We start from the raw sequence: 87,461 nt of genomic DNA, 5'->3' as shown, positions 1-87,461 counted from the left end.
GCCATCGCGAGGTCGGCGCAACCGGCCGCGTAGACCTCTTTGGAGTTCTCGGCCCACCATGACGTGCCGTCCCCGCGGCCGGTGGCCGCCTCCTTGCGGGCGTTCCAGGATTTGCGAAGCCCGTAGGCCGACCAGTTCACATACGGGGTCAGATCGGCCTCGGCCAGGCCGTAGGTCCGCTCGGCCTCCCGCTGGTCCAGGTTCGCCCGCACCACCCCGAGCATGTGGTTGAACGCGAACCGCTTCCCACCGCAGTGGGAGCCGAACGCCTCGGCCTGCACCGGGGTCGGGTCGAGCGCGTACCGGTAGGCCTTGATGACTTTCACGACGCGGACTCCGAAGCGGCTTTCATGGCGGCCCGGGCGCGGCGCTGGGCCGACCGGCGGCCGTACAGGCGCGCGCACATCCAGATCAACACCTCGGTCATCTCCGGCACCAAGTCGTCCTCGACCTCGGCCTCATCCAGCACGACAATGGAACGGCCTTGCGCTGCAAGCGCGGCCTCCACCTGCTCGAACCCGAACCTGGCCAGCCGGTCCCGGTGCTCGACCACGATCGTCGACACCGAAGCGTCGGCCAGCAGCCGCCGCAGCTCGACCAGGTTCCCGTCCAAGCCCGAACCGGTCTCGCACACCGTCCGGCCCAGCCCGATCCCGCGCCGCGAGCACTCCAGGGCCACACGCCCGGCCTGCCGCTCCAGATCGTCCTTCTGATCGGCACCCGAGACCCGGCAGTACGCCACCGCCTGCCCCTCGGCGGCCTGCGGCGGCTCGACCAGGATCGTGCCCGTAGGCAACTGCCGCGCCGGGACCGGCAGAAGCCCGGAGTGGAACCAGCGCAGCGCCGTCCGGTACGACACACCCCGCTCCCTGGCCCACTCCTTCAAACGCATAGACACAAACGTACACTCATGTATCTAGAACAACACAACCAGGGCAGCAGTTTTTAACCCCTCTCGGCCGCACCACCGCGAGCTCCGGCACCGATTCTATCGATCAAACGTTTCCGACTTCACCCGCACGGCGCCGCCGCCGATCGGAACGCGCGCGTTTTCGCACTGCGGGCGCGAAGTGCTCCCATACTTCGTCTTCCCGGGCCGGAGCAGGCTCATCAATGCGAGGATGTATCGCTACAACAATGCAGGGAGCCGTCTCCTCAGCACAGCCCGACGGTGCCACGGGGTCGTGCGGGCAGCCCGGCGGGCACGAGGGGCGGCCGAGATCGACGAACGGGCCTTTGAGTGATTCGCCGGCTGCGACGCCGAAGTCTCGGTCCGCCCCTAGCAGTAGCACTCGATCGCGGGCGGTTTGTCAGTGTGTACGTTGCGGAGCTTGTGGGTGTGAGATCCGCCGACGAATCCTCCCCGGGGTCAGATCGGGTCGATGCCGTTCAGCGTCGGGACCACCGGGCGGATGGAGCCGTCGGCCTCGAAGTGCAGGCGGTCGATCATGACCTCGCGGTGGGTGCCGTCGCCATCGGGGATGGCGAAGCGGTGGTAGGCGATGTACCACTCGTCGGTTCCGGGGACGCGGACCACCGAGTGGTGGCCGGTGCCCTTGATGCCCTGGGACAGGTCCTTGGCCAGGATCACGCCCGCCGGGTCGCTCCAGGGACCGAGCGGAGAGGAGCCGGTCGCGTAGTTGACCCGGTAGTCCTCGCTACGAGTGTCGTCCTCCGACCACATGAAGTAGTAGGTGCCGTCGCGTTCGATCACGAAGGCGCCTTCATTGTAGTCGGGCGGGTTGTAGGTGCGCACCTGGGAGGCGTCGAAGGAGGTCATGTCGTCGTTCAGCGGCACCTGGTGGGAGGCGCCCTGGCCCCAGTACAGGTAGGACTGGCCGCCCGAGTCGGTGAAGAGGGCCGGGTCGATCGCCTGGCCCGCGTAGTCTCCGGCCGAAACGAGGGGGTGGCCGAGGGCGTCGGTGAACGGGCCGGTGGGTGAGTCCGACACGGCCACACCGAGGTGCTTGCTGGTGTCGCCGCTGGCGCGCCCGCCGGAGAAGTAGAAGTAGTACCGGCCGTTCTTCTCCTCGATGCCCGGGGCCCAGGCCGAATTGTCGGCCCAGGAGACGTCGGCGGCCACGTCGAGGATGACGCCGTGGTCGGTCCAGTTGACCAGGTCGGTCGAGGAGAAGGCCCGGTACTGGGTTCCCGACCAGCCGTCGAAGCCGTCGGTGGTCGGGTACAGGTAGTAGGTGTCGCCGAAGCGCACGATGTTCGGATCCGCGTACAGCCCCGGCAGTGTGGGTTCGGCCTCGGGGTCGGGCCCCTGGTCCAGACCCCACCGCTGGTTGGCGGCGCCGAAGCAGTCGTACTGCTGCAGCCGGGCGCCGTTCTCGGTCGAGGCGCTTACCACGTCGAGGCACTTCCCCGAATGCCGTGCGACGATCTCGACCTCGCCGCCGGCGTCACGGACCTCCCACTGCTGGTTGGCGCCACCCCAGCAGTCCCACTGCAGGATCGCGGCGTTGTTGTCGGTCGATTGACCCTCCACGTCGAGGCACTTGCCGGACGATTGGGAGACGATCTCGACGTAGCCGTCGCCGACCTCGCGCAGGTCCCACTGCTGATTACTACCGCCGTGGCAGTCCCATTGGACGATCTCGGCGCCGTTCTCGGTCGATGCGCTCAGCACATCGACGCACTTGCCCGAGTGGGCGGCGACCAGGTCGGTGGGCCCTTCGGGCAAATGCTGGTCGGCTGTCGCGGATGAGGGGCCGACTAGCATCAAGGCCGTAGCCAGCATCAATGCCGGCACGAGCGAGAACAGTCGTCGCATGGCGGACTCCTAATAGGTGAGAGGCGGATATCGGTCGCGGAGCGAGCTCCGAAACGCGGGCGTTGTGGGAGGGCTCGGACGGAGATCGGCAACGGCGTTCGGACGCTGACGATCACCGCGAATGTGAGCGCGGCCCCGGCGAAGGCGCCTGCGGGGAGTAGCGTCGCGATCGCCTTGCTGCCGATGATATCGATAACACATCGATCTAGTCAATAGTATCGATACAACTTTGTCGGCACCCCTGATCCGGCCGATGGCCGGGGTTCGGCGTTCAGCGGGTCGATTCGCGTCCGATGACGAACGGGGCGATGCACTCCGGGCTCCGGCGGCGGCGCCGCGCAAGCGGCCGGCGACGAGCTGCACGACTCACTCGGCGGCCCTGATGGTCGGGCCTGCCCGGCGGAGGAGCGGAACCTCGGCCGCATCGCCGAGCGTGACGGTCTCGCCCCGACGCTCGTCGACGGCGCACGCCTGCTTTGCTCCGACCACTACGCCCCGCCCGGCGCTGAGTCCGTCCGTAGGGTCGTGACCACCGCAGCCGGAGGCCTGGTGCTTGAGGTCGAAACAGGACTGACCGTTCGACCGGTGCGAGGCCGAGACGGGTAGTGATCATCCTCAGTTGCCGGTACCGCAACCGGATTCTTCAACCGGCAGGTGCTCGGAGGCCCCTGTCGACGAACATCACGCTGCTTCGTTTACGCTCCTGAACAGGCGAATTCCGACCCTGTGCACTTTGGAGAAGAGCTGCCGGGTCGATGTAGAACGGCATTGATTACCAATTTCCAGAACGCATCGATCCTGCCGGTCGCGCCGATACACGGCCGCATGAGCGCATCCCGTTCACCCCTGCGGATTGCTTTCTCGATTTCGACGGATTCGGGCCGACCGAGCGCCTGCTTAAGTTCCCTCAAAATTCCCTGCTACGTACCCTCGTCCTCGGTTCCATCAGGTGGACCTCACGATTGGACGGATTAGGACGCTATTGACTGACAGATTTTCGCCACTTACCCACGGGAGTCGATTTTCATATTCTGTCAATGCAGCACGAACACCGAACTTCGCTCGACGAATTTAGGAGTCTGCTTCATGAACATGCGCCTCCGCCCGCTTCTTTCCGCCATCCTCATCGCATTCGGGATCATCGCCGGCGGCACCGTCGGCCATGCCGACGCCGCATCGGCAGGGGATGCAGCACCGGCCGACGACTGGGAATGGGACTGATCGACTTCCAGTCTCAGGGGCCGGACTTGCTCCTCCCATCAAGCGGAGCCCATTGCACGGCAAGTCGGTCGTCGGTGGCCCTCCCGGCTCCGGCCCCATCATGGTTTACATGTGCTCAGCAGCGAATGGGCGGCTCCCGTCGGGAGCCGCCCATTCTTCTTGCCCCTCGCGGGGCTCCGTATTCCCGTGCCGGAGCGCGCTTCAACGCCCGAATGGCTTCAACGCCTGGTCGACCAGCTTCCAGGAATCGTCCCGCACCAACGGCGCAAAGGCCCGCCTCACCAACTGATCGCACCGGTCGGCGGCGATTTCGTCGATGCTCTCGTGCAGGAATATGACAACGTAGTGCCCACCTTCTCCGGCCTCGCAATACACGTGCTCGACACGGTCCCCGTGTGAGGCGGATGCCAGAATGGCCGCAGTCAGGTCTCTCTCCACGAGGGGACCTTCGTGCGCGATTCTGGCGGAATACACAAGAATTTGACTTACCTTCTCACTCTGTTTCACGGCTGTGTCGCCGGCCGATTCGTTCAGTTGGTATTAAGACAATTCAACTCAAATCGACTCGATGCCGTAAGTGGGGGAAGTCGGCCGGAGGCGCCTGTCAGGATTCGGCCACCGCGGCCGTGGCGATGGACCCGTGAACGGTCGGGCCGGCGGGTCCCTGCGGACGGCGGGGCCGGGCTCCGCTCGGGCAGAACCGGCGCGGAGCCCGGCCAGGGGCGTCCCATCAGCCTTCCTTCATGTCGAAGCGTTCATCGCTTCGATCCTCCTGAGCTCTTCTTTCTCCGCGGCGTTCGCTCGGCGACGCTGCGCGAGCAATGCTCCGCAGAGGACCAGTACGCCCCCGAGGATCTGCACGGCGGTCAATCGCTCGCCCAAAGCCAGCCAGGCCGAAATCGCCGCCACCACGACCTCGAGGGTCGCGATCACGCCGGCCACCGGCGCCGACAGCATCCTGATCGCGGTGACGCCGCAGGCGTAGGCGAAGACGGTGCCGACGACGACGACCCAGGCGACCAGCCCGATCACCGGAACGGAGACGTCCGCGATGTTCGCGCCGTCACCGAGCGCGCCCCAAGGCAGGTTCCACGGCTGCGCCAGGAGCCCCACCGCGAACGCGCCGACGACCGCACCGCCGGCGGTCATCGTCAGCGGGTCGGCTTCCCGGTCGGCCTTGTCCGACAGCAGGAAGAACGACGCCTGGCAGAGGGCGGCCCCGAGTCCGGCCAGCACTCCTATGAGATCGAAGCGCAGCCCGGTCCAAGCCTCCACCACGACGGCGGTGCCGCAGATGGCCGTCAACGCCCCGGTCAAGGCGGTGACGGGAATCCGCACCCGGCGCACCGCGACGAGCCAGGCGATGACCAGTGCCGGCGCCAGGTACTCCAGCAGCAGGGCGATGCTCACCGGCAGCCGGGAGACCGCTACGAAGTAGCAGACCTGCACCCCCGCGAAGGAGACGATCCCATAGGCGGCGACGTACCTCGTATTGCGCTTGAACAGCCAGATCAGCGACCGACGCCTGGTGATCCACACATAGGGAAGCAGCAGCAGCGCCGCTCCCCCGAGCCTCAGCCAGACCATCTGGAGCGGAGTGACGCCCGCCTCGATGACCGCTTTCGCGGCCGGACCGGCGCTGCCGAAGAATATCGCCGCGGCCACGGCCAGCAGCAGCCCGAGCAGCGTCCGCGGCGCGATGCTCCGCGTCTTGGAGTCCGCGTTCAATTCGGCTCCCACTCGATCGCTCCCTCCAGCGCGGCCGCGGCCTTGTCCGCCTCGGCCGCCGCGACCTCCCGCGTGGGCCCGTCGGTGATGACGTGGCCGATGCGGTCGGTGAAGTCGCCCCGGAGCGTGCACCGGTCGCCAGCCCGGACTCGTACCGCGGCCTCGAACGCCCCGATCTCCTCCAGCTCCGCCGAATCCGGTACTCGCCGGATCGTACCCTCGTGCGGAAGGCGCAGGAACCGGATGGCCGCACCGCTGCGCCATCGCCGCTCGGGCATCGTGCGGGGGCCGCCGACGACCTGGGCGATGTGGGCGGAGATCAGATCGACTCCGTAGGCTAGCTCGATGAGGCGGGGGATGTTGCCGCCGGCCAGGCGCGGATTGACTTCGATGACATAGGGCGTGTCGCCTTCCAGCCGGATCTCGGCGTGCACGGGACCGAACTTCGCCCCGAGCGCGTCGGCGGCGTCTTCGGCGGTGCCGCGGACGGCCCGGTCGAGTTGGGGCGAAAGCGCGGAATCCACGTCGTGCCCGACCTCCACGAAATTCGGAGGTGCGCCGACGTGCTTGGACACGACGGCGACGACCTCGCCGTTGAAGAGCTCGACCGAATACTCGGGGCCGTCCACGAAGCCTTCGACGAGGATGCGCCCGGCGCGCGGCAGGCCGCGCTCGTTGGTTCCGGCGCCGAGCAGTCCGGCGGCGGCCTCGATCGCCTCGTCCGCGTCGGCGCACAGCCGCACGCCGACCGAACCGGACCCGTCCACGGGCTTCACCACCACCGGCCCGCCCAGGTCCGCGGCCGCCGCTCCGACCTGATCGGAGGTGCGGCATTCCCGCCATCGGGGGATCGGAACACCGGTCCCCGAAAGCGTCCGGCGCGCAGCGGCCTTGTCCCGGCAGCGGGCCACGGATTCCGGTGAGGGGCCGGGAAGCCCGAACGAGGCGGCGACTCGGGCCGCGGTCGCCACGAAGTAGTCGCTGGAGCTGGTCACTCCGCGAACGGAGTCGCCGGGCAGGCCCTCGCACCAGGCGGTGATCGCCGCGGCGTCCGAGGTGTCGAGCTCGACGACCTTCCCGTAGCGGTCGAGCCACGGCCCGTAGCGCTCGGGGTCGCGTGCGAGCAGGACCGGCACTTGGCCGGCGCGGGCGGCGGCCTCGGCGAACAGGCCGCCGGTGCCGGTGGTGTTGCTCTCCACGAAGACTGCGTATCCGGTTTCAGGACCGGTCCGGCTGGTCGCCATGCTTCACCTCTTTCGCAGGTGCCGCCGCGAGGTAGGACCTCACGGCGTCGTTCAGGTCGTGCCGCCACGATGCGGCCTTTCGCAGGTGGCGCTCGGCTTGCTCGCACCGCCGCCGGAGGTCCTCTTGCAGCCGGAACCGGACCTTGTCGAACGCGTCCGGTGCCGGTCCGCCGCCGTAGGCGCTCGCCTCCAGCGTCGCCCGCACGTCCATCTCCTCCAGGATTCGCCGGGCGTCCTCGTCGACGGCCGAGTCGGGTTCGACGGTCCGATGCTCCTCGGCGGCGGAGATCAGGCGGCCGATCGCCTCGTGGGCTCGGCGGAACGGGTGCCCCAGGGACACGAGCCGGTTGGCGGCGGCGGTCGCGGCGGTGTGGTGCCGCGCGGCGTGGTCCTCGGTCTCCCGGAGTCGCGGACGCGCCCAGGTGAAGTGCGCCCTCAGCAGCCGCAGCACCTCCACGGTGCTGTCGAAGGCCGGCCAGGCCTGCTCGACCGCCTCCGTCCCGACCTCGATGGAGTTGGTGAACGGCGCGGACTTGGCCGCGAGCAGGGCCGCGGTGAGGGCCCCGACGGTCTGGGACGACCGGCCGCGAAGCTGCTCCAGGAGGTAGGCGTTGCGCTTCTGGGGCATCGCGGAGCTGGATCCGACCAGATGGTCGGGCAGCTCCAGCAGTGCCGGTTCCGCGGTCGTCCACATCTGGAGGTCCATGGCCGCACGGGAACTCGCGATGCCGATCGAGGCGGCGGTGGACAGCACGGCGGTGACGCTGTCGCGGCTGGCCACGGCGTCCAGTGCCACCGGGAACTGCGAGGAGAATCCGAGCAGTCCGGCGGTCGTTCCCTGATCGATGGCCAGGTCGGTCCCGGCCATCGCGCCCGCACCCAGCGGCGAGCGCTCCAGGTGAGCGCCCTCGGCCAGCAGCCGGTCGGTCTCGCGTCCCAGCGCCGCGGCGAAACCGGCCAGGTAGAACCCGAAGGTGATGGGGACCGAGGGCTGGAAATGCGTGAATCCGGACATGACCGCGTCCCGGTGGCGGCGTGCCGCGCTCAACGCGATCGCCTCGGTCCGGAGCAGTTCGCTCAGCAGCCTGCAGTGCGCATCGCGCAGGCGCAACTGGCAGACGGTCGCTTTGAGATCGTTGCGCGACCGCCCGGTGTGGATCCGGCCGGCGGTCTCCTCGCCGACCATCGCCGCCAGGTGGTGTTCGTAGAGCAGGTAGAGCCCCCTGGGGGCGTGCCTGCCGCGGAGCGGGCCGAAGTCGTCGGCCTCGAGTGCTTCGATGGCCCCCAGGAGCGGGACGACGTCCTCGTGCGCGACGATGCCGGTGGAGGCCAGCATCAGCAGGTGGGCGCGGTCGACCGCGGTCATGTAGCCGAGTTCGTCGTCGATGGCCTCGTCGGCGGTCGCTCCGTACAGGATGTCCCGCAGACCGGGGAGGACCGGCTCCCGGATGCGTCCGGTGTCGTGTCGGTCGTTCATTGCGCTGCCCCCACTGCGGTGAGTTCGGCGGGCGACGGGCGGCGGTTCCATTCGAAGCGGCACCAGTCGCGCAGCCCTTCGAGCGGGCTGCCGACCGTCCGCGGCTCGTCCGGCGGCGCTTCGGCGTTGGCCGCGAACCACTCGTCGTCGTACACCGTTGCGTGGTAGCGGTGCCCTTCGTCCGGCAGCATGACCACGTGCAGCCGATCGGGGTGCGCCCGGGCGTGCCAGGCGGCCACGAAGTAGGCGGCCCCGCTCGTGGGGCCCATGAAGGCGGCGTGCGAGCGGTGCAGTCCGCGGGTGGCGTGGGCGGCGTGGCCGTTGGAGATCCAGTGGACCTCGTCGAACGTGCTGTGGTCCACATTGGCCGGCATGAGGCTGTTCCCCAGGCCCCTGAGGGCGCGCGGCCCGTCCGGCTGGCCGAAGATGACGCTGTGGTGGGTGTCGACGCCGACCGCGAGCATGTCGGAGTTGACCTGCCGCAGGAAGCGGGCGGTCCCGCTCATGCTGCCGCCCGAACCCACCGGGCCGATCAGGGTGTCCACGGCCCCCAGGCTGTCGACCAGATGCTCGGCGACGACGGCGTACGAGCGCGGATTGTCGGGGTTGGTGTACTGCTGCGGGCAGAACGCCTCGGGGTACTCCTTCAGGAGCTCCTCGACGCGGTCGATCCGGGGCTGCTGATAGCCGCCGCCGGGGGCCGGCTCGGTCACGATGTCCAGGCGGGCGCCCATACCGGCCAGCCGGGACGCGAACTGGGCGTCGATGACCGGGTCGGACACGAGCGTGAGGTCCCAGCCGTGCAGCGCCGATTCGATGGCGAGCGCGAGCCCGAACGTCCCCGAGGTCGTCTCGACGATCTTGCCTCCGGCCTCCAGTTGCCCGGTCTCGGTGGCCTTGTGGAGAATGTAGCGCGCCGGGACCAGCTTCATCAGGCTGAACGCGGCACCGATGAGGTTCGGGCCCAGTTTGATCAGTTTCGGAAGCGCGATGGCGTCGGAGTAGTTGCCGAGTCCGCGGTTCATTGACGGCCTCCTTGCCGGTAGTTCTCGTAGGGAGAGAAGAGGTAGGCCTGGTCGATGCCCAGCCGGGACAGCTCGTCCCGGCAGCGCGAGGCGGCACCGGCCGCCCGGAGGGGCTCGCGGGCGTCGAACAGCACGCCCGCCACCGAGCCGCTGTGTGCGATCTGGACGCCCACCGCGCCGGCTCGGCGCGCGAGGCGGGTGAGTTCGGGAAGCAGGGGCCGTTCGATGAACCGCTGGTTCACGGCGGCGCTGGCGCTGGCCACTTTGCCCAGCAGTACGGGATCGCCGGTGCCGATCGCGTGCCGGGCGGCGGCGAGCAGGACTCCCAGGCGCGCCTTCTCCTCCCGGGTGTAGCGCGCCGGTCGCATCTCCAGGGTGTCGATCCCGGCGACGTCCAACTTGAACCCCAGCACCAGCAGTGGCGGGAGTTCGGGGCCCAGGGTCTCGAGGATCCGTCCTTCCCGGTGTGCGAACAGCGGGACCGAGCCGGGGTACATGATGGAGTCGGCGGCGGTCTCGGCCTCGACGGCCAGTCGCGCCACGACCGCGCCGGGCAGGCGCTGGCCGACCGAGTCGCCCACGGCGCGGATGGTCGCGACGACGTCCGCGGTCGACGACCCCATGCCGAGACTCGCCGGTATGTCGTTGCGGAGCGAGATCTCGCAGCCCGAATCCAGCCCCAGGTGGCCCAGTGTCAGTCGCGCCGCCGCGGCGGCCTTCGTCTTTCCGGCCGGTACCGAGATCTTCCCGGGCTCCGGCAGGATCCTCACGGTCGCCTCGGCGGTCTTGTCCGGCATGGGGAGGGTGATCAGGGCGCGGACTTCCTCGCCTGCAACGCGGAACGCACCTTGGAGTATCTCTCCGTGGTGGCCGCCGCAGATGCCGTGTCCCACCGGCGCCGCGGGCTCGGCGCGGTCCGGTGCGTTCCATGTCGTCCGCGGAGTCGTCGTGGTCTCAGCCGCCAGCAATGTCATAGCGATCCTCTCTGTGGAAGGGGCGGTCTACGGGGTCGGTCGTCACGACACGACCTCCAGCGCTCGGGCCACCGCGTTGTCGGCGTTGATTCCGGCGCGGTCGAGCAGGTGTCCTTCGTCGCCGACCAGGTCGTAGTGGACGTCCGGGACGCCGATCCGCTTGACCGGCGGGCCGCCGGTCTCGGCCGTCGCCTCGCAGACGGCCCCGCCCAGGCCCCCGACCGCGCGGTGGTCCTCGATGGTGACCACCACTTCGGCGTGGGCCGCGGCTTCCCGGACGGCTTCCCGGTCGAGCGGCTTGACGGTGTGCATGTTCAGGTGCCCGGCGGTTATGCCGCGCTCGCCGAGTTCGCGGGCGGCTTCGGCCGCGACGAGGTTGGGGCGGGGCGCGGTGGCGATGAAGACGACTCGGCCGGGGTCCCGCAGCCACTGGGCTCGTCCGAGCTCGAACTCGGGTCGCCGCTCGAACGGCGACGGTGTCCCCTGCTTACCCAGGCGCAGGTACGCCGGTCCCGGCGTCCTCGCCAGCGCCGCGGTGGCCTGTGCGGTCTGGTAGGCGTCGATCGGCGCCACCACTGCCATGTTGGGCAGCATGCGTACGGCCCCGATGTCCTCCAGGGAGTGGTGGGTGGGGCCGTAGTGCCCCGAGGCGAGACCGGCGTGCGTGGCCACGATCTTGATCGGCAGGTCGGCGCCGGCCACGTCGATCTTGATCTGCTCGAATGCGCGCGCGATCGTGAACGGGCTCATTCCGTTCGCGAAGACCTGGTCGGCCGACACCGTCATTCCGGCGGCGACGCCGATGGTGTTCTGCTCGGCGATGCCGAGGTCGACGAACTGGCGGTGCAGTTCGCCCGAGAAGTGGTCCTGGAGGTCCATGTCGATCGACAGGCAGGCGATGCTCGGATTCGAGCGGGCCAGGGCGAGCAGTGTCATCGTGTAGGCGTCCCGGGCCGGGACGGCCGACCGGTTCTCCCAGACGTGGTCGAGGACCTCGGAGGCCGTGCGGGGTTCGGCGAGGGTGGGATTCATGTCCGGACCTCCTCCAGTGCTCGGAGGGCCCGCTCTCGGGCCGGCCGGTCGAGGGTGGCCGAGTGGCTCCGCTTGGTGTCGTGCAGGCCGGGCACGAGATGGGCCTTGACCGTCCGCGCGATGACCGCGGTGGGTCGTCCCGCTTCGGAGGGCTTGCCGAGGGCGGTCCTGATCTGGTCGTGGTCGTGGCCGTCGATGGTGAGCGTTCTCCAGCCGAAGCTGGACCACTTGTCCGCCAGCGGCTCCAGTGAGAGGCAGTCCTCGGTTCGCCCGCTGATCTGCCATTCGTTCCGGTCCACGATGGCGGTCAGGTTGTCGGCGCCGTGGTGGGAGGCGGCCATGGCCGCCTCCCAGTTGGCCCCCTCCTGGAGTTCACCGTCACCCAGGATCACGAACGACCGCTTGTCGTGGCCGAAGCGGCGGCCGGCCAGGGCGACTCCGAGTCCGATGGGGAGGCCGTGTCCCAGCGCGCCGGTGGAGAAGTCCACTCCGGGCAGGCGCTTCATGGGGTGGCCGCCGAGGCGGCTTCCCGCTTGGGCGTAGGTCGCGCATTCGGCTTCGGGGATGGCCCCGGTGGAGGCGAGGGCGGCGTACAGGGCCGCGGACGCCTGTCCTTTGCTGAGGATCAGGTGGTCGCGGTGGAGCGCTTCGCGGTCGGACGGCCTCCGCAGCACTTCCGCGTACAGGACCGCGAGCAGATCGGAGATCGATATGCTGCCTCCGATGTGAACTCCGGTGGGGGAGGCGCTCATCTCGATGATCTTGCGTCGGATGTTCAGGGCGAGGCGTCTGCTCTCGCCCGGATTGGATTCTCTGGCGTGCATGCGTGCCTGCTTTCGTGTTCAGGGCCTGCGCCGTAACCGGCGCGGTGCGAACGATGCGAGAAGGTCGTCGAGGGCCCGGGTGAGGGCGCGGACGTTGGGTGGGTCGAACCAGGTGGTGCGGATGCGTTCGTTGATGCCGTTCGGGGTCTCGTGGCCGGCCGCCAGTTGTTCGAGGGAGGCGGTCTCGTCGCCGAGGGCGCGTCCGATTCCCTGGAAGAGGCCCCGCACGTAGCGCTCGGCGTCCGCGGCCGGGATGCCTTGGTCGGCCGCCCATGAGACGAGCGTGTGGAGGTACCGGTAGTGGGTGCTCAGGGTCGCCGTGAGCGCCGAGAACACGCTCAGTTCCGATTCCCGTGGGACGGCGAGCGAGCCCCCGAGGCGGTCGAAGAGCGCGTCGACGTCGGGATGGGCCGGGCAGGTGACGGTGATCGAACGGCGTTCGCGCACGGCCGGGAGGGGGATCGCCCGCACGATCGCGGCCTCGGTGGCGAGCCTGCGCCGCAGGTCGTCGTTGCGGACGCCGGCCATCACGTTGACCGCCACTTTTCGGGGATCCACTCGGAGTCCGTCCAGGGCCTCGGATTGGTCGTGCGGGCGCACCGCGATGACGACGATGTCGGAGCGGTCGACCACGGCCTGGTTGTCGGTGCAGACCTGGACGCCTTCGTAGGCTTCCGACAGTGCCGCGGCCGTGCGTGCCCCGCGGGGAGAGAGGAACACCGGCGGCGGGCCCTCCGTGCCTTCGCACAGTCCTATCACGATGGACCGGCCGATTTCCCCGACTCCGATGATGCCGATTCGCGTCATGGCGCTTGGCTCCTTGTGTCCGTGAACTGAGCGGTGCGATCAGGCCGAGTCCGCCGTGGACGCCTCCGCCGCGAGCGTCGGAGGACGCGGGTCGTCGACGCCCCAGAGGCGTGGAGAACGGCTCACCGCGGCCGTGGCCAGCAGGCCGAGCAGGAGGATACCGCCGACCAGCAGCCACAGGGCCGTGGCGGAAATCCGTTCGGCCAATGGAAGGAAGATCAGCGGGGCGAGGATGACTCCGGCGTTGAAGTGCGCGGTGTAGAAGCCCATGTTCCGGGCGTGCAGTCGTTTCGGTGTGATGAAGCTGATGTGCGAGGGCATCACCGGATAGATGATCATCTCCCCGACCGTCCATACGGCGGTCGCGACCAGCACCAGCCAGATCTGGATCGATCCGAGGCCCATGAGAGCGAACCCGGCGGTGCCGCAGGCGTATCCCGCCAGCAGGCTCGACCGCCGGGTGAGGCCCAGCATCGCGTGGTTGAGCGGGATCTCGCAGGTGATGATCAGCAGGGAGTTGACCGCGAAGATCGCGCCGACCCAGCCGACCGGATGGTCGAGTACCTGGACAATGTATACGCTGACGACGGTGGACGGCAGTGCGTAGGCGAAGTGGATCGGAGTCGTGACGGCGATGAAGCTCCAGAACCTGGACGAATGCCGAGCCGGCTCCGCGTTGCCGGGGTCCTCGTCGTCGGCCGTTGCTTCCTCGTCCGCCCCGCCGGCGCCGATCCGCGCCCGGACCAGGATCAGGGCCGAGGCCACGTAGCCGATCGCGGTGCCCCAGGGCAGCAGCTCGGGGTCGACGCTGTAGAGCAGCGCGGCCAGTACCGGCCCCACGCCCATGCCCAGGTTGATCGCCAGGCGCACCGCCGAGAAGGCGAAACGCCGCGAGGATTCAGGCAGCGCCCGCGCCACCAGCGTGTAGGCGATGGGGTTGACCAGTTCGTAGCAGAAGCCCCAGACCACGGTGAGCGCGAGCAGGGGCCAGACGGCCGGGTTCGCCGCGATGCCCAGCACGGTGACCGCCACCCCGACCAGCCCCAGAACGCCGACCCGCTGTTCGGGGATCCTGGCCGTCAGCGCGCCTGCGAAGATGCCTGCCAGCAGTGCTCCGATCCCGAACATGCCGACGATCACGCCGATCATGCCGATGGACAGTTCCTGGCGCTCGGAGGCGAGGTACGCCCCGTAGAGCGGGTACAGGACCGCCGTGCTGCGGCATACGGTGACGGTCGCCAGCAGGCCGGCGATGGGCCGCAGTCCCGCGATGTTGGCCGCCAGGCTCGGCCGGGTCGTGTTCGGGTCGGACATCAGACGACACCGCACAGGGCCGGGTTCGTGCGGGACCGGACCCGGTAGACCGACTCGCGGACCGACGCGATGCACGTGTAGTCCGCTTCCAGGGCGTCCTCGTCGGTGTTGGTGAGGAACACCCGCAGCGGGCTGGTGAGCAGGTCGTGTGTGGGCACGATGGTGTCGCCGGCCTTGCGCTTGAGCGACAGGTCCACGACCGAGGGCCGGTTCCGGATGCACTCCACGAGTTCTTCGTCGGTGGAGGTGACGACCCCCGACTGCACCGTCGGTGCGTTGTAGACGCATGCGGCTCGGAGTCTGCTGTACACGCCGCCGCCGTACTGTTCGAGGAAGCGGTCCGGTTCCATGTAGGCGGTCGCGGTCAGGTCGGCGCCGTTCTCCCCCATGCACCGGTTGTGGAACTCGGGGTGCAGGTGCCCGTTGAGGCGGGCGCCGACCTCGATCAGGGCGGGCCCGTCCGGGGTCATCATGATCTCCGAATGGGCAGGTCCGTTGCGGACGCCGAGCGCGTCGAGCACTTCGCGCGTGAACTCGATCAGCCGGGACGCCACCGGTTCGGCCGGATCGACCAGGATGTCCCTGTCGTAGATGGGTTTGCCGTTGGGAAGCAGGTTCTTCTCGTACCGCCACACCCCGCACACGTAGGCGGTGCCGTCGACGCCGACGGTGTCGACGATGTACTCGGTGCCCTCCAGGTAGCTCTGGACCAGCACTTCCGTGTTCTCCTGGTTGAACACCGTGTCGCTGCCGAGAATGTCCGCGAAGGCCGACCGCAGCGCGGCGGCGTCGCGGCAGACGGAGACGCCGTCGGTCGAAGCGGACGCCAGCGGTTTGGCCACGCACGGCCAGTGGCCGCGGTCCTCGGCCCAGGCGATGGCCTCGTCGGCGCTGTCGGTGACGGTCTGGTCGGCGGTGCGCAGGCCGGCCGCGGCGACCGCCTCCACCATGTCGCGCTTGTCCCGGCGGGCCGCGGAGCGTTCGGTGCCGTTGGTGCGCAGCCCCAATGCCTCGCTCAGTTGATCGGCGAGGCGGACTCCCGGCTCCTGTCCGGGAATGACGAACTTCGGCTGGAGCTGCTTGAGCGCGGCCTCGGTGCTGCCGTCGGGGTTGTAGACTATCCAGTCGAGGTAGCGCTCCTCGTTCCACGGCTGCATCCGTGAGATCGGTTCGGGCGCGCTCTGCAGATGGACGACTTCGATGCCGTGTCGAGCGAACGCCTCGGGCAGGAAGTTGCCGGTCCCGTACGCGTCCACCAGCACGCCCAGAGAACGGCCCGTGTGCGCCTCCAGCACGTCGTCGGTGTGATCCCAGAGCGCCTGGCGCTCAGCCGTTGACAGTGTTCCCACTGTGAGCCTCCTACGTCGTGTATCGATCCCGCGGCGGGCATTCGACTCATTCGGCCCGCATGGCCTTCATTCAACAGCGATTCGCATGGCGTCATAAGTGGGAGAACTCGGACGAATACCCCTGGCAGGATTCGGTCAACGGCTCGACTGCGGCCCCGACCGGTGCCCGAATCCGCGATCGGCTCTGCGGCGCTCGCGGGAAGCGGTAGCGGCCCGGCCGGCCTCCCGATCGAACGCAATGGATTCCACGGGGGCCGGAACCACATCGCCAAACCGCCCGGACAAGAGCAAGGCCGACTAATACTTCAAAGGCCCGAATACCACACCGGAATAGCCCATTACAGACTTGCGATCGACGCAGCATTGGGAATACCCGACCACCCCGACGTTCCCGCGCCGACCCGGGATCACGGCGCGGCATTCACCGCCACATTGGGCAACGGCGACCCCATCGATACCAATGCCCTCGCCATGAACAGGTACAACGTTCGCACCGAATTTCCGCGATCACGCTACGGCGGCGACACCATACACGGAGTTTTGCTACCATCGGGTCCAGCCCTTTGAACACTCCACATGAGGTCGCCGTGCTGTCAATACTTGGAATCGACCGACCGACGCAGGAAGTCTACCAATTCATACTCGAGCACCCTCACCTCGGAGTCGAGGAGATCGCCGCGGGCCTGGACACCACTGTGGAATCTATCCGGGATAGTCTGGACATCCTCGCCAGCAAGCATCTCATAGAGGTTCGCGGTGGCTCCGACACCTTTTCTCCATGCGATCCAGAGGTAGCTCTCGTCGCTCTGCTCTCCCGGCAACAGGCCCAACTCGCCAATGAGCGACTCAGAATAGATCAGGGCCGAGCGGCCATATCGCAATTCATCTCGAAATTCCGAAGCGGCAGTCTTTCCGAAAGCGGTTCCACCGGCGTGGAACGGCATCTGGAACTGGAGGCGGTCCGTGAAGTCATGGCATCGCTGAGCGAGCAGTGCGAGCAGAGCATGTGGTCGATCGTGCCCAGATCGACCGCCACGCCGTCGGCGATGAGGACGACCGAAGAGCGCAGTAAGTCCACTCTAGACCGTGGAGTCGCGATCCGCACGATCTGCGTCGCCAGCGTGCGGAACAATCCCGACCTCCTCGCGCACTACCTGCGGCTGGTCGAGATGGGAGTCCAGGTCCGCACCATGCCGACGCTGCCCATGCGCCTGAACATCATCGACCGGAGCGTAGCGGTCGTAGCCGTGGACGCGGAGGACAGCGCGGCCGGTGCGTATGTGCTGCAGGAGAATACGCTCGTCGATGCCATCGCCTACCTGCATCTTCTGCTATGGAGGGAAGCGACGCCGCTGACGCCGGCCCGCCCGCGGCGAAAGGGCGACATCTCCTCCCAGGAACGCGACGCGTTGCGCCTCTGGGCCCAGGGGCACACCGATCTCGCGGTCGGGCGCAAACTGGGGGTGTCGGAGCGGACCGTTCGACGCATCAGCGAGACGCTGGGAGAGAAGTTGGGCTCGCAGTCGCGGTTCCAGATGGCGATCCGCGCCCTCGAGGCCGACTGGATCAGCCTCGACGACGCCTGAGCGATCCGCGGCGCGACTGCGAGTACCGTCAGCCGGCGAGTCCGGGGCCGCGGAGAGCCTCCAATCGCGCGACGATCTCGCGGACCGCCCCCTCGGGGTCGGCGGCGACCTCGCCGTCGAGGTTGCCGGCCAGGAGCAGGACGGCGAAGCCGTGCACCAGCGACCACGCCGCGAGGCCCCGCCGGGTCCCGTCGGAGCCGCCGTGCAAAGCCGCGCAGAGGAGCCGCCGGGAGCGCTCGCGGGCCCGTTCGAGCGCGGGGTCGTCCGGATGCAGCCGTTCGATGCGGAACATGACCTCGAAATGGACGTGGTGCTCGATCGCGAAGCGCACGTAAGCGACCCCGACCTCGGTGAAGTCGCCGGTCTCGGACCAGGCGCGCTCCAGTTCGTCGACGAATCGCTCGTAGCCCTCGGCGGCGACGGCGGTCAGCAGTCCCGCCTTGTCGCGGAAGTGGTGAGCGGGGGCGGCGTGCGAGACGCCGACGCGTTTGGACACGTCGCGCAGGCTCAATGCGGCGGGGCCGACCTCGTCGAGCGCGGCGACCGCGGCTTCGATCATCGCCCGACGCAGGTCCCCGCGGCGGTGGCGGTCGTTCACGGGGGAAGCCCGACTCCAATCTAGACAATGTCAAGATATGGCCATGGTGGGACCCGGCATCGGTCCGCTCAGACCGACACGGGCACTGCGTGGAGGACCTCGCCCCGAGGAAAGGCGCGAACCGGCACCTGCACCCGTCCGGCCACCGGCTCACTGTGGCGGAGCGCGAGCGCGAGCCGGTGACCGGTGAAGGCGGTGAACAGCGTGAACCGCCAATGCCCCGCCTCCGAGGCGGCCATGCGGGGGTCGTTCACGACGACGTCCCCCCGGGCATCGGGCATCAGCGTGAAAGTGTCGAATCCGTACTGGAACCCGAACCCCAGGGCCTTGGTGTAAGCCTCCTTGAGCACCCAGGTGTCCACGAACTCCACCGCCCGCACCCCGGGTTCGACGGCGCCGAGGCGGGCGCGCTCGACCGGGGCGAACCGTTCGGTGCCGTACCGGACGACGGCCGGGGCGGCGGGAGTCCGTTCGGCATCGATGCCGCAGAGCACGTCCGCGGTCACCACGCACGCGATGAGCCCTTCGGAGTGGGTGAGGTTGAAGCGCAGCCGCCACGGGTTGGGGTGCAGTTCCGGGCGGCCGTACTCCCCGGAGCTGAACGTCAGCCGGGAAGGCGCGATGCCCACCTGCGCGGCCAGGACCGAGCGCGACAGGAGGCGGGCGCCCAGGTAGCGGCGGCGGGCCGACTCAATGCGCAGGCGCTCCCAGCGGGCCCATTCGTCCGGGGAGAGCATCGCGGCCGCCGGCCGCGCGAAACCGTCCACGTCGGCCTCGCGCAGCAGCCAGACCTCCGCCCGTCGAGTGGTGTCCATCAGGCCATCACCCTGTCGTGGGAGCTGCGGACCCGTATCGGCCAATGGGAGAACAGCCGTCCCTCCTCATGCAGGCCGCGCAGGACCTCCATGGCGCGGTCGACGACCGCGGCGTCGGTCACGGTCTCGGCGGGGTACAGCAGGCGCCACACCCGCTCCATCTGCAGCAGCAGGACCGCTCCGTCGGGGGCGCCGCCGAGGGCGTCGCCGGACCACGCCGCCAGGTGGAGGGCGGCCGCGCCCGCGTGGAGCACGCAATACTGCTCGGCGAGCCGGAACTGCTCGGCGGTGCCGGTGTGGCCGCGGCCGGCCTCCCGCGCGATGCGGGCGGCCTCGGCATCGAGGCGGTAGAGTTCCTTGGCGAGCCGGTCCCCCAGGTCGGCGGCGCGCAGGTACCACTCCCGCTGGTCTGCGTCCCGGTGGCCGCGAGCGCGGTCGCGGAGCCGGGCGAGCGCCGCCGGAAGGGCGAGCAGCGCGTCGTCCCGGCCGCGGCTGATCAGGAGCTGCCGCTCCGGCCGCCATTCGGGCAGTTCGGCGTCGAGTCCGTACATGGCCTCGGCCCGCTCGGCGGCCTCGGCGCGGACCGGGTCTTCGGCGTCGCGGGCGACGGTGAGCAGGCCCTCCAGTTGCGCGGCGATGTTCTTGAGGTTCACGACCGTGTTGCCGTCGACGAAGCTCACCGCGCTCAGGTCGCGCAGCATCTTCTGGAAGATGCCGAAGTGCGGGTGGTCGCGCAGGTAGAAGCGGGCGCCGAGCACGACCGAGAGCTGCCCTGCGGTGCGTTCCAGGAGCGTCGGTATGAAGTACTTGACCACCGAGGAGTAGACGCTGGCCTGCGCGGGATTGCATTGCAGTCCGCGGACGGCGCCCGCGCTGACGGCGTCGGCGAGCAGCAGGTCGGCGAAGCACTCGGCCAACTGCCGGCGCGAGTACGGAATGTCGGCGACCTTCCGGCCGAAGATCTCGCGGCCCTCGGCGAAGTCGAGGGTGACGCGCAGCGCGGTGTCGACGGCGCCGAGCGCGATGGCGGCGATCACCGTGCGGGCCACCTGGGCGCCTTTCAGGGCCAGTTCGAGTCCCTGGCCTTCGGCGCCGACCAGGTTCTGCTCGGGCACGAAGACGCCGTCGAGGCGGATGCCGCTCATGTCCAGGGCGCGCAGGCCGTGCAGTCGCTCGTTCGGCAGCGGGGTGACGGTCCCGGCCGGGCACTGGCGCTTGTCGAGGTTGAGGATCGACCAGGCGCCGGGGCCGCGGCGTTCGGCGGTGCGGGCCTGGACGCTGACGACGTCGGCGATGGTGGCGTTGCCGATGAGGTACTTCTCGCCGGTGAGCCGGTAGCCGCCCGGGACGGGCTCGGCGCGCATGTCGTTGGCGAGCACGTCGCTGCCGTGGTGGCGTTCGGACAGGCCCCAGGACATCCGCGTGCCGCGCTTGATCGCCTCGACGGTCGCGGTGCCCTGCGGATCGGTGCCCGCCGTCCAGGTGGGCATGAACGCCACGTTGGTGATCATGAGGGCGGTCGCGGTGGTGGGGTCGCGGCGGGCCACCAGGCGCACGAGGTTGAAGCCGACCTCGACGTCGCCGGCCTTGCCGCCCCAGCGTTCGGGCAGGCAGTATTCGTGGATGCCCCATGCCTGCAGGAGGCTGGCCAGCTCGTGGGGGTAGTCCTCTTGTTCGTCGTGCCGCAGGACCTTCCGGAAGGACATTCGGCCGCCGGCGTCGTCGTGCGGGTCGCCGAGGTGGTCCTCCAGTCGCTCGGCCAGGCCGACGAGGTGCTCTACTGCCACAGGGGGTTCCTCTCTGGTGGGTCTTGCGGGTCACGCGTCGGTGGTGGTGGCGAGTCGGGGTGCCGTGCACGAGAACATCCGGTCGGTCTCGTACAGGGGCTCGGCGACCTCGAGCAGTTGCTCGGTGTCGGCCGCCTCCAGCGCGTCCGTCCGGCCGAACGCTCGGGACAGCAGCACCGCCAGGACCGGCGGCAGCCAGGCAGTGCTGCCCGGCCTCAGGCCGTACAGGCTCCGGTCGCGGTTGCACCACCACAGGTGCAGGCAGCTCGCCGCCGCGTGCAGCAGGCAGAGGCGGTCGGCGAGGCCGTAGACCCGCATCGGGTCCTCCGGCGACCGGTCCTCTTGGCGCCGGGTCAGGTCGCGCAGGAGGCCCGAGACGGCGCGCTCCAGCCTGCGGGTGAGCGCGCTCAGGCGCTTCGCCTGAGCCGCGGTCGTTTCCGGGATGCCCGGCAGCGCGGCGCGGATTTCGCGGGCGACCGCCGGGAGGGCGTCGAAGACCGGGTCGGGGCCCCGGCCCGACAGCTTCAGCCGGGCGGGGTCGAGTTCCGGCAGCGGCCGGTCGAGTGTGAACACGTCCGCCAGCGGCGATTCCGGCCGGATCGCCTCGCCTCCCGCCGGGGCGCCCGGCGCCTGCCGCGCCGCGAGGACCAGGCGCGGCAGTTGGGCGATGATCAGGCGCGAGTTGGCGACGGGGCCGGTGTCGATGTAGCGGACCATGGCGTTGTCGCGCCGTACCGTGTCGAAGGCGGCGTACGGGCCTTCGGCCATGACGCTGCGGGTGCCGAGCACGTCGGCGCAGCGGGCGAAGATCTCCTCGGAGGTGTCGGTAAGGACCTTCTTGGCGACGCTCGACCAGAGGCTCTGCTCGGCGGGCAGTGCGTGCAGGCCACGGGCGCCGGTCAGGGCCACCACGTCCCCGGCCAGGTGGAGGGCGGCGGCGGTCGCCCACTCGCGGCGGGCGTTCGGGAGCCGGGCGGCCGGGGTGCCGGCGACCTCGTGGCCGGAGGCGAAGTCCCACGCCAGGCGGAGCGCGGTGTCGGTGCAGGCGAGATTGGCGCCGGTGCTCATGGCGCGCACCACCTGCATGGCCTTCATCGCCGTCTCCAGGCCCTGCCCCTCGCGGCCCACGAGGGCGTCGGCGCGCACCCGGAGGCCGTCGAAGGCGAAGCCCGAGAAGTCGATGCCGCGCATCCCGGTCGGTGCCTGCCGCCGGCCGGTGCGGGCCTTGTCGACTTCGGCGCCCTCCAGCAGCAGCGCCGAGAACGCCCCCGGGCCGCGGGTGCCGGTCCGGGCCACTACGAGCAGGGCCTCGCATCGCTCTCCCAGGCCGACGAGCCACTTCTCGCCGTCCAAGACGTAGCCGGGGCCCTCGCCCGGTGCGTCCTCGGCGGTCGCGGCGCACGCGTTGGCCAGCAGGTCGCTGCCGTGCGCCTCCTCGGAGAGCGCGAAGCCGACGGCGCCGCCCTCCCGCAGCAGCCGGACCGCGCGCTCGCGCTGCTCGGCGCTGCCCGCGGCCAGGATGCAGGCGACGGCGGTGATGGAGAACATGGTGGCCGGCATGACCGCGGCGTCCCGGCGGGCGACCGCGCGGACCTGCATCAGGGTGCGGTCCATCGACACCAGGTCGCCGCCGTCGGCGGCCGGCACGAAGGCGGCGCGCAGCCGGGGGCCGACCCGCTCGGCCAGCGCGCGCGGGAAGGCCGCCGCCGCGTCGCGGGCGGCCATGGCGGTGAAGCCGTACGGGTTGGCGGGGTCTCGCGGATCGCCCAGGTCGCGGTCGATGTCGGTGGCGGCGTTGGTCATCGGGCGGCCTCCGGGGCGGCGAGGGGGGCCGGGGTGTACTCGGTGGCGGCCGCGGGGAGGCGGACGCCGCCGAGCGCGAACTGGTGCACGCGGGAGGTGAAGGCGGCGCCGCGCATCAGGTGGTGTGCGACGTCGGCGGCCCGGCGGTTCTCGGGGGCGGCCAGGTAGGTGCCGCCGACCCATTCGTTGAAGGCGCCCATGGCGGGGCCGCACCAGAGCTGGTAGTCGGCGCGGCGGTCGGCGTCGCCGGTGACCGCCCAGCGGGAGGCCATGCCGAGGTACCAGCGGAACAGCAGCGCCATCCGGCGGCGCGGGGCGCTGGCGGCGCGGCGGAGCTGCTCGGGGTCGCGGCGGGTGAAGTACCGCTCGACCTCGGCCCAGACCTCGTCCACCGAGCGCCGGAAGATCTGCTGTTCGAGGTTGCGGAGCTCGGCGGCCGGCAGCGCCTCGATGCCGTCGTAGGCCTGGTAGAGCTCGTAGAGCTTTTTGGCGCGCATCGGGAAGAAGGTGCCCTTCTTGAGCACCTGGAGTTCGACGCCGAGTTCGAACATGTCGGCGGCCGGGGCCATCTCGCAGTCGGCGGACGAGGCGCCGGCGAGCAGGCTCCGGGCGGCGTCTGAGGTGCCCGACTCCAGGCACGCTTGGTGGACGGAGCCGACGACGATGTAGTCGGCGCCCATGGCGAACGCCGCGGCGGCGGCTCGCGGCGTGCCGATGCCTCCGGCGGCGCCGACGCCGATGGGCCGCTCGTAGCGCAGCTCCCGCCCGATCGCCTCGCGCAGTCGCAGCAGGGTGGGGAACAGGGCCGTCAGCGGGCGGCGGTCGGTGTGGCCGCCGGAGTCGGCCTCGGCGGTGATGTCGTCGGCCATGGGGACGTGGCGGGCGAGTTCGGCCTGTTCGGCGGTGATCAGGCCGCGGGAGGCGAGGTCGTCGAGGAGGGAATCGGGGGCGGGGCGCATGAAGCGTTCGGCGACCTCGGCGCGGGAGACCTTGGCGATCAGGCGGTTGTCGGTGCGGATCCGGCCGTCGGCGCCGCGGCGCAGGCCCGCGGCGCGGTAGCGGACGACGTGCGGGGTGAGGTCCATGAACGCCGAGGCCTCGACGCAGCGCACCCCGTGTTTGAGCAGCAGTTCGACGCAGTCGCGTTCGAGGGCGTCCTCGCTGGGGCTGTGGATCAGGTTGACCGCGTAGGGCAGTCCCGGGATCTCGGCGGCGAACCGGGTCAGTGCCGTTTCGATGCGTTCGGGCAGGAGCCCGGCCGCGCCGAAGGAGGCCAGCGCCCCGGACCGGGCCAGGGCGATGACCAGTTCCTCGGAGGCGATGCCGCCGGCCATGGCCCCGCCCATGTAGGCGTAGCGGACGCCGTGCCGGGCGCGGAACGCGGAGGAGCCGAGGGCGTCGGGGGTGAGCGGCCCGGTGGCGGCGACGACGCGTCCGGCGGCCTCGGGCCGGCTGTTGGCGATGCCGACGCCCTGTCCGGTGTCGACGATGTAGCAGGGTCGGTCGAGGCGGGCGAGGGCCTGGTGGATGCCGCCCGGGTCGGTGTGGACGGTCGCCGGGCCGGCCGCGGGCGCGCCGCGGTCGGCGGTCCGGACCGCATCGGGGCGAGTGGTGGTGCGATCGGTGTTCACTGGTGGTCCTCCTCCTGAGTGGGAACGACTTCGACGGCCGCGTCGGTCAACTCGTAGATGCGCAGGCCGGGCTTCCACACGCTGGCGTCGGCGGTGACGGTGAGGCGGCCGTCGGCCCGGTTGATCTCCTTGATGTGCGCGTCGAAGGTCATCTCTCCGTCGCCGCGCAGGATCTGGCCCCGGTACTTCCAGGACATCGGCACTCGGCGGGGCACGACGAACCGGACCTCCCCCATGCCGTCGGCGAGGCCGGATTCGATGACGTACGCCTGGAGCGCCTGCAGGACGGCTTCGACGCCGAGCGATCCGGGCATCACCGGGTCGCGGTGGAAGTGGCAGTCGAAGTACCACTCGCCGGGGTCGATCTCGCGCCGCCCGAAGAGGTATCCGGCGCCGTGGTCGCCGCCGTCGGGGACGATGGTGAGGTCGTCGACCAGGTCGCGCAGGTGGCCGTCGACCAGCCGCAGTCCGGTGCCGGGCTGCGGCGTGAACCAGCGGTCGTCGCCGCGCACCGGCAGCCAGCGCACCGCGTCCGCCTCGATCGCGTCGCGGTGGGTCTCCAGCCAGGGGGCGACGTACTCCCCGGAATCGAGGCCGACCTGGTTGGCGAGCGCCTGCTCGGTGAAGTAGCCGAAGAGGGACTCGCCTTCGTAGAACAGCTCGCCGTCGGCGTAGAGGCGGTAGCGGAAGTTCTGCAGGGTGGCGCCCGGAACGGACTGGCTCGACAGGAGTTCGGATTCGTGCCGGATGGTCTTGCCGCGCAGGTCGAGCTGCTCGACGAAGGCGGCCCGCCCGTCGAGGTTGCGGATGGACAGTTCCTCGTCGGGGCTGGCGAGGGTGGCTCCCAGGTAGTAGCCGAGCAGGATGGCCGCCTGCAGGGAGGTCTCCATGGCGACGCAGTTGGGCATGCCCGCCCGGCCGGTGTCGCGGTAGTACCAGGCTTCGGGCGGCGAGTCGTACTCGGTCGCCATCGTCGAGCCGGGCGTCAGGTCGCCGCGGGTGCCGTCCAGGCGCATGATGCGGTCGACGAACTGGAAGTCGCCGTTGGGGATGTAGGGCGCGCGCCGGCCGTCGGAGTAGATCTCGAACTCCTTGCCCATGGCGGTGGCGAGGTCGCCCTTGGCGGCGTGCGCGAGGTGCAGTTCGTTGATGAACGCGGCCTCGCCCTCCCGGTTGCGGCGGCCGAGGAACGCCGGGATGCCGCCCGCTTCGGGCCGGTAGGGGGTGCCGGGCTTCTCCTGGACGCGGATGCCGAAGTTCTTCATCGACACGATCGGCTTGTCGCCCTCGTAGACGGTGATGTCGGCGATGACGGTGGGGCGCGGCAGCATGGCCAGGTCGGTGACGTCCACTTCGTAGCGGACTTCGCCGGTGTCGGGGGTGATCTGGCCGCGCACCTTGACCTCGGTCTCCAGACCGGGCACGGCCTGGAATTCGGCGTCCGGGAACACCATGTGCATGCCGAGGTAGAGGGCGTAGGTCTGCAGGATCTGCACGCCGCCTTCGGCGATGAGCGATCCGGCGAGCACCGGGTCGCCGGTGAAGTGGCAGGCGAAGTACCAGCCGTCGGGGTCGAGCCGCTTGACCGCGGTGAGGTGTCCGAGGGTCCGCGGGCCGGCGAGCCGGTCGATCGAGGTGATCTCGTCGATCATGCGGAGCTTCGCGTCGGGCAGGCGCAGCGACGGGTTGACGCCGTCGGCGTGCTGGTCCCAGCTCGGCCCGAACACTTCGCCGGGCCGTCCCTCGGTGAGCCGCTGGAGGTCGGCGCCGGTCAGGCCGGTGCGGTCGGTGCGGGCGAGCGGCTTGAACCAGGCCGGGGTCATGGCCTCGCGGCGCTCGGCCTCGGCGGCGCTCTCCACGACGCCGAGGGACTCCTCCAGCTCGGCCGGGCTGAAGAAGCCCGCGCAGGCGTCGAGGAGTTCCAGGATCAGCTCGCCGTCGGCGTAGCAGCGGTAGTTGAAGAAGAACAGCAGGCTGTCGCCGTTCCACACGAACCGGTCGATGTTGATGTCGTAGCGGAGCGTCTGGCCTTCGCGGGGGAGCCCGCCGTGGAAGACCAGGCGGCTGTCGAGGAGCCGGTAGACGCGCTCGCCCCGGTTCTTGAAGTCGACGCCGAGGTAGGCGATCAGGAGCATGTCGCACTGGCCGGCCTCGATCGTGACCGCGCACGGCACCAGTCCGTCGACGGTGTACCAGGCGTCGGCCGGCACGTCGTACTCGGTGGTGATCTCGGACGGTTCGAACACGCCGGTCTCGCCTTTGAGGTGGGTGACCCGGGTGACGAAGTGGTACGGCGGTTCCGGCAGGCGGCAGCGCCGCGGGTAGCGGTCGACCTCGGCGAAGTCGGGGCCGAAGACGGGCGCGACGTGGCCGCCGGCGAACTCCAGCAGGTCGTCCTGGTCCCAGATGACGGTGCGGTCGCCTCCGCCGTCGCCGGTTGCGGGCGGCGGGGGCGGCGGGCCGACCGCGGGGGCGGGCGGCGAGGCGGGCGCTGCGGGCGCTGCGGGCGGGGGCGGCATCGTGGGCGCGGGCGGCGGCGCCGCGCTGCCGTTCATGGGCCCTTCCAGGACCTGCAGCGGACCCTCCAGCATGGCGTGCTGGGCGTGCAGCGCGGCCCGGTGGGCCCGTGCCACGTTCGCGGCCAGCACCTGCAGCGGGCGGAACCGGCCCGCGTCGGGGGCCGCGCCGGTCCGCCACGGCGCGCGGAAGTCCCGCGGCCGTCCGGCGGGCTCGGCTCGCGCCGGTTCGGGTTCGGCCAGGTGCACGAAGGGCTCGCCCTCGATGACGATCTGGTCGTGGGCCGCGCTCGCCGGTTCGTAGGGCGTCAGCTCGTAGGAAGGCTCGGGCGCGGTCGGTGCGGATTCGGAGGTCATGGTCGTGTTCACCTCGGTGGATTCGTGGGGCTCGGACGGCCCGAGCAGGTCGGCGGCGGCGCCGGCCACGCGGTCGGCGATCGGCTCTCCGCCGCAGGGCACCCGGACGACCGGCGAGCGGCGGGCGGGGGCCTCGGTTCCGTCGCCGAAGAGCACCCCGAGGTCCACCGGCAGGCCGTGGCTGACCAGGCGGGCCAGGGCCTGGGCGAGCACGGTTCCAGTGGCGGCGCCGCGGCGGTCGACCGAGACCGCGACGTGCTCGAGGCCGTCCAGCGTCTCGGTGATCCAGCGGGTGCAGGTGGCGCCGGGCCCGACCTCGATGAAGTAGCGGAACCCCCGGTCGTGGGCGGTCCGGGCCAGTCGCGCGAAGTCGATGGTGTCGCTCAGCGTGCAGGCGATCCGGTCGGCGATGACCGCCCGGTCGCCGACGGGCACCGTGCCGTAGTCGTAGGCCGAGAGCAGTTCGAGGCCGGAGGCGGGTTCGCCGAGCGGGTAGTCGTTGAGCGCGGCCAGGTCGGCGGTGTCGGGCGCGACGATCGGGCAGTGCATGACGTGGTCGGCGGGCGGGCGGGCCGACTGGCAGCCCAGCTTCTCGATCACCGCTCGCACCTGTGCGGGCGCACCGGCGACGACGACTTCGCCGGGCGTGTTGACGTGGGTGAGGTAGACCCGGTCGAGGCCGCTCATGGCCCCTCGGGCCTCGTCGGGCGAGGTGAGCAGGACCTTGGTGGTCCAGACCTCGGCGTCGGGGGTCGCCTCGGGCAGGTCCCACTCCTCGCGGACCCGCTCCTTGCGGCCGCGCAGCCGGTTCTTGAACAGCGGGCTGGCCGCGAGCGCGGCGTCGTCGCGGGCCGATTCGGTCCACACTCCGGTGGCGAACAGCATGCTGGACTCGCCCAGGCTGTAGCCGAAGCCGCCGTGCGGTTCGATGCCGAGCACGTCGCGGAGCAGCCGGGTGTGCACCACCGCGAAGTTGGTGCCGGCGGCCAGCATCACCGGGGTGTCCTCGATGAGTTCGCTTTCGTGGCGCATCAGGTCGCGGCGCGGCATGGGCCCGGCCGATCGCGGGTAGAGGCGCCGGTGCTTGAACCGTTCGGCGGGCCGGTCGGCCTCCCGCTCGAAGTCGGCGCGCAGGCCGGGGAAGAGCCGGAACAGGTCGCGTCCGGCGCCCGGGTAGGTGGTGAACGCGCCCGGGTAGACGAAGGCGACGCGGCCGTCCGGGCCGGCGGGCCGGGCGGTGAAGTAGCTCCCGGAGGGGGTGCTCCACTCGCGGCCTTCGGCCGCGGCCTTCGGCAGGTCCCGTTCGGCCGCGGCGAGTTCGGCCTCGAGCCGGTCGGCGTCCGCGCCGACCAGGACCGCGGTGAGGCGGCCGGGGCGCGGGGCGCCGGCGGCCTCCCGCACCAGCGGGGCGGGGTCGCCGGTCTCGGCGAGGCGGGTGCGCAGTGCACCGGCCGCGGCGGCCAGTCCGGCGCCGTCGTCGGCGTTGAGCGGCAGCAGCCACGCGCCGGGCCCGGTCGTCCAGTCGGTGGCCGCGCCGGCGGGTTCGGTACGCGGCGCGGGCGAGCGGAGGATGACGTGCGCGGCGGCGGTCTCGCCGAGGACGCTGAGGGCGGCGGCGCGGCGGTCGCCCCGGCGTTCGAGCAGCCAGGGCTGGGACTCGCCGAGCATGGTGAAGCGGCCGTCGGCGAGCGAGTCGGGCTCGCCTTCGAACAGTCCCGGCGGCGCCGGCGGGTACTCCGCGTGGTGGAGCGCGAGCGTGGCCGACACCAGGGCGGCGAGCGGTGCCGCGCGCCCGGTGTCGCCGACCAGGGCGGTGGTGGAGCCGAGCGCGCAACTGTAGCGGTCGCCGGGATCGTCGGCGCGGTAGACGGAGGCGAGGGCGTCGGTCTCGGCGAGGCGGCGCTCGGTCCCGGCTCCGCCGAGCTCGAAGTAGCCCACGTCGGCCGGGTCGAGTCCGGCTTGGTCGAGCGCCGCTCGGGCGGCGCCGGCGGCGGCGTCGGCCGCGGTGTCGGCGGTGTGGATGCGCAGGGCCTCGACGGCGGCGTAGGCGCGGCGGGCCTCGCCGACGGCGTCTTCGCGGGTGACGACCAGCGCCGCGGCGCCGTCGCCCAGCGGGGGCGGGCCTTCGCCGCGGTCGGCGGCGATGCGGGCCCTGGCCCGGGTGTTCTCTGCTCCGGCCGCGAGGTCGACGCCGCCGACGAGCACGGCCTCGATGGTGGGGTCGAGCAGCAGCAGCTCGGCGACCTCCAGCGCCCGGGCTCCGGCGGTGGCGTCGGCGGCGACGGTGAAGGAGGGGCCGGTCAGGTTGCGGGAGGAGGAGACCCGGCTGGCCATGATGTTGCCGATGTAGCTGAGCACCTCGTTGGCGCCGATGGGGTCGTGGACGGCGCCGCGGACGGCCGCCTCCAGCCGGTCGAGCTGCTCGGGGTCGAGGCTGACGCCCGCGCGGTCGCACTCGGCCCGCACGTGGGCGCCGATGTCGAACCGCGCCCGGTGGGTGTGGGACCGGGGCTCCATCTCCATGGCGATGACGACGGCGACGCGGGATTCGGGCAGCTCGTCGGCCCGGCTGCCGGGCGGCGGGGGCGGGTACCCGGCGTCGGCGAGGGCCTGCTCGGCGGCCTCGAACAGGGCGAGGTGCTGCGGGTTGGCCTGGGCCAGTTCGTTGGGCGGGATGCGGTAGGTGCGCGGGTGGGCCTCCAGGGTGTCGAAGTAGCCGCCGACCGGGTCGGTGCCGTCGATCGCGGTGCCGGTGAGGGGGCCGTCGGCCAGGTGCTCGGCGCCGTACCAGCGGTGTTCGGGGCGTTCGACGAGCGCGCTCTGGCCGGTGCGGGCGGCGCGGGCGAGCGCTTCGGCGTCGGCGAGCGGGCCGAGGCGTGCGCCGAGCCCGACGACGGCGAGCCGGTGCTGCGGGTCCGATCCCCGGTCGGCGGCGCCGGTTTCGCCCGAGGTCGCGGTGGTGGCGGGGGTCGGCTCGGCGAGCACGAGGTGCGCGTTGGTGCCGCCGAAGCCGAACGCGGAGACGGCCGCGCGCCGCGGCCCGTCGTGCTCGGGCCAGTCTTGGTTGGACAGGACGATCCGGTCGGCGGCCGCCTCGGCCCCGGCCGGGCGGCGGGGGTCGGTGACGCCGGGGGTGCCGGGGATGACGCCGTGGCGCAGCGAGAGCACGGTTTTGAGGGCGCTGGTGAACCCGGCGACGGTCAGCAGGTGCCCGACGTTGCCCTTGACGGAGCCGAGCAGCGGCACCGTCCCGGCGCGCTGTCCGAAGTATTCGGCGAGGCCGGACAGTTCGGTGGCGTCGCCGCGCGGGGTGCCGGTGGCGTGGCATTCGATGTACTGCACCGCGGCCGGGTCGAGGTCGGTGTAGGCGCGTTCGTAGGCGCCGATCTGCCCGGCCGAGCTGGGGCTGAGCAGGTGCTTCCCGGCGCCGTCGTTGGTGAGTCCGATCGACTCCAGGACGGCGTGGATCCGGTCGCCGTCGCGGACGGCGTCGGCGAGGCGCTTGAGGACGAACACCCCGGCGCCCTGGCCGGTGAGGATGCCCGTGGAGTCGGCGTCGAACGGCTGGGCGACACCGTTGTCCGGGTAGGCGTGCAGGTCGGAGAAGGACAGGTGGATCAGGAGCGGGTCGGGGACGCAGACCGCCCCGGCGACCATGGTGTCGGCGCGGCCGGTGGCCAGGTAGTCCCGGGCCAGGGACATGCCGTACAGGGCCGACGAGCAGGCCGCGTCGAGGGCGAGCCGGGGACCGCCCAGGCCGAGGGCGTCGGCGGTGGTGACCGCCGGCGACCCGAAGGGCCACAGGTTCTCGGCGGCGGGCTCGCGCGCCTGCCCGCTGTCGGCGGCGGGCACCGGGAGCCCGGCGCGGGCCAGGCCCTCGGTGACCGCCCTGCGGATCTGGGGGACGCACAGGTCCACCGACGAGTCGGTGGGGAACGAGTAGTTGCCCAGGACCAGTCCGGTGCGCCCGAGCCGTTCGGACGCCCGGTCCAGACCGGCGTCGGCGAGGGCCTGCCGGACGGTGTGGAGCGACCAGCGCACCACCCGGTCCTGGCCTGCCAGGTCGTCGGCGGGGACGGCGAGGCCGGTCAGGTCGATCTCCGGTTCGGCCACGAAGCCGCCGCGGGTGGTGGTGATGGGGTACTCGTCGTCCCCCCACCCGCCGGGGGTGTCCGGGTCGGTGCCGAAGACGTCCCGGCCGCCCTCGGTGCGGTGGTCGGCGCCGGCGATCAGGCCGTCCCAGAACTGCTCGGGGCTGTCGGCCCCGGGAAGCAGGCAGGCCATGCCGACGATGGCGACGGGCTCGTTGCCGCCCGATGCGACACGATGTGCGGTGGACATGATTCCCAGATCTCCTACTTCGGTTGTGCCAAGAACTTCGTGTCGAGCCCCGGGCTGCGCACCGCTTCGACTCCGCCGAAGCGCTGGAGGACCCGGCCGTCGGGCGTGCAGGCGGTGACCGTGCAGCGGACGCCGCCGGCGGTCGGCTCGGCGCCGTCGACGGCGAGCAGGAACGGCTCGTCGTCGGGCAGCGCGTCGAACAGGTCGACCTCCTCGACGCCGGTCGGCAGCACGGCCTCGCCGCGGTGGACTCGGGCCCACACCAGGACGGCCTGCAGCAGCAGGTCGGCCAGGACGGGGCTGTACCGGTCGGCGTGCCAGGCGCCCGCGGCGATCCTCGAATCGCCCAGGCGGGCGGTGAGGACCAGACCGGATCCGCCGTCGCCGGGGTCGAGCAGCTCGGTGATGCCGCGCAGCGACGGCCCGTGGAAGAGCGTCCCGTCCTCGTAGTACGGCACCGGCTCGCCGCTGCCCGGCTGCGGCAGTCCGCGCAGTTGCGGCGGCGCGGTCTTCGCCTCGGTGCGGACTCCGGCGCGGTAGCGGGGCCGTCCGGCGTCGTCGGCCATGACCACGTCGTACGAGGCCGCGCCGGTCGGCCGCACCGCCATGCTCAGCCGGGTCGGGGCGTCGTCGTCGAAGACGACGCCCTTGTAGACGGCGAACCCGCTCACGCCGCTCGCCTCCGCTCCGGGGGCGGCTCGGCGCACCGCGCCGAGCGCACCGCCGATGGCGGCGGCGGCCGGCAGCACCGGTGCGCCGCCGATGGCGTGGTCGGCGATCACCGAGTCGGCCGCGGTGGGCGACAGGTCCCGGTGCAGCACCAGGCCGTCGTCGGGCAGCGGCGCCGGTTCGGCCTCCGACAGCGGGGTGTCCGGGCCGACTACGCACACGGTGTCGCCGCCGCGCTCGGCGTCGAACTGCTCCACGAAGTGGCCCACGCCCTCTTCCAGCCCGATGAGGGTGATGCCGCGCTCGGCGAACATCTTCTCCAGTTCGGGCGTGACCATCCCGCCGGCCCAGGCGCCCCAGTTGATCGAGGTGACCCGGGTGTGCCGGTCGCGTCGGCGCAGCGCGCAGGCCCACCGGTTGAGGGCCTCGTTGGCCATGGCGTAGTCGGACTGGCCCCGGTTGCCGAAGAATCCGGCGACCGAGGAGAACAGCATCACGTGCCGCATCTGCTCGCGGGGCACGGCGCCGAGCACGTGCCGCAGCCCGGTGACCTTGGTGCCGAGCACCCGCTGCACCTCCGCGGCCTGCTTGTCCTTGACCAGCCCGTCGGCCAGGACGCCCGCTCCGTGCACCACGCCGGTGATCCGCTCGCGGTACGGGGCGAGCGCCTCGCGCACGGCGTTCTCGTCGGTGATGTCGACGGCGAGGTACTCGGCCTCGGATCCGGCCTCGCGGAGGTCGGCGAGCGTCCGGCGGATCTCGCGCTGCCCGGTCAGGTCGCGGGCGATCCGCTCCACCTCGCGCGGTGTCGGCTTGGCGCCGGTCCGTTTGAGCTCGGCCGCGGCGGCGGCCCGCAGCCCGTCCTCGGCGACGCCGTCGGCCCAGTCGGGCTCGTCGGCCAGCGGGGTGCGGCCGAGCAGCAGCAGCCCGGGGCGGTGGGCGCGGGCGAGGCCGGTGGCGCAGGCCGCGGTCACGCCGCGGGCGCCGCCGGTCACCACCAGCAGGTCGTCCGCGCCGGGCGGGGCGACCTCGACGCCGCCGGGCAGCGTGCCGTCCGGCTCGGCGGCCAGGCCGACCGTGTACCGCTCGCCCGGAGCGGCGAGGCCGACCTCGGTGAGGGCGGTCTCGGCGTCGTGCACCTCGGCGAGGAACAGCTCCGCGCAGGCGGCCGGGTCGAGCTCGGGCGCGAAGTCGACGGCCCGGCAGTACAGGTCGGGCGCCTCGACCGCGAGGGTCTTGGCCAGGCCGGGCGCGCCGCCGAGCAGGGCCCGGTCCTCGGTGGCCGTGCCGCTGAGGCCGAGCCTGCCGTCGAGGCGGGTGACGACGAGGTACCCGGCGCGGGCCTCACGCGAGGCCGTCTCGAGCAGCGGTTGCGCCTGCCCGGCGCGGAGCAGCGCATCGCCGAGCGCCGTGGCCTGGGCGTCGTGGCCGGTCGCCTCGAGGCAGTCGACGACGAGGTCGAGGCGGTCGAGCCCCTCGGGCACGGCGTCGTCGATGTGGACGGCCCAGCCTCGGGACCGCAGCGCTTCGGCGCACGGCTCGCGCAGGTCGCCGGCTCCGGTGACGAGTGCGACCGCCCCGTCCCGGTAGGCGTCCGGCACCTGGTCGGGCGCCGGAATGCCGGTCACTGTGGCGTGCAGCCGCCCCAGGCCGGGGGTCAGGCTTTTGGGCCGCCCACCACCTCCAGCTCGGCGTCCGCGGGGCCGTCGGAGGCCGCTCCGGCGACGAACGCGATGATGTCGTCCAGCGTGCGCAACTCGCCGAGCTGCTCGGGCGAGGCGTCCGCCGAACCGGGGAACCGGTCCCGCAGCGCTCCCATGATCTCGACGCGCTTGATCGAGTCGATGCCCAGGTCCGCCTCGACGTCCATGGACGTCTCCAGCATGTCGGCCGGATAGCCCGTCTTGGCGGAGACGGCCTCCAGCAGGACGTCCCGGACCGCGTCCGCGCCGGACTCCGCCGGCTCCTCGGCCGCGGGTTCGGGTGCGGGGGCGGGCTCAGGCTCGGGCTCGGCGGCCTGCGGCGCGGCGGGCTCGGGTGCGGGGGCGGCGGGCTCGGGGGCCCGCGCCTCCGGGGACCGGGCCGGTTCCTGCGGCGGGTCCAGGGCGGGCCGCTCGTACTCGATGCCGCCGGGCGAGCCGACCAGCATCGTCGCGGCGCCGTCGCCGGCGACGCTCCAGTCCGCGCAGCCGTTGCCGTTGCCGTTGTGGCCGTTGCCGCTGGGGAGCGGGACGCCGCTGTCCAGTCGGGCGAGGTTGCTGAGCACCTCGCTGGCCTGCGCGTGGCTCTGCCCGATGGCGACGCTGTGCTGCGAGACGGCGTTGATGCCGTCGACGACGCTGTCGCTCAGGCCGTCGCCGTCGCCGGTCTCCCGCTGCAGCACGCCGCTGAGCCGGTCGGCGACGCGGAGTTGGCCGTCGAGGTACTCGCGGTGCATGGAGAGGTGTTCGGCGGCGACCATGCCGGTCGTGGCCGGCCGGGCGCCGTATCCGGCGGACCGGTCGTCGTGGGGCCGGTGCGCGGGCTCGGTCGCCGCGGGCGCGGGGGCCGCGGCGGCGGGCGCCTCGGCCGGTTCCGGCGCGGGGGTCTCGCCCTCGCGGCCGGACTCGATGGTGTAGCCGTTCTCCAGCGCCTCCCGGTAGGCGGCGCGGCGGCTCTCGGGTACGTAGTTCACACCGTTCAACGGGATCGTTATCCCTTCCACCGGCGGGGCCGGTTCGAATGCTGAGGTAAATCGGTTGCAGTGGGTCATCGGCAGGCCGAACACGAGCAGGCGGGCGGCGAGCTGCTTGAGCGCGCGGTCCCCGTCGCCTTCGGGGCCCGCGTCGGCGCTGAGGACGACGGCGTCCTCGCGGTCGGCCAGGGTCTGGCGGACCAGACCCGACAGGACCGACTTGGGTCCGAACTCGACGAACAGCCGGAAGCCGTCCGCGTACATCTCCTCGATCCGCGGACCGAAGTGCACGGGCGCGGCGAGCTGGCCGACGAGCACGTCCCGGTTGGTGGTGATGCGCTTGCCGTAGGCCGCCCCGGCGGTGTTGGCGTACACCGGGACCTTCGGCTTGCGGAGCTTCGCGGTCGACACCGCCGACCGGAACTCTTCGACGGCGCGGGCGACGCGGTCGGTGTGGAACGCGGCGGCGACCGGCAGCTCCTTCGCGCCGACGCCGGCCTCCTTGCAGGAGTCGACGAAGGCGCGGACGGCGTCGGTACCGCCGCCGACCACCACCTGGTCCGGGGCGTTGACGTTGCAGACGGCCACGTCGTCGCGGCCGTCGAGGAGCTCCTCGACGCGCTCGGCGCCCGCCTTGACCGCGGCCATGGTGCCGGGGTCGTCGGCGTCCGCCGCTTGCGCGGCCATGGCGCGGCCCCGCTCGCGGGAGAGCCGGAAGAAGTCCTCGTCGCCGAGGCTCCCGGCCGCCCACAGGGCGGCCAGTTCGCCGTAGCTGTGGCCGAGCGTCCCGTCGGGGGCGAAGCCGAGCTCGGCCAGGTAGCGGAACTGTCCGGCAGCGAGCGCGCCGATCGCGGGCTGCGCGTAGTCGGTACGGCGCAGCGCGGTCTCCTGCCGCCGGCGCTCCTCGTCGTCGAAGGCGGTCGGCGGGAACACCACGCGGCCGAGCGGCTCGGCGCCTTCGAACCGGGCGGCGGCGGCGTCGAACGCGGCCCGCACCGGCGGTACGGCCGAGGCGGTGCGGGAGCCCATGCCGACGTACTGGCTGCCCTGCCCGGCGAAGAGCGCGGCCGCTTTGCCGCCCTCGGCCAGCGGCGCGAGGGCGGAGCGCCGGTAGTAGGCGCCGCCGGGCAGCGCGAACTCCTCGGCGTCCGGCCGGGCGCGCAGTTGCGAGGCGGCGGCCTTGCGCAGCACGTCGGCCTCGTCGTCGTCGCGGGCGACCAGCGCGAGGCGGGCGTGGTCGGCCGGGACGGCCTCGTCCGGGTCGGCCCCGGCCAGGGCGCCGTCGGATTCGATCGACGCCAGCAGCGCCTGCGGGTCCGCGGCGTGCCAGGCGTAGACGCGGGCGGCGGGTCCGCGGACGGTGAGCCCGGTCCCGGCCGGGTCGTGCTCTTCGAGCAGGCAGTGGAAGTTCGTGCCGCCGAACCCGAAGGAGGAGACGGCGGCGCGGCGGCGCTCCCGGGCGGGGTCGGCGATCCACGGTTTGGCCGAGGTGTTCAGGTGGAACGGCGAATTGGGGAAGTCCACCGCCTCGCGCGGCCGCTCGACGTTGATCGTCGGCGGCAGCACCTTCTCGTGCAGGGCCAGGGACACCTTGAGCAGTCCGGCGGCGCCGGCCGCGGCCTTGGTGTGCCCGATCTGGGACTTGACGCTGCCGACGGCGGCGAACTGCCGCTCGTCGGTGGCCTCGTCGTACACGTCGCGGAGCGCGGTCAGCTCGGTGAGGTCGCCGACCGAGGTGCCGGTGCCGTGGCACTCCAGCAGGCCCACCTGCTCGGGTCCGAATCCGGCGTCGTCGTAGGCCCGCCGGAGCGCGGTGACCTGTCCTTCGCGGCGCGGGGCGTAGATGCTCTTGAACCGGCCGTCGCTGGAGGTGCCCATGCCCTTGAGGACGGAGTAGATCCGGTCGCCGTCGCGTTCGGCGTCCTCGAGGCGCTTGAGGGCGAGCATGCCGGTGCCCTCGCCGATGAGGGTGCCGTCGCTGTCCTCGTCGAACGGTCGGATCTGCCCGCTCTTGGAGAAGGCGGGCGTCTTGGAGAAGCACAGGTACATCAGGATGGTGTTCTCGGCGTCGCACCCGCCGGTGAGCATCAGGTCGGACCGGCCCGACACCAGATCGGAGACCGCCATGTGCATGGCCGCCAGCGAGCTGGCGCAGGCGGCGTCGACGGTGCAGTTGGTGCCGCCGAAGTCGAAGCGGTTGGCGATCCGCCCGGCGACGACGTTGCCGAGCATGCCGGGGAACGAATTCTCCTCCCAGGGGGCGAAGGCCTTGCCGAACTTGTCGGCGATCTCCTCGGCGTCCTGATCGGTCAGTCCGCAGCTCCGCACGACCTCCTTGAGCACGGGTGTCTGGAGCCTGGTGGCCAGCGGCTGGGTCAGCGAGTTGGCGCCGGTGACGCCAAGGATCACGCCGCTGCGCGTGGAGTCGTACCAGTCGGAGTCGAGCGCGCCGGCGTCCTGGAGGGTCTGCTTGGCGACCATGAGGCTGAGCAGTTGCAGGACGTCGGTGACCTCCAGGGTGTTCGGCGGCAGGCCGAACTCCATGGGGCTGAACGGGACCGTGGGGACGAATCCGCCGCGTTTGGCGTAGGTCTTGTCCGGGGCCTCCGGGTCGGGGTCGTAGTGGTCGGAGACGCGCCAGTGGGTCTCGGGGACCTCTTCGATGCAGTCGACGCCTTCGGCGACGTTGTTCCAGAACTCGCCGAGGTCCCTCGAACGCGGGTAGAGCGCGCCGAGCCCGACGACGGCGATCGGGGTGTCGCTGAGTTTCCGGTAGTCGGTGCTGTGCTCAGCCATGTCGGTTCATGCCTCCTGGGACGAGGGTTCGGCCGCCGGATCGGCGGCGTTTGCGATGAGCTTCACGGCCACCGGGTCCTGAAGCATCGAGTAGTGGTCGCCGGGGACGCGTTCCACGGCGAGGTCGTCGCCAAGCTGCTCCCAGCCCAGCGGATCCGGGGTTTCCAGCAGGCCGCGGTCGGGCCGCAGCAGCGTCAGCGGAGCGCGCGCCGGGGGCGGGGCGAAGCGCTCGGCGAGTGTGTTGTTGCGGCGCAGGCCGTCCAGGTAGGTGTCGTAGACCTTGCGCAGTCCGGGCGGTTCGGTCCCGGCTCCGAGCACCCCGACCGACAGTGCCGTCTCGAGGACCTCGGTGAGCAGTTCGTCGATGTCGGCGCCCCGTTCGAGCGCGGCGGCCGGGGGCGGCAGGTCGCCGCCGCGTTTGGCGGCCAGGTACATGCAGAACCAGGGCAGCACCAGGTCCGGTCCGATCTCGTCGCCGTCCGGGGTGTAGTCGGGCACCGGCGCGATGCTGTCGAGCAGGACGACCCGTTCGGGCAGTTCGGCCTCGGTCAGCAGTGCGGTGAGGGCGTGTCCGACCACGCCCCCGAACGACCAGCCGACCAGTGTCCAGGGCAGGTCGAACAGCCCGGCGGCCCGCAGATCGGCCGCGGCCCGCTCGGCGATCTCGGGGACCGTGGCGGTGGTGCGGCCGCCGTCGAGGGCGGCCTGGAAGTAGGAGGGCTCCCTTTCCAGGTCCACCGCGTGCAGGGCCGTCTCCGGCCAGAGGGCCGAGGCGAGCTTGTCGTAGTGCGCGACCGGCAGCCCGCCGGGGTGGACGGCGATCACGCGGCGCTGGGGCCGCTCGACGTGGCCGAAGGCCCGCACGAAGGCGGCGGGCCGGCGCTCGCTAGGTCCCATTCGGCTCCCCGTTCTGTTCGCTCTGCTTTTCGGCGATGTACTGGGAGAGCTCGGCGATGGTCGGGTGGTACCAGAGGGCCGTGGTCTCCAGTTCGAATCCCAGCCAGTTCTCGAGTTCGCCGGAGAGCACGAGGGCCTCGGTGGAGTCGAGGTCGAATTCGTCGAAGAACTGGTCGGGGTCGACTTCGGTCGGCGCGACGCCGAGCTTGTGGGCGACCTTTTCGACCAGCCATTCCTGAACGGCCTGCGGGGTCAGCGTCTGCACGGGCATGGGTGCGATTCCTCTCAAGGTGGGATTGGCAAGGGAAGGTTCAACGGAACAGGTCGCCGCGTACGGCCTCGGCCGCCGCCGCACCTGAGTCGAAGGCCGATTCGTGGGAGCCGATGATGTCCGGGCCCATCTTCCGGGAGTGGAAATAGGACCCGGCGAACTTCACGCGCGAATCGGCGTGGTTGATCGAGTGGATGTCGGACTGCAGTTGCCGGGCCGGCAGGGAGAACACCGGGTGCCGGTAGGTCATGTCCTGGATGATGTGGTCCTCGCGGATCGGCACGCCCGAGTCGAGGGTGAGGAACAGGTCCTGGTCGGCCTCCAGGTCCTGCAGGTCGTTGAGGTAGTAGTTCACCCACGACCGCTGCTCGCCGTTCTGTCGGCGCTTGCCGTAGTTCCAACTGCGCCAGGAGCCCCGATCGGTCGGCATCACCGAGGCGTCGGTGTGGAGGGTGGCGCGGGTCGGGTTGTACTCGATCACCTCGAGCCGCCGCTGGGCGTCGTTGGGATTCTCGAACACGCGCATCGCGTCGTCGGCGTGGGTGGCGAGCACGACGTAGTCGTAGGTCTCGACCTCCGCCGCGCCGACCTGCACCTCGACCCCGTCGGCGGTCTCGCGCACCCGGGTCACCGGCGAGTTCAACCGCACCGCCACGCGCGCGGCGTCGAGCTCGCGCCGCACGGCCCGCAGGTAGCTGATGCTGCCGCCGGTGACGGTGCGCCAGGGGGCGGTGCGGCCGCCGAGTCCTTCGGCGCCGTGGGCGTAGAAGAACGCGATCACGGTGCTGGCGGGCATTTCCCAGATCCGCTCGGCCGGGACCGACCAGGCGGCGGTGGCGATCAGGACGATGAAGCCGTGGCGGAATTCCTCGGAGTAGCCGTGCCGGTCGAGGTATTCACCCAGCGGGATGTCCGCCTGCCGGCGGATGAAGTGCCGCGGCGATTCCTCCAGGAACCGCTTTGCCTCCCGCCACAGGTCGACGAATTCCTCCGGGTAGCGCTCGCGCACCTCGGTCTCCGACTTCTCGAAGTCGTCGGAGACATAGGCGGCGTCGCTGTCCAGGTCGAAGAAGCTGAACCGGCCGGGGTGGTCCTGTGTGCGCACGCCGAGGTCGCTGAAGAATCGCGTCAGCCTCGGATAGTGCGGTTCGTTGTAGACGATGAAGGCGGTGTCCAGGCCGAGGGTGCGGCCGCCGCGCTCGACTTCGATCGTGTTCGCGTGCCCGCCGAGCCGGGAATCGGCCTCCATCAGGACGACTTGGACGTCGTCGCGCAGGTGATAGGCCGCCGATACGCCGGCTATGCCACCGCCTATGACCGCCACTCGTTCGTTCATGTCCTGACCTCCGATTGCGCGTGTGCGGGTTCGCGAAACGTTTCGCGTCGTTTCTCCGGCCGATACCTTCGGCCGCCATGAATACAATTCAACTCTGTGGGGCTCGGTGCCGTAAGTGGGAGATGGCGGCCGGAGGCGGCTGTCAGGATTCGGCCACCCCGGTCGCTCCTCAAAGCACGAAAGGCGCTCCCCGGAGACGGGGAGCGCCATTAACAGTCGGAGTCCGAACCGGCCGGACCGGAATGCGGTTCAGTCGGGCTTGCTCGGCTTCGGTATGAACATCGCGCACGCGGCGCCGAGGAAGACGACCACCACACCGATCCATATCGCCGGGTGGAGCCCGTCGACGAACTCGGTCGCGCCGGCGGTGCTGCCATGGGCCACGAACACGGTGCTGAGCACCGCCACGCCGAAGGCGCCGCCGATCTCGCGGACGGTGGTGTTGGCTCCCGAGGCCTTGCCCGCGTGCTCGTCGGCCACCGAGCCGAGGACCACGGCGGCGGTGGGCGCGAACACGAATCCCATGCCGATGCCGGCCACCACCATCGGGCCGACGAGCTGCGAGTAGGCGGTGTCCGTTCCCGCCGCGAGGTTGATCCAGCCCAGGCCCACGCCTTGGAGGAAGAGCCCGAGCGCCATCAGGCGCCCGCCACCGACCCGGTTGACCAGCATCCCCGCTATGGGGGCGACGAACATCGGCATCAACGTCCAGGGCAGGGTGCGGATGCCGGCCTCCAGCGGGGTGCGCGGGGGCGCGATCTGCAGGTACTGGGCGAGCAGGAACAGCGAGCCGAAGACGCCGAAGTACATGGCTGCCGACACGACGTTGGAGAGGGTGAAGGCCCGTATCCGGTAGAACGACATCGGCAGCATCGGTTGCGCGATCCGCGAATCCCAGCGGACGAAGGCGGCCAGCAGCAACACGCCCACCGCGAAGGCGCCGAGGACGGTCTGCGAGGTCCAGCCGTCGGTCTCGCCGTGCACGATGCCCCACACGATCGCGTAGACCCCGGTCGCGGCCAGCACCATGCCGACCAGATCCAGCCGGGTGTCGGGCAGCGAGCTCTCGCGCAGCGCGATCAGGATCAGCGGCACGGCGGCCAGGCAGACCGGCACGTTGATCCAGAACATCCACTGCCAGTCCAGGCCGTCGACCACCGCGCCGCCCACCACCGGGCCCATCGCGATGGCCGTGCCGCTCACCCCGGACCAGATGCCGAGCGCCATCCCGCGCAGCCGCCGCGGCACGGCCACCGACAGCAGCGTCAGCGACAGCGGCATCACCGCGGCCGCGCCGACGCCCTGGAGCGCCCGGAAGGCGATCAGCTCCTCGCTGGTGTCCGACAGGCCGCAGCCGACCGAGGCCAGCGTGAACACGGCGATGCCGAGCAGGAAGACCCGGCGGCGGCCGAACCGGTCGCCGAGTGCGGCCCCCGTCATCAGCAGGCAGGCGAAGCTCAGGACGTAGGCGTTGACGAACCACTGGAGCTGCTGGGTGGAGGCGCCGAGGTCGCGGGCGAGCGTGCGCAGCGCGGTCGACACCACGAGGTTGTCGAGCGCGACCATGAACATCGGCAGGCTGCACGCGAGGATCGCCAGCCACAGCGGCGGGCGCTTGGCCTCCTGCTCCTGCGGTCGGTCCTCGACCGGTTTCGGTTCGGAAAGCGTCATGGGTGCGACTCCTGTAGGGAACTGTCGGGCACGGCCCCGCCGGCAGGCACCGAGCATGGGTCAGATCGAAGAGTCCGGCCAGGACAATTCAACCCAGACCGGCCGGGTGCCGTAAGTGGGAGAAGTCGGCCGGAAGCGCCTGTCATGATGCGGCCACCCCAGCCCCAGAGCACCGCGCCACGGAATGGCCGCCTTCTGAACCCGTGGATTCGAGCCACGAACCCCATGGCTCCCGGGACCGTAGGTCTTCCTCGAACTCGCGCCGCCCCATGACCAGGCCTTCGTCCTGAACCGACTTACGCCGTTCGTGCTGATCGAGTCAGGCGATATGGTCAAGCCTGGCCTATGTTCGGGAGAAGACCGCGGTGCACAGTCCATGAAGAACGCCTGTTGATCGGTGCCTCGGGTTCCAGAGGCGAGTCATGGCATGTTCCGCCTGTGGGGCGCAACGCTCCAAGAGGTATTTCGAAGACGAGTATCCGGGCCGGAGTCGCCAGGACCAGTGGTCGGCGTATAGATACAGAACTTCGGAATCCTGTTCGAAGACCACTGGACCATCACGAAGGTCCGCAAGCAGCTTCCAATCTTCCGAGTCGACCGTGACCTCGACCCGATCCGCGATCGGCCACGGAGACGTGCGCCAACCCTCTGCAAGGGTACGGACATCAGGATTACGCACGAAGGTCCTGTCGTGTTCGGCCATTGAGTGCTCGAAGAATCGCCGAGCGTCGGTCAAAGCGGCGATTCCGTCGAGGCGAACGCCGAGTTCTACATCGCGGTCCAGGCCGAATCGACCGTCGAAGTTGGCAGAAAACAGGGCACCACGCGTTCGATCGGCGATGACCCCTTTTGTGTGATTGAGAGTGCAAGGGTAGAGCTCGACGCCGAGATCCATGAGAGCGGATGCTTCTTCCCCCGCCTCCGGACCGCTTCTGGCACGCAGTAGCAACTCGACCGTGACACCTCTGGATACAGCATCGCGCAGATGATGGTGCAATAGTTCCGGTCTCCTGGTCATGTCGCTGATGTTGAACGTGGACAGGAGAATTTCGTCGTCCGCGGAGGCGATGAGATCGATGATCGTCGAATGTATCAAATGCTCGTCGTGGAATGTCCATATCAAGCCGCGGTTCTGCTGACGCGTCGTCGGAGGTCGAAGCGGCTGACCTGGAGACTCCGGCGTGCGGGGGGCGACAGTGCGTTCTCCGGTAGTGTCCATCTCCCATCGTGCGCCACTCCAGAGTCGGTCGAAGAAGTAGAGCGCCCGCTTGACCTCATCCGGATCAAAGATTGCGACCCCGTTCTCACCGGTAATGTCGAAGGCCCTAGCCATGAAGTTGGCGCTGTGCACCAACGCTGCTCTGTCGTCAACGACGGCGAACTTTGCGTGGCATCCAGGGTAGCCGCGGATCATGACTCCCAATCCGGACAGCGCTTCAAACCTCTGGCGTTCACGCATTTCCTCGGAGGGGACGGTGAGCGGGTGAGCCACCGTGCCGAGGTCCGGATTCTCAAGCTTTGCCTGGATATTGGCAATCACGCGAACCCCGCCGTTCAAACGCCTTGCGGCACGCAAGAGCGCATCGTGTAGCTGGTCATCACCGACGAGGAAACTAGAAAGACAGACAGCGTCAGTTGCATCGTCGATCATCGAAATGAGGTCCGCCCTCGTGGTGGATTCACCTTCAATGTATGTATGGCTATGCCGGTATCCGGATTCAGTCGAACCGATAGATCGGAACGGGGTCCGAGGCGGGCGGTCGGCACGGACGACGAAGAACCCGCCGGGGGCCGTCAAGGACCCCATGTCAATTTCGTCAGATATGGGCGTCTCCCGCGGTCCTTCCACTCAGATGTGCTCGATGAATTTCAGAGTGTCCAGATACTCATTGAATGGTGGGCGATCTGGTTCGAGCTCCCAGTATCGCTCCAGGCGATGTCTGATGAAGTTCTCGAACTTCCGGCTCTGATAAGCGTCGACATTCTCCGTACCATGAGCTAGCACGCTCCGGTTGCGCACTTTGATCTGGCCTCGTAGACCCTTCAACGGGTTCACTCCGGCCAGGTCGAGATCCTCCATTATCGGATCCTCCAACGCGTTCAGCAAGATCGCCGCGTCCATGAGCCCGACCGAAGCGGGCATCTGCGGTGACTCCGGGCCGTAGACGCGCGACACTATCGAGAGGTAGCGAGCCTCCAGATCCGCTCCCAGCATCGACCACACGGGCGACTCGCAATCGAATCCCGGCGCTCGCCGTTCAAGAAGACGGAACAGCAGGTGTTCGAGAGACCGGTAGTACAACTGGACCGCAAGTTCATGTTGTTCGCACCTGCGGTGGTGGCGGGCTGCTAGGAAGTAGCTCAGCGTCAGCTCGATTCCATTGGCATTGGCGACGAAAGCCGAAAGGAACTCCAACTGCGTCTCGAGCCGCTCCAGGGTTTCATACGACGGATGGAATCCGGGTGCATCCATGCGTTCCTGGAGAGCCGCGATTCTGCTTCGGAGATTCGCATGGTCGAGCTTGCTCCAGGCCCAGTAGCAATGCGCGAGGTCTCGCCCGAAACGGGCGCGCGCAGGCTCCACCGTCCTCGCTGCAATCTCTTCGAATCTCCGGAAACTGGCGGGAAAATCCCCATGTGCGAGCAACTCGCAGGCTTTGTCCATCTCTCGATCCATGAACAGGTCGGTCGGATTGGGGATGAAAAGTGGGTTCTCAGTGCCAGGTATGGGCTGCCGCACAGCCGAGTCGTACTCCCCATCGATATAGCACAAGCGCAGCTCGAGCTGAGTAGCGGCGAGAGCGGCCGCAGCGCTCATGATCTTCTTGCCGCCAGTGATGTCTATGACGGCATTGAACTTTCGGGGAGACCGCCGGCGAGTTCGTTCCACGTCGCCCCGGACTTGGTTGTAAATGTCAAGCGGATCGTTCGGGTCAATCTTCCGCACCTCGATTCTCGACGGAGGGCAGTCCAGGTGCTCCATGAGTGTGTCGATACTCTCTGGTGAACCCTCTGACTGGACGACCAGTAGGTGTTCGGGACGAAGCAGCTCGAACGTCACCACCGCCGTCTCGGGAGAATGTCCCGACAGGCTCACCAGGAGGTCAACCGGTCCGATCTTCGGGGGCCGCCAATTTCCCCTGATCTTCTTGATGACCAGCGGAAGTATCTCCGCGATCCTGAAGCGTCGTGCCTGATCGCTCGGCTCCTGATCGACGCCGTACGTCTCCTCGTTTCGGTGGATGCGCTTGAACTGTTCGTACTTGACGCTGATTTCGCTGGGCAACGGTAGTATCTCTCGTCATTCGGAGGAGGGACCGGGTTTGCGCAGGTTGCGGGTCGACGAGCTGTCAAATCCTTCGAGGCTTCGAAGCAACGCTTCGAGCTCAGTGACGTCGTCCTGATTCGGCCGCCCGGGTTTGTGGTGGAAGACCGCATTGCGGATGGTCCTGACCCGGTCGACCGCCTTGCCGAGCCGGGAACCGGGCATGCCCCAACCCATCTGCTTGAAGGTCTCGTCCTCCTTGATCAGGGCCACATAGTCACCGAAGGTGAGGCGTTCCCGCTGCTTCCACTGGGAGACCACCTTCCCGTTCCTCTTCTCATATCTGACCTGGACACGCCCGGTGATCCGGCGACGTAGCCGCGCTTCGATCTCCTCGATCATGGACAGCGGAAGCAGGCGCCGTTCATGTTCCTTGGCGATGTCCGCGCAGTTCACCGCGCCAGTCACCGCGCCGGTGTCATCGACGACACAGACGAAGCCGTGCTTGATAACATCTGAGGTCAAGCTGAAGAGCTTTTCGGAGGCGTGGACCTCTCTGGCGGGTCTCGCCACCTGACCCGCGAGCGTCTCAGGAGACGACTGCATCTCGCAGCAGACCTCGATCCAGTTGGCGCAGCCGATCAGCCGGCCCTCTTCGTCCGTCACTCCGACGTGGTCACGTTTGCTGCGCAGCATCTCGTCGAACATCCCCGTCACCTGCTCGTTCCAGTCCACGCAGTACAGCCCGTTCCGAGCGGACTCGATGTCGCCGATGTTGTAGCCGATCCCGTCGGCCTCGCCAGTGGGCCCGTGGTCGGGGCGGCGGATCTCGACCACCGTGGCGAGCTCACGGCCTCGCAGACCCGGCTCTACGACCAGGCTGTGTCGTTCGAGTTCCATCTGCACGCGCTGAATGATCGTGTTGGACAACGTGCGGGCCTGCCACACCGCGATCAACTGCCCGATAGTGACCCGCAATGGTCGATGGCGCGCTCTCCGGACGGCTAGGTCGAGGAACCATTCGGGCCCCCGACTGAGGTCGAGATCTCCTTCGAACGATGCGGCGGCGGGTGGCCGGGCGGTGCCTTCGAGGGTTGACAGCCGCTTGACCTGTCGTCGGACCATGGGCGCTCCATATGCGACCTGGAGGGTGGAGTAGGTCAACGATTCACTGTAAGGCAGTGGTTCGGATCTTGCAACCTCCCTCTTGCACTGAAAAAATGATCTTGAACAACCTTGGATTCGGATCTTCCAAAGACCGCTAGGTGTGAGTATGATGGACGACCGTCATGCTGCTCGTCATCTCCTTACCCCTCCGACCATTGGACCACTTCATGCCATCTGAACTCACCCAAGATCAACTTGACAAACTCATCGCCCTGATGAGCTTCGGCGGATCGGCTTCGAACAATGAACTGCGGCAGCGTTATCGATTTGCGCTGACTGGCGTGAAACGCACTTCACTGGTCAATGCCGGACTCATCTCCAGTGATCGCGCCAGCAGCCGCGATCCGTTCCAGCACGAATTGACCGATGAAGGACGGGAACTGTGCCGCGAGGCACTTGAGGCAGGACCCGCCGCCGGCGCGGGACTGGGTCACCGCATCCACCAGGGAATGCTCGAACGCCTCGTGCAGTTGCTGGAGGCCCACGGTATCGACGTGTTCGACAGCGTCGCGGCCGAACCTGAAGTCGCCACCAGGGAAAGCCTCAGTGCCGCATACTTCGAGTTGACTCCGAGCGCTGGCGAGTGGGTGTCACTCACCGAGCTCCGCTCGAAGCTTCAAGACGTCGAACGCGCCTCGCTCGACCGATTGATCCACGACCTGCACGTCGGCGGCGACGTCGCCCTTATCCCCGAGGAGAACCGCCGCAGCATCACACCCGACGACCGGGCGGCGGCGATCCGCATCGGCGATGAAGACCGGCACCTGATATCGATAGGACGGCCTCTGTGACGGCAGACCCCCTCGCAGCCCTAAGGGAACTGCGAATCATGTTCGCATCCACCCTCGCCCCCACCACGGACCAACTCTGGGACGGCATCCCAAGCCATACCGATGCGGTCAACCGCCATGTCACGGACGTGCTGCGGGAGATCATCGACTCGGTGGTCGAGCGAGGCGGCCACAGCACGGATATCTTGCCCCTGGTGGGCCCCAAGGGCTCCGGCAAGACCCACACACTGAGCTGGGGCGGACGATATGTGCAGGAGTCCGGCGGCGTCTTCGTGCCTTTCGAACCTGCCAGGGAACGCGGATTCTGGCCGAACCTATGCCTGCGCATGGAGAACGCCCTCGCTCGGAAGCACGTCAAGGCGTCCAGCCAGCGCCGATTCCTGCTAGAACGGATCACCGATGATGTCGGTCTCCCAACCGACGCCCGAGAACAGCTGCTGCGAGGCACGGCGATCGCACCGATCGACACCAACCGGTTCAATCAAGCGCTCTACCACCGACACAGCGAGCTCGGCACCGACGCCCGGCGAGCCGCGATCGCGCTCGCGCTCTCGAACGCCCAGGAGGCCGAGAACGCCGACATCGGCAGCGACTACCTCAAGGCGAACGGCGACTCCGCACCCGAGGCCCGCATCGAATGGGGACTCGGCGCAGGTGATCCAGACCCTCAGCGCATCGCCATCGGCATGTCGCAACTCATCGCTACGGTCTCCGGAATACTCATCAGTGTCGACCAGGTCGACGAGCTGGTCCGGGAGGCGGCCGGGAAAACCCATGTGCAACGCGACTCCACGATCGCGCCTCAGGGAGAGCTCATCACAGACCTGGGTGACGGGCTCATGGACCTGCGCCAGAACCTTCGCCGGGCGGCACTGGTCGTGGCCTGCCAACCGTTCGCATGGGCTCGATTCAGTTCATGGGCATCGGGAACGGCGCGGGACCGGTTCCACCCGGCCGTCAAGTACGGCGACCTCCCGTCGGGGGACGCAGCCAGGGATCTGACTTCCGAGCGACTCCGGATCGCTTTCGACAGCGTCGGTTTCGTTCCGCCGTATCCGACCTGGCCCGTCAAACTCGAGGCGTTCAACGAAGCACAGAATCAGTTTCGGCCCCGCCAGTTGCTCCAGAAGGTGCGCGACCACGTCGTGGATTGCATCAACCGAGGCACCGTGGTCGAGTTGGAGAGCTTCAAATCCTCGGGCACCTCCCCCGCTGAGCCGGAGACGATCGGTCCCCAAGCGCTGGCACCCTTGGACACGCGCTACGCTGAGCTGCTCGAAACAGCGGAAGTCGAGCACGCCTTCAGCAAGGCCGGCGAGGACTCATCCTCACCGGGCCTGCTCTATGAGGGCTTCACCTGCGCGTTGATCGAGACCGGAGCTACGCAGGGCTGGCAGGTCGTCAAGAATGAGCACTTCGAACCCGGTTCGCGTGACTACTCCGGTTGGCACGCCCAATTGATCCGGGAGGTGGACGAGACGAGTGAGGCAGTGGAGAAGTTCACGCTCCGCACTGTTACCGCCAAGCACTGGAAGGCTATCCAGAGTCGAGCCCGGAAGCTCGCGGGAGACGCGGAGCTCGCCTTCAGCGACGGCAGGCGGCATGCACTGCTGCTCAGACCTCAGCGGTGGAATCCGACTCCCACGATCATCGCGACCGAGAGAGAATTCAATCAGGCTGGCGGAACCATTCTGACCACAGACCTCACCAAGGACCTCCGCACCTTCTCGGCGCTCCGCGACATGAGGAAGGAGGGTGACCGCCACTTCGAGGCGTGGCTGCGGGCTCGGAAGCCGGCGTCCGGCACCGTCACAGTCCGCGCAGTATTCACTATGGAGAGCGGAAAAGCTGAAGAGGTGGCAGACGAGGGCCCCGATCCGCCCGCTCCGACTCGAATGATCAAGTTGGGCCGCGTGATCGAGACCGGTGCCGATGTCGAGCTGGATATGGCGGCACTGGCGAAGCACACCGCGGTGTTCGCCGGCTCGGGTTCGGGAAAGACCGCCATGCTGCGAAGACTCATCGAACAGTGCGCCCTCCGCGGCGTCTCGACGATAATCCTCGACCCGAACAATGACCTGCCCCGCCTTGCAGACCCCTGGCCCGCGCCCCCGGCGAATTGGGTCGAAGGCGACGCAGCCGCCGCGAAGCGGTACTTCGGAGACACCGAGGTCGTGGTGTGGACTCCCGGCCGCCAGACCGGCCGTCCGATCACATTCCGACCACTGCCGGACTTCACGACGGTGTCGGGCGATCCCGACGAGTTCCGGCTCGCCATCGATTCTGCCGTGGCTGTCCTAGCTCCCCGTGCGAAGGTCCACGGGAATACCCCCAAGGACGAGCAGCGTCGCGCCGTCCTCCGCTCCTCGCTCCGCCTGTTCGCCGAGACCACGCCGACCGGTAGCGTCGAGGACTACCTTCGCCTGCTCAACGACCTCCCGGAAAAGGCCAGCGCGATCGCTAAGGCCCACGAACTCGCCCACGAGATGGCGCAGACCCTTGAAGCGGTGCGCGTCAACGACTCGCTGTTCGGCGGTGACGGCCAACCGCTCGACCCCGAGGCGCTGCTGACCCCTTCAGCGGGCGGAAGAGCCCGCATCTCCGTCGTCAACTTGGTCGGGCTGCCGGAGGAGGAGGAACGCCAAGGCTTCGTCAATCAGCTCCAGATGGCGCTCTTCTCGTGGGTGAAACGGCGCCCTCAGGCGGATCGGCCTCTCCGCGGCCTCTACGTCATGGACGAGGCTCAGACATTCGCCCCTTCCGGCCGCTCCACCGCCTGCAGCCATTCCACGATCGCATTGGCTTCGCAGGCGAGGAAGTATGGGCTCGGCTTGGTCTTCGCCACGCAGTCGCCGCGTGGGATCCACTCGAATCTGGTCGGGAACTGCGCGACGCAGTTCTACGGGTTCCTCAACACCGTCGCCCATATCGAGGCCGTGCGCGAGCTCGCGCGAGCCAAGTCGGGAGCCGTCGCCGAGATCTCCCGCTTGAAGGCCGGCGAGTTCTACATCGCCAGCGAAGGCGTCCCGTTCCGCAGGGCCGCGGTTCCCATGTGTCTCAGCCATCATCCAGGCAGTGCGTTGGCCGAGCATGAGGTCTTGGAGCGTGCGGCACAGTCGTCGGTGCCCGGTGACACGCCGAGGATCTGAACACCGGACTCGCTCAGCCTTCGCGGTCGCGGAACACGCGTTCCTTTCTCTGCAAACGGAAGGTTTTCAGCGGTCGCCGACGAGGTGCAGCAGCGGGCTGGGCTCGCCCGTCCACGTGAAGACCACCTCGTCACGGGCGCGGGTGGTCGCCACGAACAGCAGGTTGCGGACCTTGTCGAGTTCGAGCTCGTAGCGCTGCGGATCGGTGTCGGCGAGCTTTTTGATCCGGTCGGAGGGGAAGTACTGGGCTCCGATGCCGCTGATGAGCATGTACCGGTATTCGAGGCCCTTGAGCCGGTGCATGGTGCCGACGTGGACGATGTCCTCGCCCAGTTGCCGCTCCTTGCTCAAGGCACCGGCGCCGACGCCTTCGGAATTGAGTCTCTCCACGATCTGCTCGACCATGCGCCTGCTCGGCACTGCGACCGCGACCGCGCCCGGCGGGTTCTCGGCGGTCCACGCCCGCACCTGCCTGACGATCTCGGCCAGCTCGGCTTCGGCGTTCGCCTGGGGACGGAACGCGGGCCGCTCCCCGGACATGACCGACCGGTATCCGGCGAGGCTGTCGCGGTCGCCGTCGAGATCGTCGGCGACCGCGTCGGCTTCGATGGCCAGCGCCGACCGCAGGATCTCCCTGGTGGTCCGGTAGTTCAGCGTCAGGCGGGTGGACCGGCCGACGATGTTGACGCCGAGCCTGCCGAGGGTGACGGGCTGCCCGTAGATCCGCTGGAACGGGTCTCCGGCGATGAACAGGTCGTCCGGCGCTTCCGGGGCGAGTGCCCGCAGGAGCCTCCAGTGGGCGGGGGTGAGGTCCTGGGCTTCGTCGATGACGATGTGGCGGTAGCGGTGGGCGCCGCCGGAGGACCGGTTCTCCTCGGCGATGGCCACCGAGGCGCGCAGTTGGGGCCAGCACCAGGCCTCCGCCTCGGCGAGCCGGGCATTGAAGCGTTCGACGAGTTCCCAGATGCGGGCCCGCTGTTCGCGGCCGAGCCGCCGGGGGCGCTTGACGCGGCGGGCCTTGAAGTATTCGGTGCGGCTGATGAGCAGTTGCGCGCAGATGACCTCGGTCCATTCGCGGTACAGGAACTGGGCGTCGAACTCGGTCTCGCCCTGCTCCAGGCAGAGTTCCTCCCACCAGCGTTCGAGTTCGGCTTCGCCGAGGAGCTTGCCGAGCTTGCGGCCGCTTTCGACCGCGAGCCGGTAGACGACCCGGTCGAGGTGCTCGACGTCGGTGGGTTTGCGCTCGCCGTCGTCGAGGAGCAGCGTCAGCTTGGAGTCGAGGTCGGCGGCGAGGTTCTTGGTGAAGGTGGTGAACAGCAGTCGCCCCTGGGAGGGGTCGAGATCCTTGGCGAGGCGGGCGGCTCGGTGGAGGGCGACCACGGTCTTCCCGGTTCCCGGCCCGCCCGAGACGCGCGCGGGTCCTTTGAAGGTACGGTCGATGATCTTCCGCTGCGCCGGGTGGGGCCAGACTCGCCAGGCTTCGAAGCCGCGCTCGAGCATCGCTGAGACGGCCTTGTCGGAGCTGGTGACCATGCTGGCGGGCCGCTCGATCGCGGTCTGGAGGTCGTCGGTGTCGATCGGCTCGTCGGCCTTGACGGGTGCGGTGACGAGTTCCTCGACCTGCTGGAGGCTCTGCCCGTCGTTGAGCGCGAAGAGGATCTCGGCGGTGAGTCTCGGGGCGACGCCGATGAAGTCGAGGAGCTGCTGGTCGGTGCGGATCTCCCGGACGGACGGCATGAGCGGCTCGGCGATGCCGAGGTCGAGGAGCTCTTTGTCGGAGAAGGGGTCGAACAGGCCGGGCCGGGGGGTGTCGGGTCGCGGTTTGGGGGCGGCCGGAGCGGCGGCTTCGACGGGCCGTTTCGCGTCGGAGACGGCGGCCTGGACATCGGAGTGGTCGACGACTTCGAGCGCGCCGGTGACGCGGTTGACGGCCATGTCGTAGCGCTCTTCGATGCGTTCGTACACCTCGCTGCGGTGGAGGACGGCGATCAGGGCGAAGTGGGCGTTCCCGATCCGGCACATGACGGCGCGGTAGTCGTCGGTGATCCGCGCCGACCACAGGCCCTTGTGGCCCTTCAACGGTTTCAGGCGGAGTCCCGGGGTGTGCATGTTCCAGCAGAACTTCGACTGGAAGTCCTCGAACCGGGTCCTGACGCCGCGGTCGAGCCGGTCGAGGTGCCGGATCGCGTTGCTTTCGATGGTCAGCGAGGCGCTCTCTCGTTCGGCCATGGTCACGACTCCGTTCGCTGTTGAAGGGTGTGGAGGAGTGATTCGGCGGTCCACTCCGTCGGTGCTTCCGCGGCCCATCCGGCATCGCGGTACGCGCTGAGCGCCTCGGCCTCCTCACCGGGGTCGTCCACGCTGATCACCGCTACTTTCTGTGCGGGCCATACGAGCTCTGCGGTGTACCCGTCGACGTAGTCGACGCCGATCTCCGGTTCCAGGGCGCCGGCCGCCTGGAGGGCGAGCGCGAGATCGTAGGTCCGCGCGTCCGCCACCAGGCTAAGTCGTACACCCGGCCATTCGTAGGAGGCGTCGACGGTACCGGTCGCGATACGCGAGGACGAGACCCGGTCTCGCCCTTCGGCGCTGGTGTGGCCGTCGCCGAGGTCGACCGGCGGCGCGTCGGCGAGCGCGGCGAGCAGGCCGGTGCCTTCGCAGACGGTGAGCAGGAACGGGTCGAACTCGCGGAGGCCGCTGGTGGTCTCCTGTACGCCGTCGCCGCCCTGACCGGGGAGGAACTGCAAGAGGTTGGCCCAGTACAGCCAGGATTTCCAGCGCCGCTTGTGCTCCTCGGTCCGGCCGATTGCGGCCGCGGAGTCGTCGAGGACGGCGATGGCGGTGAGCGGCTGGCGTCCGGCGGATCGGGCGTCGATGCAGATCGCCATCGGCAGGTCGTTGCCGTCGACGGCGCTGAGCACGGCGATCCGCCCGTCCTCGGGGACGGGGAGGTCGCGGCCGTCCACGGCGGCGTCGACTGCGGGGGCGACGCCGGCGGAGGTCGCCATGGTCTGCTTGGACGCCTTCGTTGCCAGGCCCATGACCGTGGCGGCCGTGCGGCGCGCCCAGCGTTCGGCGTCCGGGTCCTTCAGGTAGGCCATGAGCAGGTCGAGCGGGTTGCCCCAGGTGCAGGAGCGGGTGAGGTCGCCCGGTTCGCCGCCGAGGTTCCGCAGGGCCTCGTCCGCGGTCCGCCGTGCGTCGTGACGGTAGGGGGGCCAGGGGCTTTCGGCGTCGGGGTCGAGCCAGGTCTCGACGTCGTCCCAGGTGGCGGCGAAGACGCGGTAGCCGTGGGCGTGCAGGGTGCTGCGCTTGTAGGCGTCGTCGGCGAGCCGGTTGTGTTCGGCGCTGGCGTGGAAGGCGTAGCCGTCGAGGTAGAACGCGACGGTCTCGGACTCGGCGTCGAGGCGGGTGAACTCGGCGTCGGGGATGGTGCCTTCGATGCGCTTCTGCAGGCGGACCTTCCAGCGGACGGGTCGGTCGTCGGCGCCGGTGAGGAGCAGTTCGGCCTCGTCGCGGTGCTGGTCGATGAGGCGGACGCCGTCGGTCCGGGCGGCGTAGCGGCGCAGTTTGTCGAGGAAGCGCTGCTCCAGTTCCGACTCGGTCAGGCGCAGCAGCGAGATGTCGTGGACGCCGGATACCGGTTCGGTGCCCCAGTCGTCGAGGAGTTCGGCGAGCATCTCGATGGCGGTGCCGCGCGAGACGTGCTCGTAGTCGTTCTGGGGCGTGTGGGCGAGCAGGCAGCGGTGGCAGGCGCGGTGCTGCTTGCAGTCGCAGGCTTCGAGCCGTTCGCGGGCGGCGGCGAGCACCGAGCGCAGTGCGTCGGGCTGGGAGAGTCGGTCGAGGTAGCCGGTGCCGCTGGGCAGTTGGTCGAAGAGGACGACGAAGTTGCGGATGTCCCGGGTGCCGGTGTCGGGCATGGTCGCGGTGACGGTCGCCAGGTGGGAGGGGTCGCCCTTGTAGACGGCGGCGAGGCCGAGTTTGAGCGCCGCCTGGAAGGAGGCGAGCTTCTCGGCCTGGTGGAAGGTGAGGACGGGGACGAGGATCCGCAGCGTCTCGGTGGGCAGTTCGTGGGCGAGGATGATCTTCTGGTGCCCGGTGTTGGGGGTGCGGTTGCGGCACCACCGGCGGTGGTGCTCGCGGGCGGCGTCGCCGCGGCCAGCGAACTGGTGGTCCTGTTTGAGGCTGGGGTCCTCGTCGGTGCCGGTGCCGCCGCATTCGGGGCAGACCCAGAACCAGTTGATGTCGGTGTCCTTGCCGGCGAAGACGAAGGAGTCGCGGCGCTCGGGCCGCAGCAGGCCGAGGTTGAAGCGGCGGACGACGGCCTCGGGGGCGTAGTCGGCGCCGAAGGCGGCGCTGCGGTGGTGCCACCCGGTGCTGACGTGGGCGATGTCGACGGTGTCGACGGTGTTGTAGTAGGTGTTCAGGCGGTCGTCGCGGGCGTCGGAGATGTGCGCGTCGTCGTTTCGGTCGTCGGCCCAGCTTCGGACCGGTCGCAGGACCCGGTACAGCTCGCCGTTGTCGTTCATGGCGGTGCCGCAGCGCTCGCAGGGGCTGAGGTCGGCGGCGGCCTCATGGGTCCGGACGTGGCCGCAGCCGGGGCAGATCCGCCATTCCTCCCAGGCGGGGTTGGCCCGGGTGCCGACGTCGAGGCCGCGGACGGCGTGCTGGTAGCCGCGGGCGTAGAAGGTGCTGCCGGGGGCGATCTCGGTGAGGGCCTGGCGGGCCGGGCGCGGGTATTCGCGCAGTTCGGACGTGTACTCCTTGTCGCCCTCCGAGGTTTCCTCCACATTGGTGAGGGTGGCTTCGAGGGTGGTGGCGGTGTCGATGAGCGCGTAGTTGGGCAGGAGCCCGAATTCGACGAGCGCGTTGTGGGCGGGGGTGCGCCCGATGTCGCCGAACCGGCGGCGGATGCCTGCGGCTTCGGCGCGGAGCTGGCGAAGCTCTCCCTTGTCCTCGCCGTCGGGGTCGGTGAGTTCGCCGGCGGCGGTCTCGATCTGGGCGATGCGGTCGCGGAGGTGGGCGAGGCGGGCTTCCCAGTCGGCGGCGGCGATCTCGAGGCGCTTCTCGAGTCCGGGGCCGAACCAGTCCCGCAGTTCGTCGGTGACGCGCTCGGAGAGCTTGTCGCCGAACAGGTCGAGGAATTCGGCGCCGGTGGTGTGGAAGGAGGTTCGCGCGGCGGCCGAGAACTGGGCGAGCCAGCCGGTGTCCCCGAACAGGGCGGAGGCGAGCCGCGGCGGCTCCCCCACTCCGGGGAGTTCCCCGCGGCCGGCCTTGTCGAGCAGGAAGGCCGTGTATTGCCGTTTGAGGATTTCTACGGCCGAGAGGTAGGCCCCGGGCGGGCTGATCGCCGCGTCGAGCATGAGGCTCGGGTCGGCGAAGAAGTGCCGGTCGCGGGGGCGGCGGTCGGCGACGGTGACGGTGAGGGCGTTGCCGGTCTTGCGGCCGGCCCGCCCGGACCGCTGCGCGTACCCGGCCGGGGCCGGGGGCAGCCCGGCGAGGATGACCGCCGAGAGGTCGCCGATGTCGATGCCGAGTTCGAGTGTGGAGGTGGCGGAGAGGACGTTCGGGTCGTCGAATCCGTCGCCTTGGAAGTCGCGCTCGACCTTCTCGCGCTGTTCGCGGGTCAGGACCCCGGTGTGGTCGACGGCGCGGACGCGGAAGACTTCCTTCTCGCGGTAGATCCGCCGGTAGAAGTCCTCCCGCTCGGCCTCTCGGGGGCGCAGTCGCCCTTGGCAGCGCCAGCGGGGGCAGCGGGTTCCGGCCCAGGAGTCGCGGCGTTCGGGGACGACGGTGAGCCGGTGGTCGCAGACGTCGCAGGCGACGATCGCCTCGGCCGCGGCGTCGCTGGACAGGCCGGTGACGGCGATGTGCCCGGGGGTGAGGCCGAAGACCCTGGTGCCGGTGCCCGAGATCGTGCGCGCGGCGATGAGGCCGGAGTCGGCGAGCGCGGAGAGCAGCCGCGGCAGGTACTGGGCCGAGACCGACTCGGCGAGTCCGAGTGTCCGTCGGGTCCAGTCGGCGTACCAGGTGCCCCTGCGGGTCAGGGGCGTGAAGCCCTTCTTCTGGTACTCCTCGCCGAGGCCGAACTCGGGCCGGGAGATCGTGTCGGGGAAGGCGGGCATCCCGGGGGGACGGCCGCCCCAGATCGACCACGGCTTCGCACCTGCCGTGGTGATCCACTGGTCGAGCCAGCGGTGCTTGATCGCGCCGTTGCCGCGGAGCCGTTCGAGCAGGCCGCGCGCGTGCTCGAAGAACAACTCGGGTGAGGGGAGCTCAAGCGGCATGTCGCCGCGGCAGGTCTGCAGCACGTCGCGGGCGATCCCGGCGACCAGGTCGGGATCGGGCAGCGCCACTTCGGCGGCCGCGGTGCGGGTGGTCTCGAGGGTGCGCCCCAGGCGGGAGCGCAGGCCGAATTCGAGGAAGGTGTCGAACGAGACCCGGTCGGCGATGAGCCTCCATGCGGCGGGCGTGCCTTCGCCGGTGCCTTCGAGGAGGCGCTTCACTTCGGTCTGGTCGTGCAGTTCGACGGGGACCACGGCCGACAGTTCCGCGGTCTCGGGCAGTGCTTCGAGCGCGGAGGCGGCGAGCTCGTCGAGTCCGCGGGGCTTGTCGTCGGGCAGTTGCTTCGCGAGGTGGCTGCGCAGCGAGAACGAGTGCGAACGCGAGGACAGGAAACCGGCCCGGTGGGCGGCGTCCTGCACCGAATCGGAGAAGGCCAGGGTCTTGCGGGCCTCCAGGTCGGGTTCGAGCGACCGCGTGAACAGCTCGGTGACGACCACCGAGGCGAGCGTGACCGCGCCGGTGCCGATGAAGCGGATGCCGTTGTCGCGGTTGCAGGCCGGGCAGCGGTCCTCGCGCGCGGCGGCGTCGCTCTCCAGGTTGACCCACACGGGGATCGCCTCCGAGGCGTCCGCCGGCTGCTCGGCGTCTTCGGGCCTGGGTGCGTCTACCGCTTTGTCGGTCAGCGGGTCGAGCGTCCGAAGGTGCGCGAGGTCGAGTGCTTTGAGATGCGGTTCTTCGGCGGTGACGGCGTCGCATTCGGCCTGGGCGGCGGCGGTGAGCGCGCGCAGGCGGGACTTGGTCTTCTTGCGGACGGTGGCGCGGTAGATCTTGACGGCCTCGGTCTTGAGGTCTTCGGGGTCCTGCTCGGGCGAGAGCGCCATCCAGCCGGAGCGGCCGCAGTGGCGGCAGGCGATCGCGGGCAGCACGAGGGCTTCGCTGAGCGAGTCGTCGGAGTCCCAGTGGAACCGGGGAGCGTGGGAGACCTGGCGCAGGACGCGGTGGATCGCTTTCAGCCACAGGTGCGTCTCGACCTTGAGCAGCGGTCGGGACGGGAAGTCGGGGTCGCGGGCCACCGACAGCAGCGCGAGGTACCGGGCGAGCGCTTCGGAGGCCAGGGCACGGTCGGTGCGGAACACTTTCACCCAGGAGTCGAGCACGAGCCCGCGCCGGAAGGCGGCGAAGATCGCATCGAGGTCGCGGACCTGCCCGTCGGTGAAGACGTCGAGCAGCACGCGGGTGAGCGGGTGCCGCTTGAGCTTCGCGCCGAGTTCGACGGGCGTGAGGTCCCGTCTGCCGCAGACGAGCCCGGTCAGCTCGGCGAGAGCGGCGGGATCGTCTACCGGGTCGCCGGAGATCCCCAGGAACTCCTCGGGGGTCGGGAGGTTGAAGACCTCGTCGTCATCGGGTTCTTCGATGAACTCCCGCGAATCGAGCCGGTCCTCGACGATGACCGAGTCGGGCGCGAAGGGGACGCCGAAGACGTCCTCGGCGACTTCGCGGATGAGGTCGTCGGCGCCCTCGCCGCTGGCGAGGGTGGCGGAGGTGGCGACGGGGCAGACGGGGCGGTCCCCGACGGCGGCGTTGAGGCGGCGCAGCAGCATCGCGACGTCGGTGCCTTGGGCGCCGTCGTAGGTGTGGAACTCGTCGACGACGATGTAGGTGAGCTGGCGCGGGCCGAAGAGCGCGGCGTCGACGGGACGCTGGAGGATCAGGTCCAGCATCTTGTAGTTGGTGATGAGGATGTCAGGTGGTGTCGCTTGTATGTCGCGACGCTCGGTGAGGATGCGCTCGTAGGTGACCTCGGCCTTGTCGCCGATGTAAAGACCTGCGGTGACATCGGACAGGCGAGGGTCAGAGCTCAGCATTTCGTTGAGCCGCTTGGCTTGGTCGGCCGCGAGGGCGTTCATCGGGTAGAGGAACACGGCCTTGACGCCGGGGTTCGAGGAGTCGGCGTGGCGGCGGCAGTGGTCCAGGATCGGGATCAGGAACGACTCGGTCTTACCGGAGCCGGTGCCGGTGGTGACGATGGTCGGCTGCGGCTCGTGGCGCTTGGAGGAAAGCCGTGACCAAGCGTTCGCCTGGTGTCGGTGAGGGGTGAACCCCTCGGGGAGCCAGTCAAGGTCGGACTCCCAGCCGGGCGAGGCTGGCCGGAACGGGGTCCGGAGCCGGAGGAACGGCCCCTTGACGATCCCGTCTTCCGGGTCGGTCAGGAATCGCTCCAGTTCACGGGCGGACTCTCCGGTCATGCCGTACGTGGTGGCCAGGTACTCGACGACCTGGTCGCGCATACGAAGCGCGGCGAGCGAGGGCTTCATGACCCGGCCTCAGCCTGCTTGGCTTCGAGGCGACGAGTGAACTCTGCATGGGCGGCAGTCATCTCAGCGACTCTATCGGCTTTGTAGAACGGAGGGGAATAGCCGGAAGGAGGAGGAGCACCGTCGTTCAGGTGAGCTTGGAGCTGGATGAAGTCCTCCTTCGTCTGTCCGAGGCCGCCAGCCTTGGTGTCACCGCAGATCTTGCGACCGTTGGCATCGAACCAAGTCTTGTCTTCGCGTTCGGACAGCACAGGATATCGAGCGAGATAGATGGCCTCGAGCTGCTGGGCACTCATACCAAGCATGACCGCTACCAAGGCATCAATCTCGACAAGCGCAGCGCGGCGCTCATACTCAGTTCGGAGTGGTATGGCATCTGACCATTCCGCCTCAACCTGTCCAAGTTTCTGCAAGATCGGCCAGCCCAATGCCCAGGATTCCGACCTCCAAGCAACTGTGTATAGATCTCGCCAGATTCGCCCGTAGGCAGCCGTAAGACAATTTAGGCGGAGCGTTCGCAAAATTAGAGAGGTAGCGAGCTCGTGATCCGGTTCTGCAGCTGGCAGGTTCGTAACGTTACCTACTTGAAGGTCCGACGTACCGGAGATCCTAAGCAAGTAATCCAAAGGCAGCGACGCCCAGTAGCCAGCCAGTAGAACAGTGCTTGCTTGACTTTCAAGCACCATTGTATGCACAGGATGGACATGTGTAGGACCAGGTGGAATTATTGCGGCAAACAGACTTCGCTCACTTCGAAGATTAACTCTTCTTCTCCAGGCAAGACGATAAAATGATGAACAAGCTTGCAGTTGATTATCATTTTCGAAATCTATCCATTTTTCTTGAAATTGTATGAAATCCTCAGCCTTCACCCCAGGCAGATAGTTGGTTCTAGGAATCGCATCCGAATCAAGGGTAGTTAGATCCCAGGGAGAGTAGTCATTCTTATTCAAACACGGAATATTTGGATACTTGGCAAACGGTGTAGAGATCCCAAAAAATGGCCCCTGGAGGATAACATCGCTCCAGGTATTCACATTCCTGGTGTCTTCATAGAACCGGCCACGCGCACGATCGCGTTTTTCATCTAGTCCTCTAGTAATACGCGGCCCCAACGAACTGACTCGCCTAGGATATGAAACGATTGCAGAAATTGCTTCCTGCTCAGATACAGATATCGGATAGAGAAGCTTTGCCTGTCGAGTCTTGTCGTTCTCGGTGTCTTCGATTTGCGCCCACAGTGACAGCACTTCTTCATCGACTTCGATAAGCCTACGAGGATGTGGGCGAGTATCCCAGGTTCCAAGATTCTTCACACCTGGCACGAAAGCAACTTCTTCCGGCTTGAAGCCATAGTCTTGCATGAACAGGGAAGCTAGCAATGTTCTCGGTTCATAAACCCAGCATGCGTGTCGAAAATGTACCGATTGCTCAGCTCCATAGACATGTATGCCAAATTCTGCATTACTGTCAACTTCCTGGAACTGCGACTTAGTGTTAATCATATGACAATGGAGCCGAAGATGCCGGTATGCAGACTCTCTAAGGACCCCCTCATTCGCTCCCACAAAATGCGTGCCTGGATGTATCAAGCCCGCGGTGCCCGCCATACCAAGGTTTGACCATACTCGTGACATGAAACAGCGATAGAAATCTGGTTGCGTATTACCCAGGATCGGATATGTGACTGAGTTGCCACAAAACTCCAATGTTCCACGAAAAACTGCGTGTTCAGCTAGAAGAAGTTGCTTCGCTTGCTTCAGTGCGAAGACATCTGTCTTTCTTTCATTCCATTCGCTTCGTCCCGCGTTCGGCGTAAGAGCAAACCAAGGATCAATCTCCGCCTGGATCAGGTTTTCATCCCAACGGGGCCGTACCCACGGCGGATTTCCTACTTGGAGGTCAAATCCTCCGTTTTTAAAGACATGAGCGTATTGAAGTTCCCAATGAAAAAAGTTTTGTTCCTTGGCAATGTCAATGGACTGCTGAAGCCAGGGGTACTGCTCCCGGACCCGCGAAAAGTGCTGCATACCCATGTTCGTTGGGAGATGGTCTTCGAAGTCGCTCAGTTCAGGGAGACTCGTGAAGGCTCCGCGTAGCCCTTGGTCGTCGTAGTCAACTCGGCCAAGCAGAGCTTCGGCGAAGTCGATCCAATCGTCCAATTCTGCCAGGGGCACGATCCTTCGCTGGCGGCCAGTTGCCGTCCGGAGGTCGTTATCCTGGCTTCCCTCATACTTCACATGGCTGCCGTCCAACAACGATGCCTCCTGGACAGGCCAGAACCACAGGGCGCACCAGGCGTCCATAACCGTCTTCAGGCGCCAGTAGGGGGTGCCCGCTCCTTCGAGGTCGTCTTGCAGGGCTCCCAGTGTCTTGAGGACATCTTCCTTCGCGACCGGGTTACTCGGTTCCGGGAGGTCTTCGGCTCGCCAGACGTCGATCTTGCGCGCGATCTCCTGCTCGGAGATCTGGAGGCGCTTCTCGACCAGGTCCCACAGGTACTCGGCCCGCCTCGATAGGGCCTTCAAGCGGTTGATCTGCTTCTCTTTGGGCTTGGCCCGCATAGCCTTACGCCACTTGTTCAGCTTCTCGGCATCCTCCGGGGCGAGCTTCTTCGCCTCCTTCTCCCCCGCGACCGCTCCCCAGCCTTTCGCGGGGAGCAGGAAGTGGTGGATCATGCCTTCCGGCAGGTCTCCGTTCTTGAAGGGGTGCTCTACCGGCGCTGAACTCAGCCAGGCCTTGCTACGGACGTCCTTGGGGTCGTAGTACCTCCGGTTCGCGCCGATCAGCGAGTTACCTTGGCGCAGGTGGAGTCCGAACCATGGGGCTTGCAGCCCAGGATGCATGACGTTCAGCCAGAGTGAGATCTCCGCCAGCTCAACCGCCGTCGCGTTCAGGTCCACCCCGTACGAGTTGTGCAGGGCGATGTACGCCTTGACCTTCTGCAACTCCCGCTGGTAGTCCTCGGCAGGCAGTTCCGTTCCCAATTCCTCCTGGCGCTTCTGGAGGTACCGCTCGGCAACCTGGTTGATGGCCTCGTTCAAGAACGCGCCGGACCCCAGGGCGGGCTCGCAGATCTTCCAGCGCAGCATCTCAGCCGCGGTCACCGGCTCGCTCGCCTCTTCCATGCGGTAGTCGAGCGCAAGCTTGACCGTCGCCTTGGTCAGCGATTCCGGGGTGTAGTAGCTCGCCGAAGTCTGGCGGTCGCGACCGGCCAGACGGTACACGAACTGGCCTACCTCGTACCTGACCCGCTTCAGTTCGCCGGTCCACGGGTCCTCGCGGCGTACATACACCTCGTCCGGGTAGTCGGCCACCTTCGAGGCGGGCACCAGCCAGGAGCCGTCCTCGGGGTCGCCGCCCTTGGCGACCTCCAGGAGTGCTTCGTCTTCCGCGATCCGCCCCGTGTAGGACATCAGGCCCTCATAGACCGCACCGAGCTGGTTGATGCCCAGTTGCGCATAGGAGATGAAGCCGCCCTGCCGACTCGTCGCTGCCGCCGAGCGCCCCCTGCCGCGCTTCGCTCCGCCCTTGGTGAGCATGAGAAGCCGGAGCACCGCGTGGAGCGCCCGGTTGCGCAGGCGAGTATCGACGCCGCCGTGGTCCTCGACGTAGACGGACTTGCCGATGAGCTTGATCGCGGCGGGCTCGAACAGCTCGGACCGCATCGGCTCGAAGCGGATGCCGGCGCTTTCGCTCTCCCCCACCGGCTGGTCATGCCGGTAGCCGCGGTTGACCCGGTTGAACAAAAGGTTCAGGGACTCGTAGAAGTGGAAGCCGTCGTTCGAGGCGGAGTCGAGGTCGGCGACGACCAGCTCACCGAGGCGGGCCAGGGAGTAGCCCTCCATGTATTCGGGATGGTCCACCGGGAGAATGCCGGTGTCGGGGCGGGCCTCGGCATAGAGCAGGAACAGGATCCGGTAGAGGTAGCGCAGGGATTCGCGACGGAGCTGGTCGGCGAGGTCCTTGGCGTCGTCGGCGACTTCGATCTCGTCCAGTGCTACCCCGGCATCGCGGAAGCGGGCGAGGACTTCGTTGGCGACGATTTCGACGCTGCGGCGCAGGGCCTCGCGGAGGTCCTTGGAGACGCCGACCGCGTGGCGGCTGGATTCGTCGACGAGCGCTGCGAGCGGGCTTTCGGTCTCGCCTTCGGGCTTGCGCAGCATCTCGGCGCTGAAGAGACCGGCGATGAGGTCGAGCTCGCCGCCGTTCTTCACGTCGTTGCGTTCCAGTGCGACATCGAGGTCGACGGCCAGGTAGCGGCCGGAGCCCCACGCGAGGCGGTCGGCGAGGACGACGATGCCGCCGGCGAGGATGAGGACGTAGCGCGGCGGGGTGTCAGCGGTGAACAGCCAGGTAGCGAGCTTGTCGGCGGTCTCGATCCGCTCCGCCTGGGTCGTGACCGGATCCTGGAGCCTGCCTGCGCCTTCGGGGTCGAAGGCGTCGTCGAGTTCGGTGGCGAATCCGGCTTCGACGGCGACCAGGCCGCCTTCGAAGTCGCCGTCGAGGCAAGCAACCGGGACGTCATGGTCGTTGTCGGCGCGCTGGACATTGAGGACCTGCGGTTCGGGGTCAAAGCCGAGACCGGCCAGGAGCTCGGCGTGCCATGCGCCGAGGCGCTTGGAGACCAGCTCGGTCTCTCCGGATTCCTGGAGTTCGCGGATGTCCAACCGGGTCTTCTGGTACGGGACTCGGAGAGAGCGCATACGGCTGCGAGGCGTGGACTTGCCGGCCTTGGCGTCGGCGGTCCAGCGCGACCAATGCTGCTTCTTGAGGGCGGCGGGGAGTAGCTCGGCCAGGTAGTGGTTGGAGAAGTATTCGCCGCGGTTGGTGATGGAGTCGTAGATCATGCGCTGCTCCTAGACTTCTGACACGAGGACGGCGAGCACGCGCAGGAGCGGCTGCCCGTCGGTGGCGAGTTTCTCAATGTGGTCGCGTTGGGCCTCGGCGGTGTTCGCCACGGCGTTTCTGCGGCGGCCCGCGTTCGGAAGAAGGTCGTCGAGCCCGTGGAGGGCGGCCTGCTGCCAGTCGCCCAGGCGGGCCTCGTGTTCCTCGATCTCCTCGGCGATGACCGCGTCGGCCGCGTCGCGACGGGTTTCAAGATAGCGGCGGGCGGCGGCGATGGCCGGTTTGACAAGGGCTTGCAGCGGGGTTGTGTCGTAGGGGCGGCCGGGATTGGCCATGCGGGGTCCGACACCGGCGGTGTGCAGCCGCTCGATGAGGTCGCCCTTCACCTCCGGTTCGGCACCGTCGAGACCGGTGACCGTCATCCATTCGACGACCGCGGGCTGCCCGGCCTTGTTGGTGTAGACGCCTTGGACGGCGAATACCGGTTCGGGCACGCCGCAGTGGATGATCGGGGCCTTGCCGCGGCCAAGCCTGACGAGGGCCTTGTCGACCAGCCATTCGACGAGCGGGTGCAGGTCGGAGAGGTAGGCGGTGTCGGGCCAGGCCATGTCGGTGTCGTCGACGGCCTTCTCGAGCCGTTTCCGGGCGTAGTCGCGATCGCAGGTGACTCGCAGCCGCTCGGTGACCCTGTGCTCCTTGAGGTATGAGGGCGGCAGCACCTGGAGCCGCTGCTTCAGGTCCTCGGGCGGGTCGATCATGAGGGTCTGGTCCTCCCAGTCGGCTTCGACGCCGAGGACGTCGAGCGCGGTCTCGACGAAGGACCGGGTATCTGCGAACAGGCGCGGCTGGACGGCGCGCAAGGGGGCTTCGGCGGGAGCGTCACCGCGGGCGTCGGCGGAGGCGTTCAGCATCGACAGCATGTCGCCCGGTTTCGGCTGCGTCACGTCGGGGACGGTCTCGTCGACGCCGCGTCCGGCGATGAGGCTTTCGAGGATGCGATTGGACTCGACCTCGGAGTCGACGTCGAGCGCGGCGGCCTCGACGCTGCCGAGCGCGGCCGCGGCGGTGGCGGCCTTCCGCACGAGCTTGCCGGAGACGCGGGTGTCGTCGAGGTCGGTGAAGGCCTCGGACTTGAGCAGCAGGGCCGTGAACTGCGGTTCGCGGAGCTGTCCATACCGGTCGATGCGGCCGTTGCGCTGCTCGATGCGGATCATCGACCACGGCACGTCCCAGTGGACAAGCTGGTGGCAGTGCTGGTGGAAGTTGACGCCCTCGGAGGCGATGTCCCCGGTGACGAGAACCCGCAGCTTCGAAGAACCGAGCTGGAACTGCTCGACGACCTTCTGCTGATCGGTGTCGACGAGCCCGCCGTGGAGAACCTCGACCTGGTCCGGCTTCAGCCCCGTCAGGGCCGGGATCTCCTCCGCGAGCCAATTCACCGTGTCGATGCGCTCGGAGAAGACGACGACGCGGGCGTCCGACCTCGGACCGACACCGATGTCCTTGAGGTGTGCTCCGAGCGCGTCGAGCTTCGCGGGCGCGGCGATCCGGCCGTTGAGGTCCGCGAGGCGGCGGAGCGCTTCGGCCTCCGGTCCGGTCGCGGTCCTGAGGCGCCTCTTCACCGTCTCGGCGAGCGCGGCCGGCGAGGAGAGGAACGCCTTGATGAGCGTGAAGGGGAACAGGCGCCGTTCAGGCCCGATGACGGTGCAGGTGCGGGGGTCCCAGGTGCGGGCGAACTCGTCGAAGACGGCTTCCTCGGCCTCGCTGGGGGCGACGTCGACCAGGCGCGGCTCGCCGCGGTCGGCCCACCGCCCGTAGATCTCGCCGCGCACCTCGCGGTCGACTTTGGTGCGGCGGATGTAGAGGTCTTTGATGTCGGCGGCCGAGTAGTCCTTCTTGTCGGCGATGGTCGTGGGGTCGAGCAGGTCGATCAGGCCCGCGAAGGACTCGGCGTTGCCGTTGTGCGGGGTGGCGCTGGCGAGCAGCAGCGCGTCTGTCCTCGTCGCGAGCAGTTCGGCGAGCTTGCGGCGCTGGCTCTTGGTCTGGCCTCCGACCAGGTTGTGGGACTCGTCGAGGACGACGGCGTCCCACTGGAGGTTCTCCAGGTGGTGGCGGTAGGCCGATTCGTTCTTGAGCGTGTCGATCGAGATGATGACGCGCTTGTGGACGGTGAACGGATTGCGTCCGGCCGGTAGCTGCTGCTGGATGCGGGAGATGCCGACGGAGTCCATGCGCAGCAAGGGAATCGAGAAGCGCGTCCACATCTCGCGCTGGAACTGCTCGAGGACGTGCTGCGGGGTGACGACGAGGATGCGCTCGCCGCGGCCGCGGCGGATCAGCTCGGCCAGCGTCAGGCCGATCTCGAGGGTCTTGCCGAGGCCGACGACGTCGGCGAGGAGGATGCGCGGACGCAGCCCCTTGAGCGCCTGCTCGGCAGGGCGCTGCTGATAGGTCATGCCGTTGAGCAGGAAGCTGTCGGACATCGCCAGTCCGCGCTCGGTGCGGGCCAGCGGAGTGCGGCGCAGGACCGCCTCCAGGAACAGCCGCGAGTGCGCATACCGGGACGAGTTCTCGGTGACCAGCTCGGTGTCCTCGGGACGGATGGGCACGACGTCGTCGAGCTCGGTGAAGAAGGTGGCCTCGACGCCGCGCACCAGGTCCGAGATGCCCACGACCTTGAGCTTCGCGCCGTCGTGGTCTGTGCTGCGGCTGTCCAGCACCATCCATTCCTCGTCGCGGACCTCCACGCGCGCGCCTTGGACGAAACTGGTCTCGGTCATACTCACAGGTCTCCGCTCTTAGCGTAGGCGGCTCGGATGCTGGCGGCGGCGTCGGCGGCGCGGTCGGCGGAGGGTCGGACCCGATCCGGGCCGGGCCTTGGGGCAGGAAGGGACCGGTCTTCGGTGTCGAGGCGCGCCTGGGATGCGGCCGGAACGGCGACGGTTTCGGCGTGGTCCCCGGCGACGGCGAGGAGCCGCTGCTTCGCCTCCCAAGCGTCCGGTCGGCGCTCGGGAACGCCGTCGAGCATGTCGGTGAGGACGCTCCGCAGCCCGGTGGGCAGCGACGATATGTCGATGTTCCCGTGTACGGGGCGCACTCCGGTGGCCGCGTAGGCCGTGACCAGTCCGAGCGAATAGATGTCGGCCGCGGCGGTGACCTGCGAGGTTCGCGCCTGCTCCGGGGCCATCCAGTTGCGGGTGCCCACGGTGTTCGCGGTGGACGTTATCTCGCCCATGCGCTCCTCGAGGACCGAGAGGCCGAAATCGATGACCTTCGGCCCCTCGTCGTCGACCATGACGTTCGCGGGTTTGAAGTCGCGGTGGACGACACCGAACCGGTGGATATATGAGAGCCCTTCGGCCAACTGCGCTCCCAGGTAGGCGGCCTTCTCGGGGGCGAGCGGGCCGCCCTCGTCGATCAGCCTGTCAAGGGGCGATCCGTCGACGTGCTCGGTGGCGATCCACGGCGGATCGGCTTCGGGGGAGGCGTCGGCGTCGACGTACTGGGCCAGGTGGAGTCCGGAGACCATGCGGAGCGTCTCCGCCTCGCGGTCGAAGCGCCGGCGGGCGTCGGGGTTGCGAAGTGCGAAGCCGAGGGTCTTGATGGCGACGCGCCGGCCGGTTTCGGACTGGGCGAGGTAGACCGAGCCTTGAGCGCCCTCCCCGATGGGTTCGCAGATCCGGTACTCGCCCAGGCGCTCGGGGAGGTCGGACGGGTTCGACGTCATCTGGTTGCTCTTGCTCCTTCCCCGCACGGCGATGCGGTCGCCTCCCACCGATCGACGACCGCATGTGAGGGCTGAGTTTATCCTGGTGCGAGCTGTGTCGCGGTTCTGCGCGGGCGGCAATCACGCGGGCTCTCGACCGGAGCTCTCAGTCTTCGATCACGCCTCAGCGATCCCGCAGGTTGCAGGCGGACCGAGAATCCCATACTTCGAGACGACGGTCCGCCCGGATAAGGTTTTCCATTGCGGGCCAGACGGAACCGAGATCGGAGCACCTCTCGCTTCCCGACCTTCGCCCCGGCAGTCCGACCCCGCCCGCGTGACATCTCCCGATGCCGAGGGCCGCCGTCGACCGACGACAACAACATCATATTATAGGGCTACTTACCGCCAAACTAAGGAGGGTGCATGACCCGCTCGAACCAGCTGAGCCCGGCGACGCTCCGCCGGCTAAGCGCCGCGTTCCCCTTCGAGTTCACCAACGCCGACGACGCGGTCAACGGCGCCCTCGACAAGCTGCAAGCCCTGCAGCAGCAGTCCACCGCTCCGCCCGCGTCCCGCCCCCCGTCCGACCCTCCGACCACCGGAGCGCTCTACGAGTTCATCGAGGGCGGGGACTTCGACGCAGGCGACGAACTCCGCTGGGAGCGCCCCAACCTGCGCGAGACCCACATCGCGCACGTCGACGCCAACGGCTGCATTGTCACCGAGGACGGGCGGGCACACCGGTTCCCCTCGAACGCAATCGCCCACATCGCGCCGGGGCAGCGTCCACACCCTTGGGAAGCATGGATCCACGTGCCCAGCGGGAAGCCGATCGGCACATGGCGTGAGGAGTACCGCCACCGCAAACACAACGCGCCCACCCCCGGCTTCGATGAGGACGATGCCAAGGACTGGAGGGAGGTCATCGCCATCGTGCTCGAGCGCCTGCCGCACGGGGCATGGACCACCTACGGCGACCTCTCGCGGCTCACCGGTCGCCACCAGCGGGAGATCGGGGGATTTCTCTCGCGCGCGCACGAACTCAAGAACGCCTGGCGTGTGCTGCTCGCCGAGGGCAAGGTCTCGCCCAACTTCACCTGGCCGGGCGAGCACCGCGGCGACCCGCACGAGCTACTGCGAAGCGACGGAGTCCGCTTCTCGCGGAGCCAGGTCGCTGACCCCGCCCAGCGCATGCACGTGGATGACCTACGGAAGTTGCTCGTCGGGTAGCGATCCCGCGGCGGCGACCGTCAGCCACCGCCAAGTCGATTCCGGTCCGATCTCCACTTTGTTGCAGGACAAGGAGGGTCCGATTGAGTCGGATATCCGACACAATGCGACATGCGTGCGACACACAGGATGATCTTGTAACGAACTGCGCACGCTCTCTACAATTCCACTCCATGACGGAAAGTGACGACTCGATCCCCGGCCCGCCTCCGCTCATGGAGCTGGCCCGTCAGCTTCTCTCAGAACGGACCCGGCCACGGCCACGTCTCCCCAAGGGCTACGAGAAGACCGCCATTCCGCGCGACATTTGCTCGCCGAAGACTCTGAGCCGCTTGGAGTCGGGGCGGTACCGCGGGGTCAAGCTCGGTACGGTGCTCGCGCTGCTGAACTTCTATCAAACACCACATGACCTCGTCGATCGCATCGCCACGCTGACCAAAGCCGCCCGAGCCAACGACTGGTGCAACCACTACGCGAGCGTTCTCGACGACGGCGGATGGTTCTACCAGCAGTGCGAGGACAACGCCTCATACCTTGCATTCCACTCGTACTCCGTATTTCCCTCACTGCTTCAAGGCCCGGCGTACTACCGGATGATTCGGGATACGACGAAGAATAATTTCGAAGGCGAGATCGACTGGGACCAAGGCCTTGAGTTCCGGATGGAGCGACGCGAGCGCTGGATCGAATCAGAACGCCCAGCCCTCATGCTCATGGGAGAGGCCGCCCTGCGGATCGACCTCGGCCCAGAGGGAGACGAGATCCTGGCCGACCTCCGCAAGGTCGCTGACCTGCCGTTCGTCGATGTGCGGGTCATCCCCTACAGTGCGGGCCGATACGACCTCCAGCCCTGGACGCTCAAACTACTTGAGTATGAAGGCGGCGAGGAGACAGTGGTCTATGTCGAAGCGCCACGGGGCTCAGGCTTCGTTCCAGTGGATTCGACGCGAGGTAAGTTCTTCACCAGTGGCCTCAAGGTGGCATCAGGCCACTCGATCGATTTGGAGGACTTCCTGAAATGACCGCAATCGGGCCGTGGCGCAAGTCGAGCCGCAGCGGCGGTAATCAGAACGACAACTGCGTCGAGGTGCGCCTCAACGGCGAGCAGCCGCAGGTCTCGGACAGCAAGCTCGCCGACGACCGCCCCGTCCTCACCGTCAGCGCCGCCAGCTACGAAGGGCTGCTGGCCTGGGTGAAGGACTCCCCCAACCGGTAGTGGGTACGTCGGCCCGGCGTGGAGGCAAGCGGGCCGCGGCTCACCCGGCCATGCACCACCGATCGCGACGGCGGCGGAACCCGAGCAGCCGCCGCCCGTCGCCACTCCCCCGAGCGCCTCGAGGAGCGGCATGTACGAGCAGGCCCACGAGCAGCCCCTCAAAGGGCGCTTCGACGCCGACGCCGCCCGCTGGGTGCGCCCCGACGCCGCGGAAGGCACCCCCGGCGAACTCGAGATCGGTTTCGCCCCAGACGGTCTCGTCGCCATCCGCCGCGCCGACGACCCCGGCGGCACGATCCTGATCTACACCCCCGACGAGTGGGAGGCGTTCGTAGGCGGCGTCCGCGACGGCGAGATGGACCTCAGCGTCCTCGCCGACGACGTCCGCGACGCGGCCGCCGCAGACGAGGCGTAGCCGACCGCCCCGATCCGGGCACCACTGGGGACATTCCGCTTGGACATTCTGGCCGCCGCCCGGTGTCCCTCCCGCCCGGAGATCGCGTCCGCCCGACGGACTCCCCGGTCAGAATCAATCCTTGTGCCACTGTTTTCCCTGCTCTTAGGCTTGTCGCATCAGCCGGTAACCACCGACTGAAATCCACACGCGACAGCACTACGGCATGGGGGAGCGACGCGATGACACGACGAGAGCGGCCACCGCTGGAACCCGGCAAGGTCTACGGCACCTTCGCCGACGCCTCCGGCACGACCTTCGTCCTCTGGGCCAGCGCCGGCGGCCACCGCGTCGGAGTGCGCCTGCACCACGACGAGGGCCCCGAGATCGCGGTCGTCTGCTGGCCCTTCGATCCGACTCAGCGCCTCCTGCGCTGGCAGGGGCTCCTGTGGTCGTCGAACCCGACCGAGTGGAAGCAGGAGGTCAGGGACCGGGCGTTCAGGACGATCGATCGCGTGCTCGGCGCCCGCCCGTCCGGGGAGGCGCGGCCGTGAGCGAGTTCTCCGCCCTGCTGGCGCGCAGCGTCTTCGCGCTCCGGCTCCCACCGATCAGCAAGACAGGCTCCGCCGTCGACGGTGGCGACGGCGGTCCAGGGCGGGACGGCGGCGGTGCGCCGCCCGCCCCCGATGACGCGGCCGCGGCTGACCCGATGCAGGTTCCTCCCGCAGCCGCGGCCGCGTCGACCTCCAGCCGAAGCGGCGGCTACCGGGCCGTCGTCTTCGATCCGCCGCACACCGGCACCGGTGGCGGCCCGGACTTGGTGGGGTCCGGGCGCCGCGTCACGGTGTCATGCTGCCTCTGCCCGCGCATGCTGCGTCTCTCCGCTTCGGGGTACGGGGAGATGGCGCGCCGGGCCGAGGCGGCCGGGTGGCGATACACACCGGGACGCTACCTCCACGACCGCGCCTGGTGCCCGGATTGCCGCCCGAACGCCGGGAAGGCCGTCGCTTGAACGCTCGACCCGACCGCCTCCCGGCGGGACCGGCCGCCGCGCCCAGTGCTGATCCGGCGCGGCGGCCGGTCCGTTCCCCGCTCCTGACGCCGCTCGGCTGCCTGGAGGTCGACGGCCTCGTAGTGGAGCTGCTGTGGTCGCGGCTTCCGGACACGGTCCTGGCCGACTTCCGGGACGCCGAGCCGCACCGGATCGGCACCGCGGTCGTCGCGGGCGGGACCGAGCCGCGATTCGTCGCCCAGCCCTGGCATCTCGACTGGCTCGGCTACGAGGGCCGGGAAGCGCGCATCCTGGAGGCGGCGGCGCGCCTGTACCGGGACCGCTGCGGAGGACGGGAAGCCTCGGGGCCGTAGTGGCTCGGAGCCCGTCGTTGCAGCGCGGCCGCCCCTTGCGAACCGGCCGCCGCTCTCGGATCGGCGGCCCGGATGCTGTCGGACGCTTATTCTTTGGGGCTCGGCGTCTCCCAGATCGCCGCGATAGGGATCGCTCGCATCTTCGGGCCGAAAGACATCGTCTCTTGGGAGGTGTGCAGCACGGCTCCCACAAGGAACTTCTCGCCAAGGCGTTCTTCAAGATGCCGCAGGCCGCGGAAGTCGTCGCCCCTGACGGTGGATCCGGCCTTGATCTCAAGCGCCACAACCTGGCCACGGGCGTTCTCCAGGACGATATCGACCTCGACCTTGTCACGCGTCCGGTAGTGGTACATCTCGACTTCCTGCTCACACCAGGTGAGTTGCCTGGCGATCTCCATCATCACGAAGCCTTCCAACAGCGGACCCAGCGGGCCGCCGACTTCGCTGAGCGCCTTCGTATCCAGGTTCAAGAGGCTGGTGGCGACTCCGGAATCCACGAAGGCGGTCTTGGCGGTGGACACCGCACGCGACCCCACTCGCTTCCTCCAGGCCGGAATCCGCTTGATCAGGAAGACCTCTCGGAGCAATGCGAGGTATCTGCCGACCGTCCACCGAGAAATGTCGAGGTCGGCAGCGATGTTGGCGGGAACGATCAGTTGACCGGAGCGATCAGCGAGCATCGTCACCAGCGCGCGCATCTCGTCAGCCTGCGAGATCGCCGCCAACTGGATGACGTCGCGGTTGATCAGGTCGGACACGTACGATCGCAGGAAGCGTGTTCGGCGTTTGCCCTCGCGAACCAGCGCATCGGGATATCCGCCCCGGGCTACCCGCTCGACATAGCCCTTTCTGTCCTCTTCCGAGCGATGTTTGAGTTGCGGCCCGTGGTGAAAGATCGCATCAACGAATCCGTCCGGAGCGCCGTCTATCTCTCCCTGCGACAGCGGCCAGAGCTCGATGGTCTCCATACGCCCCACCAAGGTGTCGGGGAGCGTGCGCAGCCCGAGGATTCGGGCCGATCCGGTGAGCAGGAATCGACCTGGACGCGGGTCGGCATCGACGGTCTCCTTGATCGAGAGCAGCAGCTCAGGGTCACGCTGAACTTCATCGATGATCAGAAGTTTGTCACTGAGGACGAAGTCGGCGGGTTGGTCCCCGGCCGCTTGGCGCGCGTATGCATTGTCCAAGCTGCGCATCTCGGCATCCCGTTCCGATCCAAGCTGCGCCACCAAGGTGCTCTTGCCGCATTGTCGTGCTCCGTTGACCAGCACGACTCGGGTGTCCGCCAGCGCTTCTCGCACTGTACTGGCTGCGTGGCGTGGGATGATATGTCCGAGCGGAGACCGCGGAATCTTGACGCTAGCTGGAATCGTAGCAACGGCAGCTCGTTCTGCCGCTCATTTCATGCTCGTTTTGCCGCTATGTTCGTGCACCAATGGCCGCAAGAGGGGTGCGCCGTCTGCCGCCGCGATGGTTCGCAGTCTGCCGCCAGGTGCTCTGGCATTGTGCCGCTACGTCCAGGGAAAGCTCAGCCGCTCGTCGTCAACCCGGTAGCCGGGCCTCAGGCGGAGTCGAGGGCTTCGGCTCCCTGGAGTCTGGCGCGGTCGGCCGCGGCCCGGCCGGCGACGTGGCCCTCGAAGTCGCTGATGCGCGTGGCGGCCCGCATCGTCAGGTTCGGGAACAGCTCCTCGGTCTTGGCGTCCACGGCCTCGCGCCGCAACTGCATCACCGGGACCAGGTCCGTCCCGGTCTCGTCGGCCACCTCGCGGACGGTCTCGTCGGCGGACTCGGCCAGGCGCTCGCCGATGCGCACTGCGAAGGAGGCCAGGAACGACTGCCGGAACGACCGGGCCCGCGACCTGCCGGAGCCGTCCCGCTTCGACCCCGCCCGGGTCATCGCGGAGGTCGCCTGCACCAGCAGCGAGTTGTAAAGCAGCTCGACCGAGCGCAGGTTCGTGGCCCCGCCGACCACGGTCGCGAACCCGGCTGCCGGGGAGTAGACGGACCGGCATCCGTTGGCGTCGGCCACCACGTGCAGCAGCTCGGACTTCGGCTTCTCGTAGGGCTTCTCGACGTAGATCCGAGCTGCTGCGGCCTCCAGGGCCGCGTCCGGGGACTCGGCCAGCAGGGCCTCGTTGATCGAATGCCGGGCGATGAGCTGCTGGGCCTTGGCGGTGAACGCTTCGGCCTCGGCGTCGGAGTCCGTGGCTTCGGCCTTGGCCAGCAGCGCCCGAACCTTCTCATACACTTTGGACGATTCGGCGCCGCCGGCCCGGACCGCGCTCGGACGGCTGCCGGGACGCGGCTGGACCATCGGGATCGGCTGGAGCTCGGCGAGGGCCTTCAACCCCTCCAGAAGCGCGGCCGAAGCCGCGGCCCGGTCGGGACTCTCGAGGCCGGACAGCGCCTCGGCGACGGAGGCCGATGGCGAGCGTTCGGCCAGCGCCTCCCGCTGCGCGCTCCACTGGTCGCTCAACTGCGCCTCCGCATAGCGCCGCAGTTCGGAGCGCATGAGCGTCGCGGCGGCCGCCTTCACGGCGCTACGCGCCGGTAGGATCCGGCCATGTCGTATCCGGAACCGAAGTATCTTGGGGAGACCGGCGAGGTCAGCGCAGTCTTCCGTCCCTCCGACCAACCGCACGACCTGCCGTTCACCAGCGGTTCGGCCGAGTACCTCGCCACCGGGGATTCGACCGACAGCCAGTTCGGCCTCTACCGGTGGAACATGGGCGCCCGGCAGGGCGGACCCGATCCGCACTTCCACAAGGGCATCACCGAGTCGTTCTATATCCTCGAAGGGACCGTCACCCTCTACAACGGAACCGAATGGGTCGAAGCCGACGAGGGCGACTTCCTCTACGTCCCGCAGGGCGGCGTCCACGGATTCCGCAACGACTCCGACGAGCCCGCATCGATGCTGCTCCTGTTCACGCCCGGCGCACCCCGAGAGGGCTACTTCGAGAACCTGAAGCACCTTGGGCGGATGAGCGAGGAAGAGCGGGCCGAGTTCTTCGACTACCACGACACCTACTGGGTCGACCGGTAGCGGTCGTCCTCCCCGGCGGGTAGCTCAGCGCGGCCGCCCGACCTCGGAACTCGGGACTGTAGGAACGGTTGGCCATGTCGGTCATGGGCCTCTCCGATCTCGTATGGAGGGTGTCCGCCGAACCGCTCGTCCTTCACTTCGACGAGTGCGGGCCGGGCCCGTGGACGACCTCAGGGGTGGCCGGCCCGGACCGTAACCGACCTCCCGGGACAGAACATCTAGCCCAGAGTGATCGCCAGGTCCTCGAGTTGGCGCGCCTGGCCGATCGCGTCGATCCGGTCGATCCGGCCGCGGGCGGTGTGGAGGAGGTAGAACGCCTTCGGCGCGCCCTCCGGGGCGTAGACGACCACCGCCAGGCCGTCGAGCAGGCCGGTCCGGGCCAGCGCCGCGCGCCCGGCGAACACTCGGGCGACCGCGTCCGCGCCGCGCACCCGGTTCCGCAGCAGCGGCGCTCCGTGTTCGGCGTCCGCGGCGGCGAGCGCCACGACCTCGTCGTCGGAGCGCAGTTCGACCTCCGGGTCGAGCAGTTGGAGCAGCCCGCCGAAGTCCCCTTCCCTCGCGGCCGCGAGGAACGCGTCGGTCGCCTCGCGGTGCCGGGCGCGCTCGGCCGCCCCCTCGGCGCCGCGGATACGGCGCCTGGCGCGCGAGGCGAGCTGCCGGGCGTTCACCGGGGTCCGGTCGAGGATCGGGGCGATGTCGTCGAAGGAGAGCCCGAACACGTCGTGCAGCACGAACGCGAGGCGTTCCCTCGGGTTGAGGACTTCGAGCACCAGGTGCATGGCCTCGCCGACTTCGTCGGCGCGCAGGGCCAGCGCCTCCGGCCCCGCCGCGGAGGGGTCTTCGTCGGCGATGATCTCGGCGTCCGGGTCCTCCGGCCGGGCCGCACGCCAGCGCAGTTGGTCGACGCAGACGCGGGAGACGACGGTGTTGAGCCAGGCCTCCACGTTCTCGATGGAGTCGACCTCGGCGCGCTGGAACCGCAGCCAGGTCTCCTGCACGGCGTCGTCGGCGCTCCACAGCGAACCGAGCAGGCGGAAGGCGATCCTCCGCATCCGGGGACGGTGCGAGGCGAACAGCTCGCCGGGATCGTCGCGCGAACGCCCGTCGGAAATGGACTGCATCGTGGGGGTCCTTCATTCGAAGCCGGGGCGACGCGGCCGTGTCACGTTCGGCCCGGCCGCGTCGACGTACTGGATGAAGTACATCGGCAGGCGGTGCGGCGGCGCCCCTTCCGCCTGCCTGACCCTACCACCGCAAAGGAAACCCACATGTCCATCGAGAACCGAGAATCACTCGCGAACCTGCACGAGGTCGTCCGCGGCCGGGTGCTGCTGCCCAGCGAGGAGGGATTCGACCTGGCACGGCGGCCCTGGAACGTGGCGGTCGAGCAGCAGGTGCGGGCCGTGGTGGAGGCGGCCGACGAGCACGACGTCGCCGCGCTGGTCGACTACGCCTCCCGCGCGGGCCTGTCCATTTCGACCCAGCCGAACGGGCACGGCGCCACCGGCAGCGCTTCCGGGACGATCCTGCTGCGCACGGGCCGACTCGACGGCGTCGAGATCGATCCGGCCGCCAGGCGGGCCCGGATCGGGGCCGGGGTGCAGTCGGGGAGTCTGCAAGCGGCCGCGGCCGAGCACGGCCTGACCGGACTGCCGGGAAGTTCCCCCGTGGTCAGTGTCGCGGGCGTCGCTCTCGGCGGCGGCCTGAGCTGGTTCGGCCGCGCTTTCGGATGGGTCGCCGACGGCGTCACCGCCTTTGAGGTCGTGGACGCCGCCGGCAAGGCCCGCACCGTCTCGGCGGCGAACGAGCCGGACCTGTTCTGGGCGCTTCGCGGCGGTGGCGGCGACTACGCGATCGTCACGGCCCTGGAGGTGGAACTGCACGAGGCGCCCGAGCTGTTCGGCGGGCGGGTCCTGTGGCCGGCCTCCCATGCCCGCGCGGTCGCCGAGGCGTTCCGCTCGATGACCGCCGCGGCCCCGGACGAGCTCACCCTGTGGCTGGAACTGCTGCACTTCCCCGGCGCGGAGCCGATGGTCGCCATCGACTCGACCTACCTCGGCCCCGAAGCCGACGCCCGATCGCTGCTGGCCGAGATCGACCGCCTGCCCGAACCGCTGTCGGACACCCGGGCGGCCATGTCGGCGGCCGAGATCGGCACCATCACGGGCGAGCCGACCGACCCGAGCCCCGGCCGGTCCCGGGCCGAACTGCTCACGCATCTGGACGAGGCGGCGCTCGGCGCCCTGCTCGACGAGCCGATCTCGCCGCTGATGACGGTGCAGGTCCGCCACCTCGGCGGCGCGCTGGCGCTCGGCGGCGACGGCCCGCACGGTCCGCTGCGCGAACCGTTCGCGGTCTACTTCTTCGGCTCCCCCGCCGATCCGGCCTCATCGGAGGCGATGGCCCGGAAGCAGCGGACCTTCGCGGAGGCGCTGCCGGTCAGCGGCCGCAAGCCGCTGTCGTTCCTGAATCCCTCCGAGGACCTGACCGACGCGCTGCCCGGCCGGTCGGTCGAGCGGCTCCGGGCGATCAAGGAGCGGCACGACCCGGCCGGCACCATCCGCGGCAACTTCGCCGTTCCGGGAACGGACGGGCGGTCCGGCTCCTGACGGCGCCTACAGAGGGGCCGCCGGGTGGCCGGCCGGCCACGGGTTGGCCTCCTCGGCCAGCTTGGCGACCGCCAGCACCAGGTCGTCCGAATGCCGCGGACCGATGATCTGCATACCGACCGGGACGCCGCTGGAGGTGAACCCGACCGGGACGCTGATCGCCGGCTGCTGGGTCATGTTGAACGGGTAGCTGAATCCGGCCCACCGCTGCCAGGTGGGCAGTCCGCTCCCCGGCGGGACGTCGTGCCCGGCCTCGAACGGCTGGACCGCGACCGTCGGGGTGATCAGCACGTCGTGGTGGGTGTGGAACTCGCCCATGCGGATGCCGATCGCCGTACGCGCGGCGACCGCGTCGAGGTACTCGCTGGCCGAGTAGGTCAGCCCCTGCTCCCAGAGGCGGCGGAGACCGGGGTCGAGCTTCTCGGCCGACCCTTCGGGGAAGCTGTCCAGCCACTTGGCCGCACCGGCGGCCCAGAGCAGTTCGAACTCCTCGACCGGATCGCTGAAGCCGGGGTCTGACTGCTCCACCTGCAGCCCCACCTCGCTCAGCGCCGACACCGCCGAGCCGACGACCCGACCGACCTCGGGATCGACGTCGAGATAACCCAGGTCCGGCGAGTACGCCGCGTTCAGCCCGCGCACGTCCCTGCGGACCGCCTCCCGGTAGGCGGCCATCTGCGGCGGCATCGCGGTCGGGTCGCGGTGGTCGGGCAGCGCCAGCACGTCCAGCAGCAGCGCGGTGTCGTCCACCGAGCGCGCCATCGGGCCCGCGTGCGCGAGCGGGCCGAACGGGCTCGCCGGGTATAGCGGGATCCGGCTGCCGGTCGGCTTGAATCCGACGATGCCGCAGAACGAGGCGGGTATGCGCACCGAACCGCCCGCATCGGTGCCCACCGACAGCTCGCCCATCCCGGTGGCGACCGCCACCGCGCTGCCGCCGCTGGAACCGCCCGCGGTGAGCTCGGGGTTCCACGGGTTGCGGGTGACGCCCTCCAGCGGGCTGTCGGTGACCGCCTTCCAGGCCAGCTCCGGGGTGGTGGTCTTGCCGAGCATCACCAGCCCGTGCTCGCGCAGCCGGGCGGTCACCGGGCTGTCGGTGTCCCAGTCCTGGTCCGGATCGATGCAGCGGGAGCCGCGCACGGTGGGCCAGCCCCGGCTGAGGAACATGTCCTTGATGGAGGCGGGCACGCCGTCCAGCCATCCGATGGGGTTGCCCTCGAGCCAGCGCGCTTCGGACTCCCGGGCGCTGTCGATCGCCGCCTTCGGATCGACCAGGCAGTAGGCGTGGTATTCACCGTCGCGCTCGCTGATCGCGTCCAGCGCGGCCTCGGTCACTTCGACGGGGGACAGCTCTTGCGTGGCGTAGGCGGCGACGAGTTCGCTCGCGGTCGGCATGGCACTGGTGTTCGCTGTCATGTCTCTCCTCAGGCCGCTGATGACGGCACGTAACCCAGGTTTTTGTCCACTACGTTGTGCAGCGGCCGTCCCGCGCGCCACCGCTCGAAGTTCTCGGCGAACCTTTCGACCAGGATGCTACGCCAACCGACGGCGTCACCGGACATATGCGGCGACACGAGCACGTTCTCCATGCCCCACAGCGGACTGCCTTCCGGCAGCGGCTCGGTGTCGAACACGTCGAGGGCCGCACCCGCGATCTCGCCGGCGCGCAGCGCGGCGATCAGGTCGTCGGTGGCCGTCAGTTCGCCGCGGCCGACGTTGATGAACCGGGCACCGGGTTTCATCGCGGCGAAGGCCCGCTCGTCGAAGGCGCCCCGGGTCTGCTCGGTCAGCGGGGCGACCGCCACCACGTAGTCGGCCTCGGGCAGGCGGCCGATGAGATCGGCCTGCGCATGCACGGTGCCGAAGTCCGGGTCCTCGGTGCGCGCGGTGCGGCCGATGCCGCTCACCCGCATCCCCGCGGCGCGCAGCATCCGGGCGATCGCCCTGCCGATCGGCCCGGTGCCCATCACCATCGCGTGCCGGCCGTCGATGCGCTCGGTCTCCCGGTGCAGCCACCGGGTCTCGTCCTGCAGCCGCACGGAGCGGGCGAAGTCCTTGGCAAAGGCGAGTACGACGCCGAGGACGTACTCGGCGATGGGGGTGTCGAACACGCCCCGGGAGTTGGTGAGCACCACGTCGCTGTCCCGCATTCCGGGGAACATGACCGGATCCACCCCGGCGCTGGCCATGTGCACCCAGTGCAACCGGTCGGCGGCGTGCCAGGCGCCGGGCACCGCGCCGGAGAGGAAGTCGTAGACGAACAGCGCATCGGCGCCGCGCAGGGCATCGGCCAGGCCCTCGTCGTCCGTATAGCGCACGGTCGCGGATCGCTCGATGCCGTCCATGCCCGCAGGCACCTGATCGCCGCAGAGCACCGTCAACACCGGTGAATCTTCGCCGAGCATGTTGACATCCTAGAAGGTAGTCGTATGATTGTCAACAATCCGAGGTCTCACCCCGGAGGTCACTTCCGTCGAATTCACCGGAGGCTGCGCCTTGGATTTGACCAAACTCGACTTTCTCGAGGTCGACGGCCCACTCGCCCAACGGGGCATCGGCGTGATCGCCCCCTTCGACCTCGCCCTGGAACGGGAACTGTGGCGCTGGGTGCCGATGGAGGTCTCGCTGCACCTGGCGCGCACCCCGTACGAGCCGCTGCCGGTCAGCACGGCCATGGCCCGGCTGGTCAGCGACAGCAGACACATCGCCGCGGCCACGCGCGACGTGCTGCAGGTGGAGCCCGAGGTGGTCGCCTACCTGTGCTCGTCGGGCAGCTTCGTCAACGGGATCGACTACGAGCGCTCGCTGGTCAAGGCGATCTGCGACGCCGGCGCCCCGGACGCGGTGACCACCTCGGGCGCGCTGGCCGAGGTGCTGGAGCAGCTCGACGTGCATCGGATCTCGGTGCTGACGCCCTACGACGCCGATCTGACCGCCAGGCTGCACGACTTCCTCGCCGAACTGGGCGTGGAGACGCTCTCCAGCGATCATCTCGGTCTCGGCGGCGGCATCTGGAAGGTCAACTACCGCACCATCGCCGAGCGGATCATCGCGGCCAACCACCCCGACGCCGAGGCGATCTTCGTCTCGTGCACCAACCTGCCCACCTACGACCTGATCGAACCGCTCGAAGCCGGGCTCGGCAAGCCGGTGCTCACGGCCAACCAGCTCACCATGTGGGCCAGCCTGAAGCGGATGAACCTCCCGAAGGTCGGACCCGGGGAGTGGCTGCGCGAGGTTACGTGAAGAAGTCTTGTAATATTGTCGACAATCCAAGTGGAGGATGCTATGACGACCATCGGCATGATCTACCCCGATCACGCCGCCGAAGACGACTATCCGCTCGCGGAGAAGCTGCTCGGCCCCGACCTGCGGCTGCCGGTCGCCCACATCTACGGTACCGACCTGCACGCCGTCCCCGAACTGCTCGACCTCGGAGCCCCGCACCGCCTGGCCGAAGGCGCGCGCCACCTGGCCGGGCACCGACCGGACGCCGTGGTGTGGGCATGCACCAGCGGCAGCTTCGTCTACGGCTGGCAGGGCGCCGGCGAACAGGCGGCGCGACTGTCCAAGGAGGCGGACGGGATCCCCGCCTCCAGCACCTCGTTCGCGTTCGTGCACGCCGCGCAGGCGCTGCGGGTGGGCAGGGTGGCCGTGGCCGCCAGCTACCCCGGCGACGTCGCCGCGCTGTTCGCGGACTTCCTGGCCGCCGGAGGCATCGAGGTCGCCGAGATGTCCAGCCACGACATCGACACCGCCGCCGCGGTCGGCCGGTTGACGCCGGAGGCGGTCACCGAGCTGGCGAGCGGGTACGACCGGCCCGGCGCCGACGCGCTGCTGATCCCCGACACCGCGATGCGCACCCTCGCGCTGGTGGAGACCCTGGAGGAGCGCCTCGGCAAGCCGGTGCTCACGGCCAACCAGGTCACCGTCTGGGAGGGCCTGCGCCTGGCGGGATCGTCGCTGACCTCCGATTCACTCGGTGCGCTGTTCCGCATCCCGCCGTGCGAGGCGCCCGTGGGAGGCGAATGACCATGCCCTTTGCCGGTATCGAACCGGTCGACCGGGAATCGACGGCGGGCATCATCGCCCATCGCCTCCGCGAAGTGATCATGAACGGCTCGCTGCCGCCGGGGACCCAGCTCGGCGAGGCCGAGCTGGCCCGCCGCTTCAACGTCTCCAGAGGCCCGCTGCGCGAGGCGATGCAGCGGCTGGTGTCGGAGGGACTGCTGCGCAGCGAACGGTACCGTGGCCTGTTCGTGATCGACCTCGAACCCGGCGACGTGCGCGACATCTACACCGCGCGCTGGGCGATCGAGCGCGCCGCAGTGCTGGAGGTGATGAACGGCGACCGCGACCGGACGGCCACCCTGCTCGACGAGACGGTGTGGGCGATGGTCGCGGCCGCCGAGGACAGCAACCCGACCGCGCTGTCCGATGCGGACCTGCGTTTCCACGAGGTCCTCATCGGCGCATCGGGCAACAAGCGGCTGGCCCGGATGGCGCGGATCCTGCTCACCGAGACCAGGATGTGCCTCTCGCTGCTCCAGACCACCTACCAGCGGGTGGACGAGCGGGTCGCCGAGCACAGCCGGATCACCAGGGCCATCCGGGACGGCGACACGCAGGCGGTCCTGGACCTGCTGGAGGACCACATGGAGGACGCCGTCCGGCGCCTGGCCCCGGGGACGTCCCTCCGCGACTGACGCCGGTCCTCACGTGGCCACCGCGATGTACTTGGTCTCGAGGAACTCCTCGATGCCCACCGTGCCGCCTTCGCGGCCGAGGCCCGACTGCTTCACCCCGCCGAAGGGCGCCGCCGGGTTGGACACGATGCCCTGGTTCAGCCCGATCATCCCGGCCTCCAGGTTCTCGCAGACCCGCAGCGCCCGCTTGAGGTCGCCGGTGTAGAGGTAGCTGACCAGGCCGTACTCGGTGTCGTTGGCGATGCGGACCGCCTCGTCCTCGGTGTCGAACACCGAGATCGGGGCCACCGGCCCGAAGATCTCCTCATCGGCCATCCGGGCGTCGGTCGGCACGTCGGCCAGCACCGTCGGCCGGTAGAAGTGGCCCGGGCCCTCCACGGCGGCACCGCCGGTGAGCACTCGGGCGCCGCGCTCGGTCGCGTCGCCGACCAGACCGGTCACCTTCGTCACCGCCGCCTCGTCGATCAGCGGACCGACCACGACGCCGTCCTCGGTGCCGCGCCCGATCGGCTGCGCGGCCATCCGCTCGGCCATCCGGCGGCCGAACTCCTCGGCCACACCGCGCTGCACGTAGAACCGGTTGGCGGCGGTGCAGGCCTCGCCGATGTTGCGCATCTTGGCCTGCATCGCGCCGTCGAGCGCCGCGTCCAGGTCGGCGTCTTCGAAGACGAGGAACGGGGCGTTGCCCCCCAGCTCCATCGAAGTGCGCAGGACCTTCTCGGCGCACTGCTCCAGCAGCCTGCGGCCGACCGCGGTGGAGCCGGTGAAGGACAGCTTGCGCGCCCGGCCGTCCCGGATCAGCGGCTCCATGACCCCGCCCGAGTCGGTGGTGGTGAGCACGTTGAGGACGCCGTCGGGCAGCCCGGCGTCGGCCAGGATCCGGGCCAGCGCCAGCATGCACAGCGGGGTCTGCGAGGCGGGCTTGATCACCGAGGTGCAGCCGGCCGCGATCGCCGGGCCGATCTTGCGGGTGCCCATGGCCATCGGGAAGTTCCACGGCGTGATCAGCAGCGAGGGCCCGACCGGCTGCTTGGCCACCAGGAACCGGCCGGAGCCGTTGGGGGCGGTGGCGTAGCCGCCGTCGATGCGGACCGCTTCCTCGGCGAACCAGCGGAAGAACTCCGCGGCGTAGGCGATCTCGCCCCGCGATTCGGCCAGCGGCTTGCCCATCTCCAGGGTCATCAGGAGTGCGAGTTCGTCGGCCCGGTCGGTGAGCTCCTGGTAGGCGCGGCGCAGGATCTCACCGCGTTCGCGCGGGGGGTGATTCGCCCAGGAGTCCTGGGCGGCGGCCGCGGCGTCCAGGGCCGCGAAGCCGTCGTCGGGGGCGGCGTCGGCGACGCGGCAGAGCTCGTCGCCGGTGGCGGGGTCGCGCACCGCGAAGGTCTTGCCTCCGTCGGCCGCGGCCCATTCGCCGCCGATGAGCAGGTCCTTGGGGACGCCGTCGATGACGCCTGCTTCGGTTGGCATCGGATCTCACTCCTTCGTCGCTTACAGCGTGCCACGGTTGCCACGCGGGCCCGATGTGTAATATTGTCAACAATTTACAACCCAAGCCTACCCGGCTTGTCCGCACCCGAATCCGCAGCATCAGTTAGGAGCACAGCGCCATGGCCCAGCTCTCCCCACTGCTCAAACAGGCAACCCCGGTCGTCGCCGACCACGGCGAGGGCGTCCACCTCTACGACTCCGAGGGGCGCCGCTACCTGGACTTCACCGCGGGGATCGGCGTGACGAGCACCGGCCACTGCCACCCGCGGGTGGTGCAGGCGGCCCAGGACCAGGTCGGCAAGCTGATCCACGGCCAGTACACCACCGTGATGCATCGGCCGCTGCTGGAATTGACGCGCCGCTTGGGCGACGTGCTTCCGTCCGGGCTGGATTCGCTGTTCTTCTCCAACTCCGGCAGCGAGGCCGTCGAGGCCGCGCTGCGGTTGAGCAGGCAGGCCACCGGCCGCCCCAACATCGTGGTCTTCCAGGGCGGCTTCCACGGCCGGACCGTGGCCTCGGCCGCGCTGACCACCTCCGGCACCCGCTTCAGTGCCGGCTTCTCGCCGCTGATGTCGGGCGTCCACATGGCGCCGTTCCCCTACGCCTACCGCTACGGCTGGGACGAGCGGACCGCCACCGAGTTCGCGCTGCAGGAGTTGGACTACCTGTTCGCCACCGCCACGTCGCCCGCCGAGACCGCCGCGTTCTTCATCGAGCCGGTGCTGGGCGAGGGCGGCTACGTCCCGGCCAACACCGAGTTCCTCACCGGACTGCGCGAGCGCGCCGACGAGCACGGCATCCTGCTGGTGCTCGACGAGATCCAGACCGGTTTCGGTCGCACCGGCAGGTTCTGGGGCCACGACCACTTCGGGGTCCGCCCGGACATCATGCTGATCGCCAAGGGCCTGGCCAGCGGTTTCCCGCTCTCCGGTATGGCCGCGTCCGAGGAACTGATGTCCCGGGCCTGGCCGGGTTCGCAGGGCGGCACCTACGGCGGCAACGCGGTGGCCTGCGCCGCGGCGGCGGCCACCCTGGACGTCATCCAGGACGAGGGGCTGGTCGACAACGCGGCCGCCCGCGGTCTCCAACTGCTCGAGGGGGCGCGGGAGGTCGGCGAGAAGACGCCGGTGATCGGCGACGTCCGCGGTCTCGGCCTGCTGGTCGGGTCGGAGTTCACCGGGCCGGACGGCAAGCCCGACACCGCGACCGCGCAGGCCGCGCAGAAGGAGGCCGCAGCGCGCGGTCTGCTGCTGCTCACCTGCGGCGCGCACATGAACGTGGTCCGGATGATCCCGCCGCTGGTCGTCGACGCCGCGCAGGTCGACGAGGCGCTCGGCATCTGGTCCGACGTCGTGGCCTCGGTCGTGGAGTAGGGGGATCGGCCATGGCTCGTCACATCACGATCACGCTGGACAAGCGGGGCGTCTCCTGCCGCGCCGTGCTGCTGGAGGCCGAGGCTCCGCGCACCTGCGAGGCGGTGTGGGACGCGCTGCCGCAGAGCGGTGCGGCCTACCACGCCAAGTACGCCCGCAACGAGGTCTACGCGCTGGTGCCGCCGTTCGCCGATCCCAAGCCCGGCCGCGAGAACCCGACGGTCACTCCGATTCCGGGGGACGTGGTGTACTTCGGATTCGAACCGTGGGAGATCGGCAATCCCGCGTACGGCTACGACGAGGGCAGCGAGGCGCACGGCGAGCAGGGCGCCACCGACCTGGCGATCTTCTACGGCCGGAACAACCTGCTCATCAACGGCGACGCGGGCTGGGTGCCCGGCAACGTGTTCGCCACCATCGTCGAGGGGCTGCCGGACATGGCCGCGGCCGCGCAGGATCTCTGGCTCCGCGGCGTCGAAGGCGAGACCCTGTCCTTCGCCAGGACGCCGTGAGCCGCCTCGGGTGAGGCCGGTGAGCGGTCATCGACCGGATGGCCGCTCCGCCCCCACGGCCTCGGCGGTGGGGGCGCGGACATCCGCTCCGGAGGGTTCAGGTGAGCTCGAGCGCGTGCGCCCGGCCGCGCGCCGCCGTGTACAGCTCCCGGTCGCAGTCGGCGCAGAGCCACTGGAAGCGGTCGCTCGCTCCCCGCAGCAGTAGCACGCCGCCCGTTCCGCAGTCGTCGCAGGCCACTCCGGGCTGGTCGAGGACGCGCCATCCCGACGTCCACGCCACGTACTTCATCGCCCGGCCGAGGTCGGCGCGGCTCGCCCAGACCACGTCGGACGTCGGCCGGTCCCGCTCGCGGAAGGGGCCGGTCAGCGCCACCGGCTGGAGCCGTCCGGCCAGGGCGTCGGCGACGAACGAACCGAGCGAGCGCTCTCCGGCGCCGGCCCACACGGCCCCGCCGCTCCGGCTTCCCATCACCGGGATCGGTGCCGGTTTCGAAGGCGAGGTCCGGGGCGGCACCTCCCGTCGGCGCATCAGCTCGCCCCAGGTCCACCAGGGCACCGGCCGGTCGCTCTCGTTCTCGGGGTAATGCGGGGCGCCCGGCGCCCCGAGCTCGGAGATCGCGGCGGCCGCGTCGCCCACCGTGCCCGGCGATCGGATACTGAGCGCCCGTACTCCGCCGACGACCAGTGGCCCGACGGATTCATCGGGCCGGATCGCGATCGTCGGCACGGTGCCGGACCAATCGGGGCGGCCGAGGGTCGCCCAGCACACCTCGACACCGTCGGCGGCGTACCCGGTCGCGCGTCGCTCGAGATCCGCGGCCGAGTCCGCCGCCGACCGCACCTCCCAGGCGAATCGCGTCCCGTCCGGATGCACCGCCAGGACATCGGCGCACCAGCCGCCGCCCTGCGCCTCTACCTCGGCACTCCAGCCGGGGCATTCGCGAACCCTGCTCGCCACCACGTGCTTGACGAAGAAGCGCTCCTCGGTATCGGACTCGCGCAGGCGGCACCGGCTCTCGCTCGTCGGCCGGTGCCTGAAGTACCGCTTGCGGTACCGGCTGGACAGGTTCTCGACCGCGATCAGGTCGCCGCCGCAGGATCGGCACGAGATCGGCGCATTGTGGTGGTAGAGGGACTTCCACCACGGTGGAACCGCACCGAGACCCCCTTCGGAGAGGTCGAGCCGCCCCAGTACCGCATGCCATGCCGTAGTCGTCATCGGTGACCTCCATTCCGCCCCTCGGCCCGGCGGTGCCGCTCTGAACGAACTCCCCTGCCGCATAACCGTCCGGACGTCGGCCGGTCGACGACCCCTTCTCGTCGGCCGACCGCAAACTGCCGTTTCTCAGAACCGTCCGGACGGAGTCTCCGCATCCTCGTGGGGTTAGAACTGCCGGTTGGGGAGTTCGTCTTCGAAGTCGTCGGGACCGAACACGCCCTCCTCGACCGGGGTGAACTTCTCGAGCTCTTCACCGGCATCGACCTGGACGACCACGTCCATCAACTGGTCGCCGAAGACCGGGTTGCACTCCACGATGTAGTTGACCTTGCCGTCCACGCCGGCCTCGAACCCGGCCTTGGAACCGTCGACGATGATGATCTGCACATCGGTGCCCGGCTCGAACCCGGCCTCCTCGATCGCCTGGATCGCGCCCAGCCCCATCTCGTCGTTGTGGGCGTACAGCAGGTCGACCTCCTCCAGCCCGTGGGTGGAGATGAAGGTCTCCATCACCGACTTGCCGCCCTCGGCGGTGAAGTCGCCCGACTGCGAATCGACCAGCTCATAGTCCAGCCCCTCGCCGTCCAGGACCTCGTAGAAGCCGGTCTTGCGGTCGTTGGCCGGGGCCGACCCCACCGTGCCCTCCAGCTCCAGGATGCGGGTGGTCTCCCCGCCGCCGAAGGTCTCGACCGTCCAGGACCCGGCCTTGCGGCCCTCCTCGACGAAGTCCGACCCCAGCCGGGTGACGTACAGGTCCTCATCGGCCGCCTCGATGCCGCGGTCGGCCAGGACCACCGGGATCCCGGCGGTCTCGGCCTCGCCGAGCACGTCGGTCCAGCCGGTCTCCACCACCGGGGCCAGGACGATCACATCGACCTGCTGGGTGATGAAGTTGCGGATCGCCTCGATCTGCTTTTCCTGCTCCTGCTGGGCGTCGACGAACTTCAGCTCGTCGATCCGGTCGTCGGCCTCGGCGGCCGCCTGCACCGAGTCGGAGTTGGCCGTCCGCCACGCCGACTCGGCGCCCACCTGAGCGAACCCGACGACCAGGCCCTCGCCCGAGTCGCCGCCCGAGCCGTCCCCGTCGTCGGCCCCGCACGCGGCCGAGCCGAACAAGAGCGCGCCGGCCCCCAGGCCGACAATAGCTTTCCTGAGCATGATCATTGCCCTTCATGCTGGTGAGATTTGAGGAGTTCAATCCATCCCAGAGGATGTTATCGCTCAAATCCTTACTCATGTTATCGATCACGTCAAG

General features: G+C 69.2%; 59 protein-coding genes and 2 pseudogenes. 18 read left to right on the top strand and 43 right to left on the bottom strand.

The annotated features are described in order from the left end of the window. From CUT39_RS03245 to CUT39_RS21620, 4 genes and pseudogenes are all read right to left on the bottom strand, one after another. Nucleotides 1-326 (bottom strand): helix-turn-helix domain-containing protein (locus CUT39_RS03245; protein WP_198586839.1); only part of this gene is annotated, 326 nt, incomplete at its 3' end. Beyond that, entirely contained in the window at nt 323-892 is a 570-nt protein-coding gene (locus tag CUT39_RS03240) for an IS607 family transposase (RefSeq protein WP_100444535.1), read from the bottom strand. The genes CUT39_RS03245 and CUT39_RS03240, both read right to left, overlap by 4 nt. Nucleotides 893-1,372: 480 nt before the next feature. Further along, nucleotides 1,373-2,248, bottom strand: a pseudogene (locus CUT39_RS21625) (family 43 glycosylhydrolase); the annotation flags it as partial. A 33-nt stretch (nt 2,249-2,281) separates the two neighbouring features. Continuing rightward, nucleotides 2,282-2,728, bottom strand: a pseudogene (locus CUT39_RS21620) (RICIN domain-containing protein); the annotation flags it as partial. A gap of 1,137 nt (nt 2,729-3,865) precedes the next feature. On the opposite strand from CUT39_RS21620, the gene CUT39_RS21410 reads away from it, so the two are divergent. Continuing rightward, entirely contained in the window at nt 3,866-4,000 is a 135-nt protein-coding gene (locus CUT39_RS21410; RefSeq protein ID WP_269799136.1) for a hypothetical protein, read from the top strand. Nucleotides 4,001-4,201: 201 nt separating this feature from the next. Here the strand turns inward: CUT39_RS21410 and CUT39_RS03230 are convergent, their stop codons facing one another. The 11 genes from CUT39_RS03230 to CUT39_RS03180 all read right to left on the bottom strand — a co-directional run bounded on the left by CUT39_RS03230 (nt 4,202) and on the right by CUT39_RS03180 (nt 15,774). Further along, nucleotides 4,202-4,438: a hypothetical protein gene (locus CUT39_RS03230; RefSeq protein WP_100444533.1), complete on the bottom strand. Its 237-nt coding sequence runs from the start codon at nt 4,436-4,438 to the stop codon at nt 4,202-4,204. Between the two features lie 303 nt (nt 4,439-4,741). Next, nucleotides 4,742-5,740, bottom strand: a complete 999-nt coding sequence (locus CUT39_RS03225; protein WP_198586838.1) for an EamA family transporter — start codon at nt 5,738-5,740, stop codon at nt 4,742-4,744. Next, entirely contained in the window at nt 5,725-6,972 is a 1,248-nt protein-coding gene (locus CUT39_RS03220) for an ATP-grasp domain-containing protein (RefSeq protein WP_100444531.1), read from the bottom strand. Before CUT39_RS03220 ends, CUT39_RS03225 begins: the two co-directional genes overlap by 16 nt. Continuing rightward, complete coding sequence (locus tag CUT39_RS03215) at nt 6,947-8,449, bottom strand: lyase family protein (protein ID WP_198586837.1); 1,503 nt, start codon at nt 8,447-8,449, stop codon at nt 6,947-6,949. The genes CUT39_RS03220 and CUT39_RS03215 overlap by 26 nt, the downstream gene beginning before the upstream one ends. Then, entirely contained in the window at nt 8,446-9,474 is a 1,029-nt protein-coding gene (locus tag CUT39_RS03210) for a pyridoxal-phosphate dependent enzyme (RefSeq protein WP_100444529.1), read from the bottom strand. Before CUT39_RS03210 ends, CUT39_RS03215 begins: the two co-directional genes overlap by 4 nt. Continuing rightward, nucleotides 9,471-10,448, bottom strand: a complete 978-nt coding sequence (locus tag CUT39_RS03205) for a GHMP family kinase ATP-binding protein (RefSeq protein WP_100444528.1) — start codon at nt 10,446-10,448, stop codon at nt 9,471-9,473. Before CUT39_RS03205 ends, CUT39_RS03210 begins: the two co-directional genes overlap by 4 nt. 42 nt (nt 10,449-10,490) lie before the next feature. Then, a complete protein-coding gene (locus CUT39_RS03200) occupies nt 10,491-11,480 on the bottom strand; it encodes a transketolase family protein (protein ID WP_100444527.1) in 990 nt (329 codons plus the stop codon). Continuing rightward, on the bottom strand, nt 11,477-12,304 hold the full coding sequence (locus tag CUT39_RS03195) for a transketolase (RefSeq protein WP_100444526.1): 828 nt from the start codon (nt 12,302-12,304) through the stop codon (nt 11,477-11,479). Before CUT39_RS03195 ends, CUT39_RS03200 begins: the two co-directional genes overlap by 4 nt. Nucleotides 12,305-12,322: 18 nt before the next feature. Next, nucleotides 12,323-13,111 carry an NAD(P)-binding domain-containing protein gene (locus CUT39_RS03190; RefSeq protein WP_100444525.1) on the bottom strand — a complete coding sequence of 263 codons (789 nt, stop codon included), beginning with the start codon at nt 13,109-13,111 and terminating at the stop codon, nt 12,323-12,325. A 39-nt stretch (nt 13,112-13,150) separates the two neighbouring features. Next, nucleotides 13,151-14,425 (bottom strand): MFS transporter, encoded by a 1,275-nt coding sequence (locus CUT39_RS03185; protein ID WP_100444524.1) that lies wholly within the window; start codon nt 14,423-14,425, stop codon nt 13,151-13,153. Then, a complete protein-coding gene (locus CUT39_RS03180; protein WP_198586836.1) occupies nt 14,425-15,774 on the bottom strand; it encodes an ATP-grasp domain-containing protein in 1,350 nt (449 codons plus the stop codon). Before CUT39_RS03180 ends, CUT39_RS03185 begins: the two co-directional genes overlap by 1 nt. Before the next feature lie 563 nt (nt 15,775-16,337). On the opposite strand from CUT39_RS03180, the gene CUT39_RS20125 reads away from it, so the two are divergent. Continuing rightward, nucleotides 16,338-17,360, top strand: coding sequence for a helix-turn-helix transcriptional regulator (locus tag CUT39_RS20125; protein ID WP_157930449.1), 1,023 nt, complete (start codon nt 16,338-16,340; stop codon nt 17,358-17,360). A 28-nt stretch (nt 17,361-17,388) separates the two neighbouring features. Here CUT39_RS20125 and CUT39_RS03165 read toward each other — a convergent pair whose 3' ends face one another. From CUT39_RS03165 to CUT39_RS03095, 15 genes are all read right to left on the bottom strand, one after another. Continuing rightward, nucleotides 17,389-17,919 carry a TetR/AcrR family transcriptional regulator gene (locus CUT39_RS03165; RefSeq protein ID WP_100444537.1) on the bottom strand — a complete coding sequence of 177 codons (531 nt, stop codon included), beginning with the start codon at nt 17,917-17,919 and terminating at the stop codon, nt 17,389-17,391. 107 nt (nt 17,920-18,026) lie between these two features. Continuing rightward, on the bottom strand, nt 18,027-18,773 hold the full coding sequence (locus CUT39_RS03160; RefSeq protein WP_100444520.1) for a 4'-phosphopantetheinyl transferase family protein: 747 nt from the start codon (nt 18,771-18,773) through the stop codon (nt 18,027-18,029). Continuing rightward, nucleotides 18,773-20,560, bottom strand: coding sequence for an acyl-CoA dehydrogenase (locus tag CUT39_RS03155; RefSeq protein WP_100444519.1), 1,788 nt, complete (start codon nt 20,558-20,560; stop codon nt 18,773-18,775). The genes CUT39_RS03160 and CUT39_RS03155 overlap by 1 nt, the downstream gene beginning before the upstream one ends. Before the next feature lie 30 nt (nt 20,561-20,590). Next, entirely contained in the window at nt 20,591-22,363 is a 1,773-nt protein-coding gene (locus CUT39_RS03150) for an acyl-CoA dehydrogenase (RefSeq protein WP_100444518.1), read from the bottom strand. Beyond that, the gene (locus CUT39_RS03145; protein ID WP_100444517.1) at nt 22,360-23,994 is read right to left on the bottom strand and encodes a PfaD family polyunsaturated fatty acid/polyketide biosynthesis protein; all 1,635 of its coding nucleotides are present in this window, start codon (nt 23,992-23,994) and stop codon (nt 22,360-22,362) included. Before CUT39_RS03145 ends, CUT39_RS03150 begins: the two co-directional genes overlap by 4 nt. Then, the gene (locus tag CUT39_RS03140; RefSeq protein WP_100444516.1) at nt 23,991-31,208 is read right to left on the bottom strand and encodes a beta-ketoacyl synthase N-terminal-like domain-containing protein; all 7,218 of its coding nucleotides are present in this window, start codon (nt 31,206-31,208) and stop codon (nt 23,991-23,993) included. Before CUT39_RS03140 ends, CUT39_RS03145 begins: the two co-directional genes overlap by 4 nt. Before the next feature lie 14 nt (nt 31,209-31,222). Next, nucleotides 31,223-33,505, bottom strand: coding sequence for an SDR family NAD(P)-dependent oxidoreductase (locus CUT39_RS03135; protein ID WP_198586835.1), 2,283 nt, complete (start codon nt 33,503-33,505; stop codon nt 31,223-31,225). 29 nt (nt 33,506-33,534) lie between these two features. Beyond that, entirely contained in the window at nt 33,535-37,347 is a 3,813-nt protein-coding gene (locus tag CUT39_RS03130) for a type I polyketide synthase (protein ID WP_100444514.1), read from the bottom strand. Nucleotides 37,348-37,353: 6 nt separating this feature from the next. Continuing rightward, nucleotides 37,354-38,244 (bottom strand): thioesterase domain-containing protein, encoded by an 891-nt coding sequence (locus CUT39_RS03125; RefSeq protein WP_100444513.1) that lies wholly within the window; start codon nt 38,242-38,244, stop codon nt 37,354-37,356. Further along, nucleotides 38,234-38,515 carry an acyl carrier protein gene (locus tag CUT39_RS03120; protein WP_100444512.1) on the bottom strand — a complete coding sequence of 94 codons (282 nt, stop codon included), beginning with the start codon at nt 38,513-38,515 and terminating at the stop codon, nt 38,234-38,236. The genes CUT39_RS03125 and CUT39_RS03120 overlap by 11 nt, the downstream gene beginning before the upstream one ends. 40 nt (nt 38,516-38,555) lie before the next feature. Beyond that, complete coding sequence (locus CUT39_RS03115; RefSeq protein ID WP_100444511.1) at nt 38,556-39,851, bottom strand: NAD(P)/FAD-dependent oxidoreductase; 1,296 nt, start codon at nt 39,849-39,851, stop codon at nt 38,556-38,558. A gap of 249 nt (nt 39,852-40,100) precedes the next feature. Then, a complete protein-coding gene (locus CUT39_RS03110) occupies nt 40,101-41,522 on the bottom strand; it encodes an MFS transporter (RefSeq protein WP_100444510.1) in 1,422 nt (473 codons plus the stop codon). Between the two features lie 343 nt (nt 41,523-41,865). After that, nucleotides 41,866-43,173 carry a phospholipase D-like domain-containing protein gene (locus tag CUT39_RS03105; protein ID WP_198586834.1) on the bottom strand — a complete coding sequence of 436 codons (1,308 nt, stop codon included), beginning with the start codon at nt 43,171-43,173 and terminating at the stop codon, nt 41,866-41,868. 198 nt (nt 43,174-43,371) lie between these two features. After that, nucleotides 43,372-44,808, bottom strand: a complete 1,437-nt coding sequence (locus CUT39_RS03100; RefSeq protein WP_157930447.1) for a TIGR02710 family CRISPR-associated CARF protein — start codon at nt 44,806-44,808, stop codon at nt 43,372-43,374. 15 nt (nt 44,809-44,823) lie between these two features. Further along, on the bottom strand, nt 44,824-45,912 hold the full coding sequence (locus CUT39_RS03095) for a hypothetical protein (protein ID WP_157930446.1): 1,089 nt from the start codon (nt 45,910-45,912) through the stop codon (nt 44,824-44,826). A 164-nt stretch (nt 45,913-46,076) separates the two neighbouring features. On the opposite strand from CUT39_RS03095, the gene CUT39_RS03090 reads away from it, so the two are divergent. Both CUT39_RS03090 and CUT39_RS03085 read left to right on the top strand, forming a co-directional pair. Continuing rightward, complete coding sequence (locus CUT39_RS03090; protein WP_157930445.1) at nt 46,077-46,745, top strand: hypothetical protein; 669 nt, start codon at nt 46,077-46,079, stop codon at nt 46,743-46,745. Nucleotides 46,746-46,783: 38 nt separating this feature from the next. Continuing rightward, complete coding sequence (locus CUT39_RS03085; protein ID WP_100444505.1) at nt 46,784-49,894, top strand: ATP-binding protein; 3,111 nt, start codon at nt 46,784-46,786, stop codon at nt 49,892-49,894. A gap of 66 nt (nt 49,895-49,960) precedes the next feature. Here the strand turns inward: CUT39_RS03085 and CUT39_RS03080 are convergent, their stop codons facing one another. The 5 genes from CUT39_RS03080 to CUT39_RS03060 are packed head-to-tail and all read right to left on the bottom strand — an operon-like array spanning nt 49,961 to nt 67,066. Beyond that, a complete protein-coding gene (locus tag CUT39_RS03080) occupies nt 49,961-52,123 on the bottom strand; it encodes a UvrD-helicase domain-containing protein (RefSeq protein WP_100444504.1) in 2,163 nt (720 codons plus the stop codon). 2 nt (nt 52,124-52,125) lie between these two features. Beyond that, a complete protein-coding gene (locus CUT39_RS03075; protein WP_100444503.1) occupies nt 52,126-58,491 on the bottom strand; it encodes a DEAD/DEAH box helicase in 6,366 nt (2,121 codons plus the stop codon). Next, nucleotides 58,488-63,341: an Eco57I restriction-modification methylase domain-containing protein gene (locus CUT39_RS03070; protein WP_100444502.1), complete on the bottom strand. Its 4,854-nt coding sequence runs from the start codon at nt 63,339-63,341 to the stop codon at nt 58,488-58,490. Before CUT39_RS03070 ends, CUT39_RS03075 begins: the two co-directional genes overlap by 4 nt. Nucleotides 63,342-63,350: 9 nt before the next feature. Then, nucleotides 63,351-66,119, bottom strand: a complete 2,769-nt coding sequence (locus CUT39_RS03065) for an SNF2-related protein (RefSeq protein WP_100444501.1) — start codon at nt 66,117-66,119, stop codon at nt 63,351-63,353. Between the two features lie 2 nt (nt 66,120-66,121). Continuing rightward, entirely contained in the window at nt 66,122-67,066 is a 945-nt protein-coding gene (locus CUT39_RS03060) for a serine/threonine-protein kinase (protein WP_100444500.1), read from the bottom strand. Between the two features lie 405 nt (nt 67,067-67,471). Here CUT39_RS03060 and CUT39_RS03055 point away from each other — a divergent pair, with 405 nt between their 5' ends. From CUT39_RS03055 to CUT39_RS20120, 7 genes are all read left to right on the top strand, one after another. Beyond that, nucleotides 67,472-68,278 (top strand): restriction system modified-DNA reader domain-containing protein, encoded by an 807-nt coding sequence (locus tag CUT39_RS03055; protein ID WP_100444499.1) that lies wholly within the window; start codon nt 67,472-67,474, stop codon nt 68,276-68,278. Between the two features lie 173 nt (nt 68,279-68,451). Beyond that, on the top strand, nt 68,452-69,300 hold the full coding sequence (locus tag CUT39_RS03050; RefSeq protein WP_100444498.1) for a Scr1 family TA system antitoxin-like transcriptional regulator: 849 nt from the start codon (nt 68,452-68,454) through the stop codon (nt 69,298-69,300). Next, on the top strand, nt 69,297-69,494 hold the full coding sequence (locus CUT39_RS03045; RefSeq protein WP_100444497.1) for a DUF397 domain-containing protein: 198 nt from the start codon (nt 69,297-69,299) through the stop codon (nt 69,492-69,494). Before CUT39_RS03050 ends, CUT39_RS03045 begins: the two co-directional genes overlap by 4 nt. Before the next feature lie 130 nt (nt 69,495-69,624). Then, nucleotides 69,625-69,909 carry a DUF397 domain-containing protein gene (locus CUT39_RS03040; protein ID WP_100444496.1) on the top strand — a complete coding sequence of 95 codons (285 nt, stop codon included), beginning with the start codon at nt 69,625-69,627 and terminating at the stop codon, nt 69,907-69,909. Between the two features lie 221 nt (nt 69,910-70,130). Continuing rightward, complete coding sequence (locus CUT39_RS03035) at nt 70,131-70,442, top strand: hypothetical protein (protein WP_100444495.1); 312 nt, start codon at nt 70,131-70,133, stop codon at nt 70,440-70,442. Then, the gene (locus CUT39_RS03030) at nt 70,439-70,900 is read left to right on the top strand and encodes a hypothetical protein (protein WP_100444494.1); all 462 of its coding nucleotides are present in this window, start codon (nt 70,439-70,441) and stop codon (nt 70,898-70,900) included. The genes CUT39_RS03035 and CUT39_RS03030 overlap by 4 nt, the downstream gene beginning before the upstream one ends. Continuing rightward, nucleotides 70,897-71,253, top strand: a complete 357-nt coding sequence (locus tag CUT39_RS20120; protein ID WP_157930444.1) for a hypothetical protein — start codon at nt 70,897-70,899, stop codon at nt 71,251-71,253. The genes CUT39_RS03030 and CUT39_RS20120 overlap by 4 nt, the downstream gene beginning before the upstream one ends. Before the next feature lie 86 nt (nt 71,254-71,339). Here CUT39_RS20120 and CUT39_RS03020 read toward each other — a convergent pair whose 3' ends face one another. Further along, nucleotides 71,340-72,605, bottom strand: a complete 1,266-nt coding sequence (locus CUT39_RS03020) for an ATP-binding protein (RefSeq protein ID WP_100444492.1) — start codon at nt 72,603-72,605, stop codon at nt 71,340-71,342. A gap of 209 nt (nt 72,606-72,814) precedes the next feature. After that, the gene (locus tag CUT39_RS03015) at nt 72,815-73,789 is read right to left on the bottom strand and encodes a DUF2786 domain-containing protein (RefSeq protein WP_100444491.1); all 975 of its coding nucleotides are present in this window, start codon (nt 73,787-73,789) and stop codon (nt 72,815-72,817) included. 27 nt (nt 73,790-73,816) lie between these two features. Between CUT39_RS03015 and CUT39_RS03010 the strand changes: the two genes are divergently transcribed. Continuing rightward, complete coding sequence (locus CUT39_RS03010; RefSeq protein ID WP_100444490.1) at nt 73,817-74,299, top strand: cupin domain-containing protein; 483 nt, start codon at nt 73,817-73,819, stop codon at nt 74,297-74,299. A 218-nt stretch (nt 74,300-74,517) separates the two neighbouring features. Here the strand turns inward: CUT39_RS03010 and CUT39_RS03005 are convergent, their stop codons facing one another. Further along, nucleotides 74,518-75,420: a sigma-70 family RNA polymerase sigma factor gene (locus CUT39_RS03005; RefSeq protein ID WP_100444489.1), complete on the bottom strand. Its 903-nt coding sequence runs from the start codon at nt 75,418-75,420 to the stop codon at nt 74,518-74,520. Nucleotides 75,421-75,567: 147 nt separating this feature from the next. Between CUT39_RS03005 and CUT39_RS03000 the strand changes: the two genes are divergently transcribed. Beyond that, entirely contained in the window at nt 75,568-76,908 is a 1,341-nt protein-coding gene (locus tag CUT39_RS03000) for an FAD-binding oxidoreductase (protein ID WP_100444488.1), read from the top strand. A gap of 6 nt (nt 76,909-76,914) precedes the next feature. Here CUT39_RS03000 and CUT39_RS02995 read toward each other — a convergent pair whose 3' ends face one another. Both CUT39_RS02995 and CUT39_RS02990 read right to left on the bottom strand, forming a co-directional pair. Further along, entirely contained in the window at nt 76,915-78,324 is a 1,410-nt protein-coding gene (locus CUT39_RS02995) for an amidase (protein WP_100444487.1), read from the bottom strand. Between the two features lie 8 nt (nt 78,325-78,332). Next, on the bottom strand, nt 78,333-79,313 hold the full coding sequence (locus CUT39_RS02990) for a D-2-hydroxyacid dehydrogenase (protein ID WP_100444486.1): 981 nt from the start codon (nt 79,311-79,313) through the stop codon (nt 78,333-78,335). 91 nt (nt 79,314-79,404) lie between these two features. On the opposite strand from CUT39_RS02990, the gene CUT39_RS02985 reads away from it, so the two are divergent. From CUT39_RS02985 to CUT39_RS02975, 3 genes are read left to right on the top strand one after another with little or no spacing between them, the layout of a single operon-like run. After that, entirely contained in the window at nt 79,405-80,154 is a 750-nt protein-coding gene (locus tag CUT39_RS02985) for a maleate cis-trans isomerase family protein (RefSeq protein ID WP_198586832.1), read from the top strand. Nucleotides 80,155-80,196: 42 nt separating this feature from the next. After that, a complete protein-coding gene (locus CUT39_RS02980) occupies nt 80,197-80,940 on the top strand; it encodes a maleate cis-trans isomerase family protein (RefSeq protein WP_100444484.1) in 744 nt (247 codons plus the stop codon). Between the two features lie 2 nt (nt 80,941-80,942). Then, nucleotides 80,943-81,614 (top strand): GntR family transcriptional regulator, encoded by a 672-nt coding sequence (locus CUT39_RS02975; RefSeq protein ID WP_100444483.1) that lies wholly within the window; start codon nt 80,943-80,945, stop codon nt 81,612-81,614. A 9-nt stretch (nt 81,615-81,623) separates the two neighbouring features. On the opposite strand, the gene CUT39_RS02970 is transcribed toward CUT39_RS02975, so the two are convergent. Beyond that, the gene (locus CUT39_RS02970) at nt 81,624-83,081 is read right to left on the bottom strand and encodes an NAD-dependent succinate-semialdehyde dehydrogenase (protein WP_100444482.1); all 1,458 of its coding nucleotides are present in this window, start codon (nt 83,079-83,081) and stop codon (nt 81,624-81,626) included. 140 nt (nt 83,082-83,221) lie between these two features. Between CUT39_RS02970 and CUT39_RS02965 the strand changes: the two genes are divergently transcribed. Both CUT39_RS02965 and CUT39_RS02960 read left to right on the top strand, forming a co-directional pair. Next, nucleotides 83,222-84,475 carry an aspartate aminotransferase family protein gene (locus CUT39_RS02965; protein WP_100444481.1) on the top strand — a complete coding sequence of 418 codons (1,254 nt, stop codon included), beginning with the start codon at nt 83,222-83,224 and terminating at the stop codon, nt 84,473-84,475. Between the two features lie 11 nt (nt 84,476-84,486). After that, nucleotides 84,487-84,987 (top strand): DUF3830 family protein, encoded by a 501-nt coding sequence (locus tag CUT39_RS02960; protein ID WP_100444480.1) that lies wholly within the window; start codon nt 84,487-84,489, stop codon nt 84,985-84,987. A 97-nt stretch (nt 84,988-85,084) separates the two neighbouring features. On the opposite strand, the gene CUT39_RS02955 is transcribed toward CUT39_RS02960, so the two are convergent. After that, nucleotides 85,085-86,206 (bottom strand): hypothetical protein, encoded by a 1,122-nt coding sequence (locus CUT39_RS02955; RefSeq protein ID WP_100444479.1) that lies wholly within the window; start codon nt 86,204-86,206, stop codon nt 85,085-85,087. A gap of 165 nt (nt 86,207-86,371) precedes the next feature. Then, the gene (locus tag CUT39_RS02950) at nt 86,372-87,370 is read right to left on the bottom strand and encodes an ABC transporter substrate-binding protein (RefSeq protein ID WP_198586831.1); all 999 of its coding nucleotides are present in this window, start codon (nt 87,368-87,370) and stop codon (nt 86,372-86,374) included. Between the last annotated feature and the right edge of the window lie 91 nt (nt 87,371-87,461).

It is taken from the genome of Glycomyces xiaoerkulensis, assembly GCF_002798405.1.
In the GTDB taxonomy this organism is placed as follows: domain Bacteria; phylum Actinomycetota; class Actinomycetes; order Mycobacteriales; family Micromonosporaceae; genus Glycomyces; species Glycomyces xiaoerkulensis.
Note: the sequence above shows the minus strand (reverse complement) of the source record. Positions and strands in the feature narration are given on the sequence as shown.

Excerpts from the sequence above, each read along its gene's own strand:
- CUT39_RS03240 (WP_100444535.1), bottom strand. The coding sequence starts at position 892 with ATGCGTTTGAAGGAGTGGGCCAGGGAGCGGGGTGTGTCGTACCGGACG.
- CUT39_RS21410 (WP_269799136.1), top strand. The coding sequence starts at position 3,866 with ATGAACATGCGCCTCCGCCCGCTTCTTTCCGCCATCCTCATCGCATTC.
- CUT39_RS03220 (WP_100444531.1), bottom strand. The coding sequence starts at position 6,972 with ATGGCGACCAGCCGGACCGGTCCTGAAACCGGATACGCAGTCTTCGTG.
- CUT39_RS03215 (WP_198586837.1), bottom strand. The coding sequence starts at position 8,449 with ATGAACGACCGACACGACACCGGACGCATCCGGGAGCCGGTCCTCCCC.
- CUT39_RS03210 (WP_100444529.1), bottom strand. The coding sequence starts at position 9,474 with ATGAACCGCGGACTCGGCAACTACTCCGACGCCATCGCGCTTCCGAAA.
- CUT39_RS03205 (WP_100444528.1), bottom strand. The coding sequence starts at position 10,448 with ATGACATTGCTGGCGGCTGAGACCACGACGACTCCGCGGACGACATGG.
- CUT39_RS03200 (WP_100444527.1), bottom strand. The coding sequence starts at position 11,480 with ATGAATCCCACCCTCGCCGAACCCCGCACGGCCTCCGAGGTCCTCGAC.
- CUT39_RS03195 (WP_100444526.1), bottom strand. The coding sequence starts at position 12,304 with ATGCACGCCAGAGAATCCAATCCGGGCGAGAGCAGACGCCTCGCCCTG.
- CUT39_RS03190 (WP_100444525.1), bottom strand. The coding sequence starts at position 13,111 with ATGACGCGAATCGGCATCATCGGAGTCGGGGAAATCGGCCGGTCCATC.
- CUT39_RS03185 (WP_100444524.1), bottom strand. The coding sequence starts at position 14,425 with ATGTCCGACCCGAACACGACCCGGCCGAGCCTGGCGGCCAACATCGCG.
- CUT39_RS03165 (WP_100444537.1), bottom strand. The coding sequence starts at position 17,919 with ATGATCGAAGCCGCGGTCGCCGCGCTCGACGAGGTCGGCCCCGCCGCA.
- CUT39_RS03160 (WP_100444520.1), bottom strand. The coding sequence starts at position 18,773 with ATGGACACCACTCGACGGGCGGAGGTCTGGCTGCTGCGCGAGGCCGAC.
- CUT39_RS03150 (WP_100444518.1), bottom strand. The coding sequence starts at position 22,363 with ATGACCAACGCCGCCACCGACATCGACCGCGACCTGGGCGATCCGCGA.
- CUT39_RS03140 (WP_100444516.1), bottom strand. The coding sequence starts at position 31,208 with ATGTCCACCGCACATCGTGTCGCATCGGGCGGCAACGAGCCCGTCGCC.
- CUT39_RS03130 (WP_100444514.1), bottom strand. The coding sequence starts at position 37,347 with ATGGCTGAGCACAGCACCGACTACCGGAAACTCAGCGACACCCCGATC.
- CUT39_RS03125 (WP_100444513.1), bottom strand. The coding sequence starts at position 38,244 with ATGGGACCTAGCGAGCGCCGGCCCGCCGCCTTCGTGCGGGCCTTCGGC.
- CUT39_RS03120 (WP_100444512.1), bottom strand. The coding sequence starts at position 38,515 with ATGCCCGTGCAGACGCTGACCCCGCAGGCCGTTCAGGAATGGCTGGTC.
- CUT39_RS03115 (WP_100444511.1), bottom strand. The coding sequence starts at position 39,851 with ATGAACGAACGAGTGGCGGTCATAGGCGGTGGCATAGCCGGCGTATCG.
- CUT39_RS03110 (WP_100444510.1), bottom strand. The coding sequence starts at position 41,522 with ATGACGCTTTCCGAACCGAAACCGGTCGAGGACCGACCGCAGGAGCAG.
- CUT39_RS03105 (WP_198586834.1), bottom strand. The coding sequence starts at position 43,173 with ATGATCGACGATGCAACTGACGCTGTCTGTCTTTCTAGTTTCCTCGTC.
- CUT39_RS03095 (WP_157930446.1), bottom strand. The coding sequence starts at position 45,912 with ATGGTCCGACGACAGGTCAAGCGGCTGTCAACCCTCGAAGGCACCGCC.
- CUT39_RS03090 (WP_157930445.1), top strand. The coding sequence starts at position 46,077 with ATGCTGCTCGTCATCTCCTTACCCCTCCGACCATTGGACCACTTCATG.
- CUT39_RS03085 (WP_100444505.1), top strand. The coding sequence starts at position 46,784 with ATGTTCGCATCCACCCTCGCCCCCACCACGGACCAACTCTGGGACGGC.
- CUT39_RS03080 (WP_100444504.1), bottom strand. The coding sequence starts at position 52,123 with ATGGCCGAACGAGAGAGCGCCTCGCTGACCATCGAAAGCAACGCGATC.
- CUT39_RS03075 (WP_100444503.1), bottom strand. The coding sequence starts at position 58,491 with ATGAAGCCCTCGCTCGCCGCGCTTCGTATGCGCGACCAGGTCGTCGAG.
- CUT39_RS03070 (WP_100444502.1), bottom strand. The coding sequence starts at position 63,341 with ATGATCTACGACTCCATCACCAACCGCGGCGAATACTTCTCCAACCAC.
- CUT39_RS03065 (WP_100444501.1), bottom strand. The coding sequence starts at position 66,119 with ATGACCGAGACCAGTTTCGTCCAAGGCGCGCGCGTGGAGGTCCGCGAC.
- CUT39_RS03060 (WP_100444500.1), bottom strand. The coding sequence starts at position 67,066 with ATGACGTCGAACCCGTCCGACCTCCCCGAGCGCCTGGGCGAGTACCGG.
- CUT39_RS03055 (WP_100444499.1), top strand. The coding sequence starts at position 67,472 with ATGACCCGCTCGAACCAGCTGAGCCCGGCGACGCTCCGCCGGCTAAGC.
- CUT39_RS03050 (WP_100444498.1), top strand. The coding sequence starts at position 68,452 with ATGACGGAAAGTGACGACTCGATCCCCGGCCCGCCTCCGCTCATGGAG.
- CUT39_RS03045 (WP_100444497.1), top strand. The coding sequence starts at position 69,297 with ATGACCGCAATCGGGCCGTGGCGCAAGTCGAGCCGCAGCGGCGGTAAT.
- CUT39_RS03040 (WP_100444496.1), top strand. The coding sequence starts at position 69,625 with ATGTACGAGCAGGCCCACGAGCAGCCCCTCAAAGGGCGCTTCGACGCC.
- CUT39_RS03035 (WP_100444495.1), top strand. The coding sequence starts at position 70,131 with ATGACACGACGAGAGCGGCCACCGCTGGAACCCGGCAAGGTCTACGGC.
- CUT39_RS03010 (WP_100444490.1), top strand. The coding sequence starts at position 73,817 with ATGTCGTATCCGGAACCGAAGTATCTTGGGGAGACCGGCGAGGTCAGC.
- CUT39_RS03005 (WP_100444489.1), bottom strand. The coding sequence starts at position 75,420 with ATGCAGTCCATTTCCGACGGGCGTTCGCGCGACGATCCCGGCGAGCTG.
- CUT39_RS03000 (WP_100444488.1), top strand. The coding sequence starts at position 75,568 with ATGTCCATCGAGAACCGAGAATCACTCGCGAACCTGCACGAGGTCGTC.
- CUT39_RS02995 (WP_100444487.1), bottom strand. The coding sequence starts at position 78,324 with ATGACAGCGAACACCAGTGCCATGCCGACCGCGAGCGAACTCGTCGCC.
- CUT39_RS02990 (WP_100444486.1), bottom strand. The coding sequence starts at position 79,313 with ATGCTCGGCGAAGATTCACCGGTGTTGACGGTGCTCTGCGGCGATCAG.
- CUT39_RS02980 (WP_100444484.1), top strand. The coding sequence starts at position 80,197 with ATGACGACCATCGGCATGATCTACCCCGATCACGCCGCCGAAGACGAC.
- CUT39_RS02975 (WP_100444483.1), top strand. The coding sequence starts at position 80,943 with ATGCCCTTTGCCGGTATCGAACCGGTCGACCGGGAATCGACGGCGGGC.
- CUT39_RS02970 (WP_100444482.1), bottom strand. The coding sequence starts at position 83,081 with ATGCCAACCGAAGCAGGCGTCATCGACGGCGTCCCCAAGGACCTGCTC.
- CUT39_RS02965 (WP_100444481.1), top strand. The coding sequence starts at position 83,222 with ATGGCCCAGCTCTCCCCACTGCTCAAACAGGCAACCCCGGTCGTCGCC.
- CUT39_RS02960 (WP_100444480.1), top strand. The coding sequence starts at position 84,487 with ATGGCTCGTCACATCACGATCACGCTGGACAAGCGGGGCGTCTCCTGC.
- CUT39_RS02955 (WP_100444479.1), bottom strand. The coding sequence starts at position 86,206 with ATGACGACTACGGCATGGCATGCGGTACTGGGGCGGCTCGACCTCTCC.
- CUT39_RS02950 (WP_198586831.1), bottom strand. The coding sequence starts at position 87,370 with ATGATCATGCTCAGGAAAGCTATTGTCGGCCTGGGGGCCGGCGCGCTC.